Source organism: Natronohydrobacter thiooxidans, from assembly GCF_001884735.1.
GTDB classification, from domain to species: domain Bacteria; phylum Pseudomonadota; class Alphaproteobacteria; order Rhodobacterales; family Rhodobacteraceae; genus Roseinatronobacter; species Roseinatronobacter thiooxidans_A.
In genome coordinates, this window is record NZ_MJAP01000001.1 from 168,620 (window position 1) to 254,341 (window position 85,722).

Annotated in this window: 73 protein-coding genes, 2 tRNA genes and 1 riboswitch (1 of these 76 running past the window's edge); of the genes, 42 read left to right on the plus strand and 33 right to left on the minus strand. The window is 63.6% G+C overall.

Annotation, left to right across the window (positions count from 1 at the left end; translation table 11 throughout):
- Positions 1 to 730 carry the 5' portion of a ring-cleaving dioxygenase gene (locus BG457_RS00815; protein WP_071795034.1) on the minus strand. It extends 179 nt beyond the left edge of the window, so 730 of the gene's 909 nt are visible here — the first part of the coding sequence; the start codon lies at positions 728 to 730; the stop codon falls past the left edge of the window.
- Between the two features lie 46 nt (positions 731 to 776).
- Between BG457_RS00815 and BG457_RS00820 the strand changes: the two genes are divergently transcribed.
- The 4 genes from BG457_RS00820 (at position 777) to BG457_RS00835 (ending at position 7,091) form a co-directional block, all read left to right on the plus strand.
- Positions 777 to 1,496, plus strand: coding sequence for an ABC transporter ATP-binding protein (locus BG457_RS00820; protein ID WP_071795035.1), 720 nt, complete (start codon positions 777 to 779; stop codon positions 1,494 to 1,496).
- Positions 1,493 to 3,877, plus strand: coding sequence for an ABC transporter permease (locus tag BG457_RS00825; protein WP_071795036.1), 2,385 nt, complete (start codon positions 1,493 to 1,495; stop codon positions 3,875 to 3,877). Before BG457_RS00820 ends, BG457_RS00825 begins: the two co-directional genes overlap by 4 nt.
- The gene (locus BG457_RS00830) at positions 3,867 to 4,919 is read left to right on the plus strand and encodes a lipocalin-like domain-containing protein (RefSeq protein ID WP_071795037.1); all 1,053 of its coding nucleotides are present in this window, start codon (positions 3,867 to 3,869) and stop codon (positions 4,917 to 4,919) included. Before BG457_RS00825 ends, BG457_RS00830 begins: the two co-directional genes overlap by 11 nt.
- A 156-nt stretch (positions 4,920 to 5,075) precedes the next feature.
- On the plus strand, positions 5,076 to 7,091 hold the full coding sequence (locus BG457_RS00835) for an oxidoreductase (RefSeq protein ID WP_071795038.1): 2,016 nt from the start codon (positions 5,076 to 5,078) through the stop codon (positions 7,089 to 7,091).
- A 43-nt stretch (positions 7,092 to 7,134) separates the two neighbouring features.
- On the opposite strand, the gene pbpC is transcribed toward BG457_RS00835, so the two are convergent.
- The 6 genes from pbpC to cls form a co-directional block, all read right to left on the minus strand.
- Positions 7,135 to 9,156: a penicillin-binding protein 1C gene (gene pbpC / locus BG457_RS00840; RefSeq protein WP_071795039.1), complete on the minus strand. Its 2,022-nt coding sequence runs from the start codon at positions 9,154 to 9,156 to the stop codon at positions 7,135 to 7,137.
- Entirely contained in the window at positions 9,153 to 14,591 is a 5,439-nt protein-coding gene (locus BG457_RS00845) for an alpha-2-macroglobulin family protein (RefSeq protein ID WP_084657355.1), read from the minus strand. The genes pbpC and BG457_RS00845 overlap by 4 nt, the downstream gene beginning before the upstream one ends.
- 90 nt (positions 14,592 to 14,681) lie before the next feature.
- Positions 14,682 to 15,581 (minus strand): polyphosphate kinase 2, encoded by a 900-nt coding sequence (ppk2, locus tag BG457_RS00850; protein ID WP_071795040.1) that lies wholly within the window; start codon positions 15,579 to 15,581, stop codon positions 14,682 to 14,684.
- A 63-nt stretch (positions 15,582 to 15,644) separates the two neighbouring features.
- A tRNA-Gly gene (locus BG457_RS00855) sits at positions 15,645 to 15,718 on the minus strand.
- Positions 15,719 to 15,753: 35 nt separating this feature from the next.
- Positions 15,754 to 16,947 (minus strand): MFS transporter, encoded by a 1,194-nt coding sequence (locus BG457_RS00860; protein WP_071795041.1) that lies wholly within the window; start codon positions 16,945 to 16,947, stop codon positions 15,754 to 15,756.
- 206 nt (positions 16,948 to 17,153) lie between these two features.
- Positions 17,154 to 18,581, minus strand: a complete 1,428-nt coding sequence (cls, locus tag BG457_RS00865; RefSeq protein ID WP_245770896.1) for a cardiolipin synthase — start codon at positions 18,579 to 18,581, stop codon at positions 17,154 to 17,156.
- A gap of 142 nt (positions 18,582 to 18,723) precedes the next feature.
- Here cls and BG457_RS00870 point away from each other — a divergent pair, with 142 nt between their 5' ends.
- The 3 genes from BG457_RS00870 to BG457_RS00880 are packed head-to-tail and all read left to right on the plus strand — an operon-like array spanning position 18,724 to position 21,858.
- Complete coding sequence (locus BG457_RS00870; protein ID WP_071795042.1) at positions 18,724 to 19,617, plus strand: CPBP family intramembrane glutamic endopeptidase; 894 nt, start codon at positions 18,724 to 18,726, stop codon at positions 19,615 to 19,617.
- 55 nt (positions 19,618 to 19,672) lie between these two features.
- Entirely contained in the window at positions 19,673 to 20,575 is a 903-nt protein-coding gene (accD, locus tag BG457_RS00875; RefSeq protein ID WP_071795043.1) for an acetyl-CoA carboxylase, carboxyltransferase subunit beta, read from the plus strand.
- Positions 20,572 to 21,858: a bifunctional folylpolyglutamate synthase/dihydrofolate synthase gene (locus tag BG457_RS00880; protein WP_071795044.1), complete on the plus strand. Its 1,287-nt coding sequence runs from the start codon at positions 20,572 to 20,574 to the stop codon at positions 21,856 to 21,858. The genes accD and BG457_RS00880 overlap by 4 nt, the downstream gene beginning before the upstream one ends.
- Before the next feature lie 45 nt (positions 21,859 to 21,903).
- Here the strand turns inward: BG457_RS00880 and panB are convergent, their stop codons facing one another.
- The 4 genes from panB to BG457_RS00900 form a co-directional block, all read right to left on the minus strand.
- Entirely contained in the window at positions 21,904 to 22,713 is an 810-nt protein-coding gene (gene panB, locus BG457_RS00885) for a 3-methyl-2-oxobutanoate hydroxymethyltransferase (RefSeq protein ID WP_071795045.1), read from the minus strand.
- Positions 22,710 to 23,579 (minus strand): pantoate--beta-alanine ligase, encoded by an 870-nt coding sequence (gene panC, locus BG457_RS00890; protein WP_071795046.1) that lies wholly within the window; start codon positions 23,577 to 23,579, stop codon positions 22,710 to 22,712. The genes panB and panC overlap by 4 nt, the downstream gene beginning before the upstream one ends.
- Positions 23,580 to 23,624: 45 nt before the next feature.
- Positions 23,625 to 24,518 (minus strand): oxygen-dependent coproporphyrinogen oxidase, encoded by an 894-nt coding sequence (gene hemF, locus BG457_RS00895; protein ID WP_071795047.1) that lies wholly within the window; start codon positions 24,516 to 24,518, stop codon positions 23,625 to 23,627.
- A gap of 63 nt (positions 24,519 to 24,581) precedes the next feature.
- Positions 24,582 to 25,175, minus strand: coding sequence for an HD domain-containing protein (locus tag BG457_RS00900; protein WP_071795048.1), 594 nt, complete (start codon positions 25,173 to 25,175; stop codon positions 24,582 to 24,584).
- A gap of 137 nt (positions 25,176 to 25,312) precedes the next feature.
- Here BG457_RS00900 and BG457_RS00905 point away from each other — a divergent pair, with 137 nt between their 5' ends.
- On the plus strand, positions 25,313 to 26,071 hold the full coding sequence (locus BG457_RS00905; RefSeq protein ID WP_071795049.1) for an SDR family NAD(P)-dependent oxidoreductase: 759 nt from the start codon (positions 25,313 to 25,315) through the stop codon (positions 26,069 to 26,071).
- Between the two features lie 54 nt (positions 26,072 to 26,125).
- On the opposite strand, the gene BG457_RS00910 is transcribed toward BG457_RS00905, so the two are convergent.
- Genes BG457_RS00910 through BG457_RS00925 form a run of 4 tightly spaced genes read right to left on the minus strand, consistent with a single transcriptional unit; the run spans position 26,126 to position 30,758 of the window.
- The gene (locus BG457_RS00910; RefSeq protein WP_071795050.1) at positions 26,126 to 27,190 is read right to left on the minus strand and encodes a BMP family ABC transporter substrate-binding protein; all 1,065 of its coding nucleotides are present in this window, start codon (positions 27,188 to 27,190) and stop codon (positions 26,126 to 26,128) included.
- 30 nt (positions 27,191 to 27,220) lie between these two features.
- Entirely contained in the window at positions 27,221 to 28,153 is a 933-nt protein-coding gene (locus tag BG457_RS00915; RefSeq protein WP_071795051.1) for an ABC transporter permease, read from the minus strand.
- Positions 28,150 to 29,235, minus strand: a complete 1,086-nt coding sequence (locus BG457_RS00920) for an ABC transporter permease (protein ID WP_071795052.1) — start codon at positions 29,233 to 29,235, stop codon at positions 28,150 to 28,152. The genes BG457_RS00915 and BG457_RS00920 overlap by 4 nt, the downstream gene beginning before the upstream one ends.
- A complete protein-coding gene (locus BG457_RS00925) occupies positions 29,232 to 30,758 on the minus strand; it encodes an ABC transporter ATP-binding protein (RefSeq protein ID WP_071795053.1) in 1,527 nt (508 codons plus the stop codon). Before BG457_RS00925 ends, BG457_RS00920 begins: the two co-directional genes overlap by 4 nt.
- A 172-nt stretch (positions 30,759 to 30,930) precedes the next feature.
- Here BG457_RS00925 and dnaE point away from each other — a divergent pair, with 172 nt between their 5' ends.
- The gene (gene dnaE / locus BG457_RS00930; RefSeq protein ID WP_071795054.1) at positions 30,931 to 34,374 is read left to right on the plus strand and encodes a DNA polymerase III subunit alpha; all 3,444 of its coding nucleotides are present in this window, start codon (positions 30,931 to 30,933) and stop codon (positions 34,372 to 34,374) included.
- Positions 34,375 to 34,440: 66 nt separating this feature from the next.
- Here the strand turns inward: dnaE and BG457_RS00935 are convergent, their stop codons facing one another.
- Complete coding sequence (locus BG457_RS00935; protein ID WP_071795055.1) at positions 34,441 to 35,397, minus strand: L-malyl-CoA/beta-methylmalyl-CoA lyase; 957 nt, start codon at positions 35,395 to 35,397, stop codon at positions 34,441 to 34,443.
- A gap of 245 nt (positions 35,398 to 35,642) precedes the next feature.
- On the opposite strand from BG457_RS00935, the gene BG457_RS00940 reads away from it, so the two are divergent.
- The 5 genes from BG457_RS00940 to BG457_RS00960 all read left to right on the plus strand — a co-directional run bounded on the left by BG457_RS00940 (position 35,643) and on the right by BG457_RS00960 (position 41,375).
- The gene (locus BG457_RS00940; protein ID WP_084657357.1) at positions 35,643 to 36,323 is read left to right on the plus strand and encodes an MIP family channel protein; all 681 of its coding nucleotides are present in this window, start codon (positions 35,643 to 35,645) and stop codon (positions 36,321 to 36,323) included.
- 193 nt (positions 36,324 to 36,516) lie between these two features.
- Positions 36,517 to 37,518 carry an N-acetyltransferase DgcN gene (gene dgcN / locus BG457_RS00945; RefSeq protein ID WP_071795056.1) on the plus strand — a complete coding sequence of 334 codons (1,002 nt, stop codon included), beginning with the start codon at positions 36,517 to 36,519 and terminating at the stop codon, positions 37,516 to 37,518.
- Positions 37,519 to 37,647: 129 nt separating this feature from the next.
- Entirely contained in the window at positions 37,648 to 38,607 is a 960-nt protein-coding gene (gene dgcA, locus BG457_RS00950) for an N-acetyl-D-Glu racemase DgcA (RefSeq protein WP_071795057.1), read from the plus strand.
- Positions 38,608 to 38,667: 60 nt separating this feature from the next.
- Positions 38,668 to 40,509 carry a dihydroxy-acid dehydratase gene (ilvD, locus tag BG457_RS00955; RefSeq protein ID WP_071795125.1) on the plus strand — a complete coding sequence of 614 codons (1,842 nt, stop codon included), beginning with the start codon at positions 38,668 to 38,670 and terminating at the stop codon, positions 40,507 to 40,509.
- Positions 40,510 to 40,511: 2 nt separating this feature from the next.
- Entirely contained in the window at positions 40,512 to 41,375 is an 864-nt protein-coding gene (locus BG457_RS00960; protein ID WP_071795058.1) for a D-amino-acid transaminase, read from the plus strand.
- A gap of 82 nt (positions 41,376 to 41,457) precedes the next feature.
- Here BG457_RS00960 and BG457_RS00965 read toward each other — a convergent pair whose 3' ends face one another.
- From BG457_RS00965 to BG457_RS00975, 3 genes are read right to left on the minus strand one after another with little or no spacing between them, the layout of a single operon-like run.
- Positions 41,458 to 41,835, minus strand: a complete 378-nt coding sequence (locus BG457_RS00965; protein ID WP_071795059.1) for a hypothetical protein — start codon at positions 41,833 to 41,835, stop codon at positions 41,458 to 41,460.
- 1 nt (position 41,836) lies between these two features.
- A complete protein-coding gene (locus tag BG457_RS00970) occupies positions 41,837 to 42,457 on the minus strand; it encodes a DUF5671 domain-containing protein (protein WP_071795060.1) in 621 nt (206 codons plus the stop codon).
- Positions 42,458 to 42,772 (minus strand): DUF1244 domain-containing protein, encoded by a 315-nt coding sequence (locus tag BG457_RS00975; protein WP_071795061.1) that lies wholly within the window; start codon positions 42,770 to 42,772, stop codon positions 42,458 to 42,460.
- Between the two features lie 200 nt (positions 42,773 to 42,972).
- On the opposite strand from BG457_RS00975, the gene pyk reads away from it, so the two are divergent.
- The 7 genes from pyk (at position 42,973) to BG457_RS01010 (ending at position 47,265) form a co-directional block, all read left to right on the plus strand.
- Positions 42,973 to 44,421, plus strand: a complete 1,449-nt coding sequence (gene pyk, locus BG457_RS00980; protein ID WP_071795126.1) for a pyruvate kinase — start codon at positions 42,973 to 42,975, stop codon at positions 44,419 to 44,421.
- A 30-nt stretch (positions 44,422 to 44,451) separates the two neighbouring features.
- A complete protein-coding gene (locus tag BG457_RS00985) occupies positions 44,452 to 44,685 on the plus strand; it encodes a hypothetical protein (protein WP_071795062.1) in 234 nt (77 codons plus the stop codon).
- Between the two features lie 116 nt (positions 44,686 to 44,801).
- Positions 44,802 to 45,002 (plus strand): 50S ribosomal protein L35, encoded by a 201-nt coding sequence (gene rpmI / locus BG457_RS00990; protein ID WP_071795063.1) that lies wholly within the window; start codon positions 44,802 to 44,804, stop codon positions 45,000 to 45,002.
- 12 nt (positions 45,003 to 45,014) lie between these two features.
- Positions 45,015 to 45,377, plus strand: a complete 363-nt coding sequence (gene rplT / locus BG457_RS00995) for a 50S ribosomal protein L20 (protein ID WP_071795064.1) — start codon at positions 45,015 to 45,017, stop codon at positions 45,375 to 45,377.
- Between the two features lie 307 nt (positions 45,378 to 45,684).
- On the plus strand, positions 45,685 to 46,065 hold the full coding sequence (gene rplS / locus BG457_RS01000; RefSeq protein WP_071795065.1) for a 50S ribosomal protein L19: 381 nt from the start codon (positions 45,685 to 45,687) through the stop codon (positions 46,063 to 46,065).
- An 11-nt stretch (positions 46,066 to 46,076) separates the two neighbouring features.
- A complete protein-coding gene (gene rpmE, locus BG457_RS01005; protein ID WP_071795066.1) occupies positions 46,077 to 46,298 on the plus strand; it encodes a 50S ribosomal protein L31 in 222 nt (73 codons plus the stop codon).
- Positions 46,299 to 46,455: 157 nt separating this feature from the next.
- Positions 46,456 to 47,265 carry a division plane positioning ATPase MipZ gene (locus BG457_RS01010; RefSeq protein ID WP_071795067.1) on the plus strand — a complete coding sequence of 270 codons (810 nt, stop codon included), beginning with the start codon at positions 46,456 to 46,458 and terminating at the stop codon, positions 47,263 to 47,265.
- On the opposite strand, the gene BG457_RS01015 is transcribed toward BG457_RS01010, so the two are convergent.
- Complete coding sequence (locus BG457_RS01015) at positions 47,255 to 47,551, minus strand: hypothetical protein (RefSeq protein ID WP_139257485.1); 297 nt, start codon at positions 47,549 to 47,551, stop codon at positions 47,255 to 47,257. The genes BG457_RS01010 and BG457_RS01015 overlap by 11 nt on opposite strands.
- A 148-nt stretch (positions 47,552 to 47,699) precedes the next feature.
- On the minus strand, positions 47,700 to 48,290 hold the full coding sequence (locus BG457_RS01020) for a transglycosylase SLT domain-containing protein (protein WP_071795127.1): 591 nt from the start codon (positions 48,288 to 48,290) through the stop codon (positions 47,700 to 47,702).
- Positions 48,291 to 48,488: 198 nt separating this feature from the next.
- Between BG457_RS01020 and BG457_RS01025 the strand changes: the two genes are divergently transcribed.
- The 11 genes from BG457_RS01025 (at position 48,489) to BG457_RS01075 (ending at position 63,409) form a co-directional block, all read left to right on the plus strand.
- Positions 48,489 to 49,277, plus strand: coding sequence for a flagellar motor protein MotB (locus BG457_RS01025; protein WP_071795069.1), 789 nt, complete (start codon positions 48,489 to 48,491; stop codon positions 49,275 to 49,277).
- 69 nt (positions 49,278 to 49,346) lie between these two features.
- A complete protein-coding gene (locus BG457_RS01030; RefSeq protein WP_071795070.1) occupies positions 49,347 to 50,660 on the plus strand; it encodes a flagellar hook protein FlgE in 1,314 nt (437 codons plus the stop codon).
- A 23-nt stretch (positions 50,661 to 50,683) separates the two neighbouring features.
- Positions 50,684 to 52,129, plus strand: a complete 1,446-nt coding sequence (gene flgK / locus BG457_RS01035) for a flagellar hook-associated protein FlgK (protein WP_071795071.1) — start codon at positions 50,684 to 50,686, stop codon at positions 52,127 to 52,129.
- Positions 52,130 to 52,132: 3 nt separating this feature from the next.
- Complete coding sequence (locus BG457_RS01040; protein ID WP_071795072.1) at positions 52,133 to 53,140, plus strand: flagellin; 1,008 nt, start codon at positions 52,133 to 52,135, stop codon at positions 53,138 to 53,140.
- An 8-nt stretch (positions 53,141 to 53,148) separates the two neighbouring features.
- The gene (locus BG457_RS01045) at positions 53,149 to 54,249 is read left to right on the plus strand and encodes a flagellar basal body P-ring protein FlgI (RefSeq protein WP_071795073.1); all 1,101 of its coding nucleotides are present in this window, start codon (positions 53,149 to 53,151) and stop codon (positions 54,247 to 54,249) included.
- A gap of 217 nt (positions 54,250 to 54,466) precedes the next feature.
- Positions 54,467 to 56,953, plus strand: coding sequence for a GcvT family protein (locus tag BG457_RS01050; RefSeq protein WP_071795074.1), 2,487 nt, complete (start codon positions 54,467 to 54,469; stop codon positions 56,951 to 56,953).
- 424 nt (positions 56,954 to 57,377) lie between these two features.
- A riboswitch (cobalamin riboswitch) is annotated at positions 57,378 to 57,585 on the plus strand.
- Between the two features lie 232 nt (positions 57,586 to 57,817).
- The gene (locus tag BG457_RS01055) at positions 57,818 to 58,585 is read left to right on the plus strand and encodes a (2Fe-2S) ferredoxin domain-containing protein (RefSeq protein ID WP_071795075.1); all 768 of its coding nucleotides are present in this window, start codon (positions 57,818 to 57,820) and stop codon (positions 58,583 to 58,585) included.
- Positions 58,586 to 60,130: an ABC transporter substrate-binding protein gene (locus tag BG457_RS01060; protein WP_084657359.1), complete on the plus strand. Its 1,545-nt coding sequence runs from the start codon at positions 58,586 to 58,588 to the stop codon at positions 60,128 to 60,130.
- A 26-nt stretch (positions 60,131 to 60,156) separates the two neighbouring features.
- A complete protein-coding gene (locus BG457_RS01065; RefSeq protein WP_071795076.1) occupies positions 60,157 to 61,098 on the plus strand; it encodes an ABC transporter permease in 942 nt (313 codons plus the stop codon).
- Positions 61,098 to 61,973, plus strand: a complete 876-nt coding sequence (locus BG457_RS01070; RefSeq protein ID WP_245770897.1) for an ABC transporter permease — start codon at positions 61,098 to 61,100, stop codon at positions 61,971 to 61,973. Before BG457_RS01065 ends, BG457_RS01070 begins: the two co-directional genes overlap by 1 nt.
- Positions 61,970 to 63,409, plus strand: a complete 1,440-nt coding sequence (locus BG457_RS01075; RefSeq protein WP_071795077.1) for an ABC transporter ATP-binding protein — start codon at positions 61,970 to 61,972, stop codon at positions 63,407 to 63,409. Before BG457_RS01070 ends, BG457_RS01075 begins: the two co-directional genes overlap by 4 nt.
- 147 nt (positions 63,410 to 63,556) lie before the next feature.
- Here BG457_RS01075 and BG457_RS01080 read toward each other — a convergent pair.
- The 4 genes from BG457_RS01080 to rpsO form a co-directional block, all read right to left on the minus strand.
- A tRNA-Arg gene (locus BG457_RS01080) sits at positions 63,557 to 63,633 on the minus strand.
- 109 nt (positions 63,634 to 63,742) lie between these two features.
- Entirely contained in the window at positions 63,743 to 64,030 is a 288-nt protein-coding gene (rpmB, locus tag BG457_RS01085) for a 50S ribosomal protein L28 (protein ID WP_071795078.1), read from the minus strand.
- Positions 64,031 to 64,207: 177 nt separating this feature from the next.
- Positions 64,208 to 65,185 carry a methylmalonyl Co-A mutase-associated GTPase MeaB gene (meaB, locus tag BG457_RS01090; RefSeq protein WP_071795079.1) on the minus strand — a complete coding sequence of 326 codons (978 nt, stop codon included), beginning with the start codon at positions 65,183 to 65,185 and terminating at the stop codon, positions 64,208 to 64,210.
- A gap of 151 nt (positions 65,186 to 65,336) precedes the next feature.
- Positions 65,337 to 65,606, minus strand: coding sequence for a 30S ribosomal protein S15 (gene rpsO / locus BG457_RS01095; protein WP_071795130.1), 270 nt, complete (start codon positions 65,604 to 65,606; stop codon positions 65,337 to 65,339).
- 276 nt (positions 65,607 to 65,882) lie between these two features.
- Here rpsO and BG457_RS01100 point away from each other — a divergent pair, with 276 nt between their 5' ends.
- A complete protein-coding gene (locus BG457_RS01100; protein WP_071795080.1) occupies positions 65,883 to 66,881 on the plus strand; it encodes a calcium-binding protein in 999 nt (332 codons plus the stop codon).
- Between the two features lie 9 nt (positions 66,882 to 66,890).
- On the opposite strand, the gene dxs is transcribed toward BG457_RS01100, so the two are convergent.
- Genes dxs through BG457_RS01120 form a run of 4 tightly spaced genes read right to left on the minus strand, consistent with a single transcriptional unit; the run spans position 66,891 to position 70,884 of the window.
- On the minus strand, positions 66,891 to 68,807 hold the full coding sequence (gene dxs, locus BG457_RS01105) for a 1-deoxy-D-xylulose-5-phosphate synthase (RefSeq protein ID WP_071795081.1): 1,917 nt from the start codon (positions 68,805 to 68,807) through the stop codon (positions 66,891 to 66,893).
- Between the two features lie 33 nt (positions 68,808 to 68,840).
- Positions 68,841 to 69,716, minus strand: a complete 876-nt coding sequence (locus tag BG457_RS01110; RefSeq protein WP_071795082.1) for a polyprenyl synthetase family protein — start codon at positions 69,714 to 69,716, stop codon at positions 68,841 to 68,843.
- A complete protein-coding gene (locus tag BG457_RS01115; RefSeq protein WP_071795083.1) occupies positions 69,713 to 69,952 on the minus strand; it encodes an exodeoxyribonuclease VII small subunit in 240 nt (79 codons plus the stop codon). The genes BG457_RS01110 and BG457_RS01115 overlap by 4 nt, the downstream gene beginning before the upstream one ends.
- Entirely contained in the window at positions 69,949 to 70,884 is a 936-nt protein-coding gene (locus tag BG457_RS01120; RefSeq protein WP_071795084.1) for a histone deacetylase family protein, read from the minus strand. Before BG457_RS01120 ends, BG457_RS01115 begins: the two co-directional genes overlap by 4 nt.
- 129 nt (positions 70,885 to 71,013) lie before the next feature.
- Here BG457_RS01120 and BG457_RS01125 point away from each other — a divergent pair, with 129 nt between their 5' ends.
- From BG457_RS01125 to BG457_RS01155, 7 genes are all read left to right on the plus strand, one after another.
- The gene (locus tag BG457_RS01125; RefSeq protein ID WP_071795085.1) at positions 71,014 to 72,495 is read left to right on the plus strand and encodes an AMP nucleosidase; all 1,482 of its coding nucleotides are present in this window, start codon (positions 71,014 to 71,016) and stop codon (positions 72,493 to 72,495) included.
- A 148-nt stretch (positions 72,496 to 72,643) separates the two neighbouring features.
- Entirely contained in the window at positions 72,644 to 72,934 is a 291-nt protein-coding gene (locus BG457_RS01130) for an HU family DNA-binding protein (RefSeq protein WP_071795086.1), read from the plus strand.
- 189 nt (positions 72,935 to 73,123) lie between these two features.
- Positions 73,124 to 74,038, plus strand: a complete 915-nt coding sequence (locus BG457_RS01135) for an MBL fold metallo-hydrolase (RefSeq protein WP_245770898.1) — start codon at positions 73,124 to 73,126, stop codon at positions 74,036 to 74,038.
- A 1-nt stretch (position 74,039) separates the two neighbouring features.
- Entirely contained in the window at positions 74,040 to 74,993 is a 954-nt protein-coding gene (locus BG457_RS01140; protein ID WP_071795088.1) for an MBL fold metallo-hydrolase, read from the plus strand.
- 43 nt (positions 74,994 to 75,036) lie between these two features.
- Positions 75,037 to 76,191 carry an amidohydrolase gene (locus BG457_RS01145; RefSeq protein ID WP_071795089.1) on the plus strand — a complete coding sequence of 385 codons (1,155 nt, stop codon included), beginning with the start codon at positions 75,037 to 75,039 and terminating at the stop codon, positions 76,189 to 76,191.
- 183 nt (positions 76,192 to 76,374) lie between these two features.
- The gene (locus BG457_RS01150; RefSeq protein ID WP_071795090.1) at positions 76,375 to 78,744 is read left to right on the plus strand and encodes a trimethylamine N-oxide demethylase; all 2,370 of its coding nucleotides are present in this window, start codon (positions 76,375 to 76,377) and stop codon (positions 78,742 to 78,744) included.
- 12 nt (positions 78,745 to 78,756) lie between these two features.
- Positions 78,757 to 79,182 (plus strand): group II truncated hemoglobin, encoded by a 426-nt coding sequence (locus BG457_RS01155; protein WP_071795091.1) that lies wholly within the window; start codon positions 78,757 to 78,759, stop codon positions 79,180 to 79,182.
- Between the two features lie 31 nt (positions 79,183 to 79,213).
- On the opposite strand, the gene glnT is transcribed toward BG457_RS01155, so the two are convergent.
- From glnT to BG457_RS01175, 4 genes are all read right to left on the minus strand, one after another.
- Positions 79,214 to 80,533, minus strand: coding sequence for a type III glutamate--ammonia ligase (gene glnT / locus BG457_RS01160; RefSeq protein ID WP_071795092.1), 1,320 nt, complete (start codon positions 80,531 to 80,533; stop codon positions 79,214 to 79,216).
- 72 nt (positions 80,534 to 80,605) lie between these two features.
- The gene (locus tag BG457_RS01165) at positions 80,606 to 81,949 is read right to left on the minus strand and encodes an FMN-binding glutamate synthase family protein (RefSeq protein WP_071795093.1); all 1,344 of its coding nucleotides are present in this window, start codon (positions 81,947 to 81,949) and stop codon (positions 80,606 to 80,608) included.
- Positions 81,950 to 81,961: 12 nt separating this feature from the next.
- A complete protein-coding gene (locus BG457_RS01170) occupies positions 81,962 to 82,645 on the minus strand; it encodes a GltB/FmdC/FwdC-like GXGXG domain-containing protein (RefSeq protein WP_071795094.1) in 684 nt (227 codons plus the stop codon).
- 3 nt (positions 82,646 to 82,648) lie between these two features.
- Positions 82,649 to 83,545 (minus strand): class II glutamine amidotransferase, encoded by an 897-nt coding sequence (locus BG457_RS01175; protein WP_071795095.1) that lies wholly within the window; start codon positions 83,543 to 83,545, stop codon positions 82,649 to 82,651.
- Positions 83,546 to 83,819: 274 nt separating this feature from the next.
- Between BG457_RS01175 and BG457_RS01180 the strand changes: the two genes are divergently transcribed.
- Entirely contained in the window at positions 83,820 to 85,172 is a 1,353-nt protein-coding gene (locus tag BG457_RS01180) for an ammonium transporter (RefSeq protein ID WP_071795096.1), read from the plus strand.
- A 21-nt stretch (positions 85,173 to 85,193) separates the two neighbouring features.
- On the plus strand, positions 85,194 to 85,412 hold the full coding sequence (locus tag BG457_RS01185) for a hypothetical protein (RefSeq protein ID WP_071795097.1): 219 nt from the start codon (positions 85,194 to 85,196) through the stop codon (positions 85,410 to 85,412).
- The last annotated feature ends 310 nt before the right edge of the window (positions 85,413 to 85,722 follow it).

Consider the following 85,722-nt stretch of genomic DNA (forward strand, 5'->3'; position numbering starts at 1 on the left):
AATACTGGCGGTCTTTCACCTCGGTCACGCGCTCGCCCCGCGCCAGCAAGGCCGTGCGCAGCGCCTCCTGATGCGCCGCATCCCGCGCGCGAAAGGCGATATGATGGATCGTGCCCGGACCGGGCCGCGCCTTGACCGGCGCATCGGCGCACCACAGATCAACCACCCGCCCCGCAGCATTCCCCGGCAGCATATAGCGCAGCCGCCTGCCCCCCGCGCCGCGTTCCTCACCCACGAATTCATACCCGAAAACCTCGGTCAGGATCGCCGCAGTCGGCGCCGGATCCTCGATCCACAGCGTCACCGAATGAAAAACGCCCCAAGGTCCGGCCTCCGCATCCGCGATCAGCTCGAACACCTGCCCATGCGGGTCCGTGACCGACAGAACCTGCGCCCCGAAACGGGTGGAGATGCTGCCGCCCAGCATGGCCTGCCATTCGGGCAGATCTGCAGGCGCAACCGCATAGGCATATGCCAGCGCCGCACCTGCACCCGCCTGCCCCTGTCCACGGTCTTCGCGGTTGAAAAAGGTCATCACCGAACCGGGCCGGGCATCCTGCGCCCCGAAATAGAGATGATACATCTGCGGCGCATCGAAATTCACGGTTATCTTGATCAGCCGGGTTTTCAGAACCCCGGTATAATAGTCCAGATTCTCCTGCGCCGGGCCGGAAATCGCGGTCACATGGTGCAGACCCGCAATCGGGGTCTTGAGCTGCGGGTCAGACATACTAGGCTCCATGGCAAGATCGGTTCCCTGTGAGGATAGGGCCAGCATGGCCAGAATACACGAAAAACCCGCCAACAGCGCCTGTGCCGCAGCGCACAGCCCGGCGTTGGAGCTGCATGAGCTGCACAAGGGCTTCGACAGCGCCGAAGGCCGGGTCGAGGTCTTGCGTGGCGTCTCGCTTTCCCTGCCGCGAGGCACATCCATGGCGCTGACCGGCGAGAGCGGCAGCGGCAAATCGACATTGCTGCATATCGCGGCGGGGCTGGAACAGGCCGATGGCGGACGCATCAGCCTCGCCGGTCAGGACATGACCCGCGCCAGCGATGCCGCACAGGCGCAGATGCGGCGCGGGCAGGTCGGGCTGATCTTTCAGCAGTTCAACCTGATCCCCTCGCTGACGGTCGGGGCCAATCTGGCCTTTCAGGCGCGGCTTGCAGGGTGCCATGATGCAGGCTTCACCGAGAGGCTAGCCGCGCGTCTGGGGCTGGACGGGTTGGCGAGGCGCTACCCCGAACAACTCTCGGGCGGGCAGCAGCAGCGCGTGGCCATTGGCCGCTGTCTGGCCGCGCGCCCCGCGCTTGTGCTGGCCGATGAACCGACCGGCAATCTCGATGAGGCCACGGGCGATGCCGTGCTGTCACTCATGCTGGCACTGACCGCCGAGGCCGGGGCGGCGCTGCTTCTGGTCACGCATTCCCCGCGCCTAGCCGCGCGTTGCGACGGGCGTCTGCATCTGCGCAAGGGCCGGATCGAGGCCAGCCCATGACGCGCATAGTGCTTTCAGCACTCCTGTCGCATTGGCGGCGCAACCGGTGGCAACTCGCGATGCTGCTGACCGGGCTGGCGCTGGCCACCGCACTCTGGTCAGGCATTCAGGCGCTGAATGCCGAGGCGCGTGCGGCCTATGCCACCGCCGAAGGATTGCTGGCCGAAGGCAGTGCTGCACGGCTGGAACACCCCACCGGGCGCATGGATCAGGCCGGGTACCTGCGCCTGCGCCGCGCAGGCTGGCTGGTCTCGCCGGTGATCGAGGGTCGCGCAACTCTGGGAGCGGCGCGCGTCACCCTTCTGGGGATCGAGCCACTGACCGCGCCCGCGACCGCAGGCCCCGCGCTGGCCACAGCGGATCTGCAGGCTTTCCTCGCCGGGCAGGGTTTCGCCCATCCCCAGACCCTGCGCGAAATCGGCGCGACCGGGCGCGAGTTGCGCGCCTCTGACGCCGTGCCCGTAGGCACGGTGCTGCTGGATATCGGCACGGCCCAGCGCCTGCTCGGGCTGGCGGGGCAGATCACCCGCCTGACCCTCGCCCCCGACCAGCCTGCAGGGCTGGTGCCGCTCGCCACCCTTGCCCCCGATCTGCGCCTGACCCCGCCGGGTGAAGGTGCAACGCTGGGCGGGCTGACCGACAGTTTCCACCTGAACCTGACCGCCTTTGGCCTGCTGGCTTTCGCAGTGGGCCTGTTCATCGTCCATTCCGCCGTCGGCCTTGCCTTCGAGCAGCGCCGCGCCATGTTCCGCACATTGCGCGCGCTGGGCGTGCCGCTGCGCCATCTGGCGGTCTGTCTGGCGGGCGAGATGCTGCTGTTTGCGATCCTCGCAGGCGCATTCGGGCTGGTGCTGGGCTATCTGCTGGCCGCAAGCCTTCTGCCCGATGTCGCGCTCACCCTGCGCGGGCTTTATGGTGCACCGGTCCCCGGCAGCCTGCAGTTCAACCCGCTCTGGGCACTGGCAGGTTTCGCCATGACGCTGGCGGGGACGGCGCTGGCGGGGGCGCAGGCGCTCTGGCGGCTCTGGCACATGCCGGTTCTCGCGCCCGCGCAGCCCCGCGCCTGGGCGCATGCCTCCGCGCGCGGCATGCGCCTGCAAGCTCTGCTCGCCCTGATACTGGCCGCGCTTGCCGTCACGCTCGCCCTCGCGGGCGACTCGCTCGTCACCGGCTTCGCGCTTCTTGCCGCTGCGCTGCTCGCCGCCGCGCTGACCGTGCCGCTTCTTCTCGCGCTTGGTCTGTCACTGGCGGAAAAACAGGCACGCAGTCCGGTAGCGCAATGGTTCTGGGCCGACAGCCGCCAGAACCTGCCGCGCCTCTCGCTCGCGCTCATGGCGCTGATGCTGGCACTCGCCGCCAATATCGGCGTCGGCAGCATGGTCGCCAGTTTCCGCGCCACCTTCATCACATGGCTGGATCTGCGTCTGGTGGCCGAAGTCACCGTCATCCCCGACAGCCCCGCGCAGGCCAATGCGCTTTACACTTACCTGACCCCGCGCACCGATGCGATCCTGCCCATGCAGCGGGTGGAGGCGACCCTTGCAGGCCAGCCCGGCCAGATCTACGCCATGCGCGACCATGCCACGATCCGCGACAACTGGCCCCTGATCGACCCGGTGCGCGAGGTCTGGGACCGGCTGGCCGCAGCCGAGGGCGTGCTGGTCAATGAACAACTCTACCGCCGCGCCGGGCTGGCCACAGGGGATATGCTCGATCTGCCGGGGATCGGCGCGCTGCCCATCCTTGGCGCCTATCCCGATTACGGCAACCCTCTGGCGCAGGCCGCGCTGACCGAGACCCTGTTCAGAGCCAGCTACCCCGACACGCCCATCCGCCAATTCGCCCTGCGCACCAAGGACGCACCCGCGCTGATCGCGGCACTACAGGACGAGTTCGGCCTCTCCGCCACCCAGATCACCGATCAGGCGCAGGCCAAGGCGCTCTCGCTCGCGATTTTTGAGCGCACCTTCCTGATCACCGGCGCGCTGAATGTCCTGACCCTCTCGGTTGCAGCGCTCGCGCTCTTCGCGGCCCTTGTCACGCTGGCCGGAATGCGGCTGGCGCAACTCGCGCCGCTCTGGGCGATGGGTCTGACCGCACGCCGACTTGCCGGGCTGGAACTCGCGCGCGCGCTGGTACTCGGCGCTGCGACACTGGCGCTGGCCCTGCCGGTAGGGCTGATGCTGGCGCAGGTGCTGCTTGCGGTGATCAATGTGCAGGCTTTCGGCTGGCGTCTGCCGCTGCAGTTCTTCCCCGCCGACTGGGCGCGCCTCGGTCTCTGGGCGATGCTCGCGGTTTTCGCCGCCGCAGCCCTGCCCGCGCTCCGGCTCTGGCGACAGGGGCCTGCACAATTGCTCAGGGTATTCGCCCATGAACGCTAGGATCCTCACCCTGACAGCCCTGCTGCTCGCCCCCAATGCCCATGCCCAGGGCTTCGCCGGGCTCGGCACCGATGCGGAAGGCTTCGCCATCCCCGAACGCGGGCGCGCGCTGCACTTCCCCGCCGACCATGGCCCGCACCCGGAATACCGCATCGAATGGTGGTATCTGACCGCGACGCTGACCGGCGCGGATGGTCAGGATTATGGCGTGCAATGGACGCTCTTCCGCTCTGCCCTCGCGCCCTTCGAGGCCGAGGGTTGGGACAGTCCGCAAATCTGGATGGGCCATGCGGGCCTGACCACGGCGAGCGCGCATTTCAGCGCCGAACGTTTCGGGCGCGGCGGCGTGGGGCAAGCCGGGGTCACGGCAGAGCCCTTTGCCGCATGGATCGACGACTGGCACATGACCAGCACCGCCCAGCCGGATCAGGACGCGCTCGACCGGCTCGACATCCATGCACGCGGGTCGGATTTCAGCTTCACGCTGGATTTCACCGCCGAAGGGCCGCGCGTGCTGCAAGGCGATCAGGGCTATTCTGTGAAATCCCCGCAGGGACAGGCCAGCTACTACTATTCCCAACCTTTCTACACGGTCACAGGCAGGCTCGACCTGCCCGAAGGCCCGGTCGCGGTCACGGGGCAGGGCTGGCTTGATCGCGAATGGTCCAGTCAGGCTCTCTCCGACGATCAGTCCGGCTGGGACTGGGTCTCGCTGGCTTTCGATGACGGGCATCGGATGATGGCGGCGCAGGTGCGCGGGCGCCAGACCTTCACCGCAGGCACATGGATCACGCCCGAGGGGCAGGCGACCCCCCTGCCCGACGGCGCCGTGCAATTCACGCCCCTGCGCCACACGCGCCTCAACGGGCGCGACGTGCCGACCCATTGGCAGATCGACTGGCCCGAGGGCGGGCTGTCCATCACTACCGAACCGCTGAATCCACACTCCTGGATGGATCTGTCGGTGCAATACTGGGAAGGGCCCCTGCGCTTCACCGGCAGCCATAGCGGGCGCGGTTATCTGGAGATGACCGGCTACTGAGCCGCGCCCGCCTGCCTGCCCTTCAGGCGGCGCGCAAGGGTGGGTGGGGGGGGCGCGACGGCTGAAGGGCAGGCAGGCGGGCAGATGACGCCGCGTTTCTGGTGACAGGGACCATGCCAGAGGGTTATCTCGCCCCACAGCCTGAGGAGGATCCCCATGCAATACCCCCATCTGCTCGCGCCCCTTGATCTGGGCTTCACCACGCTGAAGAACCGCGTGCTCATGGGCTCCATGCATACCGGGCTGGAAGAACGCGGCGATTGGGGAAGGGTCGCCGAATACTATGCCGAACGCGCGCGCGGTCAGGTGGCGCTGATCGTCACCGGCGGCATGGCCCCGAATCCCGAGGGCGGGGTCTTTCCGGGTGCCGCCGGTCTCTACAATGATCAGGACATCGCCAATCACCGGATGGTCACGGATCGCGTCCATGCAGAGGGCGGCAAGATCGCCATGCAGATCCTCCATACCGGCCGCTACGCTTTTGGCGCCGATTGCGTCGCCCCCTCTGCGCTGAAATCCCCGATCACCCCCTTCAAGCCCCGCGAACTGGATGAAGAAGGGATCGAAAAACAGATCGCCGATATCGTCACCAGCGCGAAGCGCGCTCAGGAAGCGGGCTATGATGGGGTCGAGATCATGGGCTCCGAGGGCTATCTCATCAACCAGTTTCTCTGCGCCGCCACCAATCACCGCACCGACCGCTGGGGCGGCGCTTACGAGAACCGGATGCGCCTGCCCGTCGAGATTGTGCGCCGTGTCCGCGAAGCAGTCGGGCGCGAATTCATCCTGATCTACCGCATTTCACTGATCGATCTGGTCCCCGGCGGGCAAAGTTTCGACGAGGTGGTGCAACTTGCCCAAGCCATCGAGGGTGCAGGGGCCAGCATCCTGAACACCGGCATCGGCTGGCACGAATCCCGCGTGCCCACCATCGCCACCTCGGTCCCGCGCGCAGGCTGGGCCTGGGTCACGCGCAAGCTGATAGGCAAGGTGGGCCTGCCGCTGATCACCTCGAACCGGATCAACACGCCCGATCTGGCCGAAGAGTTGCTTGCGGGCGGGGCCGCCGATATGGTCTCGATGGCGCGTCCCTTTCTGGCCGATCCCGATTTCGTCGCCAAGGCCGCGTCAGGCCGCGCCGCCGAAATCGCGCCCTGCATCGCCTGCAATCAGGCCTGTCTGGATCACACCTTTCAGGGCAGGATTTCTTCTTGCCTTGTGAACCCCCGCGCCTGCCACGAGACGGAACTGAATTACACCCCCACCAAAGCCCCGAAATCCATCGCCGTCGTGGGCGCAGGTCCGGCCGGGCTGATGGCCGCCCTCGTGGCCGATCAGCGCGGCCACAAGGTCACGCTCTTCGAGGCCGAAGGCCAGATCGGCGGGCAGCTGAACATGGCCCGCGCCATCCCCGGCAAAGAGGAATTTCACGGGCTGGTGGAGTGGTTCACCAGTGAGATCGCCCGCTCCTCGGTCACCTTGCGCCTGAACACCCGCGCCACGCCCGGGATGCTGGCGGCTTTCGACGAGGTGATCCTCGCCACCGGCGTCACCCCGCGCGACCCTCAGATTGACGGGCAGGACGCCCCCCATGTGCTGCGCTATATCGATGTGCTCCGGGCCAAGGCCCCGGTCGGCCCGCGCGCGCTGGTTGTGGGCGCGGGCGGCATCGGCTTCGACGTGGCCGAATACCTGATCCATCACGGCACCAGCCCGACCGAGGATCTGGCGCTCTGGCAGCGCGAATGGGGGGTGGCCGACCCGGCTCAGGCCCCCGGCGGGCTCGCCCCTGACGGCCCGCAACCCGAGGCCCCGGCGCGACAGGTGACACTGGTCCAGCGCAAGGCAGGCAGGCCCGGCAAGGGCTTAGGCAAGACAACCGGCTGGATTCACCGCGCCACCCTGGCCGCCAAGGGCGTGCAGATGCTGGGCGGGCTGGAATACCGGCGGATCACGCCGGAAGGGATGGTCGTGGTCCGGGACGGGCGGGAAGAACTTCTTGCCGCCGATACGATCATCCTCTGCACCGGGCAGGAACCCTTGCGCGATCTGGTCGATGCGCTGGCCGCACAGGGCAGGGCAACGCATGTGATCGGCGGGGCGGATGTGGCAGCGGAGCTCGACGCCAAACGCGCGATTGATCAGGGGGCAAGACTGGCGGCAGCCCTGTAGCGCGACCAGACGTAAGGTGCGTGGTCAGCACGCACCCTACCACTTACCGCAACTCCACCTGCACCCGCGCGCCACGCCCCTCTGCATCCACCACCGAGAGCGTCACAAAGCCCGGCCCTTCCAGCATCAGCCGCGCCTCGCGCTCATGGCTTGCCGTCAGCACCGGTGCACCATTGGCAAACCATGTGAAGGGCGCGCGCCCCCGCTCCACCCGCGCCAGCACGCCCCCCGATATGACACGCAAGGCAGCACCCTCGGGCGGAAAGGCCAGTTCCGGGGCGTCACTTGCCTGCGCCACCCGCGCGCCGAACCGCTGCAAGGGGGCGGGCAGATCCGCATGGGCCAGCACCAGCGTCGCAGGCGGCGCGGGCGGCAGGGGCACCGGCCCCGCCCCCAGCCGCGCAAAGATCTCGAACAGCAGGGGCGCGGCCATATCCACCCCGAACATGCCTGGCACCGGCGCCCCATCCGCGCGCCCGACCCAGACCCCCGCCACATGCGCCCCGTCATAGCCCAGCGCCAGCGCATCGCGATGCCCGTAGGATGTGCCCGTCTTGAAGGCCAGCCGCCAGTCCGGCAGCCGCGCCGGGCGCGGGGCATCGGCCAGAATATCACCCAGATGCCAGGCCGCTTCGGCACTCATCAGCCTTTGCCGCGCCAGCATCTGCGGCGCGGTCGCGGACAGATCCACCGCCTCGCCCCCCCGCGCCATCGCCGCATAGAGCTGCACCAGCCCTTCCAGCGACACGCCCAGACCGCCCAGCGAAACCGCCAGCCCCGGCGCATCGCCGGGCACCACGGCGCTCACCCCCGCCTGTCGCAGCGCCGCCATCAGCCGCGCCGGCCCCAGCGCCTGCGTCAGCTCCACCACCGGCAGGTTCAATGACACCTGCAACGCCTCGCGCGCACTCACGGGGCCGCGAAACATGCGGTCGAAATTCTGCGGCGCATAGCCCGCAAACCGCGCAGGCCGGTCATTCAGCAGCGTTTCCGGATGCGCCAGCCCATCCGAGAAGGCCAGCCCATAGACCAGAGGTTTCAGCACCGATCCGGGCGAGCGCAAAGCCTGCGTCATATCGACAAAGCCCTGCCGGCGCGGGTCGAGATAATCGCCAGAGCCAACCGAGGCGAGCACCGCACCGGATTGCGGATCAGCCACCATCAGCGCGACAGTGGCCTGCGTGGGCAGATCGCGCAGCGCCCCGCGCGCCAGATCCTCCAGCGCGATCTGCAACGGCCGGTCGAGTGTCGTGCGATGGATGCGCCGATCCGGTTCCGCCGCGCGCAGACGGTCCCCCAGATGCGGCGCATGGGCCGGGAAGGAACGGCGCGCCATCGGCACGGCCTCGCGCAACGCCCCCTCGTAAGTCTCAACACTGATCACCCCCGCAGCCTGCGCCCGCGCCAGCACCCGGTCCCGCGCAGCCCGCGCGCGTTCCGGGTGGCGGTCGGGCTGACGCGCGGCGGGGCTTTGCGGCAGCGCGATCATCAGTGCGGCCTGCGCTTCGGTCAGCCGGTCCGCTTCGCGCCCCAGCCAGGCGAAAGTGCCCGCGCGCAGCCCCTCAAGGTTGCCGCCCATCGGCGCGTGATGCAGGTAGAGCGCAAGGATTTCCTCTTTCGACAGCGCCCGCTCCAGCGCCAGGGCCAGCCGGATCTGGCGCAGCTTGCCCGCCCATGTCCCGGTCGGCCCCTCCTCGATCAGCCGCGCGACCTGCATGGTCAGGGTGGAGCCGCCCGAACTGACCCGCCCCCGCAGCAGCGCCTGCCCCCCGGCCCGCAGCAGCGCCAGAGGGTCAACGCCGCCATGCCGGTAGAAGCGCTTGTCCTCATAGGCCAGCAGCATCGCCAGATAGGTCTGGTCCACGCGGCCCGCATCCACCCCCAGCCGCCAGCGCCCATCGGCGACCGTATAGGCGCGCAAGAGCGAGCCGTCCCGCGCCAGAACCTCGACCGAGGTCTCGGGCACCAGCGGCGGCAGTTCCGTCCGCGCCACCCAGACGGCCAAGGCAGCCCAGAGGCCAAGGGCAAACCCACCCCCGGCAATGGCCCGGCGCCAGCGCCTCACGGCGCAATCACCACCCGGCCTGTCTCCGACAGCGCGCGATTGGTCGGGCGATACATATCCTCGACCTTGGCCGCCGCATGATGGAAACTGCCGGGAGAGACCGCCCGCGCGATATAGGCCAGCCGCAACGGGGCCTCCTGCGTCCAGTCCACCGCGGCCAGGAAACGATCCGCCCGCGCCTCGGTCATCTCGGCGCTGTCATGCGTCCGCAACCAGTCCAGCGCGCGGATATCGCCCTCGCGCAGCAGATTGGCGTTGTCGATCTCGAACCCCGCAGGCAACGCGTCGTCGATCATCAACCGCCCGCCCTGCACACCGCGATCCGGGCGCACTTCCAGCACCGTCACCACCCGGTCGCCGACACGCAGGCCGCTCAGATCCAGCGCATCCCCTTCCGGTGTGTAATGGTTGCGCGTGATCGTATAGCCCGCGCCCCCCGCCGCAGGCGGCACCTCCGGCACCCCGAAGCCAGTGACGGTCACAGTCACCGGAATCGGCCCCTCATTGCGGATCGTAGCAGGCACCCCCTCATAAAGCGCGATCACATCACCATTCACCGGCTGATCGTCCCGCACCAGCCCGCGCCACTGCTCGCCCGAGGCCACCGCCGCCTGCAAGGCCCAGACGGCTTCCTGCGGCGATAACTGATCCACCGGACCCCGCGCCGCGACCAGTTGCGCATAGGGCGCAGCACTCGCAGTCGCGCTGCCCGCTTCCACCGCCAGCGCCAAAGCCCCCGCCAGATCGCGCAACGGCGTGCCGTAATCTTCGCGCCAGACCGACGCCCCGTCACTGTCCGCAGCCAGATCGAACGCTTGCCGGAACATCGCATCCGCCCGGCGCTGATCCCCGTAAGCGGCCAGCGCCGCCCCGATCTGGGCCGATGCCAGAGGCGTGTCGAACACCTCGGGCAGGGTATCGGCATAATAGCGCAGATCGCCGATCGCGGCCTCCCCCGCCCGCGCCAGCACATAAAGCGCATAGGCATAGCCGCGCCCGCCATTGAACATCTGGCCTGCCTGCGCGACCTCGTTGCGCAGGTTGTTCAGCGCCATGCGCAGGGCAGGGCCGGGCACATCCGCCCCCTGCCCCTCGGCGCGCAGCAGGACATCGGTCACATAGGCATCCAGCCACAGATCATAGCCGCCCGCCGCCCACAGGCCGAAACTGCCCGTCCGCCCCTGCCGCGTCAGGATGCGGTTGATCGCCTCCTGCACCTGCTCCCGCGCCTCGGCCTGGCTCACCAGCCCCAGTTCGACCACAGCATTCGAGGCTAGCAGCAGCGGCTGGATACTCGACGCGATCTGCTCGGTGCAGCCATAGGGATAAAGGCTCAGCCGCCGGATCAGCCCCGGCACATCCAGCGGTGCCCCCGCCCCCGCAATCAGCATCGCCCGCGCCGTGCCGGGGCGCAGCCCGTCCAGCGCATCGTCGGAAAAGACGAAACTCTCGCCTGTCGCCAAGGTAAACTGCGACGAGCGCGCCACTTCCGGGTCGGTATGCTGGACCGTCAGCCGCAGATCGCGGCGCAGCACCCGCCCGTCGGGCGTGGTCAGCGCGACGGAATAGACATGCTCGCCCACCATTTCCGGCGCAAGGTCAATATCGATCACCGCGCGCCCACCCTCATCCAGCGTGACCGAGGCAGGGACCACCCCCAGCCCATGCCCAGTGACCGACAGCGCCATTTCCCCCGCAGGCCCGGTCGCATGGGTCAGTTCCAGCCGCATCCGGCTGGTATCGCCCGGCGTCAGGAAACGCGGCAGACTGGGTTGCACCACCACCGGATCGCGCACCAGCACATCGGCACTGGCCTGCCCCACCCCGGTATCGGACCACACCACCGCCATCAGCCGCACCGTGCCGTTGAAGGCAGGCAGGTCAAAGCCGATCTCCGCGCGGCCATTCTCCAGCGCAACCGGCCCGGTGAAGAAGGCCAGCAAATCCTCGGTCGGGGCGGGCCCCGCGCGCGCGCTCACGGATTGATCCCCGCCCGAACGCACCTGCCCCATTGCGCCTGCCCGCGCATCGATCAGCCGCCCATAGATGTCGCGGATCGCCACGCCCAACTGGCGCTGGCCGAAGAAATACCCCATCGGATCGGGGGCGTCATATCCGGTCAGCGTCAGGATCCCCAGATCGACCGCCGCCAGCGTCGCATAGGCCGGACCATCTGTGAGGTCGGGCAGATCCAGCGTCACCTCCAGCCGCTCGCGCGGGTTGGCCTCCAAGGGCGCGGTCAGGACAGCGTTCAGCGCACGTTCCCCCGGTGCCACCCCCGCATGAACCAGCCCCATGCTGCGCGCGGGCAATTCCTCGGCGCTGTCCGAAGGCCGGATCAGGCTCGCGGTCACATAGGCCCCCGCGCCCCAGTCATCGGTGACGGGCAATTCCACCACGGTTTCGCCCGAGAGCGCCACCAGTTGCGTATGGATCACCCGGTCCGACAGGACCGAGACCAGCGCCATGCCCGCGCTCTCGGTGTCGATCCTGAGCCGCGCCACATCGCCCGGCGCATATTCCGCCGCATCCAGCGCGACTGACAGCATATCCGGCGTGTCGCGCGCGCTCTCCGCCCCATACCATCCGGCGGCAAAGGGGACCGAGGCGCTGGCGAATTCCGCGCCTTCCCGTGTCACCCGCAGCTCATATTGCCCCCAATCGACCGGCAGGCGCAGCGAGGCAGGCCCGCCCGCAAGCGTGACCTCGCCGCTATCCACCCGCGCGCGTTCGGTCACTGGCTCCCAATCCCAGCGGCCATCGAAGCTGAACCACTGATAGCGCGTCGTGACCTTGCTCAATTCCCAGGACAGGGTGCCATCCAGCGCCGCGCCATCCGGGCCGACCAGCACCAGATCGAAACTGGCCTCGCCGTTCTCGGGCAGGGTGCCGTCAAACCCCGGTCTGATCCCGATCACCGGGCTTTCCGCCCGCACCGGGACAGTCAGACTGCGCTCCACTGGGCGCGAGGCCCCGTCGATCAGCGTCGCTGTCACATTCAGCGCATAGGGCCGCGCCTCCAGTGTCAGCCGCTCCAAGGGCAGGCTGGCGGTCAACGCGCCGTCACTATCCGTCACCTGCCCCCGCTCAAACATGCGCCGCTGCGGATCAATCCGCTGGTCATGGCGACCAAACCGATAGCCCGGCCAGCCGTCCATCTGCGCCACGGCGCGCAAAGTGACAGAGCCTTCCAGCGCCAGTCCAGACGCCGGTGCGCCAAAGAGATGCCGCGCATGGATCTGCACCACAGGCGGCGCAGACAGGTCAATCATCCCCTCGGCGCTCAGGCCAAGGTCGAAATCCACCCGCTCGGGCAGGAAATCCTCGACCAGCACGGTCTGACTGGCCAGAGCAGGCGCATTCGGGTCCGACAGCATCTCGACCCGCCAGACCCCGCGCGGCACATCGCCGCCCAGGGGCAGAGCAAAGACATGCCCGCCCGCGCGTTCCTGCTGGCTGAGGATGCGCGAATATTCCACCCCATCGGGCCGCATCAGCCGCGCGATCATCGGCAATCCGTGGATCGCCTGCGCCCGGTGGTCGCGGGCCAGCGCGGTGACATGGATCACCTCGCCCGCGCGATACGCGCCCCGATCCGTGGCAAGAAAGAGATCAATCGCGCCGGGGGCCGCGCGCCCCTCGACCCCGCGATCCGACAGGTCAAATTCCGGCTCATCGAGCGAAAGCACCGCCATATCCTCGCCGCCCTCGACCAGCACCATCACCGGCGCACTGGCCCCGGTACCTTGCGTCAAAGCGCCCGCAAAACGCACATGCCCCTGCGCATCACTGACGGCCTCGCCCAGCACGCGGTTTGACCGTGCCAGCAGCGCCACGCGCAGACCTCCCGCAGGCTGGCCATCCGACAGGCGCTGCACCACGACATGCAGCCCGTCGCTGCCCGAAAGCGTGGTCAGCCCCAGATCCGAGACCATGAACCACTGCATCGCAGGCGCCGTCACCCAGGGATCGGCGTCAGGGACCGAGGCGCGCAGCACATAGACACCCGGTTCCAATGCGCCGATCTCATCCAGCGGCAGGCGCGAGGTGGTCGCGCGATTCAGCACCCCCTCAACCTGCGCGCTGCCCTGCCAGAACGGTTCAGCCAGCAGGTTCTCGAACCGCTCCGCGTCCCACTGGCTCAGGGCCGTGGCAAAACTGCCCTGCCGGATCGAGGTCACAAGATTGCGGTCCGACACGCGCATCAGCGCCAGATCCAGCCTGTCGGCATTGACCGTCTCGACAGGCAGCGCGCGCGGGCCGGACGCGGGCAGCACATAGGCCCGGCCCGGAAACCGCACCAAGGGCATACGGTCGCGGATATAGACCTCCAGCGGCACATCACGCACCAGCGTATCGCCCGAGGCCGCAGGCAGACCCGCGCGCAGGGTCAGGCTGACATTCTCGCCATAGCTGACCCCGCTCACGCAAAGCTGCGCGCCCTCCACCTCGACCGCCAGCCCCTGCACCGCGCTTTGCACGAAAGGCGCATAATCGCGTGTGGGTGACAGATCCTCCGAGAATTGCGCACAGATGCGCGGCGTGGCACTGGTCGCTTCCACATCATGGCTGAACAGCCGGAACCCGTATTGCTCGCGCAGCCGCACCAGCCGCTCGGGGTCGATACCGGGGCGCAACTCATCGGCCAGACGCATCGCCGCAAGCGCGGCATCGCCGCGGAAACTCGCCTCGAACGCCTCGGACATGACCAGCAATGCCTCGGCCCGCGCATCCGCTTGCGCAAGACGCAGGCTTGCATTGAGCGCCGCCGTCGCGGACGCGCGGTTCAGATCGAAGCGCCGCTGCCCGTCGCGCTGCGCCTGTACCCGCAACGCACGCGCATGCGCGAGCCATGCCGCCCCGCTATCGGCAACCGTGACTGCGGCCCCCGTCCACATCACCGCCTGATCGGCAGAATGCCCCTGCAGGAGTGCGGCCTCGCTCATGCCATTGGCGAAATAGCGATTGGCCATGGTCTCGGCCTGTTCGCGTGCATCGGAAAAATCACCGCTGTCCAGAAACCCCATCTCGGCGCGCAGCGCGCGCGCGCGCGCAACATCCGCATCCGGCACGCGGTGCATAACGCCCGAGCGCGCGCCTTCAAAGAAACTCGGCCCGCCAAGGACGGATTTCGGGAAACAGGCCCCGTTGCGCTGGTTGAAGGTAAAGCCCGCACACTCCTCCAGCCGCAGGCAGGTGGCGTGGCATTGCTCCAGCGTGGTGTTGAAAAGCGGCGTCAGATCCCCGCCGGGGAAATCCGTGTTCTCCTGCATGGTGGCGAATCGCGGCGGGACGGGCGCGTCCTGTGCCTGCGCAGCGGGCGTCCCGATCAGGGCAAGCACAAAGGCCAATGCCGCAACGGTGGCTTTCCGCCCCGCGCCATGCGGCGCATGGCCCCCCCCGAGAGTATTTCCGGCAAGATGAAAACGAAACATGATGGTGCCCCCCGGCAGAAAGATTTGCCGCAGGTTAGCATGGGTTTGTGTCACGATAAGCGGGAATTTTCGCGCCCACACAGGCTTGTGTCAGCTTCCGTCATCCCAGAGTTCCGGCTCCCAGATCGCAGGCGTGCCGCAGATTTGCGGATCGGGCGGGGTCACGACATCCTCGGATTTGCCGGGATAGTCGAGCTGGCCCAGCACATGCTGCAATACCGCCAGCCGGGCGCGATACTTGTCCTCGGCCCGCACCACGGTCCAGGGCGCGCAATCGCTATGGCTGCGCTCGAATGTCTCGGCAATCGCATGGGTATAGCTGTCCCATTTCGCCAGCCCCTCGATATCTATCCGCGAGAGTTTCCAATGCCGCATCGGATCATTCTCGCGCGAGAGCAGACGGCGCAACTGTTCAGCGCGGCTGACATTAAGCCAGATCTTGATCAGCGTGATCCCGTCCCCGGTCAGGATACGCTCGAAATCCGGCAATTGCTGAAAGAAACGCGCGCGCTGGTCAGGCGTGCAGAAGCCGAAAACCGGCTCGATCACCGCGCGATTATACCAAGAGCGGTCAAACAGCACCATTTCGCCGCCCGCAGGCAGACGCGCGACATAGCGCTGGAAAAACCACTCGCGCAACTGCCGGTCGGTGGGGCGGGGCAGGGCCTCGACCCGGACGATCCGGTGATTCACCACTTCCGAGATCCGATTGATCGCGCCGGATTTTCCCGCCGTATCGCGTCCCTCGAAGATCACGATCACCCGCTGGCCCGCCGCATCGATCCAGTGCTGCATCTTGACCAGTTCGGCCTGCAAGGGTTTCAGCGCGGCCAGATAATCGGATTTCTTCATCCAGCGCGGATAGGGATAATGCCCCGCCAGAGTATCGCGCTTGCGCGCCTCCTCGACCGCGCGGCGCAGCTCTTCGGGGGCGCGGGCTTGCAGAAAGGCCGTTACCTCTCCGGCAAAGGGCATTGGAATCTCACTCATCACGCGCCTCCTGTTCAACCGGGACAGGAAAGGGGCAATCGGGGTGCTTTTGCAAGAGTGGAGTGGAGCGGGCAGCGGGAATCGAACCCGCACCAAGAGCTTGGAAGGCTCGTGTGATACCATTTCACCATGCCCGCGCTGGGGTGATGGCTAGCCCATGGGCGCGGAACGGTCAAGAGGCGAGGCGCGCACGCGACGGCAGGAAGATCGTCAGCAACCCCAGAAGCGGTAGATAGGCGCAGGCCTGATAGACCCAGGCAATCCCGCGCGCATCGGCCATCACCCCCAGCACCGCCGCCGCGATCCCGCCCATGCCAAAGGCGAAGCCGAAAAAGATCCCTGCGACCAGCCCGATACGCCCCGGCAAAAGCATCTGCGCATAGACCACAATCGCCGGAAAGGCCGAGGCGATGATCACCCCGATCAGCACCGACAGCACCCCGGTCATGGCAAGCCCGACATGCGGCAGCAGCAGGGTGAAGGGCAGCACACCCAGAATCGAGCCCCAGATCACCACCAAGGGCCCGAACCGGTCGCCGATCAGCCCGCCCAGCATGACCCCCGCAGCCGTGGCGGCCAGAAACAGAAACAGCATCTGCTGTGCGGGCACGATCCCCAGATCGAAGCGGTCGATCAGGAAAAACGTGTAATAGCTCGAAATACTGGCCGTATAGGCATTCTTCGAGAAGGTCAGCACCGCCAGAACGACAATGGCCCAGATCACGCGATTGCGCGGCAGCCCATGCGTCGCCCGCTCGCGCCCCCTGGCGGCACTGGCCCGCGCCAGCGCTCCGTACCACAGCCCAATCCGGTTCAGGATCACCATGCCCGCCAGCGCCAGCAGCGCAAACAGCGCCACACTCGGGCGGCCCAGCGGCACCACGATAAAGGCGGCCAGCAGCGGCCCAAGCGCCGAGCCGAAATTGCCGCCCACCTGAAACAGCGACTGCGCCGTGCCGAATTTGCCGCCCGAGGCCAGCCGCGCCACGCGGCTCGATTCCGGGTGGAATATGGCCGATCCGATCCCGATCAGCATCGCGCCCGCCAGCAGCCCGCCATAGCTGGAGGCATAGGCCAGCAGCAAAAGCCCGCAGATCGTCGATCCCATCCCCACCGGCAGCGATTGCGGCATGGGGCGCTTGTCCGTCACCAGCCCCACCACCGGCTGCAACAGCGAGGCCGTGACCTGAAAGGCGAAAGTCATCAGCCCGATCTGCCAGAAGCTCAGATCGAACTCCAAAGCCAGCAGCGGGTAGAGCGCCGCCAAGAGGCTCTGCATGATGTCATTGATCATATGGCACAGGCTGATCGCGACGAGCACCAGCCATGTGGTGCGCTCTGCAGGGGTGGTGGCGGCGAGGCTCATGGCGCGAAACCTTCACATGTTCATCAAACCCCCCCTATGCGCCAGAGACGGGGCAGATGCAAGTGGGCGCGCGCGGCATTGACACTGCCACTGCCGTGCCCCAAGCAGGGCTTCTTGCCCTTCAAGTCGGGCAGCGCGCGCGGTGCTTACGATAAATTATCGTTTATATGCAGTACCTTAGTGTTTCACGTGGAACATTCACACCCTCACAACAACGGCGAGGCCAGCGCCACTGTGTTATTCCGCAACCGCCGCAGCGCTGACCATTGCGCCACATCAGCCCGGTCCAGCCGCGTCGCGCGGGCGATGTAGCTTTGCTGCCGCGCATCCAGCGTGGCCATCACCTCGGGGCAATGGATCAGGAGCGAGTTTTCATAGTTCAGATCAAAACTGCGATGGTCCAGATTGGCAGTGCCGATCAGCCCGAACGCCCCGTCCACCGTCACGATCTTGGAATGGATCAGACCGGGCTTGAACAGGAATATCTCGACGCCCGAACGCAGCAGATCCTCAAACCGGCTCTCGCTCGCCGCGCCGACGATGCGGCTGTCATTGCGCGCGGGCAGGATCAGCCGTACCCGCACGCCTCGCTCCGCGGCCGAACAGATCGCCACGTGCAGCGCATGATCCGGCACATAATAGGGCGTGGTCACCACCAGCCGCTCGGTCGCCGCATAGATCATCGCGCGCAAAGCGTCGGACGGGGTAGTGTAGATGTCATCCGGGCCAGAGGCGATGACCTGCGCGATCACCGGGCCGGGCTGCGGCGGGGGGCTGTCCTCGTGCAGAAGCGCGGTCAGATCCTCGGAATGATGCGTCATCCAGTCATGCAGGAACACCGCCTGCTGCTGGCGCACGGCAGGCCCTTCCAGCCGCATCAGGATATCGACCCAGGGCGCATAGCGGCGCTTGATGGCAAAGGCGGCATCGGCACAATTGCGGCTGCCCACCCAGGACAGGCGGTTGTCCACCACAATGATCTTGCGATGGTTGCGCAGGTCAATGCGCCGGAACAGCAGGCTGATGAAAGGATTGCCCACCGGCGCCGCGCGCTCCAGCGCGACACCAGCCCCTTCCATCTGCCGCCACAGGGGCGAGCGGATCAGGCGGCGCGCGCCGTGATCATCGACCAGAACCCTGCAGGCGACACCGCGCCGCGCGGCGCGGCACAGCGCATCGGCCATGCGGCTGCCGGTTGTATCGGGCAGCCAGATATAGAACAGCACATGGACATGCTGGCGTGCGCCCTCGATGGCGTCGAACATGTCCTCCATCATCGCATCGCCCTCGGGCAGAAGCGTCAGCCGGTTGCCCGCGACCGGCAAAAAGCCGCTGATCGCGCGCCCTGCGGCAAAGGCGGGCCCCGCCGGGCCGCGTATGGTCATCGGCGGCACCGAGCTTATCGCCTGCGCCTCCTGCAACTGATTGCGGACCTCGCGCATCCGCTCGCGATTTGCACGCTCCAGCCGGATCTCGCCGAACAGGAAATAGGCCGCGATTCCAACGCCCGGCAGGGCCGAGATCACCGCGACCCAGGCCAGCCGCGCCGCAGGCGTCAGCCCTGCGCGCAGCAGCGCGCGGATGACGAAAGCCACCTGCATGAGGAATACCAGAACCACTGCTGCGCCGGTCACGCGGATCACCCTTAAGCTGAGTCGCGCTCACCCTGTCATGGCGCTGCGCCAAAGTCACGCCCGTGACCGGTTGTCGCTTGAAGCCCGCCCGCGAAGACTATCTAAAGGCGGCAGATCGTAGCTTGTACCCAAAGGTTCGCCCATGTTGCTCAGCCCGCTTGCCTTCGACCGTTTTGTCGCCCCCGCCCGCCTGCGCCCGCAGATCTGGCGGTTCCTCGTCGGGCTTGCCGTGGTGATGGTGGTCTATGTCGCATGGATGGGGGTGATGGTCGGGATCGTCTGGGCCGCAAAGGGCGGCACCGGGGTGGACCGCGCACTGGGCAGCATCGGCACCGGCAGCACACCGGGGTCGCTGATCCTGCTCTTGCTGACCTTTGTCGGCATGGCGCTCGGCGTCTTCGCCGCAACCCGCTGGCTGCACAAACGCCCCATTGCCACGCTCTTCGGCCCCCGACAGCTGGTGCTGCGCGATTTCGCGACAGGCTTTGGCATCTTCGTGGCCTTTGCGATGCCGGGAATTATCTGGTTCTTCTTCACGCTGGATCTGACACCCAATGTCTCGATGCAGATCTGGCTGCTGTTCCTGCCCCTCGCGCTGATCGGCCTGCTGATCCAGACCGGCGCCGAAGAACTGATCTTCCGCGGCTATATGCAACAGCAGCTTGCCGCGCGCTTTGCCTCGCGCTGGGTCTGGATGGTGCTGCCTTCGGTGATTTTCGGACTGGTGCATTACGCGCCCGAGGAAATGGGCGATTCTGTCTGGCTCATGGTCTTTGTCACCGGGTTTTTCGGCCTCGTCATGGCCGATCTGACCGCGCGGTCGGGCTCACTTGGCATGGCCTGGGGGCTGCATTTCGCCAATAACCTTTTCGCGGTCCTGGTCTTCACCACCGGCGAGGCGCTGGACGGGCTCGCGCTCTACCGCCTGCCCTTCTCGGCGCGTGATACCGAAGCGATCCTGCCCTTGCTGGCGATCGATCTTCTCGGCATGATCCTCGTCTGGGCCGCCTGCCGCTATGCGCTGCGCCGGCGCTGATTGCATTTTGCCCCGCTTCGCCTTATCTGGCCCCTAATCTTGCAGGGATGTGCCGATGAACTGGATCACCAATTACGTCCGCCCGACAATCAACTCGCTGTTCTCGCGCCGCGAAATGCCCGAGAATCTGTGGGAGAAATGCCCCGAATGCGGCACGATGCTGTTCCATCGGGAACTCGCGGACAATCAGCGCGTCTGCACCTCCTGCGGGCATCACATGGGGATCACCCCGCGCGAGCGCTTCCAGAGCTTCTTCGATGGCGGCATGTACAAGGAAATCGCGGTGCCGCAGCCCCTGGCCGACCCGCTGCATTTTCGCGATCAGAAGAAATACCCCGACCGGATGAAAGCGGCGCAGAAACAGACCGGCGAGAAAGACGCCATGCTGATCGGCGAGGGCGAGGTCCTGCGCACCAGGCTTGTGGCCATCGCGCAGGATTTCAGCTTCATGGGCGGGTCGATGGGCATGTATGTCGGCAATGCCATCATCGCCGCCTGCGAACATGCCGTGGCGCGCAAATTGCCGTTGGTGCTGTTTTCCGCCGCCGGTGGCGCGCGGATGCAGGAGGGGATCCTCTCGCTGATGCAGATGCCGCGCACCACGGTCGCCGTGGACATGCTGCGCGAAGCGGGGCTGCCCTATATCGTGGTGCTGACCCATCCGACCACGGGCGGCGTGACCGCAAGCTATGCCATGCTGGGCGATGTGCAGATTGCCGAGCCGAATGCGCTGATCTGTTTTGCCGGCCCGCGTGTGATCGAACAGACCATCCGCGAAAAACTGCCCGAGGGGTTCCAGCGCGCCGAATATCTGCTGGAGCATGGCATGCTTGACCGTGTGACCCCGCGCAAGGATCTGCGCGTGGAAATTGCCACGATCCTGCGCATGCTGACCGGTCAGGGGGCCGTGGTGCATGGCGAACTGCCAGCCCCGCCCCCCGCAGAACCTGCCCCATGAGCACGCCCCAGTCCGACGCGCTCCAGTCCGACGCGCTTCTGGCGCGGATGATGGAATTTCACCCCAAGATCATCGACCTGACGCTGGATCGTGTCTGGCGGCTGCTGGAGGCACTTGACCACCCCGAGCGCAAATTGCCGCCGGTGATCCATCTCGCGGGCACCAATGGCAAAGGCTCGACCCAAGCCATGATCCGCGCGGGGCTGGAGGCCACGGGCGCGCGCGTGCATGCCTATACCTCGCCGCATCTGGCGCGCTTTCATGAACGCATCCGGCTGGCGGGCGATCTGATTTCGGAACCCGCGCTGAGCGCGCTTCTGGACGAAGCGCTGGCCGCCAATGGCACCGATGCGATCACCTATTTCGAGATCACCACCTGCGCCGCGCTTCTGGCCTTTGCCCGCACACCCGCCGATTACACGCTGCTGGAAGTCGGGCTTGGCGGACGGCTCGACGCCACCAATGTCGTGGATAACCCGGCGCTGACGGTGATCACACCGATCAGTCTCGATCATCAGCAATATCTGGGCGAGACCCTGCCCGAGATTGCGGGAGAGAAGGCCGGGATCATCAAACGCGGCGTGCCTTGCGTGGTCGGCCCGCAGGAAGATGCCGCGCTGGAGGTGATCGAGGCCCGCGCCGCACGTCTGGGGGCGCCGCTGCTGGCTTTCGGTCAGCACTGGCATGTCGGGATTGAGGGGGGGCGGCTGGTCTATCAGGACGAGAGCGGCCTTCTGGACCTGCCGCTGCCGAACCTTGCCGGACCGCATCAGATTCAGAATGCGGGCATGGCGCTGGCCGCCTTGCGCGCGCTGGGGCGTGGCGAGGGGGCCGAAGCGGCTGTCACCCGCGCCGAATGGCCCGCCCGGATGCAGCGTCTGCGCCATGGCCCGCTGGCTGAGGCATTGCCCAGGGGCACGCTCTGGCTCGATGGTGGCCATAATCCGGCGGCGGGCGAGGCGATTTCCGCCACGCTCGCGCAGATGGGGGTGGGGCGCATCTGGTTGATCTGCGGGATGCTGAACACCAAGGATGTGGCAGGTTTCATGCGCCCGCTGCGCGATGTGGCGCAGCATCTTTATGCGGTGTCGATCCCCGGCGAGGCCGCGACCCTTGCTGCATCCGCTACAGCGCAGGCGGCACTGGATGCAGGCATCAGCGCCAGCACAGCAGCGAACGTGCAGGCCGCCTTGGCCAGCATCGCGGCGCAAGACCCGCAGGCGCATGTCCTGATCTGCGGCTCGCTCTATCTGGCCGGGGGCATCCTGCGCGAGAACGGGTAGTGGCCGCCCGCCAGGACTGAAACAAGGGTCGTGACGTCGCAAAAGTTAACGATAGACCTGATCCGCGCCGGGAAAGGCGCGGGTCTTGACCTCGGCGGCATAGTCCGCCACCGCGCGTTCAATCGCGGGGCCAAGATCCCCGTAAACCTTGACGAATTTCGGCACGTGCGGGTTCAGGCCCAGCATATCCTCCAGCACCAGAATTTGCCCGTCGCAGTGTTTCGACGCGCCGATGCCGATGGTCGGGATATCCACGGCCGCGGTGATGCGGTCGGCAAGCTCCTCGACCACGCCCTCGACCACCAGCGCGAAGGCCCCGGCCTGCGCGACGGCAAGCGCATCGTCGATATGGGTGGCCCAGGCGGCCTCGTCGCGGCCCTGCACCTTGAACCCGCCCATCGTGTTCACCGATTGCGGCGTCAGGCCGATATGGGCCATGACCGGAATGCCACGTTCCGACAGGAAGCGGATCGTCTCGGCCATGCGCGCGCCGCCTTCCAGCTTCACCGCCCCGCAGGCGGTTTCCTTCATGATCCTTGCGGCATTGCGAAAGGCCATCTGCGGGCTTTCCTCATAGGTGCCGAAGGGCATATCGACCACCACCAGCGCGCGTTCGGTGCCGCGCACGACGGCCTTGCCATGCATGATCATCAGATCGAGCGGCACGCCGATGGTGCTGTCCATCCCATGCATGACCATGCCGAGACTGTCGCCCACGAGGATGAAATCGGCGTATCTGTCCACGATCTTGGCCGTATGGGCGTGGTAGCTGGTCAGCGAGACGATGGGTTCTCCGCCTTTGCGGGCGCGGATCTGGGGGGCGGTGATGCGGCGAATGGGGGTCTGGGCGCTCATGTTTCCTCCGGGCTTGGGTGGACCACACGGTTGTCGATAAGAAAAACCTTGCCGAAAGAGGCGGCAAGCAGGATGACGGCCGGGCGTGTCAGCGGGCCGGAAATGGTGTCGAGCGTGCCCGCGTCGCGGATATCGACGGATTGCACGCGGGCGCGCGGCTCGGCTTCGAGCGTGGCGCGGACATGGGAGCGCAGGCGCGAGGCGGTGATGCCGCTGGGGGCCATGGCTTCGGCCTGATCGAGCGCGCGGGCGAGCACTGGGGCTGCGGCCCGGTCGGCGGGGGCAAGCCGCACATTGCGCGAGGACATGGCCAGCCCGTCGGCCTCGCGCTGGATGGGGGCGCCGATGATTTCCACGCCCATATCCAGATCGCGGGTCATGGTGCGGATCACGGCAAGCTGCTGATAATCCTTCTCGCCGAATATTGCGGCATCGGGGCGGATGATGTTGAACAGTTTGGTCACGATGGTCGCGACGCCGCGGAAATGACCGGGGCGCAGCTTGCCGATCAGGGTTTTCGCCAGTTCCGTGGTCTCGACAATGGTCTGGGCCTGCGGGTCATAGATGGCGGCGGCATCCGGGGCAAAGACCGCATCGACGCCCTCGGCACGTAACAGGTCGAAATCGCGGGCCTCATCGCGGGGATAGCTGTCGAAATCCTCGCCGGGGCCGAATTGGGTCGGGTTGACGAAGATCGAGGCGATCACCCGGCCCTGCACTCCGGCGCGCTGGCGGGCAAGGCGCATGAGCGAGAGATGGCCTTCGTGCAGAAAGCCCATGGTGGGCACGAGGACGAGGGGCGTGCCGGGCTGGCGCCATTCGGCGCAAAGCTCGCGGATATCGGTTTTGGTGCGGGTGATATGCATGGGGATCGTTCCGGTGACTCGTAGGGTGCGTACTGAGTACGCACCCTACACCCATCGCGCGAAAGGGGGCAGGGACATCAGCACCGCATCCGGGTCATGCCCGGTCTGCAATCCGAATTTCGTGCCACGGTCATAAACGAGATTGTATTCAGCATAGAGGCCGCGATGGATGAGCTGGGTTTCCTTCTCGGCCTCGCCCCACGCGAGCTTCCGCCGCCGTTCGACCTGCGCCAGAAAGGCGGGCAGGAAGGCGCGGCCCACATCCTGCGTGAAGGCGAAATCGGCCTCCCAGTCGCTGGTGCAGTAATCATCATAGAAGATACCGCCCACGCCCCGCGCGCGCTTTCGATGGGGAATGAAGAAATACTCATCCGCCCAATTCTTGAAACGCGGGTAGAGATCGGCGCCATGCGGGTCGCAATAGCGCTTCAATGTCGCGTGGAAATCGGCGGTATCTTCGGCATATTCGATGCAGGGATTCAGGTCAGACCCGCCGCCGAACCACCAGCCGCCCGGTGTCCAGAACATGCGGGTGTTCATATGTACGGCAGGCACATGCGGGTTCTGCATATGGGCGACCAGCGAAATGCCCGAGGCCCAGAAGCGCGGATCCTGCTCCAGCCCCGGTATTTCCTTGCGCGCGGTCAGCGAGCGCTGCGCCTGTTCGCCCAGCGCGCCATAGACTTCCGAGACATTCACGCCGACTTTCTCGAACACCCGCCCGCCGCGCATCACGCTCATCAGCCCGCCGCCCGCATCCTCGCCCTCGGGGCCGTGGCGCTGGGTGTCGCGGATCTCGAACCGCCCGGGCGCGCGATCCGACAGGGGGCCGTCCGTCTGACTGTCCTCGACCGCCTCGAATGCGGCCACGATCTGATCGCGCAGCGCGCGAAACCAGTCTGCCGCGCGGCGTTTGCGGTCGGTGAACGCGTCGCTCATGGTCTGATCCCCTCCGGTCCTTGCCCAGATGTGGCATGCGCTGTCGCGGGTGACAAGCCGCGTTTAGATCTGCGCCAGAAGTGTCGCATGGCGGGCGAGATAGGCCGCGCGGGTCTCGGCGGGGGGGCGCAGATGCAGCGACAGCCCCGTCAGCAGGGCCGGATCGGGCTTGCCGAAGAAGCGGTCTGACTCTGCGGCGGTAAACCCGGCGATCCGGGTGGCTTCCAGCCAGGCCGAGAGGCGGTCAGCGGCCTTGATCTTCTTCTTGACCGGGGCAGGCAGCCGCGCGGGCAGGCCGAAGCGGATATGAATGGCCGTGCTGAGGCGGTCATCGAGCGCGCCATAGCCGGGGCCGACTGCGGCTTTCACCGGTGAAATCATGTCGCCGATCACATATTCGGGCGCATCATGCAAAAGTGCGGCCAGTTGCCAGCGCGGATCGGGGCGCGGGGTCATGCGGGTATAGATTTCCTCGACCAGCAGCGAATGTTCGGCCACGGAATAGGGCCAGTCGCCCATGGTCTGCCCGTTCCAGCGGGCGACAAAGGCCAGTCCATGCGCGATATCCTCGATCTCGATATCGACCGGGGTCGGGTCCAGCAGGTCGAGCCTGCGGCCCGAAAGCATCCGTTGCCAGGCGCGGGGCGGTGGGGGCATGGGGGTCTCGCTATGTCTGTTCTCCTGCTTGGTAGCGGCTGGCGGCGGGCAGGTCCAGCAGGTGACGTAACGTCGCCTTTGCTGTGGGTGCAGGGCGCGGGATAAATCGCCGGGCAAGTCAGGGCGAGGAGGGGGCAATGCAGATTGAGGGCCAGATGGCGGTTGTGACCGGGGGTGGCAGCGGGCTGGGGGCGGCGAGCGCGCGGCATCTGGCGGCGCGGGGCGCGCAGGTGGCGATTTTCGATTTCGACATGGCGCGGGCCGAGGCCGTGGCGGCAGAGATCGGCGGGTGTGCCTTCCGGGTGGATGTGGGCGATGCGGGGGCCGTGGGCGCGGCCATGGCCGAGGCCGCGCAGATGGGCGCGCTGCGCGTCGTGGTGAACTGTGCGGGGATCGCGACAGCGGCGCGGGTGGTCGGGCGTGACGGGCTGCCCTCGACCGAGGTGTTCGAGCGGGTGGTGCGCGTCAATCTGATCGGGTCTTTCAATGTCATGGCCCATGCCGCCGCCGTCATGAAAGGGCTGGACCCGCTGGACGGGGGCGAGCGCGGGGTGATCGTGAACACCTCTTCCGCCGCCTGGCAGGACGGGCAGGTGGGTCAGGCGGCCTATGCGGCGTCCAAGGGTGGCATTGCCGCGATGTGCCTGCCTGTGGCGCGGGATCTGGCGCGCGACGGTATCCGCTGCATCGCCATCGCGCCGGGGCTGTTCCGCACCCCGATGATGGAGGCGCTGCCGGAAGAGACGACCCGCGCCATCACGGCGAATATTCCTTTTCCGGCGCGGCTGGGCGATCCGGCGGAGTTCGCGCTGATGGTGGGGCAGATCATCGAGAACCCCTATCTGAACGGCACCACGATCCGGCTGGACGGGGCGACGCGCCTGCCCGCGCGGTAAGGCAAAACCCCCGGCACCGGGCCGGGGGTCGTGTCGGAGATTTCCGAAAGGCGATCAGTTCGGGATATCTGCCGTGATCCCTTCGACATAGAAATCCATCGTCAGCAGATCGCCATCGGGCGCGGTCTCGCCCTCAGCCAGCCAGGGCGTGCCATCCTGCTTGTTGATCGGGCCGGTGAAGGGGTGATATTCACCCGCCGCGATGGCGGCGATCATCTCTTCCGCCTCGGCGCGGACATCCTCGGGGATCAGATCGCTCAGGGGCGCGAAGCCCACCATGCCATCGACGATCCCGTGCCAGACATCACCGGCTTCCCATGTGCCGTCCTGCACCGCGCGCACGCGTTCGATGTAATAGGGCGCCCAGACATCAAGGATGCCGGTCAGATGCGACTGCGGGGCGAAGGCCGACATGTCGGATGCCTGACCAAAGGCGTAGATGCCCGCATCCTGCGCAACTGTCAGCGGCGCGGTCGAATCGGTGTGCTGCATGATGATATCGGCGCCCTGTTCGATCAGCGCTTCGGCAGCGGCGGCTTCCTGCGCCGGGTCATACCAGCTATAGACCCAGACCACGTTGAATTCGACATCCGGGTTCACGGCCTTGGCATGCAGATAGGCCGAATTGATGCCCATGATCACTTCGGGGATCGGGAAAGAGGCGATATAGCCCACGCGGTTGGTTTCGGTCATCTTGCCTGCAATATGGCCGATGACCGCGCGCCCCTCATAGAACCGCGCGTTATACAGGCTCACATTGTCGGTTTCCTGAATGTAGCCGGTGGCGTGCTCGAATTTCACATTCGGAAAGCGTGCGGCGACCGTGTTCATGTCGGGGCCATAGCCGAAAGAGGTGGCGAAGATCAGATCCGTGCCCGACAGCGCCATCTGGGTCATGACCCGCTCTGCATCGGCGCCATATGCCACGTTTTCGACATAGGTGGTTTCGACGGCATCGCCGAATTCGGCCTCGACCGCCAGACGGGCCTGATCATGGGTATAGGTCCAGCCATGATCGCCCACCGGGCCGATATAGATGAAGCCCACCTTGGTCGTATCCGCAAGGGCGGGCGCGGCAAGTGCCATGCCCAGTGCGGCAGTCATCAGCAGTCTTTTCATTGGGGTTTCTCCCTGTTGGCAGCAAAAGCCTCAGCTAGAGGCATGGAAAGGACGGTTCAGCGAGCCGGGCGCATTCGAGCTTGCGCGCGCCCTGCCCGATGAGATGAACACAAGCACGGCAATCGTTATCAGGTAAGGCGACATAGACAAGTATTCGACGGGGATCTTGACGCCCGCGGCCTGCAGATTCAACTGCAGCACGACGATGCCGCCGAAAAGGTAAGCGCCCGCCATCGCCCGCCATGGACGCCAGCTTGCGAACACCACCAGCGCCAGCGCAATCCAGCCTGCGCCAACGGTCATGCCCTCGGTCCATTGCGGCACGCGGATGAGCGACAGATAGGCCCCGCCCAGACCCGCGCAGGCGCCGCCGAACATGATCGCGAGCACGCGCACGCGCTTGACATGGTAGCCCAGCGCATGGGCGGCATCGTGGTTCTCGCCCACCGCGCGCAGGATCATGCCTGCGCGGCTGTATTTCAGGAACCACCAGACCGCCGCGACCAGCGCGATGGTCAGATAGACCACGATGTCATGCGAGAAGACCGCGCGGCCCAGAAAGGGGATGTCCGAGAGGAACCCCAGATCCAGTTTTGGCGTGCGCGGCGGGGTAATCCCGACGTAACGCTGCCCGAGCAGCGCCGAGAGCCCGAGACCGAAGAGTGTCAGCGCAAGGCCGGAGGCCACCTGATTGGTCATCAGCGCCTGTGTCAGAAGCGCAAAGAGCAGCGACAGGGCCATGCCCGCAAAGGCCGCGCCGATGAAGCCCAGAAAGGGGCTGCCGGTATTCACCGCGACAATGAAGCCAAGGCAGGCACCCATGATCATCATGCCCTCGACACCCAGATTCAGGACGCCGGATTTCTCGACGACCAACTCGCCTATGGCCGCCAGCAGGATCGGGGTTGCCGCGACCATGAGCGCGGCCATCAGCACAGCGGGGTTGATGGAACCAAGGATCATGCGCGCGCCCCTTGTGTCAGCCGGATGCGGTAATTGGTCTGGAAATCCAGCGCCAGGAGGAAGAAGAGAAGCATCCCCTGAAACACCTGAATCGCGGCGCCGGGCAGTTGCAGCATCATCTGCCCCAGCTCGCCGCCGATATAGGTGAGGCCCAGCAGCAGCCCGGCCAGCACGATGCCGACAGGGTTCAAGCGGCCCAGAAAGGCCACGATGATCGCGGTGAAGCCGTAACCGCTGGCAAATTCGATGCGCACCTGCCCGCCGGGGCCTGAAACCTCGAACATGCCCGCAAGCCCTGCCAGCGCGCCCGAGATGCCAAGGCAGATCACCACCAGCCGCGCGGGCGAGACGCCGCCGAACCGGGCGGCGCGCGGGGCTTGTCCGGCAAGCTGGACATGATAGCCCAGCATGTGCCGGGTCATCATCGCATAGGCGAAGATCACCGCGATCAATGCGGCCACGACGCCCCAGTGAATGCCGGTGCCGGAGATCAGTTCGGCATTATAGGCGGCCTCATAGCGGCGCAGGTCGCGCGAACCGGGAAAGCCCGCGATATCGGGGTTGCGCATCACGCCCAGCGCCATGGCAGCAAGGATTTTCTCGGCCACATAGACCAAGAGCAGCGAGACAAGGATTTCATTGGTGTTGAAGCGGGTTTTCAGGATGGCGGGAATCATCGCCCAGAGAAAGCCACCGAAGGCACCTGCGATCACCATCAGCGGGAAAATATACCACCCCGGCGCTGGGAAGAAGGCAAGCGCCACGCCCGCGCCGAAGAGGGCACCGATGATATACTGCCCCTCGGCGCCGATATTCCAGATATTGGCCTTGAAACCGATGGCGAGGCCCACGGCGATCAGGATCAGCGGCGCGGATTTGATCAGCAGCTGCGGGCGCGAATAACTGCCGAAGGTTTCGGAGAAGATCGGATCGAAAAAGATCAGCCGGATCGCGGTGATCGGGTCTTTGCCCAGCATCGCGAACATGATCCCGCCTGCGACCATGGTCAGCGCCACGGCCAGAAACGGGTTGGCGATGCGCCAGAATTTCGAGGGTTCCTTGCGCTTCTCAAGCCGGATCATTCTGCGTCCTCATGTGCCGGGTGCATGTCATGGGCGCCGCCCATCATCAGACCGATTTCTTCCACTGTCAGCCCTTTCGCCGGACGCACACGGGTCAGGCGGCCCTCGTTCAGCGCGGCGAAACTGTCGGCCACTTCCAAGAGCTCGTCGAGATCCTGACTGATGACCAGCACGCCCGCGCCCGCGCTGGCAAGGTCAAGAAGTGCCTGCCGGATGAAGGAAGCGGCGGATGCATCCACGCCCCAGGTCGGCTGGTTCACCACGATCACATCGGGCTTGAGTTCGATCTCGCGGCCGATGACGAATTTCTGCAGGTTGCCGCCCGACAGCGCGCGGGCGAGCACATGCGACCCCGGCGTGCGCACGTCGAATCTGGCGATGATCTCGCGCGCGAAGCTGTCGGTCTTTTTCCAGTCTATGAAACCCTTTTTCACCAGCCCCTTGCGCGCGGCCCCTGACAGAAGTGCATTCGCGGTCAGGCTCATATCGGGGGCGGCGGCATGGCCAAGGCGCTCTTCGGGTGCTGTGACCAGCCCGCGCAGGCGGCGCGCATTGGGGCCAAACTGGCCTATGGGCTGGCCCTTGAGCCTGACCTGACCGGCAGGAGAGGGGATTTCGCCCGAGAGCATCAGCAGTAATTCGTCCTGCCCATTGCCCGCAACACCAGCGATTCCAAGGACTTCGCCGCCGTGAAGCTGAAATGTGATATCCTTGAGCGAGGTGCCGAACGGATTGTTCGATTTCAGCGACAGGTTCTCGACCGAGAGCAGCACATCGCCCCTTGGCTTGGCGGCGCGTTCGGGCGGGGTCAGGATTTGCCCTACCATCAGTTCGGCCAGTTCGCGGGCCGATTTCTCGCGCGGATCGCAGGTCGCCACCTTGCGCCCGCCGCGCAGGATTGTGGCTTCGTCACAAAGCGCGCGGATTTCTTCCAGCTTATGCGAGATATAGAGGATCGCGGTGCCCTCGGCGGAGAGTTGGCGCAGCGTGCGGAACAGGATTTCGACCTCTTGCGGGGTCAGCACGCTGGTCGGTTCATCCATGATCAGCAGTTTCGGATCCTGCAGCAGGCAGCGGACGATTTCCACGCGCTGGCGTTCTCCCGCCGACAGATCGCCCACCAGCCGGTTGGGGTCGAGCGGCAGGCCATAGTCTGCGGAGACATCGCGGATCCGCTTGGCAAGGTCGCGCAGGGGGGGCGGGTTTTCCATGCCAAGGGCTACATTCTCGGCCACGTCCAGCGCGTCGAACAGGCTGAAATGCTGGAACACCATCGCGACGCCGTTCTGGCGCGCTTCCGAGGGCTGCGCGGGCGCATAGGGCCGGTCGCGCAGGGTCATCCGGCCCTTGTCAGGTTTGACCAAGCCGTAGATCATCTTGACCAGGGTGGATTTGCCTGCGCCATTCTCGCCAAGCAGCGCGTGTATCTGGCCTTCGCCGATCTGGAAGGATACGTCGTCATTCGCCAGAACGCCCGGATAGGCCTTGGTCAGCCCTTCAAGGCGCAGCAATGGCTTGCGCATAAGACCATATCCCCCTGTCATGCATTTCTGCGTTTATTCTGATACCAGCAAAGCGGCGCATCAGTTTTTTCTCAAGGAAAAACTATGCCCGGAGTGGCGAGACTGATTCAATGCCTCATTGATAATCATTGTTGGTCTTTCGCGCGGGCCCGGCCCGCTCTATGCTGCGCCCATGACCCGGACCCCTCGTTTCATCCATCTGCGCACCCATACGGAATATTCCCTGCTTGAAGGGGCTATTCCACTGAAAAAACTGGTGAAAACCTGTGCCGCCAAGGGCTGGCCCGCGATTGCTGTCACTGATACCGACAATATGTTCGCGGCGCTGGAATTTTCGGTGCTGGCCTCTGGCGCGGGGGTACAGCCGATCCTTGGCTGTCAGATTTCGGTCGCCTATGATCCGCCTGCGCCGGGCGAGAAGCTGCGGATGCCTGCGCCGGTTGTGCTGCTCGCACAATCCGAGCAGGGCTATATGAACCTGATGAAGCTCAATTCCTGTCTGTATCTGCCAAAGGACCGCCCGGTCCCGCAGGTGACGGTCGGGGAACTGGCCGCGTATTCCGAAGGGCTGATCTGTCTGACAGGCGGGGCGGAAGGGGCCATCGGCAAGCTGATCCAAACCAATCAGATGCCCAAAGCCCGTGCGCTGATGGAACGGCTGGTGGCGATCTATCCGGGGCGGCTGTATGTCGAGTTGCAGCGCCATGCCGATGAGGGCGGGCAGATGATGGAGGCCGAGCGCGCCACCGAGCGCGCCTTTGTCGAGATGGCCTATGATCTGGACCTGCCGCTGGTCGCGACCAATGATGCCTATTTCCCGAATGCCGAGATGTATGAGGCGCATGATGCGCTTTTATGCATCAAGGAAGGGGCCTATGTGGACCAGTCCGCGCCGCGTCGGCGACTGACACCGCAGCATTATCTGAAATCCTCAGAGGAAATGGCCGCGCTCTTTGCCGATCTGCCGGAGGCGCTGGAAAACACCGTCGAGATTGCCCGGCGCTGCGCCTACAAGGCTGAAAAGCGCGCCCCCATCCTGCCGCGCTTTGCCGAGGATGAGGTGGAGGAGTTGCGCCGTCAGGCGAGAGAAGGGCTGGCTGCGCGGCTGGCGGTGATTCCGCATGCCGCATCGGTCGAGGAGTATGAGAAGCGGCTGGAATTTGAACTCGGTATCATCGAGGGGATGGGATTTCCCGGTTACTTCCTGATCGTTGCCGATTTCATCAAATGGGCCAAGGAGAATGACATTCCTGTCGGGCCGGGGCGTGGCTCTGGTGCCGGGTCGCTTGTGGCCTATGCGCTGACCATCACCGATCTGGACCCGCTGCGCTATGCGTTGCTGTTCGAGCGGTTCCTGAACCCCGAGCGGGTGTCGATGCCGGATTTCGACATCGATTTCTGTATGGACCGGCGCGAAGAGGTGATCCGCTACACCCAAGGTAAATACGGTCATGACAAGGTGGGGCAGATCATCACCTTCGGCGCGCTGCTGTCCAAGGCGGCGGTGCGCGATGTCGGGCGCGTGCTGCAGCTGCCCTTCGGGCAGGTCGACAAGCTGTCGAAAATGATCCCGGTCGAGGGGGTGAAGCCGGTCAGTATCGAGAAGGCGCTCGCGGATGAGCCGCGCCTGCGCGAGGCGGCGAAATCCGAAGAGGTGGTGGAACGTCTGCTGACCCATGCGCAGAAGGTTGAGGGGCTGCTCAGGAATGCCTCGACCCATGCGGCGGGGGTGGTGATCGGGGACCGGCCACTGGATCAGCTGGTGCCGCTTTACCGCGATCCGCGCTCGGACATGCCTGCGACGCAGTTCAACATGAAATGGGTCGAAGCCGCGGGACTGGTGAAATTCGACTTTCTGGGACTGAAAACCCTGACGGTCATCCAGAACGCGGTCGATCTGCTGAAGCGGCGCGGGGTGGATCTGGATATTTCCATGATCCCGCTGGATGATGAGGCGACCTATAAGCTTTATGCCAGCGCGCGCACGGTGGCGGTGTTTCAGGTGGAAAGCTCGGGCATGATGGATGCGCTGCGGCGCATGAAGCCTACCTGTATCGAGGATGTCGTGGCGCTGGTGGCGCTGTATCGTCCCGGCCCGATGGAGAATATTCCCACCTATTGCGAGGTGAAGAACGGGCTGAGGCCGCTGGAATCCATCCATCCGTCGATTGACCATATCCTTGAGGAAACCCAGGGCATCATCGTCTATCAGGAACAGGTGATGCAGATCGCGCAGGTCATGGCGGGCTATTCGCTTGGCGGCGCCGATCTGCTGCGCCGGGCGATGGGCAAGAAGATCGCCGAAGAGATGGCCAAGGAGCGGCCCAAATTCGTTGACGGCGCTGTCGCCAATGGGGTGGAGAAGAAGAAAGCGGGCGAAGTCTTTGACCTGCTAGAGAAATTCGCCAATTACGGCTTCAACAAATCGCATGCGGCGGCCTATGCCGTGGTCAGCTATCAGACCGCCTATCTGAAGGCGAATTATCCGGTCGAATTCATGGCGGGCGTCATGAATTGCGATCTGCACCTGACCGAGAAACTGGCGGTCTATAAACGCGAAGTGGACCGGATGGAGATTTCGGTCATTCCGCCTTGTGTGAACCGTTCGCGGGCGCGGTTTGACGTGAAGGACGGGGCGCTGGTCTATGGGCTGGGCGCGCTCAAGAATGTGGGTGTCGATGCGATGCGGCTGATCGTGGAGGGGCGCGATGAGGCCGCTTTCGCGACGCTCTTCGATCTGGCGCGACGGGTGGATCTGAAGCGCGTGGGCAAGCGCCCGCTGGAAATGCTGGCGCGGGCGGGCGCGTTTGACGAGCTGGACCGCAATCGCAAGCGGGTGTTCGAGAGTCTGGATGCGCTGGTCAGCTATTCGGCGGCGATCCATGAGGCGCGCGCCTCCGATCAGGTCTCGCTTTTCGGCGAGGCGGGGGCGGATATCCCCGAGCCGCGTCTGAGCCAATGCGATGACTGGCTGCCCACCGAGCGGCTGACGCAGGAGCATCAGGCCATCGGTTTCTATCTGTCGGGCCATCCGCTGGATGATTATGCCGGGCCGCTGAAGCGCAAGCAGGTCATGACCCTGGCCGAGATCGAGAGAAAGGCCGAGGGCGGCGCGCTGGTGGCCAAGATCGCCGGGGCGGTGTCAGCGCGGCAGGAACGCAAATCCGCGCGCGGAAATCGCTTTGCCTTCGTGCAATTGTCGGATCCGACCGGGCTCTATGAAGTGACCGTGTTTTCCGAGACGCTGGAGGCCGGGCGGCAATATCTGGAACCGGGGCAGAATGTCGTGCTGACAGTTGAGGCGACGATGGAGGCCGAGACGCTGAAACTGCTGGCGCGCGGGGTGCAGCCGATTGACTCGGTCGTGGCCGATGCGGGCGCGGCCGGGATGCGGGTGCATGTCGAGACCGCCGAAGCGATCGGATCTGTTGCAGGCTTGCTGGAGCGGTTCAGGGAAGGGCCGCAGCGGGCCAAGGGTCCGCTCTGGTTCTGCGTGACCGATCCTGCACTGGGTCAGGCTTATGAGATTGATACGGGCAGGCAGGTCGCAGTGACGCCGCAGATCCGGGGCGCGGTGAAATCGCTTGGCGGGGTGGTGATGGTCGAGGAGTTGTGAGGGCGCTGACGTAAGGTGCGTGGTGACCACGCACCTTACCAGAGGTCGCGCCGGGCGCGCTGGCGCTCAGCCCGCGATCATCTCGGCCTGACGCACGATCACTTCGGCCTGTTTGATCGAGGCGATATCGACCAGACGGCCCTTATAGACCGTCGCGCCCTCGCCGCGGGCTTTCGCGGCTTCCATTGCCGCAAGGATTTCGCGGGCCTCGGTTACGGCGGCGTCGGAGGGGGTAAAGACCTCATTGGCCAGCGCCACCTGCTTGGGGTGGATCGCCCATTTCCCGACCATGCCCAGCGTGGCTGAACGGCGGGCCTGCGCGCGGAAGCCCTCGTCATCCGAGAAATCACCGAAAGGACCGTCCACCGGCAGAATGCCATGGGTGCGGCAGGCCGCGACAATCGCCGATTGCGCCCAGTGCCAGGGGTCTGACCAGTGTTTCGCGCCCTCATGCAGCATGTAATAGTTTTCCTGCGTGCCGCCGATCCCCGTCGTGGCCATGCCCATCGAGGCCGCGAAATCGGCCGCGCCGAGGCTCATCGCCTGCAGGCGCGGCGAGGACGCGGCGATTTCCTCGACATGCGCGATTCCGGCGGCGGATTCGATGATCACCTCGAAACTGATGCGCTTTGAGCGCCCCTTGGCGGCCTCGATGGCCGAGACAAGCGCATCGACGGCATAGACATCCGCCGCGCAGCCGACTTTGGGGATCATGATCTGGTCCAGCCGGTCGCCTGCCTGTTCCAGGAGATCGACGACATCGCGATACCAGAAGGGCGTATCCAGCCCGTTGATCCGCACCGACAAATATTTGTTGCCCCAATCTACCTCATGCGTGGCCGCAATGATATTGGCGCGGGCCGCGTCCTTGTCGGAGGGGGCGACCGAATCTTCCAGATCCAGATTGATCACATCCGCGCCCGAGGCCGCCATTTTCTCGAAAAGTGCGGCGCGCGAGCCGGGGCCGAACAGCTGGCAACGATTGGGGCGCGCGGCCGGGGCAGGCTGAAGGCGGAAGCTCATGAGGCACCTCTTGCGTCAGGAAGTTTCAAAAATTTTCACCACATGGTTATTATGTTGCGCAAGGTGGTGCAAGGGCCATTCCGCACCTGCATTGCCGCAGTGCGGCGTCTGCGATTTTCCGGGTGCATCCGACCTTCGCCGCGCGAACCCTCTTGGCAAAGTCACGATGCTGAGTGCAGTGTCTTCGGACCTCTGGCGAGGTTTGCCCGGTTTCTCGGGCGCGTATGGTAAACTGGAGTACCCTCATGTTGCAGAAAATGAGCGCTGAAGCGCTCGGAACCTTCATTCTTGTTTTCTTTGGTTGTGGCTCAGCCGTCCTCATGGGGGCGCAGATCGGCATGCACGGGATCGCCATGGCTTTTGGTCTGGCGATTGTTGCGGCGGCCTATGGTTTCGGGGCGATATCGGGCGCGCATCTGAATCCGGCGGTGACGCTTGGCGCCGTGCTTGCGGGCCGTCTGCCGGCCTCGGACGCAGCGCCCTATATCGGCGCCCAGCTTCTGGGCGCGATCCTGGCTGCGCTGGTCATTCTGCTGATCGCCTCCGGTCAGGCGGATTATTCGCTGGCGGTGAATGGTCTGGGCCAGAACGGCTATGGCGCGGGCTATCTCGGGGAATATTCCCTGAGTGCCGCACTGATCTTCGAGTTCGTGGCAACATTCGTGTTCGTCATGGTCATTCTTGGTGCGACCTCTGCCGCCGCACCCGCTGCCATGGCCGGGCTTGCGATTGGTCTGACTCTCGCCGCGATCCATCTGGTCGGGATCAATGTTACCGGTGTTTCGGTCAATCCGGCGCGATCAGTTGGCCCCGCGATCTTTGTCGGCGGCAAGGCGCTGGCGGATCTGTGGGTCTTTTTCGCCGCGCCACTGGCCGGGGCAGCGGTCGCGGGCTTTGCCTATAAGAGCCTGTTCGGGAAGGCGTGAGTCAGCATTGCTGCGCGCTCTGGAAAGGGGGCGCAGCATCTTCTGCGCCACAGGTGCAGATTATTTCGGCATTTCCCAAGGTGACGCAAGAATCTTCGCAACTTCCCGATATTGTGTTCGATTTTCGCAAGACGTTCCGCGCGAATCCGGCGAGACTGTCCCGGTTGTTCCACCCTTGTCTTCGGAGCCTGCCATGATCGAGACGCCATATCTTCTGTTTCTGGGCGACGCGCCCGACGCTCTGGCCGCCAAGGTCGCGCAAGGGATCAAGGACTGGCGCCCGGAATTTGCGCTTGGGCAGTTCCGGATGGAGGGCTGCCGCGCCGATATGAAGCTGCCGGACATGACGCTGGCAGAGGCGAAAGCGGCAGGCGCGAAAACGCTGGTCATCGGGGTGGCCAATCGGGGCGGGGTGATCTCTGCCGCCTGGAAGAAGGTTCTGATCGCGGCGCTGGAGGAGGGATTTGACCTGGCCTCCGGCCTGCATAACCTGCTGCGCGATGAGCCGGATCTGAAAGCCGTGGCCGAGGCTTGCGGGCGCAAGCTGCATGATGTGCGCGTGCCATCCGTCGCCTATCCGATTGCCAATGGCATCAAGCGCAGCGGCAAGCGCTGTCTGGCGGTGGGCACGGATTGCTCGGTCGGCAAGATGTATACGTCGCTCTGCATGGAGCGCGAGATGGTCGCGCGGGGCATGAAGGCCACATTCCGCGCGACCGGGCAGACGGGTATTCTGATCACCGGGGGCGGGGTGCCGCTGGATGCGGTGATTGCCGATTTCATGGCCGGTTCGGTGGAATGGCTGACGCCGGATAATGACGCCGACCACTGGGATCTGATCGAAGGGCAGGGATCGCTGTTCCATGTCTCGTATTCCGGGGTGACGATGGCGTTGATCCATGGCGGCCAGCCTGATGCGCTGATCCTGAGCCATGAGCCCACACGCGACCATATGCGCGGATTGCCGGGCTATGCGCTGCCTTCGCTGGAGGCGCTGCGCGACATGGCGCTGACGCTGGCGCGGGTGGCCAATCCGGCCTGTCAGGTGGTGGGGATCTCGATCAACACCGCCGGGCTGGGCGAGCAGGAGGCGCTGGAGTATTGCGCCGGGGTCGAGGCCCGGATGGGGCTGCCGACGGTGGATCCGTTCCGCCATGGCGCGGGGCGGCTCGTGGATGCGCTGGCGGGGATCTGAGGGGCGTTGCCCCGGAGTCATGATTTGAGGGGCGTTGCCCCGGGCTCATGACTTGAGGGGCGTTGCCCCTCTGGGGCCTGCGGCCCCATTCACCCCAGAGTATTTCGGGCAAGATGAAGGAACAGCCGAATGAAGGTCTTTGACGAGCGGTTTGCGCTGGCCGAGGTGTTCACCATCGCGCGGGGCTCGCGGACCCATGCGGATGTATTGCGGGTCGAGCTGGTGCGGGACGGGATCACTGGTCAGGGCGAATGCGTGCCCTATGCGCGCTATGGCGAGACCATGGGGTCTGTGAGGGCGCAGGTCGAAGGGCTGGCAGAGGGGGTAAGCCGGGCCGCGCTGCAGGAGGCATTGCCCGCCGGAGCAGCGCGCAATGCGGTCGATTCTACGCTCTGGGACTGGGAAGCAAAGCGCGCGGGGTGCCGGGTCTGGGATCTGCTGGGCCTGCCTGCGCCTGCGCCGGTGGTCACGGCCTTCACCCTGTCGCTGGAGAGCCCCGAGAAGATGGAGGCGGCGGCACGGCGGCATGCGCATCGTCCGCTTCTGAAGATCAAGCTCGGGACGCCGGACGATATGCCACGGCTGGAAGCGGTGCGGCGTGGCGCACCGGAGACGCGGATCATCATTGATGCGAATGAAGGCTGGAGCGCCGAGGTCTATGCCGATCTGGCCCCGCATCTGCTGCGGCTGGGGGTGGCGATGGTGGAGCAGCCCCTGCCCGCAGGCGCCGATGACATGCTGGCCGAGATTGCGCGGCCCCTGCCGGTCTGCGCCGATGAGAGCTGCCATGACCGGGCCAGCCTGCCGGGGCTGCGCGGCAAATATGACATGGTGAATATCAAGCTCGACAAGACCGGCGGGCTGACCGAAGCACTGGCCTTGCGCGATGCCGCGCGGGGGGAAGGGTACGCGGTCATGGTGGGCTGCATGGTGGGGACATCGCTTGCGATGGCGCCTGCAGTGCTGGTCGCCCAAGGGGCGCAGATCGTCGATCTGGACGGGCCGCTTCTGCTGGCCGAGGACCGTGATCCGCCGCTTCACTATGATGCCAGCGGCGTGCATCCCCCCTTGCCCGCGCTCTGGGGCTGACTACTCTTCCCCATGCCCGGCGTATGCGCTATGCATAGCGCGATTTCGGAGGATAGCCAGATGCCAAGATACCGCTCGCGTACAACCACGCATGGACGCAACATGGCCGGGGCCCGTGGGCTCTGGCGGGCCACAGGCATGAAGGAAGGCGATTTCGGCAAGCCGATCATCGCGATTGTCAATTCCTTCACGCAATTTGTGCCGGGCCATGTGCATCTGAAGGATCTGGGCCAGATGGTCGCGCGCGAGGTCGAGAAGGCGGGCGGCGTCGCCAAGGAGTTCAACACGATTGCTGTCGATGACGGCATTGCGATGGGCCATGACGGGATGCTCTATTCGCTGCCCTCGCGCGAAGTGATCGCGGATTCGGTGGAGTATATGGTCAATGCCCATTGCGCCGATGCGATGGTCTGCATTTCCAATTGCGACAAGATTACGCCGGGCATGCTGATGGCGGCGATGCGGTTGAATATCCCGACCGTCTTTGTCTCTGGCGGGCCGATGGAAGCGGGCAAGGTCGAGATTGACGGTGTGGTGAAGGCGCTCGATCTGGTCGATGCGATGGTGGTCGCTGCCGATGACAAATACACCGACGCCCAGGTGCAGGCCATCGAGGAAGAAGCCTGCCCGACCTGCGGGTCGTGCTCGGGCATGTTCACCGCCAATTCGATGAACTGCCTGACCGAGGCGCTGGGCCTGTCGCTGCCGGGCAACGGCTCGACACTGGCCACCCATGCCGACCGCAAGAAGCTGTTCCTGCGCGCGGGGCATGTGATCGTCGATCTGGCGAAACGTTATTACGAGCAGGATGACGTCAGCGTGTTGCCGCGTTCGATTGCGTCATTTGAAGCCTTCGAGAACGCGATGTCGCTGGATATTGCCATGGGCGGGTCCACCAATACGGTGCTGCACCTGCTGGCCGCAGCCTATGAGGGCGAAATCGGCTTTACCATGGCGGATATCGACCGGTTGTCGCGCAAGGTGCCTTGTCTGTGCAAAGTCGCGCCCGCGAAATCGGATGTGCATATGGAAGATGTCCATCGCGCGGGCGGGATCATGGCGATTCTGGGCGAGCTCGATCGCGCGGGGCTCTTGCATCGCGATCTGCCCACGGTCCATTCGGAAACCATGGGTCAGGCGCTGGATATGTGGGACGTCAAGCGCACCAATGACCCGGATGTGCATGATTTCTTCCGCGCGGCACCGGGGGGCGTGCGCACCACGCAGGCTTTCGGGCAGGACAAGCGCTATGGCGCCGTCGATCTGGACCGCGAAAAAGGTGTGATCCGCGACAAGGCGCATGCGTTCAGTCAGGATGGCGGCCTTGCGGTGCTGTTCGGTAATCTGGCCGAGCAGGGTTGCATCGTGAAAACCGCAGGGGTGGATGATTCGATTCTGAAATTCTCGGGGCCTGCGCATGTGTTCGAGAGCCAGGATGATGCGGTCAGCGGGATTCTGACCGGCAAGGTCAAGGCCGGTGAAGTCGTCATCATCCGCTATGAAGGGCCGCGCGGCGGGCCGGGGATGCAGGAGATGCTCTATCCCACCAGCTACCTGAAATCCAAAGGGCTGGGCGCGGCCTGCGCGCTGGTCACGGATGGGCGGTTCTCGGGCGGCACTTCGGGCCTGTCCATCGGCCATGTCAGCCCGGAGGCGGAAGAAGGCGGGCTGATCGGGCTGGTGGAGCAGGGCGATCTGGTCGAGATCGACATTCCGAACCGGACGATCCATCTGGCGGTGGATGACGCGACGCTTGCTGCGCGCCGGACCGCGCAGGAGGCGAAGGGCTGGAAGCCTGCCAAGCCGCGCCCGCGCAAGGTGACGACGGCGCTGCGGGCCTATGCCGCGCTGACGACATCCGCGGCCATGGGGGCCGTGCGCAGATTGCCGGAAGGACATTGAGAATGAGCCGTATCGTCTATGTGAATGGCACCTATCTGCCAGAGGGTGAGGCCACGGTGTCGATCTTTGACCGTGGTTTCCTGATGGCGGATGGTGTCTATGAGGTGACGACGGTCCTCGATGGCAAGCTGATCGATTTTGACGGGCATCTTACCCGGTTGCAGCGGTCACTGGACGAGCTGGACATCGCCAATCCGATGTCGCGCGACGAATGGCTGGAGGTGCATCGCCAGCTGGTCGCGCAGAATGGCGTCGATCAGGGCATGATCTATCTGCAGGTGACGCGCGGGGCGCCGGGGGACCGGGATTTCATTTTCCCTGACCCCGAGACGACTACGCCGACCGTGGTGCTGTTCACGCAATCGAATCCGACCCTGATCGACAGCCCGAAGGCTGCGAAGGGCATCAAGGTCATCACGATTGACGATATCCGCTGGGGCCGTCGCGATATCAAGACGGTGCAGCTTCTGTACCCGTCGATGGGCAAGATGATGGCGATCAAGGCGGGCGCAGATGATGCCTGGCTGACGCAGGATGGCGAAGTGACCGAGGGCACCTCGAACAACGCCTATATCATCAAGAACGGGCGGATCATCACGCGGGCGCTGTCGAATGACATTCTGCACGGGATCACCCGCGCCGCCGTGCTGCGTTTCGCGCGCGAGGCACAAATGCCGGTCGAGGAGCGCAGCTTCACGGTGGATGAGGCGAAAACGGCGGATGAGGCTTTCGTGACCTCGGCCAGCACTTTCGTCATGCCGGTGGTCGAGATCGACGGGGCGAGATTGGGCGAGGGCAAGCCGGGGCCGATGGCGCTGCGGTTGCGCGAGATCTATATCGAGGAGAGCCGGAAGGCGGCGGTCTGACTTCAAGGCGGGCCGCGTTCTGTCATCGGAATGCGGCCCGCGAGGCAAGAATTATCGTGTTGTTACAATGATCTGGAGCGCTTCAATCGGGCTGGCGGAAGCGCAGGCAACCGGGCGCATCAGAGGGTATCCGCGCATTGGCCCATGCCGGGAGCGCGATATCGTTCTCGAATTCCGCACAAAGCACGAGGTCGCTGCCGGATTGTAGCTCTATGCGGTACAGTTGATCTGTGAACGGGTCGCGATCACGAGGACGGGACGGGCAGTCGGGCGAGGAGGCGTCGATGCTGTCTTCGGTGCGCAGCAGGCAGCGGAGATGCCAATGCAGGGCGTTCAGATCGTTCAGGCGTATCGCATCGCGTCGATCGGAACGCGCCTGAACCGGGCCGCCGACAGTCCAGAGCCCGGCGAGGATCGAGGCGGCAACCAGTAGCGTCAGCGCAATCAGGGCGGCGCGCATGTCAGTCCTCTTGCAGAAAACTGCGCCCCCACAGGAGCACGACGAAGGCCACTGCGGCGACGAGCGCGGATTTTGCGAGGAAATGCAGGGTCAGCGCGCCACTGAGGCCGGTATAGACCGCCGTTACCGCGCTGCCGAGAAGCACGAGTGCCGACAGGAACAGTGCCACCGCCCCGAAGCCGTGGCGCACCGGCGTCTTGCGCTGGCCGGGATCTGCGCGCGCGGCGGTTTCTGCGCGATGGTTGAGCCATAGAAACAGGGGCAGGAGCACGATCAGGACCGCGATGGACCAGCGCATGGAATCGGCGTCAGTGAAGCCGTCGTGCAGCGGATCGGGCAACCAGCGCGCGATCAGCGCAAAGCCGAGGCTGACCAGATGCCAGGTGAGCGACAGGACTGCCACACCCATCAGCCCATAGAGCAGCACATCGCGCCCCGAAACCGTCTGGCGTGGGCGCGGGACAGGAAGGCGCAGCCCGCCATCCGTCCAGAGCGCAAGGGCTGCTTCGATTTCATGCGCAGGCCAGCCCGCATCTGTCAGCGCCTGGCGCAGCTCTTCGGGGGAATGGCCCGCGCGCAAGCCCGCCTCGATGAAGCGCGCGATCTCGGGGGAGGTGGACATTCAGCTGTCCTTGTTGCCGACATTCTCGGCGAAAGCCTTGCCGAAAGCTGCCTGTTTCTCGGCGCTGGCCTCGGTCTGGTATTTCTGCCGCCATTCCTCATAGGGCATGCCGTAGATGATTTCGCGGGCGGCATCCTTGTCCATCTCGATCCCGCGCGCATTGGCGGCTTCCTGATACCAGCGCGACAGGCAGTTGCGGCAGAAGCCGGCAAGGTTCATCATGTCGATATTCTGAACATCGGTCCGGCGATTGAGATGGTCCAGAAGGGTGCGGAATGCTGCGGCTTCCAGTTCTGTGCGGGTTGTGTCATTCATGGGGCACCTGTTTTGCTCTCAACTGTAACCTGAACATCGCGTATAGCGGCGTCAAGCGTCGCCACCCTTGCAAACAGTACCGAAACTGCTATTTGTTTGCGCTAACGGTTTCTGGATTCCCGAAACCTGTCATACATCGCCTGTATTCATCTCTCATCGCGGTGTCATACCGTGCGAAAGGACCCCGAATGACCTCTCCGTTGCGTCGTCATCGCATGATCAAGATCGTGGCCACGCTTGGCCCCTCCTCGTCGAGCTATGAGATGATCCGAACGCTGTTCGAGGCGGGTGCTGATGTCTTTCGTCTGAACATGAGCCATGGCAGCCATGACGAGATTGCCGCGCGCCATGCGATTATCCGCAAGGTTGAGGCGGATCTGGGCCGTCCTATCGGGATTCTGGCAGATCTTCAGGGGCCCAAACTGCGCGTGGGAACATTCGCCGATGACGCGGTTGATCTGGTCGAGGGGCAGGCGTTCCGTATGGATCTGGACAAGGCACCGGGGGATAAGAGCCGTGTGCACCTGCCGCATCCGGAGATTTTCAAGGCGCTGGAGCCCGGTTCGGAGCTGCTGGTCAATGATGGCAAGATCCGGATGAAGGTCAATGACTGCAGCGCGGAACATGCCAATTGCACCGTGACCGTGGGCGGCACGATCTCGAACCGCAAGGGCGTGAATGTGCCGGATGTGGTGCTGCCGCTGGCCGCGCTGTCGGACAAGGACCGCAAGGATCTGGAATTTGTCTGTCGGCTGGGCGTGGACTGGCTGGCGCTGTCTTTCGTGCAGCGCGCCTCGGATGTGTCGGAAGCGCGTGAACTGGCGCAGGGCCGTGCCGCGATCCTGTCGAAGATCGAGAAGCCCGCAGCGGTCAAGGCTTTCGAGGAGATCCTGTCGGTCTCTGACGGGATCATGGTGGCGCGTGGTGATCTGGGGGTCGAATTGCCGGTGCAGAATGTGCCGCCGATCCAGAAGCGGCTGGTACGCCGGGCCCGCGCGGCTGCAAAACCCGTGATCGTGGCGACGCAGATGCTGGAATCGATGATCGAGAGCCCGATGCCCACGCGGGCAGAGGTGTCGGATGTGGCGACGGCGATTTATGAGGGGGCGGATGCGGTGATGCTCTCGGCCGAATCGGCGGCGGGCCAGTATCCGGTGGAAGCGGTCATGACGATGAACAATGTCGCCATCGAGGTCGAGAATGACCCGACCTATATCGAGATCCTTGATTCCTCGCGCAAGGTGACGCATCGCACGATTGCTGACGGGATTGTCGCGGCGGCCCGCGAACTGGCGGAGAAGACCGATATCGCGGCGATCTGCTGTTTCACCCAGTCGGGCACGACGGCCAATCTGGTCGCACGCGAGCGCCCGCATGTGCCGATCATCGCGATCACACAATTTCAGCCGGTCGCCCGTCGCATGTCGCTGGTCTGGGGTGTGCATTGCGAGACGGTCAGCGGCGAGGTCGAACGGTTCAAGAAAGCGGTCCTGAACGCCGTGCGCGTGGCGCGCAAATATGAATTTGCCAAGGAAACCGACCAGATTCTGGTCACGGCGGGGATCCCGTTCAATCAGCCCGGCACGACGAATATCCTGCGCGTCGCGCCTTGTGCAGAGCACTTGATCGCGCAAGGGGAGCCGGAGTAGGCTCTGGCGGTATCTTGACCGCGGTGGCCCATGGAATACGAGACACTCTTTCTCCTGGGCGTATATCTGTTGCCTCTGGCATTTGTCAGCCTGGTGGGCGCCTGGGCCTCGGGCCGGGTGCCCGTGCTGGCCATGCTGCTCGGCGCGGGTGCCATCGGGATTTTCGGCTATGTCCATGCGCGGCGCGATGAGGGTCTGTTCGACTGGCGCGAGATACCCGAACTGACCTTGATGGTGATTGCCCGGCTTATTGCGCTTTTCTAGGGCAGGGGCTTGCGGCCCGGCGTGATCTGCGGTATCGGGCGCGCTCCAAACACATGTGTCCGGCCCCGGTGGCATGCCGAGTCGCATGATCCAACCTCCAGTGAAAGGAGTTTGAAATGCCCAAGATGAAGACCAAATCGGGCGCGAAAAAGCGCTTCTCCATGACCGCTTCTGGCAAGGTCAAGGCAGGTCAGGCCGGCAAACGCCATGGCATGATCAAACGGACCAAGAAGTTCATTCGTGACGCACGCGGCAATACGATCCTGTCGGATCAGGATTCGCGTATCGTCAAGAAATACATGCCCTACGACCGCTAAGGAGCCGCTGTCATGTCTCGAGTCAAATCCGGCACCGTCACCCACGCCCGTCACCGCAAGGTCATCAAGGCGGCCAAGGGCTATTATGGCGCGCGCTCGCGCAATTTCCGCACCGCAACGCAGGCTGTGGACAAGGCCAACCAATACGCGACCCGCGACCGCAAGGTGCGCAAGCGCAATTTCCGTGCACTCTGGATCCAGCGGATCAACGCCGCCGTGCGCGAGATCGACCCCACGCTGACCTATTCGCGTTTCATCAACGCGCTGGGCCTGGCCGGGATCGAAGTGGACCGCAAGGTTCTGGCCGATCTCGCTGTGCACGAACCCGATGCGTTCGGTCAGATCGTGGCCAAGGCGAAAGCCGCGCTGGCCTGAGTGAGGCCCATGAAAGACTTGCCCCGCGATGCATGGCATTGCGGGGTTTGTGCGTTGAAGGCCCAAGAGGCTTGACGCAACCGCTGCCGCGCCGTAACAGGACGCGGTCTGCTGCCGGAGAATCGGCATGTGGACCCTCGCGCCTTTCCCAGACCTGACAGCTTCGGCAGGCCGCGGGACAGCGCAAGGCAAGACCAGAAGCGTGACCAATCTCTGACGGGCGCAAGGCGGACCCGGTCGAAGATCAGAGCTCTTGGCCAGCATCACCAGCGTGGGCAAACCCGCGTGCAAGTACAGAGGACCAGCGATGAACCTGATCGCACAGATTGAAGCCGAGCAAATCGCAGAGCTTGGCAAGACCATCCCGGATTTCAAGGCCGGTGACACCATCCGCGTCGGTTACAAAGTGACCGAAGGCACTCGTTCGCGCGTGCAGAATTTCGAAGGCGTCTGCATTGGCCGCAAGGGCGGCAACGGCATCGGTGCATCCTTCACCGTGCGCAAGATCTCCTTTGGCGAGGGTGTGGAGCGTGTCTTCCCGCTTTACTCGACCAATATCGACAGCATCGAGGTTGTGCGCCGTGGCCGCGTGCGCCGCGCGAAGCTCTATTACCTGCGTGATCGTCGCGGCAAATCTGCCCGGATCGCCGAGAAAACGAACTACCGTCCGCTGGACGCGAAAGCCTGAGGAGCGCTGCGATGAAAGCCGATACGCATCCCGATTACCACCTGATCAATGTCAAGATGACCGATGGCACGGTTGTCCAGATGAAATCGACCTGGGGCGCCGAGGGCGACACGCTGTCGCTCGATGTCGACCCGAGCGTGCACCCGGCCTGGACCGGTGGCTCGTCGCGCCTGCTGGATACCGGCGGCAAGGTGTCGAAGTTCAAGAACAAATATGCAGGTCTGGGTTTCTGAGAAACCAACGGGCCGACGGAACGGGCGCAGGGGAAACCCTGCGCCTTTTTTCTATGCCGGAACAATATCTTGGCGCGGTTTGCGTCTTGGCTTGTAACCGCCTCGCGCCCGGCCTAGATGAGAGGCGGAAAACCGCCTGAGGACAGGAGCATCAAGCGTGGCGCATATCATCGTGGTGGGCAATGAAAAGGGCGGCTCCGGCAAGTCCACGGTCTCGATGCATGTCTCGGTGGCGCTGGCGCGGATGGACCTGCGGGTCGGAGCCATGGATCTGGATGTGCGCCAGCTCAGCTTCGGGCGGTATATCGAGAACCGGGCCAACTGGACTGCACGCGCGGGCCTCAGCCTGCCGGGGCCGCGCTATATGCCCTTGCCCGATGCGCAAAGCTTTGATCTGCCCGAGGGGCCGCAACTGCATGACGCGCGCATGAGCGCGGCGCTTGAAGCGTTGGCGCCGGAATGCGATTTCATCGTGATTGACTGCCCTGGATCGCATACCCGCTACAGCCAGTTCGCGCATTCTGTCGCGGATACGCTGATCACGCCGATCAATGACAGTTTCATCGATTTCGATCTTCTGGCGCGCACGGACCCGGAAACCGGCAAGGTTCTTGCCCCCTCGATCTATTCCGAAATGGTCTGGAAGGCGCGTCAGGTGCGCGCGCAATCCGGGTTGAAGCCGCTGAACTGGGTGGTGCTGCGCAATCGTATGGGAACCACTGCGATGCATAACAAGCGCAAGGTGGGCGACGCGCTGGAAGAATTGTCGCGCCGTATCGGGTTCCGGCTGGCACCCGGTTTCAGCGAGCGCGTGATCTTCCGTGAGCTGTTCCCCAAGGGGCTGACCTTGCTGGATCTGGCGGATGCGGGCGGCGAGACGATGACCATGTCGCATGTCGCTGCCCGTCAGGAGTTGCGGGAACTGATGCAGGTTCTGGATCTGCCGGATCTGATGGTCAGTGTCTGATATAGCCGCGTTGCGGCAGGCGGGCGGACAGGCTCTCGGACAGCAACTCCAGACGCGTGTCGATCTGGTCATTCGCTTCGCCCGCGTTCTGCTGTCGCGAGAACAGCGATCCTTTCAGAAAGCCTGTCACCTTGTTTCCACCTGAATCATCGTTCGTGAACATGACCATCGCCTTTTTCTGCCCTGGATTGCCTGAGTACAAACTCGCGGTCAGTTTGGACAAAAATGCGGCATGACAATGAAATTTTACGGAATGGGTGGCAAGATGGTGCGGCGGTTCCGGCAAGGACCCTGTCCTGCAGAAGCGTCAGATACGTGTGCCGGGCGGATAAATTTCGGATATTCCCCGGTCATGCGGGGAATGCCCAGATCATGTGCGAACTGACCGTCCGGGCGGGCACCGGACATGCACGCGCGGCAGGAAATATCGCCGCTCAGCGGCGACCACAGCCGCGCAGTTGCTGATCATACATTGCCGAGCGCGACGCGACTCGATCCGCGACTCCGATGAGCCAAGGCTTGGCATTGTATGACCCGCGCGCAAACCCTGTATGACCTTCGTGATAGGCCAGATACAGGTTGCGCGCATCCGTCAGCGCAATGCCGTTGCGTTCGCGGGACTTGTTATTGTACCAGCCGATGAAATCGGTCGCGTCTGCGATACTCGTGCGCGAGGCACGACGATTTCCGGTTTCACGCACATATTCATCCCAGGTGCCGTCGAGCGCCTGCGAATAGCCAAGGGCCGAGGATTGCCGGCCCATCGGGATCACGCCAAGCGTATAGCGCACCGGTGTCCGGGCATCCCCGATGAAACGGCTTTCTGCGTGGATGATGGCCATCTGCACCGGAAGGGGTATGCCCCAGCGTCGCTCGGTTGCGCGCATGGCCGAGAAATACTGCGGGCGCTCGCGCTCCATCAGACATGCGTTTTCCAGATTGCGTGGCGCGGAGAAATTGCCTCCTCGGCCGCCACATGCCGCAAGTGCCAACACGACTGTCAGCAATAGGATTGCTCTGCTCATCACTGCCTCTTTTTCTTTCATTTTAGCGGCCTTCTGTGCATTTGTAATCCCCCCTTGCGATCTGTCATGCTGACAAATCCATGCTCAGCCCGGTTTCTGATGCATTTGTGATCGGATCAGGACCGGTCCAGTCCGAGATTAACCGCTGATTCAGGCGTCCCGCGTAGAGTGAATAAGGGTGAAAACTTGGGTGGATTTATGAACCGATCTGACAATGTCAGGCCTGTGATCATCAGGCGCAAGCGCGTGGTGGCGGGCGGGGGGCATCATGGCGGTGCCTGGAAAGTGGCCTATGCGGATTTCGTGACCGCGATGATGGCGTTTTTCCTGATGCTCTGGCTTCTGGGCACGGTGGAGGATGACAAACGCAAAGGCGTGGCCGATTACTTCTCGGCGACATTCGCTGTCCAGACCGACTCGGCGGGCAGTGACGGGGTGTTTGGCGGCAAGGCGCTGTCTTTGGTGGACTCGATCACTGATGACGTTGCCACCCGCGAGAAATCTCGTGAGAATCTTGAGCAACTGGAACGGGTCGTCGAGTCGCTGGAAGCCCGGTTTGCGGCAGATGATTTCCTTGGGGAAGCCTTCGAGCATGTCGCAATCCGCATGACGGATGAGGGGCTGCTGATCGAGTTGTTCGACCTCGATGGCCGACCGCTATTTGACGCTGAAACGCATCAGCCCCGCCCGGTCCTGCACCTGCTGACGGATATTATGACCGACGTCTTCCTCACCGTCTCCAATCCGGTTGCGATCAGTGCCCATGCCCGCAGCTTTCCCGCGGTCTTTCTGGAGAACCCTGTCTGGACCATGACCATCGCCCGCGCGGAAGCGATGAGAGGCCTGATGGAAACCGCGGGGTTTCCGGAACTGCGGGTGCATCGTGTGACGGGCAATGCCGATCGCGTGCCTGCGGTCACGCCAAGGACCGCGACCAGAAACAACCGGATCGAACTGATCTTGTTGCTTCGGGCAGAGGATCCCTGATGCCTTAGCCGTATGTTAAGGGCTTGAAGTCAGATTGAAGAAGAGAATCACTTTCGGTCTGGAGCGGATATGAGCATTTCTTCCTCGATGAACGCGGGCGTTGCCGGGCTGCGCGCGAATGCGACCCGGCTCGCCACGATTTCGGACAATATCGCGAACTCGGCCACTTACGGGTACCGCAGGGCCAATACATCCTTCCATTCGATGGTGGTGGGGTCCGGCGTGGCCGGGCAGGGGGAATATGCTGCAGGCGGAGTGCGCACCACCTCACAGCGCCTTGTCGATCAGGGCGGCTCTCTGATCGGCACACAGCATGCAACCGATATTGCGATCTCCGGGCGCGGTTTCCTACCGGTGACCACGGATCTCGGGGCAAGGTTGCAGGATGGCACGGCGCCCTTGCTGCTGACCACCACGGGGTCGTTCCGGCAGGATTCGCAAGGCTATATGCGCGATTCGGCCGGGAATACACTGCTGGGCTGGCCCGCCAACCCGGACGGTACGATTCCGGTTTTTCCGCGGGACAGCATCGCGGGGTTGCGACCGATTCAGATCGCAGTCAACCAGCAGTCCTTTCTTGCAACGACGAATATCCGCTTCGGCGTCAATCTCCCGGCTTCGGCCACCTTGCCCACCGCCTCGGGGGAACCGTATCGCATGTTGGTCGAGTATTTCAACGAACTGGGTCTTTCCCAGACGATAGATGTTGAAATGACGCCCAGCCTGACGCCGCCGACGGCCTCGAACCGGTGGCAACTGCAGCTCACGCATGCGCAGTCCGGCGATGTTCTGGGAAGCTATGAGATTGTGTTCGATGACGCACCGGGGCGCGGGGGTACGCTGCTATCCGTGGACAGGACAAGCGCCGAAGGTGGTGATTACGACCCCGCGACAGGTCAGATGCTGATCGAGGCTGACGGGCAGCAGATCGGGTTTGCCATCGGGCGGATCGGCGAGGGGGGCGGAATCGTTCAGCGCGGGGCGACCTTCTCGCCCGCCGGTGTGGAGCAGAACGGTTTCGGCGCAGGGAACCTTGTCGGGCTGATGGTTGATACAAATGGCAATCTTGACGCTGTATACGACCAGGGTTTCCGCCGGACGCTGTTTCGTATCCCGATTGTCGATGTGCCCAACCCGAATGGTCTGACCGCCCGCAACGCGCAGGCATTTCAGGTCTCGCGTGATAGCGGACCCTTCTTTCTGTGGGATGCTGGCGATGGTCCGGTGGGTGAGTTTGTGGGCTTCGCCTTGCAGGAATCCGCGACCGATGTCGCCGCCGAACTGACGGGGCTCATCCAGACCCAGCGCGCCTATTCCTCGAATGCAAAGGTCATCCAGACCGTCGATGAAATGTTTCAGGAAACCACGAATATCAAACGTTGAGCGACATTGCGGGAGTTCTGATCATGTCACTCTCTCTGGCCGTTTCCGCAGCTTTGAGCGGTCTGACCCTGTCCGCGCGCGGGACGCAGATCGTTGCCGACAATATCGCGAATGCGCAGACCGAAGCCTATGGTGTGCGTTCGCTTACCCAGGCGGCACGCGTGCATGGCGGGACAGGCAGTGGCGTGGCCATGACGGGCGTTACCCGACATATGGACCAGCTCTTGCTCGGCGATCTGCGACAGGCGCGTAGCCAGGCAAAAGGCGACGCGCTGCTTGGCGCGTTCTGGCAGAAGCTGGAAACCGGGCTTGGTCTGCCTGGTGATGACGGAAGCCTCGGGGCAAGCATCACCCGGCTCGGTACGGCCTTGCAGCGCGCCAGTCTGCAACCGGATCAGCCCGCAGTCTTGCAGCAAGGCATTCAGGCGGCAGGCGATATCGCCGCGAAGATCAGAGGGATGCACGATCTTCTGGGTGCCGAGCGCGACAGGGCGGATGCCGGTCTCGCGCAGGAGGTCGAGTGGGTGAACGCTGCCTTGAAGGATATCGCGGAGTTGAACCGCAAGATTCAGCGCCAGACCCTTCTGGGAGGGGCACCCGAGGGATTGATGGATATGCGTCAGGCGCTTGTGGACAAGCTCTCTGAGCGCCTTCCCGTACAAGAGTTCATGCGCGATGACGGTCGGATCATGTTGATGGCCCGCGATGGCTCTATCCTGGTCGATCGCGATGCGGCGCAGTTCAGTTTTTCCCGCAGTCCTGCTCCCGGTGCCGGGGATCGGGTTGAAAACGGCGCGCTTTCCCCCGTTATGCTGAATGGCCGGGAGATCGCCGCGAACTCGGTGATTTTCTCGGCCGGTACGCTTGGCGCGTTCCTGAAACTGCGCGACGAGGTGGCGCCGACAGTCCAGCGCGACCTTGACCTGCTGGCTGCGGATTTGATCGCCCGCTTCTCCGGGCCGGAGATTGATCCGAGTCTTGATGCCGGGGCGTTCGGTCTGTTCAGCCTTGCGGGGCGCGCCACAGTGCCTGCTGCGCTGGACGGAATCGCGGGGTTGATGGCCATCAATCCGGCGCTGGACCCCTCGCAAGGCGGTGCAGCATGGCGGCTTCGCGCAGGCCTTGCGGCACCAGATCCCGGGGATGTGCTGGACAATTCGGTGCTGGATCGGTTGGCGCGTGCGCTGGATCTGCCGACGCCATCGGGCGCAGCCCTGTCGCCCATGCGCTCGGCACAGGGGCATGCGACAGATCTCCTGTCTGTCATCAGCACGCATCGGCTCGGCCTTGATCAGCGCAACAGTTTCAATGCGGCGCGTGTCGGCATGCTCAGTGAAACCCTCGCGGCGCAAGGGGTCGATACTGACGCAGAACTCGGCAAGCTTCTGGTTCTGGAACAGGCCTATAGCGCCAATGCGCGCGTGCTATCCACGGTCGATGCCATGTTGCGCACCATTCTGGAGATCTGAGCCATGCTTCCCACCACATTCGGCGACATGACCCGCACAATCTCGCTCGGGCGGCAGAATGCGCGACTCAAAGCCGCTCTTTCAACCCTGTCCACAGAAATGACAACCCGCCAGGCCCATGACCGGCTCCAGCATCTGAACGGGAACGTGTCCGCGCTCGCTGCAATGGAGCAGTCGCTGGTCCTTGCTGCCGACCGGAAGAACCTCGCGCAGATAACAGCGGCTTTTCTTGCCGCGCAGCAATCCGTCATCGGCGAGGTCATGCAGAAGACCGAGCAGCTTTCGCTGGATGCGCAGCGCCTTGGCCTGTTCAACGACGCGGCCTCCCTCGGGCGCGTAACAGCGGGGATGGCGAATGCGTTTTCGGATGTCGTGCGGCTGCTGAATGCAAGCTTTGGCGAGCGCACGCTTTTCGCCGGAACGCGTGGCGATGGTCCGGCGCTGGCAATGCCGGAAGCCATACTCGACGCGCTGATGTCAGACATTCCTGTTCCGGTCGATCCGTCCATATTGGCAAGCCAGATCGATGCGTGGTTCGCGCCGGGTGGTGGATTTGACAGTTTCGGATATCTTGGTGGCCCGGTGATTCCGGCCGCAATCAGCCTGGGCCATGGGACGGAAATCCGTCTGTCCGTCACGGCGCAGGACAGCGCGATCAGAACAGCGCTTGCTGCATTGGCGACAGGTGCGGTGCTCGACCGTGGTCTTCCCGGCGTTGATGCGGCCGGGAAGCGTATGATCGTTCTGCAAAACGCCCTGCCGCTGAAAGCAGCCTCGCAGGCACTGCTGGATCTGTCGGCGCGTCTCGGGGTCGCGGAAGAGCGCGCGGCCACAGCATCCAGCCGGGCCGAGGCGGAGCACAGCAGTCTTGCGATTGCACACGCAGAGCTGCTCGCGGTCGATCCCTACGACGCCGCCAGCAAGCTCGAACAGGCCATGAGCCAGCTGGAGATGATCTATGCGATCACGGCGCGACTCTCGCGTCTGCGTCTTGCGGAATACCTGCGATGACAGGAGCGATGCTGCGGTTTCTGTTCTGCGCGATGGTTCCGTTTCTGATGGTGGCAGTCGCTGACGCGTCGGTTCGGCTCAAGGATCTTGTGGAATTTGATGGCGTGCGTGGCAATGATCTGCTGGGCTATGGTCTGGTTGTGGGGCTGGACGGGACGGGTGACGGAATGCGCAACGCGCCCTTCACCGAAGATATTCTTTCCAATATTCTGGAAAGGCTGGGTGTCAATGTCACCGGCGAGCAGCTTCGGCCCCGGAATGTCGCGGCAGTGATCGTCACGGCCAGCCTGCCACCTTTCGCGCGCGCGGGCGGGCGCGTCGATGTGACGGTTTCTGCCATCGGCGACGCGAGCAGTCTGCTGGGCGGGACATTGGTGATGACGCCGCTGAACGGTGCCGACGGGACCATCTATGCGGTTGCTCAGGGTACGGTCATTGCGGGTGGGGCTGCGGTGCAAGGGCAGGGCGCGCGCGAGGTTCGCGGTGTTCCGACCTCTGGCACGATCCCGATGGGCGCGCGCGTCGAACGCGAAGTGGATTTCGATCTCTCCAGCCTGTCGCGCATCCGTCTGGCCCTGCGCGTTCCGGATTTTACAACGGCGGCGCTGATCGAGCAGCAGGTCAACAGCATGTTCAGCCGACCCGTCGCGGTCATGACGGATCCGGGAACCGTGGTGCTGGATCTTGCGGCCACGGGCATGTCCTCCCCGGCGCATGCTCTGGCGCGGATCGAGAATTTATTGATCACGCCGCAAACACGCGCGCGGGTGGTTGTTGATCAGCGCTCGGGGACAATCGTCATGGGCGCGGACGTGCGCATCAGTCGCGTGGCCGTCGCGCAGGGCGGTCTGACCTTACGGGTCGAGGAGACCCCGCTGGTCGTGCAGCCCAATCCGTTTGCGGAGGGGGAGACGATTGTGGTGCCGCGAACACAGGTCGGTCTGGACGACCGGCCCGCGACCAGTCTGGCCGAGTTCAGCGGCGGGACGTCCCTGTCGGAAATCGTGGCCGGGCTGAACGCGCTCGGGGTTTCCCCGCGCGACATGATCGACATATTGAGCAGCATCAACGCAGCCGGTGCGCTGCATGCGGAAATGATCGTGCAGTAGCTGCGGTCAGATCGGCAAGGGCAGCTTTGGTCTGTGCACACCCGGCGCTGCGGTTCGGGCGTTGCAGTGCTTGGGCCAGATTGACGGATCCCGGAACCAATCGGGCCGAAGATGACCATAGGTCGTTTTTCAACTGTCGTTAGTCGGCAAAGCCTTTCCCCGGTTTCGCAGGATTTGCGAATAGGATTGCAGCCATTATCCTGTCGGAGGTTCCTGAATGAAAACGCATGTCAAAGCGCTCATCGTCGGCGGGGGTGCGGTCGGCGCGTCGATTGCCTATCATCTGGCAAAGGCAGGATGGGACACGCTGCTGCTGGAGCGCGATGAGCTGACCTCGGGGTCGACCTGGCACGCCGCCGGTCTGCTGCCGCTGTTCAACATGGGCTATGCCACCAGCCATATCCATGATTACAGTGTGAAATTCTACAAGTCGCTGGAGGCCGAAACCGGGCTGAATGCCGGCTTCTCGGTCGTGGGCAATCTGCGGATGGCCCAGACACAGGCGCGCATGGACGAATACATGCTCTACGCGGCAACCGCCGAATCTGTGGGGATTCCCTATGAGTGGATGACGCCCGCCCAGATCAAGGACCGCTGGCCGCTGGTGAATACTGAAGATCTGCGCGGCGCGATCTTTCACCCGACAGATGGCTATATCAATCCGGCGGATGTGACGCAGGCCATGGCCAAGGGCGCGCGCCAGTTCGGTGCCGAGATCCTGCGCAAGGTGCAGGTCGACGGGTATCGCTGGACGGGGTCTGAATGGGTGGTGTCCTGCAGCCGCATGGTCGAGAAGGGCGGCAATCTTGTGCCCTCGGAAGAGCGGTTCGAGATCACAGCAGAGCATGTCGTCACCGCGACCGGCAACCACGCCCAGCGCACTGCGCGCCTGCTGGGGATCAAGATCCCGGCAATTCCGGTCGAACATCAGTATATCGTCACCGAACCTGACCCGATGCTGGTCGAATATCGCAAGAACAATCCCGAGCATCCGGTTCTGCGGGATGCGGATGCGAAATGGTATGTGCGCGAAGAGCGTGGCGGCTGGATCCTTGGCCCCTATGAGCGCAATGCGCCCGCGCGCTTCCTTTATGATGTGCCCGAGAGCTTCCGCGCGGATCTCTTCCCGCTGGATCTGGAGCGGATCGAGGAAGAATACATGTCCATGATCCACCGGATTCCGTCTTCGGAGACCGTGGGTCTGAAGGATGATTTCAACGGCCCGATCTGCTACACGCCGGATGGCAACCCGCTGGTCGGCCCGGCCCCCGGATTGCGGAACATGTGGCTGGCCGAGGGGTTCAGCTTCGGGATCACCGCCGCCGGGGGGACTGGCTATTACCTTGCGCAGATGATGGTCCAGGGCGAGGCTGAAATCGACATGGCGGCGCTTGACCCCAAGCGCTACGGGTCATGGATGACCACCGAATATGCCGCGCGCAAGAATGAGGAATGCTATGAGCATGTCTTCGTGCTGCACCATCCGGATGAAGAGCGCGAAGTCTGCCGTCCGCTGCGCACGGCGCCCTGCTATGACCGGGTGAAAGCGCAAGGCGCGCAATTCGGGCAGGTGAATGGTTGGGAACGTCCGAATTACTACGCGCCCGAGGGCTTTGACGATCATGCGGCACGTAGCTTCCGGCGTGGCGGCTGGTGGCAGTATGCGGTGGAAGAGGCGAAAGCCATCCGCGAAGGCGTGGGCATGATTGATGCCACGGCCTTTACCAAGCATCTGGTCCGCGGCCCCGGCGCGACGGCGTTTCTGGACTGGTTTACCTGCAACAAGCTGCCAAGCGTCGGGCGGATCAACCTGACCTATGCGCTGACCTCTGCGGGTACGGTGCGCACGGAATATACCATCGTCCGGCTGGCCGAGCATGAATATTACCTGATTTCGGCCGGCGCATGGACCGCCTATGACGGGGATTTCCTGCGCAAGGCGGCCGAGGACAAGATGGCTGAATTTGGCTGGATCGACATTCATGATGTGACAACCCAATGGGGTGTCTTTGCCGTCGCCGGGCCGAAGTCGCGGGATCTGCTTGGCAAGCTGGTGAAGGATGCCAATCCTGAAACCGTCCTGTCGAACAAGCGGTTCCCCTGGCTGACGATGCGCAATATCGAACTGGGCATGTGCCCGGTCCGGGCGGTGCGGGTTGCCTATACGGGCGAGTTGGGTTGGGAATTGCACCACCCGATCGAGATGCAGAATTACCTCTTCGACCAGCTTATGGCTGCGGGCGCGGATGTGGGTCTCAAGCTTGTCGGGGCGCGGGCGCAGAACTGGCTGCGGCAGGAAAAATCCTACCGTGCCTTTGGGAATGAACTGGGCCGTGATGCCACCCCGCTGGAGGCTGACCTGCCGCGGTTTATCGACCTGTCCAAGGAGTTCCATGGTAAATCCGCGATGGAAGAGACGGGTGTGCGTGCCAAATGCTGCACCTTGTTGATTGACGGGCCTGCGGATGCAGACCCCTGGGGCCGTGAGGCGCTTTATGACGGCGATACCAAGATCGGGCGTCTGACCTCGGGCGGGTACTCGGTGGCCTTCGGCAAATCCATCGGCATGGGGTATGTCCGCCCTGATCTGGCGGTTGAGGGCACAAAGCTCAAGGTCCGGATGCTTGATCAGCTTTGGGATGCGGTTGTGACCTGCGACAGCCCCTATGATCCGTCAAACGCGACCATTCGCAAGGACGGATAAGGCACGCGGCCACAGGTCGCGGAGGTGAGTTTTGCCCGGAAGGGGGCTGTCCCCTTCCGGGCTTTCGTTTTTCCGGAATTGGTAAAGACGGAATAGCGCCGAATGTGCCGTCACGCGGCGCGGCTTCCGCCAGTGGGTGCTCGCCCAAGCGATTCATGGACCAGGGTGCGCCTGTAAGAGGCTGTTTTCATATGCATATCTGAGGCATGGCTTTGATGGTGCAAGTGCAACGCGGCTTCACCAAAATGCGCCGTCGCCCATGAGCTATCTCGTTTTGCTTGGCCAGCATCGTTGAACCGGGCGCGGCATCCGTCAATCCGCTGCGACCTGGGGTAGATTGCGCGGGGCCATGGCGTTTCGCGCTGCGCATGACTGACACTGTGGTCGCGCAATCCGGTTTGATCTTGACGCTGGATGCGGGCCGTTGCATCGTGGCCCTGATGGTTCCGGGGCCCGCAAGGGCTGCGGATAAAAAGGGAATGCGGTGCGGGGATCATCTCCCCAATTCCGCGACTGCCCCCGCAACTGTAGGCGGCGAGCAATCCTGCGACAACCACTGCCCGGACGGGTGGGAAGGTGCAGGCACGCTACGACCCGCGAGTCAGGAGACCTGCCATCACGCATTGAAACCCAACCCGGGCGGGGTGTCCCGGAGGAGTGCTGACCATGACGCAAGCGCGCCATCCCGCGCCCAAAAGCATTGTCCTGCTTCGCCTGCCCCTGTACGGCGCAGAAAGGACATGTTGTGGCAACAGATCACGATACAAAGCACAGGCACCCAGCGGGCCTGAGGCCCGTGAACAAGAATCTGTGGGTGCCGCATAGGCGTCCAGCATTGCCCGGCCCGGTGCCGAGTGGCCGGTCATGACCACAGACCCCGATCACATCATCCTGTGCGTGTCGCAACCCAGCCTGTCGGCGCGGGATGAAGCGCGGATGCTTGCGGCCATCCATCAGGCCGCGCGGCAGATCTATGCCCAGCCCTTGACAGTGGTGCGGCTGGAGGGAAGCGGAGAGGGGCTGGCCAGCGCCTTGCGCGCCGCGCGGGATGCGGGCGCGGGCCATGTGTGCGTGTTGCCGACGGGCTTTCCGATGGCCGCCAATATCCGCGCCTGGCTGCCCGGTGCCGTGGCCCATTTCGCCGCGAATGAAGCGGGCGACATGCAGGTCGAGCTTGCCACCCCGCCCGAGCCGGAAGACGCGGCCGCTGCCCTTGTGCCGCTGACGCAATCCGCCCGCGTTTCCAGTGCGCAGGCCACCCGCCCAAGCCTTGGCAAGCCCGGCTGGCAATTCCTGCCCGATTTCGACACCCATCTTCTGGTCTGCACTGGCCCGCGTTGCGCCTTTCGCGGGGCAGGAACGCTGCAGCTGCGCCTGAAGCAGGCGCTGGCGGAAGCCGGGTTGTCGGATCGCTGCCTGACCACGACGACGGGATGCCTTTATCCCTGCAATCAGGGGCCGCTTGTGGCGCTTTATCCACAGGGGGACTGGTTTCACATCCCCGATGAAGCGGCGCTACAGCGCCTTGTGACCGATGTCATCGGCCAAGGTCTTGACGCCCCTGAACTGCGGCTGGCCGAACGCCCCGGCGGCCTGCGCGCCCAATCACTCACCACCAGGAAGGAAGCCTGAATGATCCTGACCCTTTCCCGCCGCGCCCTGCTCGCAGGGGCCGCAGCCCTCGCGCTGCCCATGGCCGTCGCTGCCGATGACGCGCATCCGCCCCTGCGCATGGTGACATCCTTCACCATCAACAGCATGGATCCGTGGACTCAGGGATTCTGGATGCAGGAATTCGGGCAGGCAGAGTTGCTGATGCAGTTTCGCGATGACGGCGCGCATCACCCCTGGCTGCTGGAAGCGCTCGACAAGCCCGAGCCCACGCGCTGGGTGATGACCCTGCGCGACGGGATCACCTTTCAGAACGGCAAGCCTGTCGATGCGCAAGCCGTTCTGGCCGCGATCGAAGCGGCCATCGCCAATTCGGCCTCGGCGCGCGGATCGGTGCCCGAAGGGGCTGTCTTTTCCGTGACTGGCCCGCTGGAACTGAGTGTCACAACTCCTGAGCCCTGGCCGGAATTGCCGGGCGTTCTGGCGGATGAATCCGTGTTCCTGATCCTTGATGCGGAAGCCGTGGCCGAAGTGGGTGAGGACTGGGCGCAACTGATCGGGGCGGGTATCTACACAGGCCCCTATGAAGTGACCGCGCTTGACGAAACGCGCATGGTGGCTGTCGCCCATGAAGGTTACTGGCAGGGCAAGCCCGCGCTGCCGGGGCTGACACTGGCTTTCGTGCCCGACGCGAATGCCCGCATTCTGGCTTTGCAGAATGACGAGGCCGATATCGCGCTTTACCCGCCACTGGCCGCGCGGCCTGCGGTCGATGCCACGCCGGGGGTGCATTTCAATCTCGGCGCACTCGCAACCGGTGGGTTCACGGGATTCATGAACCTGCAGCAGGGGCTTCTGGCCGATGCAACCCTGCGCAAGGCTGTGCTGCGCGCCACCGATTTCCGCGAGATCGCTGAAGACGTGTTTCGCGGCGGCGTTGCACAGGCGACATCGCTTTACGCGCAGAACCTGCCCTTCGCGCTGGAAAACTACACCACGGACCTGAGCGAGGCGGCCGCATTGCTGGACGAAGCCGGCTGGGTGCCCGGACCAGACGGCATTCGTCGGCGGGACGGCCAAAGGCTGGCGCTCACGCTGGCGATCTATCCGCAGCAGCCTGACCTTGTGCCGCTTTCGACCGCAGTGCAGGCGCAATATGCCCGGCTGGGAATCGAGGCCAACGTCGTCAGCTTCGATGGCATCAATCAGGCCCTGATGGAGCCGTCGAACCGATGGGATATTGCGATGGTCTCAAGCGGGGCGGCGAGCTGGGGACGGGTGCAGAACTTCCTGAACTCCTATCTTCTGCCAGGCGGGCGGCGCAATTACGGGGGCTATGACAATGCAGAGGTCAATGCGCTGGTTCCCGAACTTGCGACCGAGGCGGATCCCGACCGCCGTAGGGCCATCCTTCACCGCGTGCAAGAGATCCTGTGGGAGGAAGACCCCTTTGCGTTTTCCTACAATATCCATCTGGATCGGGTCATCGTGAATGATCGCTACGCCTGCTACCCGCCGGGCTTTGCGCTCTATCATGTGTCGTGGCTGACTGCGCCTTGCGAGTAAGCGTTTTCCCTTTTCCGGGGCGCGGCATGGCCCGCGCCCTGGGCTTGCGCCTGATACAAGGCGTGCTGGCCGCCTTTGGCGCAAGCCTGCTCGTCTGGCTGATGCTGCCGCTGGCGCCGGGTGATCCTGCGGAAATGATCCTGCAGGCCCGCCGCGTCGAGGAACCGACCGCCGCGCAGATCGCAGAACTGCGGGAGCGCTTCGGCCTCGATCAGCCCTATTGGCAGCGGTATCTGCTTTGGCTGGCCGGGGTGCTGCAGGGTGATTTCGGCCTGTCCTGGCGCACGGGCGAGCCGGTCTGGGACGGGCTGATGCGCCGCCTGCCTGCGACACTCTATCTGGTGGGCCTATCCTTCGTCATCTCAGTCGCGTGGTCGCTTGCGCTGGCGCTGGTGGCCGCGCGATGGGTCGGGCGCTGGCCGGACCGGCTGGTGCTGGCCTATACGCGGGTGCTGGCGGCATTGCCGTCCTTTGTGCTGGCGCTTTTGCTGCTGCAATTCGTCGTCGTCGGTCTTGGCGTGGGGCTTGTGCTATCAGGCGGCGCTGGGGCGACGCTGGTCTTTGCCGCTGCTGTGCTGGGAATCGACCGCGCTGCAGGCTGGACGCAGCTTCTGCGCGCTGGCCTGATCGAACATTTGGCCCGCGGGCCCGCCGATGTTGCCCGCGCGCGCGGTGCGCGACCGCGGCGTGTGCTGACGGTCTATGCGCTGCCCGCAGCAATGCTGCCCTGGCTGACGGCTTTGGGGATCAGCCTGGGGGGGCTGATCGGCGGCGCCCCCATTCTGGAGACGATCTTCACCTGGCCCGGCATCGGCGCGCATGTGCTGACAGCGCTTTCCGTGCGCGATGTGCCGGTCATTCAGGCTTTCGTGCTGATTGCAGCCCTGGCCTATGTCGGTGCAAGCCTGCTGGTCGATGCGCTGGCGCTGCTGATGGACCCGCGCATGCGCGCGGGCGCGGTGCGCTGATGCTGATGCGCACGCGCCTGCCCGAGAGGACGCTCATCCTGCCGCCTGATGGGCTGGTCCGAAAGATGATGCGCCATCCGTCGGGCGGTTGGGGGCTGGCGCTGGTGGTTGCGCTGGCGGTAGTCGCGCTTTTCGGCCCATGGTTGGCGCCGCATCCGCCCAACCTGCCCGATTACGCCAATGCGCTGCGCGGGCCGGGGCCGGGGCATTGGCTGGGCACGGATGCCACGGGTCGCGACCAGCTTTCGCGGCTTCTGGACGGCGCGCGCCGGTCGCTTGGGGGCGCGGTTCTGGTCGGTGTGGCCATCACGCTGATCGGAATGATCATGGGCATACTGGCCGCCCTTGCCGGGCGCTGGGTGGACGCAGCCCTGATGCGCTTTGTCGATGTGGTCATGGCGCTGCCCGGGCTGATCGTGGCCTTTGCTGTGATCGGCCTGTTGGGTCCGGGCTATGGCAATCTGCTGATCGCACTGATCGCGGCGGATTGGGCCTACAAGGCGCGCATCGCGCGCGCCTGCGCGTTTGAAGCCGTGCGCAGCCCCGCCGCCACAGTCGCCCGGCAGATCGGCGTGCCCGAATGGCGCGTGGTGTTGCATCACGTCCTGCCGCCGGTCTTCTGGCCGCTTCTGGTGCTCGGCACCTTGGGGCTGGGCGGGCAGATCGCGGCGATCTCGGCCTTTTCCTTCCTTGGGCTGGGGGTGCAGGTGCCCCATGCCGAATGGGGCGCGATGCTGGCCGAGTCGCGCTTCATGTTCACCATCGCGCCCTGGCTTCTGATCGCACCCGCCGCCTGCATCTTTCTGTCTGTCCTTGCCTCCAACCTGCTGGGCGAGGCTTTGCGCGATCTTGCAACGCCGGAGGGGCGCTCATGACCCTACCGCTTCTGTCTGTTACGGGCCTCTCGGTCGCCTATGGCAGCACTGAGGTGTTGCGCGATATCAGCTTCGATCTGATGCCGGGGCAGGCACTGGGCATTCTAGGGCTGTCGGGCTGCGGCAAGACAACGCTGCTGCGCGCGCTTCTGGGGATGTTGCCGCCCTCTGCAAAGGTGCGGGGGCAGATGCGGACGGGCAGCGGCGCTATTGCACTCTCCAACCGGGCCGCCCTGCGCGCGCGATTGGGGCGCGAGATCGGCTTTGTCGCGCAAAACCCCTTTGACGCCTGCGCCCCCCTGCGGACCGTTCGCGCCCATGTGGAGGAAGCCTGGCGCGCGCATGGGCTTCGGCCGGATGCCGCGCGCATCGCAGCCCTTTGCGCGCAGCTGGGGCTGGATCCTGCGATGCTGGATCACTACCCGCATGAATGGTCGGGCGGCATGCTGCAACGCGCCAATATCGCCGCCGCTGTGGCATTGGCCCCGCCGGTTGTTCTGGCGGATGAGCCGACCTCGGCCGTGGATGCCGATACGGCAGCGGCTGTGATGGACTGCCTGCGCGCGGGCGCCCCCGGGACGGTCATCGTCAGCCATGACCTCCCGCTGGTGGCGCGCTATGCCGATCAGGTGCTGCTGATCGAAGAAGGGCGCATCACGGCCCGCGCGCCCCGCACTGCATTTGCTGCAGGCCGCTTGCCCGCCCCGTTGCAGGACTTTCGTGAGAGCGGCACGCTGCCACCGGCGCGACCGTCCGGCACGGATGTGGTTCTGCAAGCGACCGATCTGGTGCTTGTGCGCGGCGGGCGGCAGCTCGCCCCGCCTTTGTCCTTCAGCCTGCGCGCAGGCGAGATCTTCGGCGTTGCAGGGCGCTCTGGCCTTGGCAAAAGCACGCTTCTGGCTGTGCTGGCGGGGCATTTGCCCGCCGCTCGCGGCACGGTGCTGCGCGACGGTGTCGCCCGCGCCCCGCGGAACGGCGAGGTTCTGACCCTGTTTCAGGATGCTCTGTCCAGCATGAACCCGCGCTGGCCGCTGTCGCGCATCGTGGCCGAACCCGTGACGACCGGGCCCCTGCGCGTGCCGCCAGTCTCCCAGACGGCTGCCGCCTGCATGGCCCTTGCAGAGTTCGGGCTGTCCCATATACGCCCGGACGCGCGTCCCGGCACCTTGTCCACCGGACAGGGCCAACGCGTGACGCTCGCCCGCGCCAGCCTTGCCGCGCCGCGCCTTGTGCTGGCGGACGAACCCACCAGCGCGCTTGATCCCCAACAGAAGGCGCGCGCCCTTGCGGGCCTGTCGCATCTGGCCCGCAAGGGCGCAGCTATCGTCTTTGTCAGCCATGACACGACATTGCTCGATGCGGTCTGTAACCGCGTCATGCAGATGCAGCCCCTGGGCTGTGGCAGGTCGAAGCAAGAAAGGGGCTTGATCGCCTGACTTGGCGTGCACTGGTTCTTGAGCTGAGCCGCAGGTTCCGCCTGGTCTCCATTTGGGCGCACGCATTCTGCGGTCCCGTCGAAGGGGCAGGCGAATCCGGTCCCCGCAAGAACAGAGCTTCCCTGTTTGGAACAATTACTTTGAAGGTGGTGATCCCGGAAGGACTCGAACCCTCAACCTGCCGATTAGAAGTCGGCTGCTCTATCCAGTTGAGCTACGGGACCACATTCGCTGAATAGCCGTTTGGCCAAGCGCCTGCAACGCGCATCCGTCGGGGCAGCAATGAAAAAAGCCCCCGCAAATGCAGGGGCTTTGACATGCAAGACGTGAGGATCAGGCTGCGCCCTGTGCCTTCGACAGTTCGCGTTTGATCTTCAGGGCATTCGCCGAAAGCTCTTCGTCTTTCGCACGGCCGAGATAGGCATCCAGACCGCCACGGTGATCGACCGACCGCAGGGCGGCAGAGGATACGCGCAGCTTGAAGCTGCGGCCCAGCGCTTCCGACTGAAGCGAGACATCCTGCAGGTTGGGCAGGAAGCGACGGCGAGTCTTGTTATTTGCGTGGCTGACATTGTTGCCCGTCATCGGGCCTTTTCCGGTGAGTTCGCAGCGGCGCGACATGGGCTTTTCCTCGACTGATGGTTGCCAGATTCTGCTTTGGCAAACACAAAGTAAAAGGCACTGCAAAGCAGCGCCGGTGTGACATTGCGGGCTTCTATGGTGTAACCGCTGCGGCGTCAAGCGATTCCGTTGCCGATTTGCAGGGTGGTGGTGACTGATATCCGGGTGCTGTCGGTGTCATGCGTTCAGGTGATCGTGCAGCATTTGCGCGAGGGCGCGCGTATGGGTAATCTCGCCATCCGCGAGTTGATCCGACAGCATCTCCAATGCCTTGCGTGCTTCTGTGCTGCGCAATCTCGCCAGCAAGGCTTCGCGCAGATCGGCTTCGAACCAGAACCGCGCCTGAGCCTTGCGGATCGCGTCGAAATGCCCCGACTCGCGGCGCCAGTCGACCAATGTGCGGATCTCCTCCCAGACTGTATCCAGCCCGGTATCGGCCAGAGCAGAGACGGTCATCGCTTTGGGGAAGCCTTCGGGATCCTGGGGGCGGCGGCGCAGCAGGCGCAAGGCACCCGCATAATCCGCGCAGGTGCGGGTGGCGGTGGCTTTCAGGTCGCCATCGGCCTTGTTGACCACGATCATATCGGCCACTTCCATGATGCCACGCTTGACGCCCTGCAATTCGTCGCCCCCCGCCGGGGCCAGCAGCAGCAGGAACACATCCGAGAGTTCGGCAACGACGGTTTCGGACTGGCCGACGCCCACGGTTTCGATCAGAACGATGTCGAAACCGGCGGCCTCGCACAGGGCCACAGCCTCGCGCGTGCGGCGGGCAACGCCGCCCAGATGCGACTGGCTGGGGCTGGGGCGGATGAATGCGTCCGGTGTGCGTGCCAGCCGTTCCATCCGCGTCTTGTCACCAAGGATCGAGCCGCCGGTGCGTGCACTGGAGGGATCGACCGCCAGAACCGCCACGCGCAGGCCCCGGCTGACCAGCATCAGGCCGAAGCTTTCGATGAAGGTGGATTTTCCGACACCCGGTGTTCCCGACAGGCCGATGCGTATGGCCTGCCGTCCCGCGCCCGCAAGGCGTTCCAGCAGCATATCCGCAGCGGCGCGATGCTCGGGTCTGGTGCTTTCGACCAGGGTGATGGCGCGTGCAAGGGCGCGGCGGTCGCCGGCAAGTACCGCATCGGCCAAAGCTGAATTGTCCATGCTGTACCCTCCCTGCTGACTGACGCTCAGTTCTGGCCCGGTCATGCAAGAATTGTCCAGCCCTGTCGAGCCCTCCGGAGGCAGGCTTTTCCGGGGAAACGAAAAACGCCCGCCAGTCTGGCGGGCGTCGAATTCGGTCTGTTCCGGCAGATCAGCGACGGATGCCGAGCTTGCCGATCAGATCCCGGTAGCGGCCTTCATCCTTGCTCTTGAGGTAGTCAAGAAGCTTGCGGCGGGTCGCAACCAGTTTGAGAAGCCCACGGCGGGAATGGTTATCCTTCTTGTGGGTCTTGAAATGCTCGGTCAGATTCGTGATGCGCTTGGTCAGCACGGCGACCTGAACTTCGGGCGAGCCGGTGTCGCCATCGGCGCGGGCGAAATCCTTGATGAGCTGGGTCTTGTCTTCAACAGTAATCGACATCGGGATCTCCTTTGGTTTGAAGTGGACGGCGCAGGCCGGGATGTCGTCCAGCATGGCCCTGTCATGCAGCAGTAGCACGCGCAGGTCGGTTAGCCGAGAAACAGGAGAAAGAAAAGCCCCGATTGTGGCGCGGCGGCGTCTGTTCTCGGGTCGTTAACCAAGATTAAACTTTTCCAGAGGGTAAAAGGTGAATCTGCTTAGTTAATGCATCTGTCGTGAGTCATAATCACCTCTGGGGAATGCGGCCCATCCGGTCGCCAGCAAGGGTGATGACTTATGTGGCTCGTCTTGGGACTGCTCGCAGCGCTGTCGGCGACATCCTTTCTGGATCATGGCTACAGCGCTATCGCCAATGCAGATGACGATGACGATAACGACGACCATACGGGACGCGACGAGGGCGACAAGGCCGATGACAGCGGTTCTACTGCAGCTTTTGCGGGTATGTTGCAGGAACTGTCCTTGTCAGAACACGACATTTATCCGCTCGCGGATGGCGCGCCGATGGGCGGGCTGCCCGTGAACGGGGATGCCGGATTATTCGATGAACTGGACGAGCGCGTCCATAGCAGTGATCATTTTCCTCCGGCAGAGCCACCACAGCCGGTTGTGCGGATCGGCACGGATGAGGATGACCGGCTGAACGGTGGCGCGGCCAATGACACGCTGATCGGTGGCGCAGGCGATGATACGCTGATCGGGGCGGGCGGGGACAACCTGTTGCAAGCCGATAGCGGCAATAACCACATGCAGGGTGGCGAAGGGCATGACACGCTGATTGGTGGCACAGGCAATGACACGTTGATCGGGGGATGGGGGGATGATCTGCTGATTGCCGGAGCGGGGGACAACCTGCTATTCGGTGGCGCGGGCAATGACACGCTGGTCGGGGCATGGTTCGACGAGGACGGAAACGACATCAGTGGCGAGAACACGCTGAATGGCGGGGCAGGGGATGATATTCTTATCGCCGGTCAGGGCGATGTCCTGCATGGCGGTGAAGGAGCGGATCAGTTTGTGCTGGGCGACTGGCTGGCGGGTGCCAGCCCGGCGACGATCATGGATTACACGCCTGAAATGGACCAGATCGCGCTCTATTTCGACACGGACCGGATCGCGGCGCCGGAGGTGACGGTGACATTCTCTGATACCGCGCCCGACATGGCAGAGATCCGCTTGGAGGGGCATGTCATCGCGTTTGTTGCAAATGCGCAGGGGCTGGAGGCCGGGGATATCCGGCTGGTCCCGCTGCCAGTAGCTATCGCGGCGGAGTGAAGGCAGTCGTCACGCCCGTTTGCCCAGTTGGGCGATGCTCAGAACATCCAGCACCTTGGCTTCGATCTGCGGGGCGTTCATCGCCGCGACGTCATACATGTCGCGCGGATTGGCCTGATCTATGAAGATATCGGGCAGGACCATCGAGCGGAACTTTATCCCCAGGTCGAAAACCCCTTCATCGGCCAGAAGCTGCGCGACATGGCTGCCGAAGCCGCCAATGGCGCCTTCTTCGATGGTGATCAGCGCCTCATGGTCCCGTGCCAGTCGCAGGATCATGTCACGATCCAGCGGCTTGGCGAAGCGCGCATCGGCAACAGTCGGTGAGATGCCCTTCGCCCTCAGGGATTCGCAGGCGCGGAGCACTTCGCCCAGCCGCGTCCCGAAAGACAGGATCGCCACGCGCGACCCTTCGTGGATCAGACGGCCCTTGCCGATTTCCAGCGGCATGCCGCGCTCGGGCATCTCCACGCCTTCGCCCTCGCCACGCGGGAAGCGGAATGCAATCGGGCCATCATCATGGGCGACAGCGGTCGCGACCATATGGACGAGTTCGGCCTCATCTGCGGCGGCCATGACGACAAAACCCGGCAGATTGGCGAGATAGGCAATATCGAAGCTGCCCGCATGGGTGGCCCCATCCGCGCCGACCAGCCCGGCGCGATCAATCGCGAAACGCACCGGCAGACGCTGGATTGCCACGTCATGCACGACCTGATCATAGCCGCGCTGCAGAAAGGTCGAATACATCGCACAGAAGGGTTTCATGCCGCCCGCGGCCAGCCCCGCGCAGAAGGTCACGCCATGCTGCTCGGCAATCGCCACATCGAACATGCGCTGGGGAAAATGCTTCGCGAACAGATCAAGCCCCGTCCCGTCCGGCATGGCCGCAGTTACCGCCACGATCCTGTCATCGCGCTGCGCTTCCGCAATCAGGCTTTCGGCGAATACCTTGGTATAGCTCGGTGCATTCGAGGGGGCTTTCTGCTGCTTCCCTGTCACCAGATCGAATTTCGCGCGCGCATGGCCGCGGTCGGCGGCATCCTCGGCGGGGGCGTAGCCCTTGCCCTTCTTGGTCAGGATATGAATGAGCATCGGTTCGTCCGCGCGCTCGCGCAGGGTGCGGAAGACCCAGAGCAACTGTTCCAGATCATGCCCGTCAATCGGGCCGACATAGTTGAAGCCCAGTTCCTCGAAGAGCGTGCCACCAACGGTCACATGTTTGAGCAGATCCTTCGCGCGACGCGCACCCTGCTGGATCGGACCGGGCAGCAGCGACAGCGCGCCTTTCATGGCGTTCTTCAGTTCCTGAACCGGCTTGTCGGTGTAGAGCCGCGACAGGTAAGAGGACATCGCCCCGGTAGGGGGCGCAATCGACATTTCATTGTCATTGAGGATGACGAACATCCGCCGCCCCAGATGGCCCGCATTGTTCAGCGCCTCATAGGCCATGCCTGCGCTGATCGACCCATCGCCGATAACGGCAATCGCGTCGCCCAGCGCGGGGTCCGGGGCGCCGCCCAATTCGCGTGCCATTGTGAATCCCAGTGCGGCCGAGATTGATGTCGAGCTATGCGCGGCGCCGAATGGGTCATAGGGGGATTCGCTGCGTTTGGTGAAACCCGACAACCCGTCCTTCTGGCGCAAGGTTCGGATGCGGTCACGGCGACCTGTCAGGATCTTGTGCGGGTAGCATTGGTGCGATACGTCCCAGATCAGCCGGTCGCGCGGGGTGTCAAAGACCGCATGCAATGCGACTGTCAGTTCCACCACGCCCAGCCCCGCGCCCAGATGGCCACCGGTTTCGGATACGGCGGCAATCGTCTCGGCGCGCAGTTCATCCGCCAGTTGGCGCAATTCCCGGTCACTGAGCGATTTGAGATCCGCGGGGAAGCGTACCTTGTCCAGTAGCGGAGTATTCGGCATGGTCTGCTCTTCCCGTTGCGGTCGCTGAAGCGTTCAGTTCTGACGGGCGATAACGAATTCTGCCGTCTGTCGCAACATCTGGCCCTTCTTTCCATAGGGGGCAAGGGCGGCCTGGGCTTGTTCAACGAGGGTCTTTGCGCGGATTTTCGCGCCCTCCAGCCCCAGATGCGAGACGAATGTCGCCTTGCCCGCCGCCGCGTCCTTTTGCAGCCGCTTTCCGGCCAGGCTAGCATCGCCCTCGACATCAAGGATGTCATCCGCAATCTGAAAGGCAAGCCCCAGTGCCTGGGCATAGCGCGCCAGCGGGCCAGTATCGGCCTGCGCCATCCGGGCACCGGCGCAGGCAGACCATTCGATCAGCGCCCCGGTCTTGCCAGCCTGCAACACCGTGATTTCTTCCAGGGTCAGCGGAACGGTCGCGGTCTCGGCACCGATATCGAGCGCCTGACCATAGACCATTCCGGCCGCGCCCGCAGCCTGCGCCATGCTGGCGATCAGGTCCAGCCGGGCTTCTGGCGAGGGGGCGGCATCCGGGCGCGCGAGAAGCCCGAAGGTCAGGGTCTGCAAGGCATCGCCCGCCAGAATGGCCGTGGCCTCGTCCCATTTGACATGCACGGTCGGCTGACCGCGGCGCAGGTCGTCATCATCCATGGCGGGCAGGTCATCATGCACAAGCGAACAGGCATGCATCGCTTCAATCGCGGCGGCGGCCTGCAGCGCGATTTCGGGAGAAACGCCGTGCAGACGGGCCGATTCGAGCACCAGAAAGCCGCGCAGTTTCTTGCCGCCCCGCGCGGCATAAGCCATGGCGTCCCGTACATCGGATTCCGGCAACAAGCCGATTTCCGCTTGCAGGCGCGCCGCGATCTGGCGCGCTGCTTCGGCCAGTGCACGGGCGAAATCGCTCATGCGGAAAACGGCTCCGTGCCTTTCGGGGTGCCATCCTCGGCCAGCCGGATCGCCTCGACCCGCATCTGCGCCGCGTTCAGCCGGGCCTCGCAGTGTTTCTTCAACTCCGCGCCACGCTCATAGAGGGTGATCGACTGATCGAGTGCCACATCTCCGCGTTCCAGCCGGGTCACAATATCTTCCAGCGCGCGCAGGGCTTCTTCGAAGCTCATTTCGGAAACAGGTTTGTCGCTCATGCGCCTTTCTCCATCAGCACGCTTATATGCGCCGCGACGCTTGCCGCCAGCGCCGACAGGTCGTAGCCGCCTTCGAGGCAAGAGACCAGACGCCCGCTGGCATGGCGCGCGGCAATGTCACACAAAGCGCCTGTGACCCAGGCGAAATCCTGCTCGACCAATGAGAGCTGCGCCAGGGGATCGTCGCGATGCGCATCAAACCCTGCCGAGACGATCACCAGCTCCGGCGCGAAGCGGTCGAGTTGCGGAAGCACCGCGTCTTCATAGATTTGCCGGAAACCTGCGCCATCCGTGCCGGGGGCAAGCGGTACATTCAGTACATTGCCATGCGCGCCGCGTTCTTCCGGTCGACCCGAGCCCGGCCAAAGCGGCATCTGATGGCTGGAAACAAAGAAACTGCGCGCCTCGGACCAGAGAAGATCCTGCGTGCCATTGCCATGATGCACGTCGAAATCCACCACGGCCACGCGGGTCAGTCCGTGCCGTTCCATGGCATGTCTGGCGGCTATCGCGACGGTCCCGAACAGGCAAAAGCCCATAGGTGTCTGGGTTTCGGCGTGATGGCCAGGAGGCCGCATCGCGACAAAGGCGTTCCGGGCCGTTCCTGCCATGACCAGATCAATCGCGTGACAGGCGCCGCCGACAGCACGGCTGGCCGCATCGAAAGACCCGTTCGATACATGTGTATCGGCATCAAGCTGATAGATCCCGGCAGCGGGAATCGCCTTGCGGATACGGTCGATATAAGCTTCGGGATGGCAGAGCAGAAGCTGCGCCTGTTGTGCCAAAGGGGCGTCGATCCGCAAGAGCGAAGCGAATTCCGGGGCCGAAAGCGCTTCGGAAATAGCTTCGATCCGGGCAACCTGTTCAGGATGTCCGGGCGGTGTCTGGTGGCGCAGGGCGTCGGGATGCGTGAGGTAAGCTGTTGTCATGGGTGCGAGGCTAGTCGATCCGGCAAAAGGGGGGAAGTGCGATTTTGCCCTCCTTGGGCGCTTGCCCCTGCCTGGCAGCGGTGGCAGTCTGTGCGCAGGGCCAAGAGCTCGCTCCAGCCAGGACATTTCATGACTTCCGACACCAGCCTTCCGATCCTGACGCCTGAACCCGTCGCGCCGCAATCCTTTACGGACGCGAATGCGGCGGTCGCCTGTCTGGAAAGCCTGTATCTTGCGGCCACGAATTTTCTGATCGACGGTTTCAACCGTGTGGCGCTTGGCGGTGTGGCCTCGGCCCGCTACAGGGCGTTCTACCCTGAAATCCGCTTTACGACGATCCGCTATGACCAGATCGATTCGCGGCTTAGCTTCGGGCATGTGGCCGAGCCGGGGATCTATGCCTCGACCATCACCCAACCGGTTCTGTTCCGCAATTACCTGCGTCAGCAGATCGGGCTGTTGATCCAGAATCACGGTGTGCCGGTCAGCATTGGCCCGTCCACCACGCCGATCCCGCTGCATTTCGCGATGGCCGGGCGTGGGGATGTCAGCCTGCCGGAGAACGGGGAGTTGTCGCTGTCGCTGCGCGATCTGTTCGACGTGCCGGATCTGGCGACCACGAATGATGATATCGTCAATGGCGACCGCAATCTGAACGAGGACGGCTCGCGCCCGCTGGCCCTGTTCACGGCGCAGCGCGTGGACTACTCGCTGGCCCGTCTCGCGCATTACACAGCAACAGCGCCAGAGCATTTCCAGAATTACATCCTGTTCACGAACTATCAGTTCTATGTCGATGAGTTCGAGGCTTTTGCCCGCGCGCAGTTGCGCGATCCCGAGAGCGGTTACACAGCCTTTGTCGCGCCCGGAAATATCGAGATCACGGACCCTGAGGCGCCGACTCCGCAGCTGGCCCGCCTGCCGCAAATGCCCACCTATCACCTCAAGCGCCCGCATGGGGCGGGGATCACGCTGGTCAATATCGGGGTCGGCCCGTCCAACGCCAAGACAGCGACGGATCATATCGCGGTTCTGCGGCCGCATGCCTGGATGATGGTCGGACATTGTGCCGGGCTGCGAAATTCGCAGGCGCTGGGGGATTTCGTTCTGGCCCATGCCTATCTGCGCGAGGACAATGTACTGGATGCGGATCTGCCGGTCTGGGTGCCGATCCCGGCGCTGGCCGAGATTCAGATCGCGTTGCAGGATGCCGTGGCGCAGGTGACGGAGCTGGAGGGATATGCCCTGAAGCGGATCATGCGCACAGGGACCGTTGCCACGATCGACAATCGCAACTGGGAGTTGCGCGACCAGTCCGGCCCGGTTCAGCGCCTGAGCCAGTCGCGCGCCATTGCGCTGGATATGGAAAGTGCCACTATCGCGGCCAACGGGTTTCGCTTTCGGGTGCCCTATGGCACGCTTCTATGCGTCTCTGACAAGCCTTTGCATGGCGAGTTGAAGCTGCCGGGCATGGCATCGAGCTTTTACAAAACGCAAGTTGCGCGTCACTTGCAGATTGGCATCCGCGCAATGGAGTTGTTGCGCGAGATGCCATTGGAGAAGATCCATAGCCGGAAACTGCGGTCTTTCGACGAAACGGCCTTTTTATAAAGCTGGCTCGCGCAGGTTTTTGCCGATTCGTGCAAGTTTTTATGAGGGAAGGTGATTGCCACTGCGACGGAAACCGGGCTAGATGCGCCCCATAAAACATGACGGGGACCAAGATGTGTAGACCCGTTTATCCCAAGGAGAGTGACATATGACCACCAAGCCGATGACCAAGACGCAGCTTGTCGCTGCTCTGTCCGAAAAAATGGGCACTGACAAGAAAACCGCAAATGCCGCGCTCGATGCGCTCTCAGATATCGTGATGAGCGAAGTCGCTGCTGGCGGTGCGATTACTGTTCCCGGCATCGGCAAAGTCATGTGCCGCGCGCGTCCCGAGCGTCAGGTGCGCAACCCGGCAACCGGCGAAACCATGACCAAGCCCGCCGATAAGGCCGTGAAGGTCACCATCGCAAAAGCACTGAAAGACGCCGTGAACGGCTGATCGCTGCGATCACCTTGAAATTCGGGGCCATCCTGCAGAGGGTGGCCCTTTTTCCATGATATCAAGCGGACAGCCCTTGTGTCGGTGGGAAACCCGGCTATGGTGACGCTTGTCTGATGCGCTCTCCCTCGCATCCCGTGTCCGCGCCTTGCCGATCCGGCAAGAATGACAGGCTATGGGAGGGTCGACATGCAACGACGCCATTTTCTTCAACACACGGGCGCGTTGGCGCTTGGCTTGGCACTGCCCTATCGGGTTCAGGCCAGAACAACCCTGGGTTTCGGACCTGCACGCATTGACATGCTGTCCGACGGGCATCTGGTGTTGCCGCTCGATTTCCTTGGCGCAGGGGTTCCCCCCGAAGAACTCGACCCCATTCTGGCGCGGCACGGTCTGACCGGCGATGTCTATGAGCCGCCCTGTAATCTGGTCCTGTTGCGCGAGGCAGATCGGACAGTTCTGTTCGATATTGGTGCTGGGCCGGATTTCATGCCCACGACCGGACAACTGTCCGATGCCTTGGATGCCCTTGGCGTGCGGGTCGAGGATATCACCCATCTGATCATTACCCATGCGCATCCCGATCATCTCTGGGGGTTGCTGGATGATTTTGACGAGCCGCTCCTGCCGCGCGCGGAGATTTTCATGGGCCGTGCCGAATGGGACTACTGGATGGACCCCGACACGGTCGAGACGATCGGGGCCGCGCGCCAGTCCTTTGCCGTCGGGGCGCAGCGCAGGCTGACCGAAATTGAGGATCAGGTGCAGCTTTTCGAGGATGGTGCCGAAATCCTGCCCGGTGTGCAGGCCGTGTCCACGCCGGGACATACGCCGGGGCATATGGCTTTCGCGCTGCAGGCCGGGGGGCAGGGTCTGATGGTCGTGGGGGATGCGCTGGCCAATCCGCATCTGGCTTTCGAGCGGCCGGAATGGGAAGCCGCATCCGATCATATCCCCGACATGGCCGCGGCGACGCGCCTGCAGTTGCTGGACCGCATTACCGCTGAAGAGCGGTTGATCCTTGGCTTTCACCTGCCCGGTGGTGGCATTGGCCGCGCCGAACGGCAGGGTAAGAGCCGCTATATTTTCACGACCGAGGTGTAAGATGACACGCAAGAACCTGTTGGGGTTGACCTGCTTGTTCTGGGCTGGGCTGGCCGCTGCTTCCGAAGATATCGCCGATAAATACCCGCAATCGGTACTGTATAACAAACCGGTCGAGGTGATCCCGCATGTCTGGACCTCGATCGGGGCCACGGCACCACCCACCTATGAAAATGCGGGCCATAACAACAATCTGAGCTTTGTCATCACTGGCGATGGGGTGGTGGTTGTCAATTCCGGGGCATCTTATCAGTTGGCGCAAGCCTTGCATGAGGAGATCCGTGCCCGCACCGATCAGGACGTGAAGCTGGTCATCGCCGAGAACGGGCAGGGTCATGCGATGCTGGGCAACAATTACTGGATCGCGCAGGGTGTGCCGGTTCTCGCCCATGTTGACGCGGCGCGCGAATTCGAGAAGGATTCGGGTCAGGCTTTCCTCAGCCTGCAGAATTATGCCCGCGAGAAATCCGAGGGCACGCAGCCCATGCAGCCTACCGAGACTTTCACCGACAAGGTGGAAATCACGATGGGGGCGTTCCGCATCGAGGTGCTGCATCTTGGCCCCGCCCACAGCCCCGGCGATACGCAGGTCTGGCTGCCGGAGCAGTCGTTGTTGATTGCGGGCGATATCGCCTTTCAGGAGCGTATGCCGCCAATTTTCGAGGGTACCTGCACCTCTTGCTGGATCGAGACGTGGGATAATGCGCTGGAGCCGCTGGGCGCGACTTATGTCATCCCGGGTCATGGGCATCCGACCAACATGGCGCAGGTACGGCGCTACACCCGCGATTATCTGGTCTGGCTGCGCGCGCGGATTGCCGAGCATATTGACGAGGGCGGTGATCTGACCAGCGCCTATTATGTGGACCAGTCCCCCTATGCGCATCTTGATACCTTCGAGGAACTGGCGACGCGCAATGCGGGCGTGGTCTTTGCCGAGATGGAATGGGAGTAGCGGTGTGGCTGGACAAAACGGACAGATCGCGTGAAATGCGGGGATGGATAGGACTGGTCTGACCCCGCAAGAGGTGACTGCAGTGATACAACTGCGGCACCAGCTTCACGCCAACCCCGATCTCTCGGGCCGTGAGGCCGGGACTGCAGCGCGTATCCGTGAGTTTCTGCGCCCGACCGCTCCGGCGCATATTCTCGAAGGGCTGGGCGGTGCGGGGCTGGCGGTGGTCTATGATAGCGGCCAGCCCGGTCCGCGTGTGATGTTCCGGGCCGAACTGGACGCGCTGCCCATCGTGGAACAGACGGGATTGGCGCATGCTTCTTGCCGCGCTGGCACAGCCCATCTTTGCGGTCATGACGGGCATATGGCGATCCTTGCAGGGCTGGGGTTGTGGCTGGAGCAGAACCCGCCGCGCGCCGGGCAGGTCGTTTTGCTGTTCCAGCCTGCCGAAGAGACGGGCGAGGGCGCGCGGGCGGTGCTGGAAGATCCGCGTTTTGCCGCGCTGCAGCCAGACTGGGCTTTCGCCTTGCACAATATGCCGGGCATGGAATTCGGAACACTTGCGGTTGCGCCGGGTGTCGCGAGTTGTGCCTCGGTGGGGCTGCGCGTCACGCTCTGCGGGCGCGAAGCGCATGCCGCCCAGCCCGAAACCGGGCATTCGCCTGGCGCTGCGCTTGCATCGCTGATCATGGCGCTGGCGCCGCATAGTGCAGCGCAGCCGATGGGACCGGGTTTTCGGCTGGCGACCCTGTGTCATCTGAATATGGGAACTCCGGCTTTCGGAATTGCCCCGGCACAGGCGGAAGTCTGGATCACCCTGCGCGCCTATGATGATGCGGGGCTGGAGGCGTTCGAAGCGGAGATCAGGGAAGTGGTCGCGCGGATCGGTCAGGGGCTGTCGCCGCAGATCAGCCGACATGACCATTTCCATGCCTCGGTAAATGCCGCTGAGGCCGTGGATCATGTGATCCGGGCGCAAAATGCGGTCGGGCTCGCGCAGGGCAGCTTTCCCATGCCAATGCGCCCGTCCGAGGATTTCGGCGCGTTCAGCCGCAAGACACGCATGGCGCTGTTCTTTCTGGGCGCAGGTCTGGACCAGCCCGCATTGCATGACCCGGCCTATGATTTTCCCGATGCTTTGATCGTACCGGCGGTCGCGCTGTTTTCGCAGATTCAGCGACAGGTGCAGGCGGGGTGAGTATCTGACAGTCGCGCAATGCACGCGCAAAGAGCCGATGCGAGGCCCTTGTCAGGGGCTGATCGGGTGGTGGTGCAGGGGTGGCCTGCCTTCACAAATTTCGAAATCTTCTGGCGAACACTTGCCAGCGGACATTCTTTTCATTAATATAATATTCCTGTTGTGCAATTTTGGGGGCGAGCTATGCGCGAAACCGATCTTCTTCTGAGGCGCCCCGGTCCACCCCGGCCGAGCGCAATCATCATGCCGCGCGTCTTCTCATTGCCGCAGGGCAGTGAGCGCTATGTCGTTGCTGGCGGTGGTGCGATTCTGGTTCAGATCCGGGCGGGCGATGGGCTGAGCATCCGTAATGATGAAGGCGGGCAAAGCTGCGAGATCGTGGCTGCCGATGCCTCGGGGCGTGGCGATGCGGGCATTCTCGGGGCGTCTTCCTCTGGCAAGGCTGCGGGTCTGATGGCGCTGCTCGACGAGGCGGATGCGTCTTTGCGGGGGGTGCGTCTGGGGATCGCTGCGCGCGAGATCGACCTTGCTCAGGCCCCGGCTGTGCATCTGTTCGGCGCAACCACGCCTGCGGGCACCGAAGAGCATTTCCGTGCTGCCCGCGACGGTGTGGTCATCATTGCCGCACCCGGCGGCGTGATGGATTTCGAGCGGCAGGATACCGCGACGCCGCTGACGGTGACGATCACCCGCGCGACGCTCAAACCGCATGTCCGGTTTGAGCTGCCCGATCCGCTGGCCGATCCTGTGGCCGATATCCGGGTGCATTCCGCGACCGCTGAAGCCTATTTCGTCAAGGCTGGAGATTACATCCAGATCCTCGATGTCGATGGCCGTCAGTGCACGGATTTCCAGTGCTTTTCGGCGCGCAAGCTGGACCGCGGCCTGCAGCGTCCGCTGGATGTGACGACGACTCGCACGCTGATGGGCCATGCCTATCCGATCCCGGGGCTGCATGGAAAATACTTTGATCAGGACATGGAACCGCTGGTCGAGGTGGTGCAGGACACATGCGGGCGCCATGATGCCTTTGCGATGGCTTGCGCCGCGAAATATTATGACGATATCGGCTATCCGGGCCATGTGAATTGTACCGACAACTTCAACCGCGCGCTGGCCCCTTTTGGCGCCGAACCGCGACCGGGCTGGATGGCGATCAACTTCTTCTTCAATACGGGGCTGGACGAACATGGGGTCATGTATACCGACGAGCCCTGGTCGCGTCCCGGTGACTATGTGTTGCTGCGCGCGCTGACCGATCTGGTTTGCGTAAGCTCCGCCTGCCCGGATGACACCACCGCCGCGAATGGCTGGAACCCGACCGATATCCATGTGCGCACCTATAGCGGCAAGGAAACCTTCAAGCGCGCCATTGCAATCCGCGCCACCCCCGATTCGGAGCCCAAGATGACCAAGGAAACCGGCTTTCACGCGAGCTTTGCCAAGCATACCGGGAATTTCGTCGAGTATAACGGCTATTGGCTGGCCAGTTCCTTTGCGCAAACGGGCGCGATCGAGGAATACTGGGCCTGTCGGCAGAAATCCGTGATCATGGATCTCTCGCCCTTGCGCAAGTTCGAGATCACCGGGCCGGATGCCGAGGCGCTGTGCCAGTACATCTTCACCCGCGATGTGCGCAAACTCTCGGAAGGGGGCGTGGTCTATACCGCGATGTGCTACCCGCATGGGGGCATGATTGATGATGGTACGCTGTTCCGGCTGGGGCGCGACAATTTCCGCTGGATCGGGGGCAGCGATTACGGCGGCGAATGGATCCGTGAACAGGCCGAGAAACTGGGGCTGAAAGTGCTTGTGCGCTCCTCGACCGACCAGTTGCACAATGTCGCCGTGCAGGGGCCGGAAAGTCGCGATCTGTTGCGCAAGATCATCTGGACCGCGCCGCATCGTCCGACATTCGACCAACTGGACTGGTTCCGCTTCACGCCTGCGCGGTTGCAGACGCATGACGGGGTGCCGCTGGTCGTGTCGCGCACGGGCTATACCGGCGAGTTGGGCTATGAGGTGATGTGCCATCCGCGTGACTGTGCGACCGTGTTTGATGCGATCTGGGAGGAGGGCAAGCAGCACGGTCTCAAGCCCTTCGGCCTGGAGGCACTGGATATGGTGCGGATCGAGGCGGGTTTGATCTTCGCGGGCTATGATTTCAGCGACCAGACGGATCCGTTCGAGGCCGGGATCGGCTTCACCGTGCCGCTGAAATCCAAGCAGGATGATTTCATCGGGCGCGATGCCCTGATCCGGCGCAAGGAGCACCCGTCGCGCAAGCTGGTGGGACTGGATATCGACAGCAATGTGGATGTCGGCCATGGCGATTGCGTGCATGTGGGCCGCGCGCAGGTGGGCGAGATCACATCCTCGATGCGCTCGCCCATCCTGGGCAAGAATATCGCCTTGGCGCGGATTGATGTTGCCCATGCCGAGACCGGGACCGAGGTGGAGATCGGCAAGCTGGATGGCCATCAGAAACGCCTGCCCGCGCGGATCGTACCCTTCGCGCATTACGACCCGAAGAAGGAACGCCCGCGCTCGTAGAGGGAAGCACCCATGCAGCAGAGCATGATCGAGCATATGGGCGGCGAAGAGGCCGTCCGCGAGCTGGTCGAAACCTTCTATGACCTGATGGAAACCCTGCCCGAAGGCGCGCATCTGCGGCTGTTGCATGAGCGCGGGCAGGGGATGGCCAATGCGCGGGCCGAACAGTTCGATTTTCTCTGCGGGTTTCTGGGCGGGCGGCGCTACTATGCCGAACGTCACGGCCATATGGACCTGCGCGAGATTCATGCGCATGTGCCGGTGCGGGCCGAGGATGCCGAGAACTGGCTCTTCTGCATGGACCGCGCCTTGGAAGACCGTGGCCATGCAGGACCAGAGATTGACCGCTTGCGCGCCTCGCTGCGGCGGGCGGCGTTGCGACTGGTCAATGATCTGGGGGAATGGGGCGTCGCAAAGGCAAAACCCGCCGGAGGGTGATCCGGCGGGTTTCTTTCGTTCTGGTGACTGATCAGATATCGAGCGTGTTTTCGCGTTCCCAGCGGCTGAAATGCGACACGAAGGAGTTCCATTCCTGACGCTTCAGTTTCAGGAAAGCCTGCGAGAATTCGGTGCCCATCATCTCCATCAATTCCGGGTCGGCCTCATAGGCGCGCAGCGCATCAAGCAGGTTCAAAGGCAGTTTCGGGGCGCCTTCGACCTTGTGACCTTCGGCATACATGTCGATATCCCAGCGCTTGCCCGGATCGGCCTTCGAGTGAATCCCGCTCATGCCTGCTGCGATGATCACCGCTTGCAGCAGATAGGGGTTAGCCGCGCCATCGGGCAGGCGCAGTTCGAACCGGCCCGGACCGGGCACGCGCACCATATGGGTGCGGTTATTGCCCGTCCATGTCACAGAATTGGGTGCCCAGGTCGCGCCCGAGATCGTGCGCGGGGCGTTGATGCGCTTGTAGCTGTTCACTGTGGGGTTGGTGATCGCGGCCAAGGCGCTCGCGTGTTTCATGATGCCGCCCAGGAAATGCGCGCCTTGCTGTGACAGGCCCAGTTCGCTGGTGGGGCCAACCCCCTTATCCGTGGCGAAAGCGTTCTTGCCTGCATCATCCCAGACCGAGACATGCACATGGCAGCCATTGCCGGTCAGGCCCTGAATGGGTTTGGGCATGAATGTCGCGCGGAAGCCATGCGCCTCTGCCACCGATTTGACCATGAACTTGAAGAAACTGTGCCGGTCGGCGGTCACAAGGGCATGGTCGAAATCCCAGTTCATCTCGAACTGGCCATTCGCGTCCTCGTGGTCGTTCTGATAGGGTTTCCAGCCCATGTCGAGCATATAGTCGCAAATCTCGCGCACCACGTCATAGCGGCGCATGATGGCCTGCTGGTCATAGCAGGGCTTGGCGGCGTTGTCATAAGGGTCGGAGATCTGTGTCCCGTCCGGGGTCAGCAGGAAGAACTCGGCCTCGATCCCGGTCTTGACATGCAGACCTTCTTTCGCAGCTTCGGCGATCTGGCGGCGCAGCACATTGCGCGGGGCTTGCCCCACATCCTGGCCTTCCATGACGCAATCGGCCGCGACCCAGGCAACTTCGGGTTTCCACGGGATCTGGATGACCGAGGCGGGGTCCGGCACGGCGAGCATGTCGGGATGCGCGGGCGTGAGGTCTAGCCATGTGGCGAAACCCGCGAAACCGGCCCCGTCTTCCTGCATGTCGGCAATGGCCTGTGTCGGCACCAGTTTCGCGCGCTGGCCGCCGAAAAGGTCGGTAAAGGAAATCATGAAATACTTGATGCCGCGTTCTTTTGCGTAGGCTTCGAGATCGAGTGTCATTTGGTCCCCATTGGTCGCGTGTTCTTGATGTGAAAGCGCGGGCCAGACCCTCGTCTGACCCGCGTCATGATCTCAGTAGCCTGATCCCGGTTTGCCCGGATACCAATCAGTGCCAGCGAGCGGCACCTGTGCCATTGCGGCGGCTTCCATGGTCAGGGCGCACAGGTCTTCGGGTTCGAGATTGTGCAGATGGTTGTGCCCGCAGGCGCGCGCGATGGTTTGCGCTTCCAGCGTCATCACTTTCAGATAGTTGCGCAAACGGCGACCGGCCTCGACCGGGTCCAGCCGGGCAGCAAGTTCCGGGTCTTGCGTGGTAATGCCGGCCGGGTCACGGCCTTCGTGCCAGTCGTCATAAGCGCCGGTGGTGGTGCCGAGTTTTTGGTACTCGGATTCCCATCTTGGGTCATTGTCACCCAATGCGATCAGGGCGGCCGTGCCAATAGCAACCGCATCCGCGCCCAGTGCCAGCGCCTTGGCCACATCGGCCCCGGTGCGGATCCCGCCCGAGACAATCAGCTGCACCTCGCGATGCATGCCCAGATCCTGCAGCGCGCGCACGGCGGGGCGGATACAGGCAAGGATCGGCAGGCCGACATGCTCGATGAACACGTCCTGCGTGGCTGCCGTGCCGCCCTGCATGCCGTCCAGCACCACGACATCGGCCCCGGCCTTCACGGCAAGCGCCGTGTCGTAATAGGGGCGCGTGCCGCCAACCTTTACATAGATCGGGACTTGCCAGCCGGTGATTTCGCGCAGTTCCAGGATCTTGATTTCCAGATCATCCGGGCCGGTCCAGTCGGGATGGCGGCAGGCGGAACGCTGGTCAATACCCTTGGGCAGGGTGCGCATTTCGGCCACGCGGTCGGAAATCTTCTGACCGAGCAGCATGCCGCCACCACCGGGCTTGGCGCCCTGTCCCACCACAACCTCGATCGCATCGGCACGGCGCAGATCGTCGGGGTTCATGCCATAGCGCGAGGGCAGATACTGATAGACGAGCTTCGTGGAATGGCCGCGCTCTTCGGGTGTCATGCCGCCGTCGCCAGTGGTGGTCGAGGTGCCAGCGGCCGAGGCCCCGCGCCCCAGCGCTTCCTTTGCCTGCGCCGAAAGCGCGCCGAAGCTCATGCCCGCGATGGTGATGGGGATGTCGAGTTCGATGGGCTTTTTCGCGAAACGTGTGCCAAGGGTCACACGGGTGTCGCATTTCTCGCGGTAGCCTTCGAGCGGGTAGCGACTGATCGAGGCCCCGAGGAACAGCAGGTCGTCGAAATGCGGCACCTTGCGCTTCGCGCCACCGCCGCGAATGTCATAGATGCCGGTTGCCGCCGCACGACGGATTTCGGCATTGATCGGGTTCGAGAAGGTCGCGGACTGGATCGGCAGCGTCTGCGGGATGCGTTTGTCATGTTTGTTCATGGGCGGGTTCCCTCAATAGGCCGCAGCATTGTCGACATCGAAATTATAGAGCCTGCGCGCAGATCCGTAGCGGCGGAACTCTTCGGGCTTGGCGTCCACGCCGGCGCGTTCCAGCAGATTGCGCAGAATCTCCAGATGTTCCGGGCGCATCTCCTTCTCGATGCAATCCGCGCCGAGGCTTTTGACCGAACCGCGCACGAAAAGCCGCGCTTCATAGAGCGAATCGCCCAAAGCGTCGCCTGCATCGCCGCAGACCACCAGATTGCCCGCCTGCCCCATGAAGGCCGACATATGCCCGATATTGCCCTGCACGACGATATCGATGCCTTTCATCGAAATCCCGCAGCGCGATGAGGCATTGCCCTTGATCACCAGCAATCCGCCGCGCCCGGTGGCACCGGCATATTGGCTGGCGTCGCCCTCAATGATGACAGTGCCCGACATCATGTTCTCGGCGACACCCGGCCCGGCAGAGCCGGTGACATGGACTGTCGCCTGCTTGTTCATGCCTGCGCAGTAATAGCCGGTTGAACCACGCACGGTCACCTCGATCGGGGCATCGAGACCCACGGCAATCGCATGTGCGCCGCGCGGGTTCAGGACTTGCCAGCTGGTGGCGTTGGTCTGGTCCTTCTGTGCCTGAAGGGTCACGTTCAAGTCGCGCAGGGACTGGGTTGCAAGGTCAATCGTTTGCATGGCTCAGTGGCTCCAGAAATAGACAGTGGCAGGCTCGGGTTCCCAGACGCGGGCGGTCTCGATGCCCGGCAGGTTGACCAGCGCGCGGTATTCGGACCCGAAGGCCACATATTGATCGGTTTCGGCCATCACCGCAGGTTTGCAGGCAATCGGGTCGCGGACAACACCAAACCCGTCCTTGGTGCCGACCACGAACGTAAAGAACCCGTCGAGATCATCGAGCGCGCCTTCGAGTGCCTCGCCCAAGGTCGCACCATTCTGCATCTTCCAGGTCAGATAGGCTGCGCCGACCTCGGTGTCGTTCATGCTGTCGATGCGGATGCCTTCGCGTTTCAGCTTGCGCCGCCAGTTATTGTGGTTGGAGAGCGAGCCGTTATGGACCAGACACTGATCGGCGCCGGTCGAAAACGGGTGCGCGCCCTGCGTCGTGACGGCGGATTCGGTGGCCATACGGGTATGACCGATACCATGCGAGCCCGTCATGGCGGACAGATCGAAGCGGCGCGCGACATCCTTGGGCAGGCCGACTTCCTTGTAGATCTCGATGCTTTCACCATCGCTCATCACGCGCAGGCCAGGGCGTAGCTCGGCGAGCGTTGCACGGGCTGCTGTCGCCTTGCCGACGGGCAGTGCAAGGACCGCGTGCGTGTCCTTGCGATGCAGTGATACGGGAACCCCCAGCGCCGATGACAGATCATCGGCTAGCGTCGCGAAATCCGCATCGGCCTGATCCGACTGGATCGTGAGTTTGGCGTGACCGGATGCACTATCGCCATAGATCGCGATCCCGGCGCTGTCCGGGCCGCGATCTGTCATAGTCACCAGCATATCGGTCAGCATTGCCCCGAGCTTTGGCTCCAGGGATTTGTCTTTGAGGAACAATCCGACAATTCCACACATTCTTGTCGCTCCGCTGTCTGTGATGTTGGCATTACGCTAGCAGCATCCTCGCTTCAGTTCAACTGTGAAGAAACAAATTTTCATTTGGTGCGCAGAAGTGCCTGCGCAGCGATTTCTTCAGGTTTTGCTTGACAGAATGCCGCAGGCGGGTTTCTTAAAATGAAATTTTTTTTCTACTGATGAACGGTTTTTCCGAGTTCGCGCGGCCCCGCCGATGCCTGACGCAAGGCTGATTCGCGCAACGTCACGCCTGCAGCGAAAGGGAGGAGCAAGGGTGGACACACAACTGAACGCTATTACGACAATCTTCACGGAGTTCTATTACTGGGTCACAATCCCACTGATGTTTCTGATCCATGTGGGTTTCTGCATGTATGAAGTGGGGGCCAGCCGACGACGAAACCATCTACATACGCTGATGAAGAATTCGATGATCATTCCGCTGGTGACGATCACCTTCTTCTTCTTCGGCTGGTGGATTTACTGGGCCCTGCCCAACGGACCCTTCATCACCGGTGGCATATTGTGGGAGGATGCCGCCGCCAATGCCGCAAATTCGCCAACGATGGGCACCAACCTTGATGATCGCATAACGGGCGTGTTCTGGGCTGCGTTCCTGCTGTTCTCATGGACCGCGGCGTCGATTGTGTCGGGGGCTGTCATCGAGCGGATCAACTCGGGCGCTTTCTGGGTGCTGGCTGTCGTGATCGGGTCGGGCGCATGGATCATTGATGCGGCCTGGGGCTGGCATCCGAATGGCTGGATGGTGCAGCTTCTCGGCTATCATGATGCCTATGCGTCCGGTGTGATCCATGCGATTGCGGGCGGCTTCGCGCTGGGCGTGCTGTGCGTTCTGGGGCCAAGACTGGGCAAATTCGCCCCGGACGGCACTCCGCGCAATATCCTGCCGCATAACCCGTGGATGGTCGCAGTCGGGCTGTTCATTATCTATACCGGGTTCTGGGGGTTCTATGTGGCCTGCAATATTCCGATCATCTCGCCCGAGGAAATTGACGGCGTGATTGTCGGCACCACATGGACAGCGACCACGATCTATCTGACGCCAACCTCGCTGAGCGCAATCACCTTCAACTTCCTGATGTCGCTGTCGGGCGGGATGCTGGTCGCTTTCGCGGTGTCGAAAGGCGATGCCTTCTGGACCTATTCCGGTGGTCTGGCGGGGATCATCTGCGCCTCGGCCGGGAATGACCTGTATCACCCGATTCAGGCCATGTTCGTTGGCTGCATCGGGGCGTTCGTTGCCTACAAGATGCATCATTTCGTTGAACGGCGTTTCAAGATTGACGATGCAGTGGGTGCCGTGGCCGTGCATGGCTATGCCGGTTTCGCGGGGTTGATCATCGCGGGCTTCCTGCTTTGGGGGCATCCGTCCAGCCCCTATGATGGCTATGCCTCGATCAATCCGCTGGGCCAGTTCCTGGGTGCGATCATCATGTTCGGGGTGCTTGGTTTCCTGCCGGGCTGGATTGTTGCGAAAATCCTGCATGCTTTTGGACTGCTGCGTATCCCGCGCGAGATCGAGATTCTTGGCCTCGATTTTCAGGACATGCAGATGGAACGCGAAGCCGCAACCGAAGTGCGCGATGCCAAGCGCGCGCTGGTCTGACGCAAAAGGAGGAGAGAACAGATGTCTACAACCGGAGTGACGACATGGGCAGTCGATCTGGCCGAGGTCGGACCGATCTATCCCATGCAGGGCAGCGAGACACTGCTCTGGATTCTGGGTGTTGCCTTCTGGATCGGCTGGCATGTCTGGTCGATCCGCTGGGAGAAAGCCTATCAGAAAGAGCGTATCGCTAAATATGGCGATAGCGAGACGCTCAAGCGATCGCTTGATCTGCACTGAGATGACATGAAACTGCAGAAGGGTCGGCCATTCTGGTGGCCGACCCTTTCGAATGGGGTGACGAAGTGGTTGATTCGGTCAACTTGGCGCAAGTGGTTTGGAAATTGGTTCTGCGCAGAGGCCCCGTTTTTCGGTGACAGCGGTCGAATGACACCCGATTTTGCTGCGAAAATTGCCTTTCAGTAAAAATATTTTCTTTATGTGTTGATTTTCGGTGCGTGATTTGGCCAACTATGGCAAGATTTCGGAAGCTCCACCGATGTGGTGCAACCGAAAAGAACCAGATTGAACCAAATCGGACCAAACAGGG

What these genes read in the sequence shown, in the direction of transcription:
- BG457_RS00860 (WP_071795041.1), bottom strand. Translation starts at nt 16,947, where the DNA reads ATGAGCCTCGCCGCCACCACCCCTGCAGAGCGCACCACATGGCTGGTG.
- BG457_RS01055 (WP_071795075.1), top strand. Translation starts at nt 57,818, where the DNA reads ATGACCACAGACCCCGATCACATCATCCTGTGCGTGTCGCAACCCAGC.
- BG457_RS01125 (WP_071795085.1), top strand. Translation starts at nt 71,014, where the DNA reads ATGACTTCCGACACCAGCCTTCCGATCCTGACGCCTGAACCCGTCGCG.
- BG457_RS01130 (WP_071795086.1), top strand. Translation starts at nt 72,644, where the DNA reads ATGACCACCAAGCCGATGACCAAGACGCAGCTTGTCGCTGCTCTGTCC.
- BG457_RS00960 (WP_071795058.1), top strand. Translation starts at nt 40,512, where the DNA reads ATGAGCCGTATCGTCTATGTGAATGGCACCTATCTGCCAGAGGGTGAG.
- BG457_RS01185 (WP_071795097.1), top strand. Translation starts at nt 85,194, where the DNA reads ATGTCTACAACCGGAGTGACGACATGGGCAGTCGATCTGGCCGAGGTC.
- BG457_RS01145 (WP_071795089.1), top strand. Translation starts at nt 75,037, where the DNA reads ATGGATAGGACTGGTCTGACCCCGCAAGAGGTGACTGCAGTGATACAA.
- BG457_RS01170 (WP_071795094.1), bottom strand. Translation starts at nt 82,645, where the DNA reads ATGCAAACGATTGACCTTGCAACCCAGTCCCTGCGCGACTTGAACGTG.
- BG457_RS01065 (WP_071795076.1), top strand. Translation starts at nt 60,157, where the DNA reads ATGGCCCGCGCCCTGGGCTTGCGCCTGATACAAGGCGTGCTGGCCGCC.
- BG457_RS01115 (WP_071795083.1), bottom strand. Translation starts at nt 69,952, where the DNA reads ATGAGCGACAAACCTGTTTCCGAAATGAGCTTCGAAGAAGCCCTGCGC.
- BG457_RS00970 (WP_071795060.1), bottom strand. Translation starts at nt 42,457, where the DNA reads ATGTCCACCTCCCCCGAGATCGCGCGCTTCATCGAGGCGGGCTTGCGC.
- rpmI (WP_071795063.1), top strand. Translation starts at nt 44,802, where the DNA reads ATGCCCAAGATGAAGACCAAATCGGGCGCGAAAAAGCGCTTCTCCATG.
- rpmB (WP_071795078.1), bottom strand. Translation starts at nt 64,030, where the DNA reads ATGTCGCGCCGCTGCGAACTCACCGGAAAAGGCCCGATGACGGGCAAC.
- BG457_RS00900 (WP_071795048.1), bottom strand. Translation starts at nt 25,175, where the DNA reads ATGCCCCCACCGCCCCGCGCCTGGCAACGGATGCTTTCGGGCCGCAGG.
- BG457_RS01050 (WP_071795074.1), top strand. Translation starts at nt 54,467, where the DNA reads ATGAAAACGCATGTCAAAGCGCTCATCGTCGGCGGGGGTGCGGTCGGC.
- meaB (WP_071795079.1), bottom strand. Translation starts at nt 65,185, where the DNA reads ATGGACAATTCAGCTTTGGCCGATGCGGTACTTGCCGGCGACCGCCGC.
- BG457_RS00825 (WP_071795036.1), top strand. Translation starts at nt 1,493, where the DNA reads ATGACGCGCATAGTGCTTTCAGCACTCCTGTCGCATTGGCGGCGCAAC.
- rplS (WP_071795065.1), top strand. Translation starts at nt 45,685, where the DNA reads ATGAACCTGATCGCACAGATTGAAGCCGAGCAAATCGCAGAGCTTGGC.
- dnaE (WP_071795054.1), top strand. Translation starts at nt 30,931, where the DNA reads ATGACCCGGACCCCTCGTTTCATCCATCTGCGCACCCATACGGAATAT.
- dgcN (WP_071795056.1), top strand. Translation starts at nt 36,517, where the DNA reads ATGATCGAGACGCCATATCTTCTGTTTCTGGGCGACGCGCCCGACGCT.
- BG457_RS00830 (WP_071795037.1), top strand. Translation starts at nt 3,867, where the DNA reads ATGAACGCTAGGATCCTCACCCTGACAGCCCTGCTGCTCGCCCCCAAT.
- BG457_RS01020 (WP_071795127.1), bottom strand. Translation starts at nt 48,290, where the DNA reads ATGAGCAGAGCAATCCTATTGCTGACAGTCGTGTTGGCACTTGCGGCA.
- BG457_RS01060 (WP_084657359.1), top strand. Translation starts at nt 58,586, where the DNA reads ATGATCCTGACCCTTTCCCGCCGCGCCCTGCTCGCAGGGGCCGCAGCC.
- glnT (WP_071795092.1), bottom strand. Translation starts at nt 80,533, where the DNA reads ATGACACTCGATCTCGAAGCCTACGCAAAAGAACGCGGCATCAAGTAT.
- BG457_RS01120 (WP_071795084.1), bottom strand. Translation starts at nt 70,884, where the DNA reads ATGACAACAGCTTACCTCACGCATCCCGACGCCCTGCGCCACCAGACA.
- BG457_RS00975 (WP_071795061.1), bottom strand. Translation starts at nt 42,772, where the DNA reads ATGAATGACACAACCCGCACAGAACTGGAAGCCGCAGCATTCCGCACC.
- BG457_RS00985 (WP_071795062.1), top strand. Translation starts at nt 44,452, where the DNA reads ATGGAATACGAGACACTCTTTCTCCTGGGCGTATATCTGTTGCCTCTG.
- BG457_RS01135 (WP_245770898.1), top strand. Translation starts at nt 73,124, where the DNA reads ATGCAACGACGCCATTTTCTTCAACACACGGGCGCGTTGGCGCTTGGC.
- BG457_RS01040 (WP_071795072.1), top strand. Translation starts at nt 52,133, where the DNA reads ATGCTTCCCACCACATTCGGCGACATGACCCGCACAATCTCGCTCGGG.
- BG457_RS01030 (WP_071795070.1), top strand. Translation starts at nt 49,347, where the DNA reads ATGAGCATTTCTTCCTCGATGAACGCGGGCGTTGCCGGGCTGCGCGCG.
- BG457_RS00845 (WP_084657355.1), bottom strand. Translation starts at nt 14,591, where the DNA reads ATGTTTCGTTTTCATCTTGCCGGAAATACTCTCGGGGGGGGCCATGCG.
- BG457_RS00835 (WP_071795038.1), top strand. Translation starts at nt 5,076, where the DNA reads ATGCAATACCCCCATCTGCTCGCGCCCCTTGATCTGGGCTTCACCACG.
- BG457_RS00920 (WP_071795052.1), bottom strand. Translation starts at nt 29,235, where the DNA reads ATGATCCGGCTTGAGAAGCGCAAGGAACCCTCGAAATTCTGGCGCATC.
- BG457_RS00940 (WP_084657357.1), top strand. Translation starts at nt 35,643, where the DNA reads ATGTTGCAGAAAATGAGCGCTGAAGCGCTCGGAACCTTCATTCTTGTT.
- BG457_RS01140 (WP_071795088.1), top strand. Translation starts at nt 74,040, where the DNA reads ATGACACGCAAGAACCTGTTGGGGTTGACCTGCTTGTTCTGGGCTGGG.
- ppk2 (WP_071795040.1), bottom strand. Translation starts at nt 15,581, where the DNA reads ATGAGTGAGATTCCAATGCCCTTTGCCGGAGAGGTAACGGCCTTTCTG.
- dgcA (WP_071795057.1), top strand. Translation starts at nt 37,648, where the DNA reads ATGAAGGTCTTTGACGAGCGGTTTGCGCTGGCCGAGGTGTTCACCATC.
- BG457_RS01110 (WP_071795082.1), bottom strand. Translation starts at nt 69,716, where the DNA reads ATGAGCGATTTCGCCCGTGCACTGGCCGAAGCAGCGCGCCAGATCGCG.
- BG457_RS01025 (WP_071795069.1), top strand. Translation starts at nt 48,489, where the DNA reads ATGAACCGATCTGACAATGTCAGGCCTGTGATCATCAGGCGCAAGCGC.
- BG457_RS01165 (WP_071795093.1), bottom strand. Translation starts at nt 81,949, where the DNA reads ATGAACAAACATGACAAACGCATCCCGCAGACGCTGCCGATCCAGTCC.
- BG457_RS00910 (WP_071795050.1), bottom strand. Translation starts at nt 27,190, where the DNA reads ATGAAAAGACTGCTGATGACTGCCGCACTGGGCATGGCACTTGCCGCG.
- BG457_RS00925 (WP_071795053.1), bottom strand. Translation starts at nt 30,758, where the DNA reads ATGCGCAAGCCATTGCTGCGCCTTGAAGGGCTGACCAAGGCCTATCCG.
- hemF (WP_071795047.1), bottom strand. Translation starts at nt 24,518, where the DNA reads ATGAGCGACGCGTTCACCGACCGCAAACGCCGCGCGGCAGACTGGTTT.
- panC (WP_071795046.1), bottom strand. Translation starts at nt 23,579, where the DNA reads ATGCATATCACCCGCACCAAAACCGATATCCGCGAGCTTTGCGCCGAA.
- BG457_RS01100 (WP_071795080.1), top strand. Translation starts at nt 65,883, where the DNA reads ATGTGGCTCGTCTTGGGACTGCTCGCAGCGCTGTCGGCGACATCCTTT.
- panB (WP_071795045.1), bottom strand. Translation starts at nt 22,713, where the DNA reads ATGAGCGCCCAGACCCCCATTCGCCGCATCACCGCCCCCCAGATCCGC.
- rpsO (WP_071795130.1), bottom strand. Translation starts at nt 65,606, where the DNA reads ATGTCGATTACTGTTGAAGACAAGACCCAGCTCATCAAGGATTTCGCC.
- BG457_RS00935 (WP_071795055.1), bottom strand. Translation starts at nt 35,397, where the DNA reads ATGAGCTTCCGCCTTCAGCCTGCCCCGGCCGCGCGCCCCAATCGTTGC.
- accD (WP_071795043.1), top strand. Translation starts at nt 19,673, where the DNA reads ATGAACTGGATCACCAATTACGTCCGCCCGACAATCAACTCGCTGTTC.
- BG457_RS01070 (WP_245770897.1), top strand. Translation starts at nt 61,098, where the DNA reads ATGCTGATGCGCACGCGCCTGCCCGAGAGGACGCTCATCCTGCCGCCT.
- rplT (WP_071795064.1), top strand. Translation starts at nt 45,015, where the DNA reads ATGTCTCGAGTCAAATCCGGCACCGTCACCCACGCCCGTCACCGCAAG.
- BG457_RS00905 (WP_071795049.1), top strand. Translation starts at nt 25,313, where the DNA reads ATGCAGATTGAGGGCCAGATGGCGGTTGTGACCGGGGGTGGCAGCGGG.
- BG457_RS00880 (WP_071795044.1), top strand. Translation starts at nt 20,572, where the DNA reads ATGAGCACGCCCCAGTCCGACGCGCTCCAGTCCGACGCGCTTCTGGCG.
- BG457_RS00870 (WP_071795042.1), top strand. Translation starts at nt 18,724, where the DNA reads ATGTTGCTCAGCCCGCTTGCCTTCGACCGTTTTGTCGCCCCCGCCCGC.
- BG457_RS00965 (WP_071795059.1), bottom strand. Translation starts at nt 41,835, where the DNA reads ATGCGCGCCGCCCTGATTGCGCTGACGCTACTGGTTGCCGCCTCGATC.
- ilvD (WP_071795125.1), top strand. Translation starts at nt 38,668, where the DNA reads ATGCCAAGATACCGCTCGCGTACAACCACGCATGGACGCAACATGGCC.
- dxs (WP_071795081.1), bottom strand. Translation starts at nt 68,807, where the DNA reads ATGCCGAATACTCCGCTACTGGACAAGGTACGCTTCCCCGCGGATCTC.
- BG457_RS00820 (WP_071795035.1), top strand. Translation starts at nt 777, where the DNA reads ATGGCCAGAATACACGAAAAACCCGCCAACAGCGCCTGTGCCGCAGCG.
- BG457_RS01075 (WP_071795077.1), top strand. Translation starts at nt 61,970, where the DNA reads ATGACCCTACCGCTTCTGTCTGTTACGGGCCTCTCGGTCGCCTATGGC.
- BG457_RS01045 (WP_071795073.1), top strand. Translation starts at nt 53,149, where the DNA reads ATGCTGCGGTTTCTGTTCTGCGCGATGGTTCCGTTTCTGATGGTGGCA.
- BG457_RS01155 (WP_071795091.1), top strand. Translation starts at nt 78,757, where the DNA reads ATGCAGCAGAGCATGATCGAGCATATGGGCGGCGAAGAGGCCGTCCGC.
- BG457_RS00915 (WP_071795051.1), bottom strand. Translation starts at nt 28,153, where the DNA reads ATGATCCTTGGTTCCATCAACCCCGCTGTGCTGATGGCCGCGCTCATG.
- flgK (WP_071795071.1), top strand. Translation starts at nt 50,684, where the DNA reads ATGTCACTCTCTCTGGCCGTTTCCGCAGCTTTGAGCGGTCTGACCCTG.
- BG457_RS01150 (WP_071795090.1), top strand. Translation starts at nt 76,375, where the DNA reads ATGCGCGAAACCGATCTTCTTCTGAGGCGCCCCGGTCCACCCCGGCCG.
- BG457_RS01175 (WP_071795095.1), bottom strand. Translation starts at nt 83,545, where the DNA reads ATGTGTGGAATTGTCGGATTGTTCCTCAAAGACAAATCCCTGGAGCCA.
- rpmE (WP_071795066.1), top strand. Translation starts at nt 46,077, where the DNA reads ATGAAAGCCGATACGCATCCCGATTACCACCTGATCAATGTCAAGATG.